110 protein-coding genes and 1 tRNA gene are annotated in these 115,343 nt (G+C 49.7%); 30 read left to right on the forward strand and 81 right to left on the reverse strand.

The window, feature by feature from the left end; all coding sequences use genetic code 11:
* The first annotated feature begins 350 nt into the window (after positions 1-350).
* From FIM25_RS06975 to FIM25_RS06985, 3 genes are all read left to right on the forward strand, one after another.
* A complete protein-coding gene (locus tag FIM25_RS06975) occupies positions 351-2,585 on the forward strand; it encodes a hybrid sensor histidine kinase/response regulator (RefSeq protein ID WP_139447703.1) in 2,235 nt (744 codons plus the stop codon).
* Positions 2,586-2,704: 119 nt separating this feature from the next.
* The gene (locus FIM25_RS06980; protein ID WP_139447705.1) at positions 2,705-3,610 is read left to right on the forward strand and encodes a universal stress protein; all 906 of its coding nucleotides are present in this window, start codon (positions 2,705-2,707) and stop codon (positions 3,608-3,610) included.
* A 245-nt stretch (positions 3,611-3,855) separates the two neighbouring features.
* Positions 3,856-4,629 carry an NYN domain-containing protein gene (locus FIM25_RS06985; protein ID WP_139447707.1) on the forward strand — a complete coding sequence of 258 codons (774 nt, stop codon included), beginning with the start codon at positions 3,856-3,858 and terminating at the stop codon, positions 4,627-4,629.
* A gap of 35 nt (positions 4,630-4,664) precedes the next feature.
* Here the strand turns inward: FIM25_RS06985 and FIM25_RS06990 are convergent, their stop codons facing one another.
* Positions 4,665-5,243, reverse strand: a complete 579-nt coding sequence (locus FIM25_RS06990; protein WP_246052062.1) for a lysophospholipid acyltransferase family protein — start codon at positions 5,241-5,243, stop codon at positions 4,665-4,667.
* Between the two features lie 459 nt (positions 5,244-5,702).
* Here FIM25_RS06990 and FIM25_RS06995 point away from each other — a divergent pair, with 459 nt between their 5' ends.
* The 3 genes from FIM25_RS06995 to FIM25_RS07005 all read left to right on the forward strand — a co-directional run bounded on the left by FIM25_RS06995 (position 5,703) and on the right by FIM25_RS07005 (position 8,436).
* Positions 5,703-6,905 carry a murein transglycosylase domain-containing protein gene (locus tag FIM25_RS06995; protein WP_139447711.1) on the forward strand — a complete coding sequence of 401 codons (1,203 nt, stop codon included), beginning with the start codon at positions 5,703-5,705 and terminating at the stop codon, positions 6,903-6,905.
* A 350-nt stretch (positions 6,906-7,255) separates the two neighbouring features.
* Entirely contained in the window at positions 7,256-7,840 is a 585-nt protein-coding gene (locus tag FIM25_RS07000) for an LPP20 family lipoprotein (RefSeq protein WP_139447713.1), read from the forward strand.
* 185 nt (positions 7,841-8,025) lie between these two features.
* The gene (locus tag FIM25_RS07005) at positions 8,026-8,436 is read left to right on the forward strand and encodes a hypothetical protein (protein WP_139447715.1); all 411 of its coding nucleotides are present in this window, start codon (positions 8,026-8,028) and stop codon (positions 8,434-8,436) included.
* 782 nt (positions 8,437-9,218) lie between these two features.
* Here FIM25_RS07005 and FIM25_RS07010 read toward each other — a convergent pair.
* The 13 genes from FIM25_RS07010 to FIM25_RS07070 all read right to left on the reverse strand — a co-directional run bounded on the left by FIM25_RS07010 (position 9,219) and on the right by FIM25_RS07070 (position 20,796).
* Positions 9,219-10,652: an NADH-quinone oxidoreductase subunit N gene (locus FIM25_RS07010; RefSeq protein WP_246052064.1), complete on the reverse strand. Its 1,434-nt coding sequence runs from the start codon at positions 10,650-10,652 to the stop codon at positions 9,219-9,221.
* Between the two features lie 100 nt (positions 10,653-10,752).
* Entirely contained in the window at positions 10,753-12,324 is a 1,572-nt protein-coding gene (locus FIM25_RS07015) for a complex I subunit 4 family protein (RefSeq protein WP_139447717.1), read from the reverse strand.
* A gap of 32 nt (positions 12,325-12,356) precedes the next feature.
* On the reverse strand, positions 12,357-14,162 hold the full coding sequence (locus FIM25_RS07020; RefSeq protein ID WP_246052065.1) for a Na(+)/H(+) antiporter subunit D: 1,806 nt from the start codon (positions 14,160-14,162) through the stop codon (positions 12,357-12,359).
* Entirely contained in the window at positions 14,152-14,400 is a 249-nt protein-coding gene (locus tag FIM25_RS07025) for a hypothetical protein (RefSeq protein ID WP_139447719.1), read from the reverse strand. The genes FIM25_RS07020 and FIM25_RS07025 overlap by 11 nt, the downstream gene beginning before the upstream one ends.
* A gap of 10 nt (positions 14,401-14,410) precedes the next feature.
* On the reverse strand, positions 14,411-15,898 hold the full coding sequence (locus FIM25_RS07030; RefSeq protein ID WP_139447720.1) for a monovalent cation/H+ antiporter subunit D family protein: 1,488 nt from the start codon (positions 15,896-15,898) through the stop codon (positions 14,411-14,413).
* 27 nt (positions 15,899-15,925) lie between these two features.
* Positions 15,926-16,246, reverse strand: coding sequence for an NADH-quinone oxidoreductase subunit NuoK (gene nuoK / locus FIM25_RS07035; protein WP_139447722.1), 321 nt, complete (start codon positions 16,244-16,246; stop codon positions 15,926-15,928).
* Between the two features lie 2 nt (positions 16,247-16,248).
* Positions 16,249-16,764 (reverse strand): NADH-quinone oxidoreductase subunit J family protein, encoded by a 516-nt coding sequence (locus tag FIM25_RS07040; RefSeq protein ID WP_139447724.1) that lies wholly within the window; start codon positions 16,762-16,764, stop codon positions 16,249-16,251.
* Positions 16,761-17,210: a NuoI/complex I 23 kDa subunit family protein gene (locus FIM25_RS07045; protein WP_139447726.1), complete on the reverse strand. Its 450-nt coding sequence runs from the start codon at positions 17,208-17,210 to the stop codon at positions 16,761-16,763. Before FIM25_RS07045 ends, FIM25_RS07040 begins: the two co-directional genes overlap by 4 nt.
* Entirely contained in the window at positions 17,207-18,190 is a 984-nt protein-coding gene (gene nuoH, locus FIM25_RS07050; RefSeq protein ID WP_139447728.1) for an NADH-quinone oxidoreductase subunit NuoH, read from the reverse strand. Before nuoH ends, FIM25_RS07045 begins: the two co-directional genes overlap by 4 nt.
* Positions 18,191-18,197: 7 nt before the next feature.
* Positions 18,198-19,316, reverse strand: coding sequence for an NADH-quinone oxidoreductase subunit D (locus FIM25_RS07055; protein ID WP_139447730.1), 1,119 nt, complete (start codon positions 19,314-19,316; stop codon positions 18,198-18,200).
* Between the two features lie 6 nt (positions 19,317-19,322).
* A complete protein-coding gene (locus tag FIM25_RS07060) occupies positions 19,323-19,832 on the reverse strand; it encodes an NADH-quinone oxidoreductase subunit C (protein WP_179953226.1) in 510 nt (169 codons plus the stop codon).
* On the reverse strand, positions 19,829-20,422 hold the full coding sequence (locus FIM25_RS07065; RefSeq protein ID WP_425456379.1) for an NADH-quinone oxidoreductase subunit B: 594 nt from the start codon (positions 20,420-20,422) through the stop codon (positions 19,829-19,831). The genes FIM25_RS07060 and FIM25_RS07065 overlap by 4 nt, the downstream gene beginning before the upstream one ends.
* The gene (locus FIM25_RS07070) at positions 20,398-20,796 is read right to left on the reverse strand and encodes an NADH-quinone oxidoreductase subunit A (protein ID WP_218961324.1); all 399 of its coding nucleotides are present in this window, start codon (positions 20,794-20,796) and stop codon (positions 20,398-20,400) included. The genes FIM25_RS07065 and FIM25_RS07070 overlap by 25 nt, the downstream gene beginning before the upstream one ends.
* 375 nt (positions 20,797-21,171) lie before the next feature.
* On the opposite strand from FIM25_RS07070, the gene FIM25_RS07075 reads away from it, so the two are divergent.
* Positions 21,172-21,948, forward strand: coding sequence for a DUF169 domain-containing protein (locus FIM25_RS07075; protein WP_179953227.1), 777 nt, complete (start codon positions 21,172-21,174; stop codon positions 21,946-21,948).
* Between the two features lie 56 nt (positions 21,949-22,004).
* Positions 22,005-23,408 carry a sigma-54-dependent transcriptional regulator gene (locus tag FIM25_RS07080; RefSeq protein ID WP_139447735.1) on the forward strand — a complete coding sequence of 468 codons (1,404 nt, stop codon included), beginning with the start codon at positions 22,005-22,007 and terminating at the stop codon, positions 23,406-23,408.
* 139 nt (positions 23,409-23,547) lie between these two features.
* On the opposite strand, the gene FIM25_RS07085 is transcribed toward FIM25_RS07080, so the two are convergent.
* From FIM25_RS07085 to FIM25_RS07165, 17 genes are all read right to left on the reverse strand, one after another.
* Positions 23,548-23,880 (reverse strand): IscA/HesB family protein, encoded by a 333-nt coding sequence (locus FIM25_RS07085; RefSeq protein ID WP_139447737.1) that lies wholly within the window; start codon positions 23,878-23,880, stop codon positions 23,548-23,550.
* A gap of 155 nt (positions 23,881-24,035) precedes the next feature.
* Positions 24,036-24,350: a divalent-cation tolerance protein CutA gene (gene cutA / locus FIM25_RS07090; RefSeq protein ID WP_218961326.1), complete on the reverse strand. Its 315-nt coding sequence runs from the start codon at positions 24,348-24,350 to the stop codon at positions 24,036-24,038.
* A 16-nt stretch (positions 24,351-24,366) separates the two neighbouring features.
* Positions 24,367-25,104 carry a tRNA threonylcarbamoyladenosine dehydratase gene (locus FIM25_RS07095; RefSeq protein ID WP_139447738.1) on the reverse strand — a complete coding sequence of 246 codons (738 nt, stop codon included), beginning with the start codon at positions 25,102-25,104 and terminating at the stop codon, positions 24,367-24,369.
* Positions 25,101-25,895: a TatD family hydrolase gene (locus tag FIM25_RS07100; protein WP_179953228.1), complete on the reverse strand. Its 795-nt coding sequence runs from the start codon at positions 25,893-25,895 to the stop codon at positions 25,101-25,103. Before FIM25_RS07100 ends, FIM25_RS07095 begins: the two co-directional genes overlap by 4 nt.
* Before the next feature lies 1 nt (position 25,896).
* Positions 25,897-26,478, reverse strand: a complete 582-nt coding sequence (locus FIM25_RS07105) for a YkgJ family cysteine cluster protein (protein WP_139447740.1) — start codon at positions 26,476-26,478, stop codon at positions 25,897-25,899.
* The gene (locus tag FIM25_RS07110) at positions 26,462-27,490 is read right to left on the reverse strand and encodes an RluA family pseudouridine synthase (RefSeq protein WP_218961328.1); all 1,029 of its coding nucleotides are present in this window, start codon (positions 27,488-27,490) and stop codon (positions 26,462-26,464) included. Before FIM25_RS07110 ends, FIM25_RS07105 begins: the two co-directional genes overlap by 17 nt.
* A complete protein-coding gene (locus FIM25_RS07115) occupies positions 27,480-28,004 on the reverse strand; it encodes a CarD family transcriptional regulator (RefSeq protein WP_139447741.1) in 525 nt (174 codons plus the stop codon). Before FIM25_RS07115 ends, FIM25_RS07110 begins: the two co-directional genes overlap by 11 nt.
* Positions 28,005-28,230: 226 nt before the next feature.
* Positions 28,231-30,249, reverse strand: a complete 2,019-nt coding sequence (locus tag FIM25_RS07120; RefSeq protein WP_139447742.1) for a sodium-translocating pyrophosphatase — start codon at positions 30,247-30,249, stop codon at positions 28,231-28,233.
* 36 nt (positions 30,250-30,285) lie between these two features.
* A complete protein-coding gene (pth, locus tag FIM25_RS07125; protein WP_179953229.1) occupies positions 30,286-30,840 on the reverse strand; it encodes an aminoacyl-tRNA hydrolase in 555 nt (184 codons plus the stop codon).
* A 65-nt stretch (positions 30,841-30,905) separates the two neighbouring features.
* Positions 30,906-31,490 (reverse strand): 50S ribosomal protein L25, encoded by a 585-nt coding sequence (locus tag FIM25_RS07130; RefSeq protein WP_179953230.1) that lies wholly within the window; start codon positions 31,488-31,490, stop codon positions 30,906-30,908.
* A gap of 43 nt (positions 31,491-31,533) precedes the next feature.
* Positions 31,534-32,490: a ribose-phosphate diphosphokinase gene (locus FIM25_RS07135; protein ID WP_139447747.1), complete on the reverse strand. Its 957-nt coding sequence runs from the start codon at positions 32,488-32,490 to the stop codon at positions 31,534-31,536.
* A gap of 62 nt (positions 32,491-32,552) precedes the next feature.
* Positions 32,553-32,627 (reverse strand) — tRNA-Gln (locus tag FIM25_RS07140).
* Between the two features lie 23 nt (positions 32,628-32,650).
* A complete protein-coding gene (gene ispE, locus FIM25_RS07145) occupies positions 32,651-33,514 on the reverse strand; it encodes a 4-(cytidine 5'-diphospho)-2-C-methyl-D-erythritol kinase (RefSeq protein ID WP_139447749.1) in 864 nt (287 codons plus the stop codon).
* A 3-nt stretch (positions 33,515-33,517) separates the two neighbouring features.
* On the reverse strand, positions 33,518-34,975 hold the full coding sequence (locus FIM25_RS07150; RefSeq protein WP_139447751.1) for a DegQ family serine endoprotease: 1,458 nt from the start codon (positions 34,973-34,975) through the stop codon (positions 33,518-33,520).
* A 48-nt stretch (positions 34,976-35,023) separates the two neighbouring features.
* Positions 35,024-35,314 carry a DUF1844 domain-containing protein gene (locus FIM25_RS07155; RefSeq protein WP_246052067.1) on the reverse strand — a complete coding sequence of 97 codons (291 nt, stop codon included), beginning with the start codon at positions 35,312-35,314 and terminating at the stop codon, positions 35,024-35,026.
* Positions 35,315-35,542: 228 nt separating this feature from the next.
* The gene (locus FIM25_RS07160; protein ID WP_179953231.1) at positions 35,543-36,436 is read right to left on the reverse strand and encodes a CoB--CoM heterodisulfide reductase iron-sulfur subunit B family protein; all 894 of its coding nucleotides are present in this window, start codon (positions 36,434-36,436) and stop codon (positions 35,543-35,545) included.
* Entirely contained in the window at positions 36,423-36,959 is a 537-nt protein-coding gene (locus FIM25_RS07165) for a 4Fe-4S dicluster domain-containing protein (RefSeq protein ID WP_179953232.1), read from the reverse strand. The genes FIM25_RS07160 and FIM25_RS07165 overlap by 14 nt, the downstream gene beginning before the upstream one ends.
* Positions 36,960-38,119: 1,160 nt before the next feature.
* Between FIM25_RS07165 and pta the strand changes: the two genes are divergently transcribed.
* Both pta and FIM25_RS07175 read left to right on the forward strand, forming a co-directional pair.
* The gene (pta, locus tag FIM25_RS07170; protein WP_218961330.1) at positions 38,120-39,115 is read left to right on the forward strand and encodes a phosphate acetyltransferase; all 996 of its coding nucleotides are present in this window, start codon (positions 38,120-38,122) and stop codon (positions 39,113-39,115) included.
* A 28-nt stretch (positions 39,116-39,143) separates the two neighbouring features.
* Positions 39,144-40,394, forward strand: a complete 1,251-nt coding sequence (locus FIM25_RS07175) for an acetate kinase (protein ID WP_139447760.1) — start codon at positions 39,144-39,146, stop codon at positions 40,392-40,394.
* Between the two features lie 426 nt (positions 40,395-40,820).
* Here FIM25_RS07175 and rsmI read toward each other — a convergent pair whose 3' ends face one another.
* The 10 genes from rsmI to ffh all read right to left on the reverse strand — a co-directional run bounded on the left by rsmI (position 40,821) and on the right by ffh (position 46,915).
* Complete coding sequence (gene rsmI, locus FIM25_RS07180; protein ID WP_246052070.1) at positions 40,821-41,726, reverse strand: 16S rRNA (cytidine(1402)-2'-O)-methyltransferase; 906 nt, start codon at positions 41,724-41,726, stop codon at positions 40,821-40,823.
* Positions 41,680-42,042 carry a YraN family protein gene (locus FIM25_RS07185; protein ID WP_139447762.1) on the reverse strand — a complete coding sequence of 121 codons (363 nt, stop codon included), beginning with the start codon at positions 42,040-42,042 and terminating at the stop codon, positions 41,680-41,682. Before FIM25_RS07185 ends, rsmI begins: the two co-directional genes overlap by 47 nt.
* The gene (locus FIM25_RS07190; protein ID WP_139447764.1) at positions 42,039-42,638 is read right to left on the reverse strand and encodes a ribonuclease HII; all 600 of its coding nucleotides are present in this window, start codon (positions 42,636-42,638) and stop codon (positions 42,039-42,041) included. The genes FIM25_RS07185 and FIM25_RS07190 overlap by 4 nt, the downstream gene beginning before the upstream one ends.
* Before the next feature lie 52 nt (positions 42,639-42,690).
* Entirely contained in the window at positions 42,691-43,041 is a 351-nt protein-coding gene (gene rplS, locus FIM25_RS07195; protein WP_139447766.1) for a 50S ribosomal protein L19, read from the reverse strand.
* A gap of 39 nt (positions 43,042-43,080) precedes the next feature.
* Positions 43,081-43,662, reverse strand: a complete 582-nt coding sequence (locus FIM25_RS07200) for an RNA methyltransferase (RefSeq protein WP_246052072.1) — start codon at positions 43,660-43,662, stop codon at positions 43,081-43,083.
* Positions 43,649-44,407 (reverse strand): tRNA (guanosine(37)-N1)-methyltransferase TrmD, encoded by a 759-nt coding sequence (trmD, locus tag FIM25_RS07205; protein WP_139447768.1) that lies wholly within the window; start codon positions 44,405-44,407, stop codon positions 43,649-43,651. Before trmD ends, FIM25_RS07200 begins: the two co-directional genes overlap by 14 nt.
* 5 nt (positions 44,408-44,412) lie before the next feature.
* The gene (rimM, locus tag FIM25_RS07210) at positions 44,413-44,931 is read right to left on the reverse strand and encodes a ribosome maturation factor RimM (protein WP_179953233.1); all 519 of its coding nucleotides are present in this window, start codon (positions 44,929-44,931) and stop codon (positions 44,413-44,415) included.
* Between the two features lie 68 nt (positions 44,932-44,999).
* Entirely contained in the window at positions 45,000-45,230 is a 231-nt protein-coding gene (locus tag FIM25_RS07215; RefSeq protein ID WP_139447772.1) for a KH domain-containing protein, read from the reverse strand.
* Between the two features lie 64 nt (positions 45,231-45,294).
* Positions 45,295-45,552 carry a 30S ribosomal protein S16 gene (rpsP, locus tag FIM25_RS07220; protein WP_139447774.1) on the reverse strand — a complete coding sequence of 86 codons (258 nt, stop codon included), beginning with the start codon at positions 45,550-45,552 and terminating at the stop codon, positions 45,295-45,297.
* Between the two features lie 28 nt (positions 45,553-45,580).
* Entirely contained in the window at positions 45,581-46,915 is a 1,335-nt protein-coding gene (gene ffh, locus FIM25_RS07225) for a signal recognition particle protein (protein ID WP_139447776.1), read from the reverse strand.
* Positions 46,916-47,035: 120 nt separating this feature from the next.
* On the opposite strand from ffh, the gene rlmN (FIM25_RS07230) reads away from it, so the two are divergent.
* A complete protein-coding gene (rlmN, locus tag FIM25_RS07230) occupies positions 47,036-48,157 on the forward strand; it encodes a dual-specificity RNA methyltransferase RlmN (protein WP_139447777.1) in 1,122 nt (373 codons plus the stop codon).
* Here rlmN (FIM25_RS07230) and FIM25_RS07235 read toward each other — a convergent pair.
* The gene (locus tag FIM25_RS07235) at positions 48,107-49,090 is read right to left on the reverse strand and encodes a tRNA 4-thiouridine(8) synthase ThiI (protein WP_139447780.1); all 984 of its coding nucleotides are present in this window, start codon (positions 49,088-49,090) and stop codon (positions 48,107-48,109) included. The genes rlmN (FIM25_RS07230) and FIM25_RS07235 overlap by 51 nt on opposite strands.
* Positions 49,091-49,504: 414 nt before the next feature.
* Between FIM25_RS07235 and FIM25_RS07240 the strand changes: the two genes are divergently transcribed.
* The 3 genes from FIM25_RS07240 to FIM25_RS07250 all read left to right on the forward strand — a co-directional run bounded on the left by FIM25_RS07240 (position 49,505) and on the right by FIM25_RS07250 (position 53,435).
* On the forward strand, positions 49,505-50,344 hold the full coding sequence (locus FIM25_RS07240; protein WP_139447781.1) for an MBL fold metallo-hydrolase: 840 nt from the start codon (positions 49,505-49,507) through the stop codon (positions 50,342-50,344).
* Positions 50,345-50,364: 20 nt separating this feature from the next.
* The gene (locus FIM25_RS07245) at positions 50,365-51,102 is read left to right on the forward strand and encodes an SIR2 family NAD-dependent protein deacylase (RefSeq protein ID WP_139447783.1); all 738 of its coding nucleotides are present in this window, start codon (positions 50,365-50,367) and stop codon (positions 51,100-51,102) included.
* A gap of 428 nt (positions 51,103-51,530) precedes the next feature.
* Positions 51,531-53,435, forward strand: a complete 1,905-nt coding sequence (locus FIM25_RS07250; RefSeq protein ID WP_139447785.1) for a HEAT repeat domain-containing protein — start codon at positions 51,531-51,533, stop codon at positions 53,433-53,435.
* On the opposite strand, the gene FIM25_RS07255 is transcribed toward FIM25_RS07250, so the two are convergent.
* From FIM25_RS07255 to FIM25_RS07270, 4 genes are all read right to left on the reverse strand, one after another.
* Positions 53,432-55,159, reverse strand: a complete 1,728-nt coding sequence (locus tag FIM25_RS07255) for a DUF6178 family protein (protein WP_139447787.1) — start codon at positions 55,157-55,159, stop codon at positions 53,432-53,434. The genes FIM25_RS07250 and FIM25_RS07255 overlap by 4 nt on opposite strands.
* A 32-nt stretch (positions 55,160-55,191) precedes the next feature.
* Positions 55,192-56,565, reverse strand: coding sequence for an AmpG family muropeptide MFS transporter (locus FIM25_RS07260; protein ID WP_139447789.1), 1,374 nt, complete (start codon positions 56,563-56,565; stop codon positions 55,192-55,194).
* A 31-nt stretch (positions 56,566-56,596) separates the two neighbouring features.
* Positions 56,597-57,166 carry a nitroreductase family protein gene (locus FIM25_RS07265; RefSeq protein ID WP_139447791.1) on the reverse strand — a complete coding sequence of 190 codons (570 nt, stop codon included), beginning with the start codon at positions 57,164-57,166 and terminating at the stop codon, positions 56,597-56,599.
* 359 nt (positions 57,167-57,525) lie between these two features.
* Positions 57,526-58,170, reverse strand: a complete 645-nt coding sequence (locus FIM25_RS07270; RefSeq protein ID WP_139447793.1) for an XTP/dITP diphosphatase — start codon at positions 58,168-58,170, stop codon at positions 57,526-57,528.
* Between the two features lie 371 nt (positions 58,171-58,541).
* Between FIM25_RS07270 and iorA the strand changes: the two genes are divergently transcribed.
* From iorA to FIM25_RS07295, 5 genes are all read left to right on the forward strand, one after another.
* Positions 58,542-60,398 (forward strand): indolepyruvate ferredoxin oxidoreductase subunit alpha, encoded by a 1,857-nt coding sequence (iorA, locus tag FIM25_RS07275; protein WP_139447795.1) that lies wholly within the window; start codon positions 58,542-58,544, stop codon positions 60,396-60,398.
* A 54-nt stretch (positions 60,399-60,452) separates the two neighbouring features.
* Positions 60,453-61,040, forward strand: coding sequence for an indolepyruvate oxidoreductase subunit beta (locus FIM25_RS07280; RefSeq protein WP_139447797.1), 588 nt, complete (start codon positions 60,453-60,455; stop codon positions 61,038-61,040).
* A 224-nt stretch (positions 61,041-61,264) separates the two neighbouring features.
* Positions 61,265-62,227, forward strand: a complete 963-nt coding sequence (locus tag FIM25_RS07285; protein ID WP_139447798.1) for a GGDEF domain-containing response regulator — start codon at positions 61,265-61,267, stop codon at positions 62,225-62,227.
* Positions 62,191-62,646, forward strand: a complete 456-nt coding sequence (locus FIM25_RS07290) for a GNAT family N-acetyltransferase (RefSeq protein ID WP_139447800.1) — start codon at positions 62,191-62,193, stop codon at positions 62,644-62,646. Before FIM25_RS07285 ends, FIM25_RS07290 begins: the two co-directional genes overlap by 37 nt.
* A complete protein-coding gene (locus FIM25_RS07295; RefSeq protein ID WP_139447801.1) occupies positions 62,643-63,554 on the forward strand; it encodes a DUF2156 domain-containing protein in 912 nt (303 codons plus the stop codon). The genes FIM25_RS07290 and FIM25_RS07295 overlap by 4 nt, the downstream gene beginning before the upstream one ends.
* A gap of 278 nt (positions 63,555-63,832) precedes the next feature.
* Here FIM25_RS07295 and FIM25_RS07300 read toward each other — a convergent pair whose 3' ends face one another.
* The 9 genes from FIM25_RS07300 to FIM25_RS07340 all read right to left on the reverse strand — a co-directional run bounded on the left by FIM25_RS07300 (position 63,833) and on the right by FIM25_RS07340 (position 77,552).
* Entirely contained in the window at positions 63,833-66,715 is a 2,883-nt protein-coding gene (locus FIM25_RS07300) for a sensor domain-containing protein (protein ID WP_179953234.1), read from the reverse strand.
* 110 nt (positions 66,716-66,825) lie between these two features.
* A complete protein-coding gene (locus FIM25_RS07305) occupies positions 66,826-67,944 on the reverse strand; it encodes a lipocalin-like domain-containing protein (protein ID WP_139447804.1) in 1,119 nt (372 codons plus the stop codon).
* Complete coding sequence (locus FIM25_RS07310; protein ID WP_139447806.1) at positions 67,941-70,535, reverse strand: FtsX-like permease family protein; 2,595 nt, start codon at positions 70,533-70,535, stop codon at positions 67,941-67,943. Before FIM25_RS07310 ends, FIM25_RS07305 begins: the two co-directional genes overlap by 4 nt.
* Complete coding sequence (locus tag FIM25_RS07315) at positions 70,532-71,347, reverse strand: ABC transporter ATP-binding protein (RefSeq protein WP_139447807.1); 816 nt, start codon at positions 71,345-71,347, stop codon at positions 70,532-70,534. The genes FIM25_RS07310 and FIM25_RS07315 overlap by 4 nt, the downstream gene beginning before the upstream one ends.
* A gap of 202 nt (positions 71,348-71,549) precedes the next feature.
* Positions 71,550-73,091: an SDR family oxidoreductase gene (locus tag FIM25_RS07320; protein ID WP_139447809.1), complete on the reverse strand. Its 1,542-nt coding sequence runs from the start codon at positions 73,089-73,091 to the stop codon at positions 71,550-71,552.
* Positions 73,092-73,192: 101 nt separating this feature from the next.
* A complete protein-coding gene (locus tag FIM25_RS07325) occupies positions 73,193-73,504 on the reverse strand; it encodes a hypothetical protein (RefSeq protein ID WP_139447810.1) in 312 nt (103 codons plus the stop codon).
* 179 nt (positions 73,505-73,683) lie between these two features.
* Entirely contained in the window at positions 73,684-74,367 is a 684-nt protein-coding gene (locus tag FIM25_RS07330; protein ID WP_179953235.1) for an arylesterase, read from the reverse strand.
* 31 nt (positions 74,368-74,398) lie between these two features.
* Positions 74,399-76,897 (reverse strand): ABC transporter permease, encoded by a 2,499-nt coding sequence (locus tag FIM25_RS07335; protein WP_139447814.1) that lies wholly within the window; start codon positions 76,895-76,897, stop codon positions 74,399-74,401.
* The gene (locus FIM25_RS07340; RefSeq protein WP_139447815.1) at positions 76,881-77,552 is read right to left on the reverse strand and encodes an ABC transporter ATP-binding protein; all 672 of its coding nucleotides are present in this window, start codon (positions 77,550-77,552) and stop codon (positions 76,881-76,883) included. The genes FIM25_RS07335 and FIM25_RS07340 overlap by 17 nt, the downstream gene beginning before the upstream one ends.
* A 115-nt stretch (positions 77,553-77,667) precedes the next feature.
* On the opposite strand from FIM25_RS07340, the gene FIM25_RS07345 reads away from it, so the two are divergent.
* Positions 77,668-78,099, forward strand: coding sequence for an NUDIX hydrolase (locus FIM25_RS07345; protein ID WP_139447816.1), 432 nt, complete (start codon positions 77,668-77,670; stop codon positions 78,097-78,099).
* Positions 78,100-78,118: 19 nt separating this feature from the next.
* Here the strand turns inward: FIM25_RS07345 and FIM25_RS07350 are convergent, their stop codons facing one another.
* The 10 genes from FIM25_RS07350 to FIM25_RS07395 all read right to left on the reverse strand — a co-directional run bounded on the left by FIM25_RS07350 (position 78,119) and on the right by FIM25_RS07395 (position 90,638).
* Entirely contained in the window at positions 78,119-78,970 is an 852-nt protein-coding gene (locus FIM25_RS07350) for a rhomboid family intramembrane serine protease (protein WP_246052074.1), read from the reverse strand.
* A 29-nt stretch (positions 78,971-78,999) separates the two neighbouring features.
* Positions 79,000-79,356, reverse strand: a complete 357-nt coding sequence (locus FIM25_RS07355) for a HepT-like ribonuclease domain-containing protein (protein ID WP_139447817.1) — start codon at positions 79,354-79,356, stop codon at positions 79,000-79,002.
* Positions 79,349-79,648, reverse strand: coding sequence for a nucleotidyltransferase family protein (locus FIM25_RS07360; protein ID WP_246052076.1), 300 nt, complete (start codon positions 79,646-79,648; stop codon positions 79,349-79,351). Before FIM25_RS07360 ends, FIM25_RS07355 begins: the two co-directional genes overlap by 8 nt.
* Positions 79,645-80,706 (reverse strand): 23S rRNA (adenine(2503)-C(2))-methyltransferase RlmN, encoded by a 1,062-nt coding sequence (gene rlmN, locus FIM25_RS07365; protein ID WP_139447819.1) that lies wholly within the window; start codon positions 80,704-80,706, stop codon positions 79,645-79,647. Before rlmN (FIM25_RS07365) ends, FIM25_RS07360 begins: the two co-directional genes overlap by 4 nt.
* A gap of 6 nt (positions 80,707-80,712) precedes the next feature.
* A complete protein-coding gene (locus tag FIM25_RS07370) occupies positions 80,713-81,039 on the reverse strand; it encodes a hypothetical protein (RefSeq protein WP_139447821.1) in 327 nt (108 codons plus the stop codon).
* A gap of 411 nt (positions 81,040-81,450) precedes the next feature.
* Entirely contained in the window at positions 81,451-83,274 is a 1,824-nt protein-coding gene (locus FIM25_RS07375) for a UbiD family decarboxylase (RefSeq protein ID WP_139447823.1), read from the reverse strand.
* Positions 83,271-83,774 (reverse strand): pyridoxamine 5'-phosphate oxidase family protein, encoded by a 504-nt coding sequence (locus FIM25_RS07380; protein WP_179953236.1) that lies wholly within the window; start codon positions 83,772-83,774, stop codon positions 83,271-83,273. The genes FIM25_RS07375 and FIM25_RS07380 overlap by 4 nt, the downstream gene beginning before the upstream one ends.
* A 449-nt stretch (positions 83,775-84,223) precedes the next feature.
* Positions 84,224-87,940, reverse strand: a complete 3,717-nt coding sequence (locus tag FIM25_RS07385; protein ID WP_139447827.1) for a pyruvate carboxylase — start codon at positions 87,938-87,940, stop codon at positions 84,224-84,226.
* A gap of 128 nt (positions 87,941-88,068) precedes the next feature.
* Positions 88,069-88,950: a biotin--[acetyl-CoA-carboxylase] ligase gene (locus FIM25_RS07390; protein WP_139447829.1), complete on the reverse strand. Its 882-nt coding sequence runs from the start codon at positions 88,948-88,950 to the stop codon at positions 88,069-88,071.
* Complete coding sequence (locus FIM25_RS07395) at positions 88,950-90,638, reverse strand: glutamine--tRNA ligase/YqeY domain fusion protein (RefSeq protein WP_139447831.1); 1,689 nt, start codon at positions 90,636-90,638, stop codon at positions 88,950-88,952. Before FIM25_RS07395 ends, FIM25_RS07390 begins: the two co-directional genes overlap by 1 nt.
* Before the next feature lie 264 nt (positions 90,639-90,902).
* Here FIM25_RS07395 and FIM25_RS07400 point away from each other — a divergent pair, with 264 nt between their 5' ends.
* Positions 90,903-91,424, forward strand: a complete 522-nt coding sequence (locus FIM25_RS07400) for an inosine/xanthosine triphosphatase (protein ID WP_139447833.1) — start codon at positions 90,903-90,905, stop codon at positions 91,422-91,424.
* Positions 91,425-91,559: 135 nt separating this feature from the next.
* Here the strand turns inward: FIM25_RS07400 and FIM25_RS07405 are convergent, their stop codons facing one another.
* On the reverse strand, positions 91,560-92,438 hold the full coding sequence (locus FIM25_RS07405) for a pyruvate, water dikinase regulatory protein (RefSeq protein ID WP_246052079.1): 879 nt from the start codon (positions 92,436-92,438) through the stop codon (positions 91,560-91,562).
* Positions 92,439-92,639: 201 nt separating this feature from the next.
* Between FIM25_RS07405 and FIM25_RS07410 the strand changes: the two genes are divergently transcribed.
* Positions 92,640-93,239 carry a hypothetical protein gene (locus FIM25_RS07410; RefSeq protein WP_139447835.1) on the forward strand — a complete coding sequence of 200 codons (600 nt, stop codon included), beginning with the start codon at positions 92,640-92,642 and terminating at the stop codon, positions 93,237-93,239.
* Between the two features lie 3 nt (positions 93,240-93,242).
* Here the strand turns inward: FIM25_RS07410 and mnmH are convergent, their stop codons facing one another.
* From mnmH to FIM25_RS07425, 3 genes are read right to left on the reverse strand one after another with little or no spacing between them, the layout of a single operon-like run.
* Complete coding sequence (gene mnmH / locus FIM25_RS07415) at positions 93,243-94,442, reverse strand: tRNA 2-selenouridine(34) synthase MnmH (protein WP_179953237.1); 1,200 nt, start codon at positions 94,440-94,442, stop codon at positions 93,243-93,245.
* On the reverse strand, positions 94,432-94,962 hold the full coding sequence (locus tag FIM25_RS07420; protein ID WP_139447839.1) for a dihydrofolate reductase family protein: 531 nt from the start codon (positions 94,960-94,962) through the stop codon (positions 94,432-94,434). Before FIM25_RS07420 ends, mnmH begins: the two co-directional genes overlap by 11 nt.
* Positions 94,959-95,384 (reverse strand): hypothetical protein, encoded by a 426-nt coding sequence (locus FIM25_RS07425; RefSeq protein ID WP_139447841.1) that lies wholly within the window; start codon positions 95,382-95,384, stop codon positions 94,959-94,961. The genes FIM25_RS07420 and FIM25_RS07425 overlap by 4 nt, the downstream gene beginning before the upstream one ends.
* Positions 95,385-95,541: 157 nt before the next feature.
* On the opposite strand from FIM25_RS07425, the gene FIM25_RS07430 reads away from it, so the two are divergent.
* The 5 genes from FIM25_RS07430 (at position 95,542) to FIM25_RS07450 (ending at position 100,403) form a co-directional block, all read left to right on the forward strand.
* Positions 95,542-96,660 carry a hypothetical protein gene (locus FIM25_RS07430; RefSeq protein ID WP_179953238.1) on the forward strand — a complete coding sequence of 373 codons (1,119 nt, stop codon included), beginning with the start codon at positions 95,542-95,544 and terminating at the stop codon, positions 96,658-96,660.
* A 2-nt stretch (positions 96,661-96,662) separates the two neighbouring features.
* Positions 96,663-97,172 (forward strand): flagellar basal body-associated FliL family protein, encoded by a 510-nt coding sequence (locus FIM25_RS07435; RefSeq protein ID WP_139447845.1) that lies wholly within the window; start codon positions 96,663-96,665, stop codon positions 97,170-97,172.
* A gap of 230 nt (positions 97,173-97,402) precedes the next feature.
* Positions 97,403-98,650: a glycosyltransferase family 4 protein gene (locus FIM25_RS07440; protein ID WP_139447847.1), complete on the forward strand. Its 1,248-nt coding sequence runs from the start codon at positions 97,403-97,405 to the stop codon at positions 98,648-98,650.
* Complete coding sequence (locus tag FIM25_RS07445) at positions 98,637-99,347, forward strand: class I SAM-dependent methyltransferase (RefSeq protein ID WP_139447849.1); 711 nt, start codon at positions 98,637-98,639, stop codon at positions 99,345-99,347. The genes FIM25_RS07440 and FIM25_RS07445 overlap by 14 nt, the downstream gene beginning before the upstream one ends.
* A 186-nt stretch (positions 99,348-99,533) precedes the next feature.
* On the forward strand, positions 99,534-100,403 hold the full coding sequence (locus FIM25_RS07450; protein ID WP_179953239.1) for a hypothetical protein: 870 nt from the start codon (positions 99,534-99,536) through the stop codon (positions 100,401-100,403).
* A gap of 229 nt (positions 100,404-100,632) precedes the next feature.
* Here FIM25_RS07450 and FIM25_RS07455 read toward each other — a convergent pair whose 3' ends face one another.
* From FIM25_RS07455 to FIM25_RS07490, 8 genes are all read right to left on the reverse strand, one after another.
* Positions 100,633-101,871: a type IV pilus twitching motility protein PilT gene (locus tag FIM25_RS07455; protein ID WP_139447853.1), complete on the reverse strand. Its 1,239-nt coding sequence runs from the start codon at positions 101,869-101,871 to the stop codon at positions 100,633-100,635.
* A 46-nt stretch (positions 101,872-101,917) separates the two neighbouring features.
* On the reverse strand, positions 101,918-104,917 hold the full coding sequence (locus FIM25_RS07460) for a hypothetical protein (protein ID WP_139447855.1): 3,000 nt from the start codon (positions 104,915-104,917) through the stop codon (positions 101,918-101,920).
* A complete protein-coding gene (locus FIM25_RS07465; protein WP_139447857.1) occupies positions 104,841-105,380 on the reverse strand; it encodes an Rpn family recombination-promoting nuclease/putative transposase in 540 nt (179 codons plus the stop codon). The genes FIM25_RS07460 and FIM25_RS07465 overlap by 77 nt, the downstream gene beginning before the upstream one ends.
* Positions 105,381-105,392: 12 nt before the next feature.
* Positions 105,393-105,686: a type II toxin-antitoxin system RelE/ParE family toxin gene (locus FIM25_RS07470; RefSeq protein ID WP_139447859.1), complete on the reverse strand. Its 294-nt coding sequence runs from the start codon at positions 105,684-105,686 to the stop codon at positions 105,393-105,395.
* Positions 105,683-105,901, reverse strand: a complete 219-nt coding sequence (locus FIM25_RS07475) for an addiction module protein (protein WP_139447861.1) — start codon at positions 105,899-105,901, stop codon at positions 105,683-105,685. Before FIM25_RS07475 ends, FIM25_RS07470 begins: the two co-directional genes overlap by 4 nt.
* Before the next feature lie 58 nt (positions 105,902-105,959).
* Positions 105,960-106,223 carry a Txe/YoeB family addiction module toxin gene (locus FIM25_RS07480; RefSeq protein WP_139447863.1) on the reverse strand — a complete coding sequence of 88 codons (264 nt, stop codon included), beginning with the start codon at positions 106,221-106,223 and terminating at the stop codon, positions 105,960-105,962.
* On the reverse strand, positions 106,216-106,470 hold the full coding sequence (locus tag FIM25_RS07485; RefSeq protein ID WP_139447865.1) for a type II toxin-antitoxin system Phd/YefM family antitoxin: 255 nt from the start codon (positions 106,468-106,470) through the stop codon (positions 106,216-106,218). Before FIM25_RS07485 ends, FIM25_RS07480 begins: the two co-directional genes overlap by 8 nt.
* Positions 106,471-106,569: 99 nt before the next feature.
* Complete coding sequence (locus FIM25_RS07490; protein ID WP_139447867.1) at positions 106,570-108,117, reverse strand: ATP-binding protein; 1,548 nt, start codon at positions 108,115-108,117, stop codon at positions 106,570-106,572.
* A 126-nt stretch (positions 108,118-108,243) separates the two neighbouring features.
* On the opposite strand from FIM25_RS07490, the gene FIM25_RS07495 reads away from it, so the two are divergent.
* Genes FIM25_RS07495 through FIM25_RS07505 form a run of 3 tightly spaced genes read left to right on the forward strand, consistent with a single transcriptional unit; the run spans position 108,244 to position 109,386 of the window.
* Positions 108,244-108,600 carry a type II toxin-antitoxin system RelE/ParE family toxin gene (locus FIM25_RS07495; protein WP_139447869.1) on the forward strand — a complete coding sequence of 119 codons (357 nt, stop codon included), beginning with the start codon at positions 108,244-108,246 and terminating at the stop codon, positions 108,598-108,600.
* Positions 108,597-108,902, forward strand: a complete 306-nt coding sequence (locus FIM25_RS07500; RefSeq protein WP_139447871.1) for a helix-turn-helix domain-containing protein — start codon at positions 108,597-108,599, stop codon at positions 108,900-108,902. Before FIM25_RS07495 ends, FIM25_RS07500 begins: the two co-directional genes overlap by 4 nt.
* 52 nt (positions 108,903-108,954) lie before the next feature.
* On the forward strand, positions 108,955-109,386 hold the full coding sequence (locus FIM25_RS07505; protein ID WP_218961331.1) for a response regulator: 432 nt from the start codon (positions 108,955-108,957) through the stop codon (positions 109,384-109,386).
* Positions 109,387-109,404: 18 nt separating this feature from the next.
* On the opposite strand, the gene FIM25_RS07510 is transcribed toward FIM25_RS07505, so the two are convergent.
* The 4 genes from FIM25_RS07510 to grpE form a co-directional block, all read right to left on the reverse strand.
* Positions 109,405-110,625 carry a GGDEF domain-containing protein gene (locus FIM25_RS07510; protein ID WP_139447873.1) on the reverse strand — a complete coding sequence of 407 codons (1,221 nt, stop codon included), beginning with the start codon at positions 110,623-110,625 and terminating at the stop codon, positions 109,405-109,407.
* A gap of 186 nt (positions 110,626-110,811) precedes the next feature.
* A complete protein-coding gene (locus tag FIM25_RS07515; protein ID WP_139447875.1) occupies positions 110,812-112,404 on the reverse strand; it encodes a class I adenylate-forming enzyme family protein in 1,593 nt (530 codons plus the stop codon).
* Between the two features lie 183 nt (positions 112,405-112,587).
* Positions 112,588-114,510 carry a molecular chaperone DnaK gene (gene dnaK, locus FIM25_RS07520; protein WP_139447877.1) on the reverse strand — a complete coding sequence of 641 codons (1,923 nt, stop codon included), beginning with the start codon at positions 114,508-114,510 and terminating at the stop codon, positions 112,588-112,590.
* 13 nt (positions 114,511-114,523) lie between these two features.
* Complete coding sequence (grpE, locus tag FIM25_RS07525; RefSeq protein ID WP_246052081.1) at positions 114,524-115,270, reverse strand: nucleotide exchange factor GrpE; 747 nt, start codon at positions 115,268-115,270, stop codon at positions 114,524-114,526.
* Between the last annotated feature and the right edge of the window lie 73 nt (positions 115,271-115,343).

Consider the following 115,343-nt stretch of genomic DNA (forward strand, 5'->3'; position numbering starts at 1 on the left):
GGCTTAGACCAGCCTGACTCAGTACCAAGGCAGAAGAATAGTTTTTAGATTGTTGACTCAAAAGGGATAGCTACGCCAAAAAAATCTGTGTATTGATTTTTTCTGAGTGTTGCGTCTCATATTTGAGAATTATTCCTCATAAATAATTATTTTTGAATCCTCACCGCCCCGTTGAGGGCTGAAAAAAGCCTCCCGAAACACCACAGGAGGGGTGTGGATTAATTTGATGGAGGATTTGGGTAAAAGGAAGTGATTGCCATTTTCTCTTCAGAATGCTAACAAGTTTGATATGTCAGTGTATGCTTAAAAGCCTCCGTATGACCCCTTATGAAGCATGAAAGTCAAGCCCCATGCCTCCTGCATCCAAGCGCAGCCTTTCAAGGGATCTTTCCATCAGTGTTTTTCTGCTGGTATTTATCCTTCAAATCCCCCTTGTATTTTATTATTTTACAAGGGAAGCCCGACAGATTTCCACTTCTTTCCGATCCCAAACCGAAGAAAATGCCCAGCGTCTGACCGATGTTCTGGCTGTCCCCCTGTGGCATATGGATATCCCCCAACTGGAACGCATTGCGATTGCCTTTACCCAGAATGACCCCATGACCGGTATCCGTATCCTGGACATCCATGGCCATGTCTTCTTTGATTCCATACAGGACAAAAACCCTGATCCCTCCCAGATGACCAGCATGAATATCCGGAACAATGGGAACACCATAGGTTCCATGGATCTCTACCTTTCCAGAGAACCATACAAAAAGGACCTTGCACGCCTGCGCAACCAAACCCTCTGGGTACTGGGACTTTCCCTCATGGCCATTTACATTGGCATTGGGCTTCTCTCCCGTCTTTTTATGAAGCCTCTGCTCAAGTCTCTTTCAGAAAGCCTTAAACATGTGGGGAACGGAAGATTTGACCACGCCTTCACCCGAGTCCGCCACAGGGAAATGGAAACCCTTGCCAGCACAATACAGGATATGGCCAGCCGCATCAAAGCCAGGGAAAATGTCCTTCAAATGATGAACAAAGAACTTCAGGCAGAAGTAAAGGAGAGAAAGAAAGCCGAAGAAGAAGCCCTGAACAGCGAGGCAAGACGCAAGGCCCTTCTGGATGCCATTCCGGATATGATATTCCAGTTTGACAGAACCGGGGCCTTTCTGGATTTTCAGGGTGATAAGACTCAGCTTTTTATTGACGCTGATAAGTTTCTTCATAAACAGGCCCATGAAGTTCTTCCGGAACACATCTCCGCACTGATTGAAAAGAACATTGAAAGGGCCCTTGATACACATAAACCAATAGTTTTTGAATACAGCCTGTATATGGGCAAAGAGAACAGTGAATACTTTGAAGCACGTATGGTGGCTGCAACAAAAGATACGGTTCTTGCCATTGTACGCAATATTTCCGGCAGGGTCCGGGCCGAAGCCCAGCGAAAAAAACTGGAAAGCCAGCTCACCAAAGCCCAGAAAATGGAAGCCGTGGGCATGCTGGCCGGTGGTGTGGCTCACGATCTGAACAATGTGCTTTCCGGACTTGTCAGCTATCCGGATCTGCTGCTTCAGGATCTTCCCGAAGACAGCACCATGCACAGGAGGATTCGCATTATCCAGAAATCAGGCCAGAGAGCAGCACAGATAGTTGAAGACCTGCTTACCCTGGCCCGCCGTGGCGTCAGCACAGAAAATGGCATACAGATGAATGCTGTCATTCTGGATTACCTTTCCACGCCTGAGCATGAAAAGCTCTGCTCCTTTCATCCAGAGGTTAGGATTCATACATCCCTTAGCCCAGATCTGGATCTGATAAGAGGCTCCGGGCTGCACCTTGGAAAAATGATCATGAACCTTGTTTCCAATGCGGCAGAAGCCATGCCAGAAGGGGGCCAGATATTCATTGAAACCTCCAAAGACATAAAAACATCAGAAGTCTTTCCCCATGGTGCAATTCTGATACGGATACAGGATACGGGCATGGGAATTGCCCCCGAAGATAAAGAAAAAATTTTCGAACCTTTTTATACAAAAAAAGTAATGGGCCGTTCGGGAACGGGGCTTGGTATGGCCGTAGTCTGGAGTACGGTGCAGGATCACCATGGTCAGATTTTTGTGGACAGTGAACCGGGAAAAGGCTGCACCATTTCCATATATCTTCCCGTAACACCGGGGCTTTTTCTCTGCACAGAAGAAGAAGACTACAGCCCTGAAGGAAGCGGGGAACATATCCTTGTGGTGGATGATCTTCCTGAACAGCGGGAAATAAGCACCCTGATTCTTGAGAAACTCGGATACAGGGTCACAACGGTATCCAGCGGAGAAGAAGCCCTTGCAGGACTTCAATCTCTGCTGCCGGATCTGGTCCTCCTCGACATGATCATGGGGCCAAAAGGCATGGATGGCCTTGAATGTTTCTGCCACATGCGCAGCCTTCTTCCGGATCTAAAGATTCTCCTTGTCACCGGCTTTTCAGAAAACGAGAGGACAAAGGAAGCGCTGGCGCTGGGGGCCATGGGGCTTATAAAAAAACCCTACACCTTCACAGATCTTGCACGAAATATTCACCGTGCCATCTGCGAGACAGGATAAAATTCAAAAAGAAATCTTCAGCCCCCTTGTATTGAGAATCCTTCCGTTTTAAAGTATATTTATATTTACTTGTCCCTGAAACCGCTCCTTCCCTTCTCTCCAACCAAAGGAGGCAGATCATGCGTATTCAGATTAACCGCATTCTCTGCACTACAGATCTTTCGGATTATGCCAGGCAAGGTATCCGTTATGCTACAGCCTTGGCCCGGACCCTGAATGCAGAACTTTTCCTTTGCTCCATCATTGACCCCATTCCTCTTGTTTATGCTGAAGGCATGCGGGATCCCAATGGCTATGAGAAAAAAATGGAACAAAGGGCAAAGGAAAAAATGGCCCTTGCCATGGAAGAGGTTCAAACTCCATGGAAAAGTCTTGTCCGTACAGGCCATCCGCCAACACGAATAACAGAGCTTGCCGAAGAACTGGATGCAGATCTTGTTATCGTGACCACCCGCCCGGGATCGGGACTTAAAAAATTTTTCATGGGCTCCACATCCGAAGAACTGATCCGTACTCTGAAGGTTCCCCTGCTCATTATGAGGGACATTGAGCCCGAAGCGCTGAAAAATACCCCCGAAGGTCCTTACCTTGACTTAAAACACGTCCTGGTGGGTTATGATTTTTCATACCACGCAACCATGGCCCTGCGATACGGTCTGAGTCTCTGTCAGGAATTCGAGGCAGAACTTCACATTGTACATACCGTTTCAGAAAACCAGCACAAAGCTTTCCTTGCCGAAGGTCCTCCTGGAGACCGTGTCCGCCATCAGAAGGCAGAAATGCAGAAACTCAAAGAAAAGCTCGACTCTCTGGTACCTGAGGAAGCAAAAACATGGTGCAATTACAAAACCCGTATCCTCATGGGTGAGGCACATACAGAGCTGCGCAAATATGCCATGACCTCAGAAATTGATATTTCCATTGTTGGTTCCAGGGGAATTTCTCTTGCCGAATCCATGCTGATGGGATCTGTTACGGACAGGCTTATAAGGGAAAACCCCTGTCCTGTGATGTCCGTGCACTGAGTCAAAAAAACAGGCTGATGCCCGATTACACGTCTTTTTTCAAATCCTGAAATCCTTTCCTGACAGATCCGGATTTCAGGATTTACACTTTGCTCCTTTAAGATAATAAGGTATGAAGAAAATTTTTGGGAAGCATTCAAGAATCTGGATAATATGCCAGCATACTTTAATACACTACCCATCCCTGTACCCTTAGCAATCAATCCATTTTTTAACAGGGATATATCAAATAAAAAGGAGCAGAAATGCTGAAGGCAGGAATCTTTCTGGATATGGAAAACTTAAGCCGCAATGGTGGCTGGGGCATTCGCTATGAAATCATCAAGGAACTTGTGGAGACCCAAGGAACCATTGTACTCCGGGCCAATGCCTACCTTGCGGTCGATGTGGAACGGGAACGTCAGGACACGGGCTACAGAATCCGCAACGAAAATTACAGGGCTGCCATCCGGAGAAACGGTTTTCATCTGATCAGAAAAGAGGTCCGGCGCTATTATGATTCCGAAGGAGAACTTGTGGTAAAGGCCAATGCCGACCTTGACCTTGCAGTAGACGCCATCCTTCAGTCTGAAAATCTGGATTATATCCTTGTGGGCTCCGGAGACGGAGACTTTCTCCGTCTGGTCAGGGCACTTCAGAACCGGGGGAAACGGGTGGACCTTCTCTCCTTTGCCAATACAAGCGGAGATCTAATGAGAGAAGTGGACAATCACTTTTCCGGCTTTCTCATCCCCGGCATTCTGGGCAACGATACGGGACAGACCCGAAAAAGGGGGATTCTCCATGCTTATAATGAGGACCGGGGATTTGGTTTCATTACCATGCGCACAGGGCTGGGAGCCACAGATCTCAGACATGATATTTTCTGCCATATCAATGACATTACCGTTGACGAAGAGTCCGTGGACACCCGCTATGTGGCAGAACTTAAACACAGGCAGATCATCCTTGAGTTTGATCTGATACAGACACCCGAAGGCCCGAAGGCCACGGATGTCTGTGAATTCCAGTGGCGCTGATCCCCCTTATGAATAATTGAAGGTCTAAAACAAATTTATGCAGTTCTCACGAGCATGGGTTCTTCAGCATCCTCCGTATGGGCACTGACATGGGCGCCAATTTTTTTACGGAAAAAAGCTGCGGTTTCCTCCACACTCATATGCTGAAAGCTCTCATAGGGAACTGGCGGCAAAATCTGTATTTTCATAGGGTTTCGGCTTTTAAGTTCAAGACTGTACTTGGGAAGCACTTCCCTTGTTCCATCAATGGCAATGGGCAGAATGGGCAGTTTCAATTCATGGGCCAGTTGAAAGGCACCTGGCTTAAATGGGCGCAAGATACCTGTCTCACTGCGGGTACCTTCTGGGAAAATAAAAACGGAATTACCTTCTTTCAAGGTTTTCCGACATTTTTCCAGCATTTCAAGAATACTGTCCTTATCCCCTCTTTTTAAAGGGATATATTCATTAAGGCGCATATTCCATCCAATAAAGGGGAGCTTGAATACTTCTATTTTAGAGACCCACTTAAAATGGAAAAACGTCCGGAATGCAGCCAGAATATCCAACTGGGACTGATGGTTGGACACCACCACGTAGGTGGCATTTTTATCAATATGTTCTTTCCCACTCACCACAAATTTCCATGTTGGCATAGTCCAGTAATGGCAGGTGGACCAGAAACAGGCATACAGGTGTAAAAAACGCATCCTTGGATCAAAGGGCCTGGTCAACAGCTTAATTATAAGAGCACCTGCGAAAAAAAATGGGCCTGCAACCATAATAGATAAAACAAAAAGAAATGAAACCAGACGATTCCAGAACATGTTTTCCCTTCCTTTCTTTCTGCCGGGCCTTCGATACAGTACCGATTGCCGGCAGCTTCATACACAACATGGACATCACATCATTTTTTAATGGATTTTTCATGGCCTGTAATGATACAAATTGTCATTAAAATAAAGCATACTCCCGTACAAGCTTACCTGATAAATATAAAAACACAGATCTGCTTCATTAGCCAATCATAAAAAGCTGTAAAACATTAAGCCGCAAAAGAAAAGTCTTTCATCCACAAACAAAGGAGTTCTGTCATGCGCTTTTTACCCTTTGGCATTCTGGCCCTGATTTTTCCGGCCCTCATGATCATGCCCCCTTCAAGTACTGCCCAGTCCTTTGAAGACTACATGAAACAACAGCAGTCCGCCTTTGTTTCCTATCAGGAACAAATTAACAAAGAGTTTCAGGAATATCAGAAAATCATAGAAGAAGAGTTCAACAATTTTAAAAATGAAATCAAAAAAAACTGGGGAGATGAGGTTTTAAGCACACCCACCCAATGGGTGGAATACAGCCGGGACATGAAAAACAGAACACTGGTGGACTATGAAAAAAATACCATCACCGTTGAAATCCAGGCTCCTGAAAAAGCAGATAATCTCCACAAGGAACTACAGGAAAGAATTAAAAATCTTGTGACAGCCACCTCTGCAAAGGCTTTTGAGAACGACACCCTCTCCCGTAATATTGAAAAACGGGTCATAGAAGCCTCCGATAACGTTCTGACGGACAAGGTAAAGCCGGAACCCATTCTCACTAAAACACTTACCGGTACAGATCGCCCTTCCAACCGTCAGGTCAACCGCACCGTAAATGAGCTTGCCCAGAAAAGTGTGGAAACCCAAAGACCTGCACCACAACCCGGTAACCGGATTCACAGCTTCACCATTACCCTCCCCGATGTCAGACTCAGCGACAAAGCAGGCACCTATGAAAAAGAAATCATAAAATACGCAAGAGAGTACAAAATCGATCCTGCTCTGGTCGTTGCAATAATGCACAGTGAGAGTTCCTTCAACCCCATGGCCAAATCCCATATCCCTGCCTACGGTCTCATGCAGATTGTTCCCCGTTCCGCAGGAAAAGATGCCTCCCAGCTCGTATATGGTGAGCAGAAACTCTTATCTCCATCCTACCTTTACAACGCAGACAACAACATAAAAATGGGGGCCGCATACCTGCACATCCTCTACTACCGCTACCTTTCGTCCATACAGAATCCTGAAAGCAGACTTTACTGCAGTATTGCGGCCTACAACACAGGTGCAGGAAACGTGGCCCGGGCCTTTACAGGAAACAGAAACATCCGCCGAGCCGCAGAAACCATCAACAAGCTAACCCCTGAACAGGTTTATAACAAGCTGGTTGCAGATCTTCCCTATGATGAAACAAGAAATTATATGAAAAAAGTTACTCCCCGCTACAAAGGCTACCAGACAAGCTATTCAGGACGATGATGGACGATTTTAAAACTATCTTATTTAAAGATAGAGCCAATTACAAAATCTGTTTTTAATTTCTTTAATTGTCTTTGATTCTCATAGCCAATAGCAACATTTTTATTATTAACTCGAATCAGATATCTAAATAGCACTAAAACCTTTTCATAATAATCAAAATTTAGTATATAAAAAATTAAGTGGAATATATAATCTAAAAAAGCTGACCCCAATAATATATCTTAACTGAAAAGTTATTTCTTCCCTACCCTTAAAGTTAGATTTATGGTCTGTGGTATCTATCCCCGGATCTTGCAAACAAAATAGAGAAGTCAATAAAAACAAACCATACCAACCAGGAGGGCTTTATGAAAAGACAACTAGCAAAAATGATACTGTTAGCTGGAATCATTGCACTGGCAGGCGCCTGTACTCCTAAACAAGCACCTGTAGCGGACACAGGTATGCCCGATGAGTATAAAGATGCTCCTTCATGGGTTTTTAACCCCGAACTCGAAGGGGGAGTCTCTGCCGTTGGAACCTCAAGAATTGGTAAAGCCGGCTTTGCCTTTGCAAGAAACGAAGCTCTTGCCGACGGAAGGGATCAGCTGGCACGACAGATGAGCGTCAAGGTACAGAACATGGTAAAAAACTTTACCCAGGCCACAGGCCTCGGGGATGATGAAACCGTAGACCGCGTATCCTCACAGGTATCCCGTCAGGTGGCCAATGAAACCCTTGCAGGTTCCAGAATGCGTTCCATGTGGCGTGCTCCCAACGGGGAGCTGTTCGTATGGATGGTTGTGGAACCTGAATCTGTACGTGCAGCAGCAAGGGATGCTGTCACCACATCCTATAAAAACGATCAGGCTCTCTGGCAGCAATTCCAGGCCAAAAAAGCCCATGATGAACTGGACGCAGTTATCAGTAAAGAATTCCAAGATTTTAACTAAAATGATAAAGCAGACCGCTGCAAAGCGGTCTGCTCTTAATCTTCATGGCCCAATAAGTTCAATGGATTCATGAGTTCAAAATTTTTTTTATATGAAACACCATATTCTGAAAACTCAGATCTTCCATGTTTTTTAAATAGCCGAAGATATATTTTAATGATGTACCTGTGAAAGGACTTATCTCCATGATTTTAAAAGCGTTGCCTATCCTTTTAATATCAGCCTTGATCATGGCCTGCACCCAGCACAATACACCAGCAGCTCCCCGAGGCAACGATAGGCCTTCGTTTATCTACAATCCTTCTATTAACGGTAAAATCGGCGGCGTTGGAATTGCACGGCCGCATATCCATGGTCCCAATGCCCAGCGCAACCTTGCCATATCCAGAGCCATTGATGAAATTGCAAGGCAAAAAGGAACTAAAGTTGAATCATGGCAGGCGGTCCAAACCACTGGCACCCGTGACAGCGCCTCAACCCATATGGATTCTGTTAGCATTCAGACAACCTCAGGGGAAACCATCCATGCAGTTATACGACAGATGTGGCATGACCCATCAAGCTCTGAACTTTATGTCTGGATGCTGACACAATAAATAAGCTTTACAGTTTAAGAAAATTTCTTTTACTAAAAAGTTCATTTCCCACTCGACGTAGATAAAACACCCTGATCATTGTGATTAGACAGTAAAGAGCGAATGCTTTGTCGAGTGCGTTTAGATCTTATTAGTAATACCGGAAATTAAAAAACAATAAACCGAAACACAATAAATCCTAATAATATAGTAGATTTTTAATCTTATCTGACTACCACTATATTTTATACATGCAAAGCTTATCTCATAAAAACGGTAGGGATAGGTTTTACTCCTACCAAAATATAGCAATGAAATCGTAGGGATTAACCCGCATCCAGTTTTTCAACCAGATCATTATCACATAACAACCAAGCCATAATACTATGATAAAACCAAGATAGACGTCGGGTAAAATAAAGAGAGCTCCTTCAACGACCACGTCCCCATTTTCGGCAAGATATAAACTGCCGTTATCAAACCAACATCTTTTATCTACCTTCACATACTCCGACCAATACTAAGTATGACAGTACCTATAAAACCATAGAAAAATCAGGAGACAATATTGTACCTTGTGGATTTGAGCTCAAACTTTTTGCGTCTCCAGAGGCTCTATACTCCGCCCGGCTATTTTTAAGACAAAGATTTATCATTAAAGCATCAGAAAAAATCAAGTGTGTTAACGGATGATGCTTTATAAAGTAAAATATAAAAAAAGGGGCTAAAAAGTCATTAAGATGACCCCTTACCCCCCTTAGATGAAATGGCAAATAAATATTTTTATAAAAGATGGGCTTTAACTAGAGCAAGGCTCCGACAGCTTCCCTTGCCATGGCCACAATGGGTTCCGGGAAAAGACCTGAAGCCAGAATAACCGCAGTGATAAAAACACCAAAGGCGGCTACGGGTAAACCCAGAGCAAAGCCTTTTCTTTCTTCGGCAGCCGGCTCATTTTCCGGAAGGGCGTAAGCTGCCCGCACCAGTTTCAGATAGTAAAAAGCAGATATGGCCGCATTGATTACAGCAAGGATGACAAGGCCAAAATATCCCTTACCAATGGCTGCTGTAAACACAAGAAACTTTGTAGGAAAACCCACAGCAGGTGGAATACCAGCCATGCCGCAGGCAGCAACGGCAAGGGTAAGGGCGAGAAGTGGAGAACGCCTGTGCAGCCCCTTTAAGCCCTCAAAGGTCAGATTTTCACCAGCCGGTGCAACCTGGCAGATGACATAAAAGCACCCAAGCGTCATCACCATATAACCGAAGACATAATAGATGGCCGAAGCAAAGCCTTCAGGCCCCACAGAAAGAATACCCACCATCACATAACCCGCATGGGCAATGGAGGAAAAGGCCAGAAGGCGCTTAATGTCATTTTGAACAAGGGCGGCAAGATTCCCGTAGGTCATTGAAAGTACAGCAAAGACCGAAAGTATCCAGATCAGATGCCCCGTATCCGCACCACTGGAAGCAACAAAACGGATAAGCAGAGCAACGGCAGCAATCTTAGGCAGTGTTGCCACAAAGGCAGTGGTTTCATTGGCTGCACCTTCGTACACATCCGGAGTCCAGAAATGCATGGGAAACATGGCAAGCTTATAGAAAAAACCCGTCAGAATCATCAAAAGGCCAATGAGTGCCAGAGGCTCGCTACGAACCAGCTCCGGAAGTACGGGGCCCAGCTCCGAAAGGTATGTGGTTCCTGTGAGACCTACCACATAACTCATACCAAAAACGGTTATACCGGTGGCAAGGGCACCAAACAGCACATACTTTATACCCGCTTCATACTGAACCCGGTGGGCGCCTTTACGCATGGGAATGGCCACATAAAGGGCAAAGGAAGAAATCTCAAGGCAAAGGAGAATGGTAAGAAGCTCCACACTGCTCACAAGGAAGGTCAGTCCCATGGTAGAAATGAACAGAAACATGGCATATTCGGATGAAATTTCCCGCCTGACCCCGGGAAAACCCGCAGAAAGAGACAAAACACCCAGAAAACCAAGGGCTATGAGCAGTTTAAAGGTCTGTGAAAAAAGATCCACACGATAGGCATCAAAAAAGAGCATGCCTTCTGCATTCAGGGCCGCAAAGGAGGCCAGAACCAGCAGCCCTGCACCCCCAAGGGCCACCCTTCCCACGAGGACGGAGCCTGCATTGAACAGGGAAAGCCCGAAAAAAATCAGGGTCATCCCGATAAGGACCAGTTCGGGGAGAAATTCCATCATAGACATGGCGTATCGATCCTAAACCTTGAGGTTGGCAACATATGGCTTGGGCAAAAAAGCCCTGTTTCTTCATTCAGGCCAGACATGGAATGCATTTTCCTTTTTATCAGTGCCCGGTCAGAGCTTCAGCAGTTCCCTGCCCTGCAGCCACCTGCTCCAGCAGGTGAGTAACACTGGCATCCATTACGGAAAGTACAGGCTGGGGATTCAACCCTATCCAGAAAACAAAAACCACAAGAAATGTCAGGCATGCAGTTTCCCGAAGATCGAGATCCCACAGCTTTCTTCCATGACCATGATCTTCCCCATGTCCACCTTCAAGGACCACCTCGTCATGGTGATGGATATGACCGTCACTGCTAGCCCATACCATTTTTTGAAGAAGCCTAAGCATGTAAGCGGCTGCCAGAATGGCTCCGGGAATGGCAATGGCTCCCACCAGAGGCTGGCTCCGGAAGGCACCCATGAGCACAAGGAATTCACCTACAAAGCTGTTGGTTCCGGGAAAAGCCAGAGAAGAAAGGGAAAATATTCCCAGGAAAGTAACATATACTGGCATGAACATGCCTAAGGCCGAATTATCTCCAATGTCCCTGGAATGGGTACGCTCATAGATAATGCCTATACAGATAAAGAGGGCACCCGTTGTAATGCCATGGTTTATCATCTGCAGCATGGCACCCTTGACACCTTCGTCATTGAGCAGAAAAATGCCCAGAGTGACAAAGCCCATATGGCCGACAGAGGAGTAGGCAATGAGTTTTTTGATATCGTTCTGACCCAAAGCCAGATATCCCCCATAGAGAATACCCACCAGCGAAAGTGCAATGAGAAAAGGAGCAAACATCTCCGTAGCCTGGGGAGCCATGGGAAGGCAGAAGCGCAGAAAACCATAACCACCCATTTTCAGAAGAATGGAAGCCAGAATAACCGAGCCTGCCGTAGGTGCTTCCACGTGGGCAGCCGGAAGCCAGGTATGGAAGGGAAACATTGGAATTTTTACGGCAAAGGCCAGAGCGCATGCGGCAAAAATCCAGGCCTGCCATGCAAAGCTGTATTCCGCAGCCATGAGGTCAGGAATAAAAAAGGTACCGGTTTTAACCCGCAGGGCAACAATGGCCACAAGGAAGAAAATGGAGCCGATGAAGGTATAAAGGAAAAACTTTATTGCAGCATAATCCTTACGCGGACCACCCCATACGGCAATGAGCAGATACATGGGAATCAGCATAGCTTCCCAGAAAATATAAAAAAGCACCGTATTCATGCTGACAAAAACGCCTATCATGGCGGTTTCCATGGCAAGAATGACAAAAATAAATTCTGCAAGACGATGCTCTATATATTTCCATGAGCAGAGAATGCAAAGGGGCATGATCAGGGTTGTGAGCAGCACAAGCAGCACGGAAATGCCATCCACACCCAGCTGATAGGAAAGCCCGATACTCGGAAACCAGTCCAGCTGCTCCACAAACTGATAGTCAGCCGTAGTCCTGTCAAAGGCAGTCCAGAGGGGAAGGCTCAAAGCTGCAGTCATAAGCGTCACCAGCAGCCCCCAGAATTTCAGGACTGTCTGGTTCCGGATGAAAAAACAGCAGGCAGCACCGGCAAGGGGTGTCAGCAGCACCACCGAAAGAATAGGATACCCCAGGCTGTTATAAATCAGAGCATTTGTCATCGTAAATACCGTATCCGGGTCTTGGTTTCATATTAAAGGAGAATCACCACAATCATGATACCGAATAAAAGGACGGCAGCAGCACCAATATAGTGCTGAATTTTACCCGTCTGGGCCTGACGGAGCTTATCGCCTGTATCCACAACGCCCCTTGCTGTTCCATCCACAACATAATCTATACCTTCCCTGTCAAACCAGGAAAGAGCCTTTGCCGTCAGCATGGTCCAGGCCAGACCTATACTCCGGTAAACCTCACCCACCCAGTCATTCACCCTTGAAAGGGGACCGGAAGCAAAAACCATAAAAACGATACTTCCCTTCCGGTAAAACCAGTCCAGATCCAGATTCATTTTCGGCTCAGGCCCCAGTTTTTTAACCATGAGATAGAAGCCCAATCCCGTAAAGCCCAGAAGTTGCAAGGTTTCCGAGAGGTGATAGGCGGTATAGGGCTGATAATCCACCGCATGGGGCAGCATGCGGTAAAGATACTCAGGATAAAAGCCAAGGAAGAAGCACATGAAGGCGGCAATACCCATGGCCCAGAGCATGCAGGCCGGAGGATCTTTGGCTTCCGGAACCGAAGGCTCGGACTTTCCACCATACCAGATGTAATAGGGGAGCTTGATACCTACAGAAAGGAAGGTACCCACAGCGGCAAGGGTCAGCATAAGCAGCAGCCCTGTCCTGTGTGCCTCACCTGCGGCAGCTATAATCATGGATTTCGACACAAAACCCGATGTCAGGGGGAAGCCTGAAATGGCAATACCACCGATCACTGTAAAAATCAGTGCAAGGGGCATTTTTGCATAGAGTCCCCCCAGCTCATTCAACTTTGACCGCCCTGTCATCTCAAGGACAGCACCCGCCCCCATAAAGAGAAGAGCCTTATAGAGAATATGGGCATAGGCGTGGGCCACGGCTCCATTGACGGCCATGGCCGTTCCAATTCCGATACCGCAGACCATATAGCCCACCTGACTGACAATATGGTAGGCAAGAATCCTTCGGGCATCGTTTTCAATAACAGCGTAGGCCACACCATAGAGGGCCATGATGGCACCGAGGATGGCCAGAGCCTCAAAACCTGGAAAACCCCTTGCCAGTACATACACCGCTGTTTTTGTGGTGAAAGCACACATGAAAACAGCCCCTGTTACTGTGGCTTCCGGGTAGGCATCGGGCAGCCAGGCATGGATGGGAGGAACAGCCGCATTCAGCATGAAACCTATCATGATAAGATAATCCGCAAGGCCTGCGTCCGTGGGCAAAATCTGCACAAAGGTGAGATCACCGCCCGTAGCCCTGTACTTCAGGAAGATGCCTGCCAGCAGAATCAGCCCGCCCAGCACATGAACCAGAAGGTAGCGGAATCCGGCCTCTATGGATTTTTTCTTTTTTCTGTACCAGATGAGGAACGTGGATGCGACAGCCATCAGCTCCCAGAAAATAAAGAGCGTCAGATAATCTCCCGCAAGGGTGACACCGAGGGAGCCGGCCACATAGAGCCAGGCCGCCGTATGCTGGCCCCAGTCCTCAACTTTTAAAGCAAAAAGGGAGCCGATTACCGCCATCAGAGTAAAGACATGGAGAAAGACATAGGTGAGCTTATCCACCCGTCCGAATACCATATCAAAACCCATCCAGCTCACATGCCCGAAGCTTTCCGGCAGCATGTTGATCTGCAGGAAAGCCACAAGGGGAATGATCACCAGTACGGCATTTTTCAGTTTCATCCGGCAGAGCCACGGCATCAGGAGCGCACCCATTATAAAAAGGGTGGCCGGATGCATCAGTACGGGGTGCAGCTGGGCCAGAGGCGATAGCATGCTACTTGTCATCGTAATAGTCCTCTTGCTTCATAAGCCAGGCATGGGAAATACCTTTGCATATCACTATCATGCCCAGGCAACCGAACAGGGCAAACACGCTCCAGAATCCGATGATGGTATCCCCGAAGAAATGGGGATCATGCCGTTCTGCCATGAAATCATAGACAAGGGCCCCGCCAAGGAAGGCAAAAAAAATCCATTTAAACCATTCCGTCCGTTCCCGGAGCCAGGTCATCAGTCGTCCCATACTTAAAACCTCACATCAGAAGATGAATAATGGCCAGAAGAAGATCCGGCCTGATCCCGATGGCCACGGAAATGGCACCTGTAATTAAAAGCGGAACCACCATCAGCAGAATAAGCGGCCGGGTTTCCAGAGAACCTGCAACCGCAACAGCACCTTCTGCGGGCTTACCGAAATAAGCCGTCAGAATAACGGGCACAAAATAGCCTGCATTCAGAAGGGAACTAACCATCAGCACAGACAAAAGAATCAGGTTATTTATATCCATGGTACCCAGCGCAAGATACCACTTGGTCACAAAGCCCGATACCGGCGGCACACCGATCATGGAAAGGGATGCCAGGGCAAAGGCCAGCATGGTCAGGGGCATAGCAAAACCCAGACCCGCCATTTCCCGTATATCTTTTTTCTGGGTAACCACATAAATACAACCCGCCGCAAAAAAGAGAGTGATTTTAGCAAAGCCGTGGTTGGCGATGTGGATCAGACCACCGGTAATACTGTTGGGTGTCAGCATGGCAACACCAAGTATGATATAGGAGAGCTGGCTGACTGTTGAATAGGCAAGCCTTGCCTTGAGATTGGTTTTTGTCAGGGCGATAATGGAGGCTGTAATAATGGTGAAGCTGACAAAATAAGCTGTTATCAGCCCCAGCCCCGTATCCGCCAGCAGATCCACACCATAAACGGAAAGCATGATGCGGCAGATAGAAAAAACACCTATCTTTACAACAACCACAGCGTGCAGGAGGGCTGAAACAGGAGTAGGTGCCACCATGGCCGAAGGAAGCCAGGAGTGCAGCGGCATGACACCTGCTTTGGCAAAACCGAAAAAGAGCAGAATATAACTTACCACAACCATCCAGCGGGAAGCATCCGCAGGGAAAATACCTGAAGCAATATCGCCTAAAGCAAAATCAAGGGTACCGCACTGCACATAGATTATGGCCATGGCAGGCAACAGGAAAGCTTTGGAAGTGAACATCAGATAGACAATATACTTCTGCGCCCCCTCATAGCCTTCTTCATCCTGATGGTGCATGACCAGAGGATAGGTGAAAATGGATACGATCTCATAGAAGAGATAGAGGGTGAACAGGCTGCCGGAAAAGGCACCCCCCAGAGCGGCACCCACGGAAACTGCGTAGCAGACATAAAAACGGGTCTGGGCATGTTCATTCAGGCCCCGCATGTATCCGACACAATAGATGGATGCCAGAATCCAAAGGAAAGAGGCCGTTCCCGCAAAAAGAAGACCTAAGGCATCCACCTGAAGCTTCACGGCAATTCCGGGCCAGAGTTCAAAAAGCGTATAGCTGAAACTGCCTCCGGCCAGAATATGGGGAACAAGAAGGGCCACAGAGATAAAAGTCAGAACCGCACCTGTGAGAGACCAGGCCTCCCTGAGATTGGGCCTTGAACCCGAAGCCATCACAGCAAGAGCTGTCAGCATGGGCAGCAGCACAGGCAATAGTATTTTGCTGGTAATCATGGTTTCCATACCGGTTTCGCCTCAAATGGCTTCGGGTTAATGACGAAGATCATGGACCGCACTGGGATCATCGGTGTGGTACTTACGATAAACGGCCAGAATAAAGCTGACCACAATGGCAGCTTCTGCTGCCGCCAGTCCCATGATGAACAGGGTGAAGACCTGACCTATGGCAGGATCCGGCAGCACAAAGCGGTTAAAAGCCATAAAATTGATGGAGGCACCACAGAGAATAAGCTCCGTTGAAATCAGCATGCCCATAAAGGATCGATGACGCACCATACCGTAAATGCCCATGACAAAAAGAACCAGGGCAATAATCAGATAGGTTGTCAGATGGCTGCTCACACTCAGCATATTCAGGACTCCCTTCCACCGGTAGCCAGAATAATGGCTCCGATAATTGCAGCCAGAAGCACCACGGAAATAAGTTCAAAGGCCATACAGTATCGGTACAAAAGGGTTTCTCCCAGCCATGGCAGAGAAAAATCTCCTGTTATTTCAAGAGCTGGAGTGAATGTGGCCCTGAGAAGAGGAATCAACAGAAGAAAAAAACCTGTAAATGATGCCGCTACGGCAAGAAACCTGTTTTTCCCTTTAAAGTTGCTTTCTGCTATTTCCTGGGGCGTGTACCCTACCATCACCCCAAAAACCATGAGGATACAGATGGCTCCCACATAAATCAGAATCTGCATCATGGTCAGAAAAATACTGCCCAGATAGAAATAAAGTCCAGCAACTCCCAGAAGACAGACCGCAAGTCCTAAAACCGCATGCATGAGAAGACGGGCCCGGACAGCAAGAATAGCTCCCATGAAGGTGAGTATGACAAAGGCAAAAAACAGGGCTTCTGCAATAAAATAATAGGTACTCATGTCAAAGAGCCTCCCTTCCCAAGACGATCAAGGAGATCCATGTGGAACTCCTCTCGGGAGAATCCTGCAAGATTGTATTCCTGAGAATAGGCAATGGCATCCGTAGGACAGCTTTCCACACAGATCCCGCAGAGACTGCACCGGGTAAAATCCAGTACAAAGCCTGTGAGAATTTTCTTCTTGGACCCTTCGGGCTTTTCACTCTGGATACTGATACAGGCCGAAGGACAGGCTCTGGCACACATGCCGCAGGTAATACAGAGGGAGCCTCCGGTTTTTTCATCACAAACAAGCTCAATATGCCCCCGGTAATTGGGAGTGATGGTCAGGGTCTCGCGGGGATAGTGAACCGTTACCGTCGGCTTGACCATCTCCCTGAAGGTCACGCCAAGGCCCACCAGCAAACTTTTTGTACCGTGGTAGAGGTCGGAAAAATAGCCGCTCATAGCTTTACAATCACCGCCGTTACAATAAGGTTAAGGAGCGCAAAGGGAATCAGGTACTTCCAGGAGAGGTTCATCAGCTGATCAAAGCGGACCCTGGGATAGGTCCAGCGTATCCAGATCATAATGAACATCAGGATGTATACCTTTAACAGGAACCAGATGGCTCCGGTCCAAGCGTCCATGGGCAGGGGCAGGCCGCTCCATCCGCCAAGGAAAACAGCAACGGCGACACTGCTCACGATAAACATGTTGGTGTATTCACCAAGGAAAAACAGCCCGAAACCCATACCTGAATATTCCGTATGGAAACCTGCAGTCAGCTCACTTTCCGCCTCGGGCATGTCAAAGGGTGCCCTGTTGGTTTCCGCCAGCGCCGCTACCAGATAAATAATAAAGGCAAGGGGCTGGATCAGGCAGAACCAGAGTCCTGAAATCTGAGCATCCACAATGGTCCGCATGCTGAAGGAATTTGTGATCAGCACCACAGACAAAAGGGAGAGGAGGATGGGAATTTCATAGGCGATATTCTGGGCTACGGAACGCATGGCACCGAAAAGCCCGTATTTATTATTGGAACTCCATCCTGCCACAAGAATGGCCATGACATTGAGACTGGCCATGGTCAGAATAAAGATCAGGCCTATATCCAGATCAATAATGATCAGATTCTCGGAAAAGGGCAGCACCAGAAAGGGCATTACCACAGGCGTGAAAGCCAGAAGAGGGGCCACACGAAAGAGCATGCGGTTAGCGTCCCTTGGTATCACAAGCTCCTTGGTCATGAGCTTGATGCCATCCACCAGTGTCTGAAGAATTCCATGCCAGCCGACCTCATAGGGACCGGGTCTGCGCTGGATATGACCGGCAATTTTTCTCTCCGCATACACCATGAAAAGGGCATTCACAAAAACCACGGTCACCACAAAAAGGGCGGCAATCAGCATGCGCAACAGTTCAGGTGGAAAAAAAGCAGTATCCATGTGATGTCTACCTGTCGATTTCCGGGATTACAAGGTCAAGGCTCCCCATCACGGACACCAGATCCGCAATCAGCATACCCTGGCAGAGCTCCGCAATGAGGCTGAGATTGGCATAGGAGGGAACACGGACCTTCAGGCGATAGGGAACATCGGAATCCTGACCCACCATATAATAAACCAGCTCTCCCCTTGCCGCTTCCACTGCAAAACTTGCCGCCTTTGGCGGCAACTTTATTTTTTTCGGTACTTTGCCCCGGAATTCCCCTTCGGGAAGCATATCCAGGGCCTGTTCGATGATGCGCAGGCTCTGCTCAATTTCCTTCAAACGGACTGCGTACCTGTCAAAACAATCTCCGCTGCTTCCTACTGGGATTTCAAAATCCAGCTCAGGATAAATGGAATAAGGCTCCGTTCTCCGGATATCATAGGCAATGCCTGACCCCCTCAGATTGGCTCCTGTAACACCGTATCTCCGGGCCATTTCCGGAGAAATCACGCCAATCCCCTCGGTTCTTTTTCTGAAAATGATATTATCGGTCACAAGCTTATGATAAATATCCAGCCGTTTTGTCATCCTCTTTACAAAGGCACGGCTTTTTTCCACAAATTTTTCATCCACATCACGGTAAACCCCTCCAACCCTGAAATAGGAATAGGTCAGACGACTTCCCGTAATATCTTCAAGAATATCAAGGATTTCCTCCCTGTCATCAAAGCCATACAGTATGGGCGTAAAGGCTCCGAGATCCAGCAGGAATGCCCCCAGCCAAAGGAGATGACTGGCAATTCGGTTCAGCTCAGAAGTTGCCACCCGGATACATTCGGCCCTTCGTGGGACTTCAACACCGGCAAGTTTTTCAATCAGGCATACATAACCATGATTATAGGGCAGTGCAGCCAGATAATCCATGCGTGCCGTGTTAGGCATAAAAGAGGGCCAGGGTCTGGCTTCAGCCATTTTTTCATGCATTCTGTGCCCGTAACCAAGTACAGGATCCAGATGGACCACATATTCACCGTCCATCTCCAGCACCAGCCGGAGAACACCATGGGTTGCCGGATGCTGGGGACCCATGTTCAGTAAAAAACGATGTCTGCTCTCATCTTTGAAGGCTTCGGTTTTCATGCGTCCTCAAGACTCCCCCGGGGCTTGTTCATCCCCGGCTTCCGGTTCATCCGTAAGGGGCAGAAAGCCCAGCTTTTCTGCGGCCATACAGGCATTCTCCGCCTTAACCAGCGGATGGAAACCCGCATCCATGTCCGAAAGAATCAGAGGGCGCATATCCTCATTTCCTGTAAAACAGATTCCGAAGAAATCATGGATTTCACGCTCATACCACATGGCTGCATGGAAGATATCAGAAATGGTGGGGGCTTCATCCCCATGGGCAAAAACCCGGATATTTACCCTTAAAAGAACATCGTGACGGGCAAACTGATAAACAAGGCAGGCTGCAGGTTTTAAAGAAACAGCCGTTGCAAAAACCAGATAAAACTCCTGTTCAATCATATGCTGCACCACCAGACGAAGCTCTTTCTTTTCCAGAAGAAGATCGCCATGGGCACCGTTTTCAGCATAATCAGAAGCTGCAATGGAAAGGGATAAGGCCGAAAGCTGATCCGCAAGTTCCTTAAATGTCATACCAGCCCCCCTCTTTTCGGATGACGGTTCTGGGGGAAAGGATGACGGGTTCCGGCTATCTTTTCCTGAAGCTTGAGAATTCCTTCTATCAGACCTTCTGGACGGGGCGGGCATCCTGGAACGTAGACATCCACAGGGATAAGTTTATCCACACCTTCCACCACCGCATAGTTTTCCTCAACGGCAAAGGGACCACCGGATATGGCACAGTTGCCCATGGCAATCACCCATTTGGGATAAGCCATCTGCTCATAAAGGGTAACAACTGCTTCCGCCATTTTTTTATTAACCGTGCCGGCGACAATCATAAGATCACTCTGTCTGGGCGAGGGCCGGAATACTTCAGCTCCGTAGCGGGAGACATCAAAACGGGCCATACCCACAGCCATCATCTCAATGGCACAGCAGGCAAGGCCAAAGGTCATGGGCCAGAGGGAGTTGGCCTGGCACATACGCATGATCTGGTCCGTAAGCTCCAGACGCATAAGGGGCCCCGGACCTGTCATGACTGCTCCTGCATCACCCTGCACACGGCCTGCCAGTTTCGCCACGTGGGCATCAATACTTATGAATTGTTCCTTCTCTGCCAATTGAAGACTCCTTTGACCCAGGCATAAACGATGGCAAGGGACAGAATTCCAACGAAAATAATAAATTCCACTATAGCCCGCAGAGGCTCAGCTTCATGGAAAGCTGTGGCTACGGGAAAGAGGAAAAGAATATCCACATCAAAGGCAAGAAAAATAAGGGCATAGAGATAATAATGTACACCAAAACGGAAGTCCCAGGCCTTGCCATAGGGTTCTATACCGCACTCATAGTTTGTTTCATGGCTTCCGGTATTTTTTCGCTTAGGTGCCAGCATCCATGCAGCAATAAAGGGTGCAAAGGCTACAGCAAAACCCACACCCAGAAAAAGCATGATGTACATATACTCAATGAGAGACTGCTCTTCTATCAGCATTCCAAACACTCCCGGAGCTTCAGGCCTATAGTCAGACATCAGGGGCGGGTACAAAATAACCGGGTACACATACAAGGACAACTTTTTCAAACCGAAATTAAAAATCTGCTTTCTTAAAAATAGATCGTCCTTATGAAACATCAAAAGAGGTTCTATCCTATTGCAGGAACCAAGCCCCCCTGTCAAGGGATTTTACACGCAAGTTTTTAGACAGAAACCCGAACTTTGTCAAATAAAAGTTAAGAGTTTTTCCCCCTTACTCAAATTTCAACAAGGATATCCCTTGACATAAGAGGCCATGCCCTATCTATATTAAATTAGAATCGGCTGGCAAATACCAGCATTATGAAACTGGTACTGAGAAGGAGGTACATCATGACCTACAGTGAAGCCCTTGAACTTCTGATTTATTCATACAGGCTGGATTTTGATCCTGCAGGATTTTTTTTTGTTCCCGAAGAAATAGACCAGACAACACTACCTGTCACCCATAAAACAAAAAACAAACTTACATTCTGTCAGTACACAAGTGCCGTAAGACAGGCTCGCTACTCCCTTTACCTGCCCAAAGAGCAGCTCTTATGCAAAAATGCCCAACTGGTTTTCGGTTTCCGGGAAATAGATGAAAGGATCGATGAAAAGGTCCACGCCAAATATCTCATGGACCCGGAGCTGTGTCTGCAGGCTGCCAGAGACAAACCTTGCCTGCCTTCAGGAAAATTCAAAGGTATCTATGCCGCACCCTTAGATACCTTTGATGACTTTGACCACACTCCGGATCTTGTCTATTTCATGGTTCTCCCCTTCCAGGGCTACCACATTCTTAATGATTACATGGCAGCCATGAATAAAACCCATCTCAATTTCCGCCACACTCCCAATTCCGCTGTATGCAGCGGATCCGTGTGGAGCCATATTAACCAGACAGCCAACATGAACACCATGTGCGCAGGCTCCAAATCTTCAGGAAAAACGGAAATGGGCTACATGAATCTTACCATACCCGGAACCCACTTCCTTGCCACCATTGAACATCTTAAAAAAAGAAGGGAAAAAAATGGCGGCGTATCACTTGTGGGCAAAGGTGATTCAGGCTGGCCCGGTCTGGATGCGTGTCAGGGATGTCCCCTGTTCCGTTTTGATCCGGTTTGAGAAATCAAAGCCATAAAGCCCAAAACACAAACTGAACAGAGAAGGTTCCGGATACCGTGATTCCAGCCAGCATTCTTATCATCAGCAGTGATTCTGAAACCCAGTCTCTCCTGCAGCAGGCCATAGCCAAGAAATGTACCTGTCCCACAAGCGCTGCAGCAGGAAAAAGTGCTGCCCTAAACTGCTTTGATCCCCAGACCCATGAACTTATTTTCATCGACAGCCGGACTGTTGACCCGAAACTGCTGACCACCCTGGCCGACATCCAGTCTCCCTTAAAAAATCATACTGTAGTCCTTCTTAGCCATGGCAGAAAGATCTCCCTTGGGATGGAAGATGAAATACCTGGAATCTACGAGATTCTGCACTGGCCTGCCTCTGGCCAGCACCTTGCCTCCTGCATAGACAGAGCCCTGGAGCGATGCATGCTGATCCGGGAGAAAAAACAGCTTCAGCTGGATTGCCGGTGCCATAAAATTTTTGCAAAAATTGCAGGCCAGTCTAAAAACATGCAAAAAATCCTCGACAGCATCAGCACCCTGGCCCATGGAAATGAGACAGTATTCATTACGGGAGAATCTGGGACAGGAAAAGAGCTGGCCGCCCGCACACTTCACCGCCTGAGTTCCCGCAGTGGAAGTCCATTTATTCGGGTTCACTGCCCCAGCCTGCCCGAAGAAAGCCTCATTGATGAAATTTTTTTCAGGGCTTCCGACACAGCTTTGCAAACCACAGACAGCCATACTTTCCTGAACAGAGCCAGGGGAGGCACCCTTTTTCTTGATGAAATCGGAGACATCAGCAGTAGAATACAGGATAAACTTCTTGAATACCTTAAAGAAACCCCAGAACCTTCTTACAGATCTGCTAATATCCGCCTGCTCATTGCCACCAACCGGGACCTTGGAAAAAAGACCGAAAGTCATGCTTTCAGCAAAGAACTCTTTGAAATACTGAGTACCCGACACATCCATCTCCCCCCACTGCGGAGAAGGCCGGAAGACATTCCCCCCCTTGCCCACTTTCTCCTTGAAAAACAGGCGTACAAGCTGAAAAGATACGGAAGATATATTTCCCCGGAACTGATGAAACGCCTCATGGCCCACCCCTGGGAAGGGAATATCCGTGAGCTGGAAAATACAATTATCCATGGCCTCCTGTTTTCCAGCTCCCAGGAAATAGGCCCTGATGATGTACTGCTTTCAGGCCCCAAACCCTTAGGGCCCTGTTCTGCAGCCCTGCACCAGGATAATTATCGTGATGCCAAGGAAGAAGCCCTCAAAGGCTTCAATCATATCTATATCGGCCGCCTTCTAAAGCGCAGCAATGGCAATATCAGCCTTGCAGCAAGGGCCTGCGGACTTGAACGCCAGGCCCTCCAGCAGATTATGAAGCGCTATGACATCTCCCCTGTACCCTATCGTCCAAAAACCGGCTGTGACGGCGGATATCCTGAATAATTCATATTACAACCCTGTTTACTCAGGCATTTTTAAAAAAACAGGAAGAAGACAGAATCAAAGGATAAAAAAAGCCCCCTTCTTTTCATCTGCCATGAAAAAAAGAGGGCCTTATCAAAGCGCATCAATGTGATTGCTATCAGCAGCCACAGGAACCAGAGGAACCGGAGGAGCTGCATCCGGAGCATCCGCCTCCGGCAGCTTCCAGCTTCAGACTGGAATTCACGGCAAAGCCCATGCCATTGAAGGCCACTTCAAAGGGTTTTCCCGCTTCAAAAAGATCATTTTCCACCACATAGGTGATACCTGCTATCTCAAAACTTGTATCATTATCCTTTTTCTCATCCAGAGCCATGGCCACCATGGGACCACCGCAACCACCACCATGAATAAAAATACGAATGGGCTGAAGTTCCTTGCCCTCAAAAAAAGATGCCACTTCCTTCTGGGCTTCCGGTGTTACCGTAAACATAAAAAAAGTCCTTTCCCTGCGCCAGCAGGACATAATACCAAAAAATATGAGGAGAAACGGCTTCTCCTGAATCTGCAAAATAGTGCCTGACTTCCTTAGGGTCAAATATTTTTTTTCAATGCAAAAAACATTTACAATATATAAAGAAGAACTGCTCAGCCTGCCACCTGTGAAACAACCCATTCCATGAAAGGTCCGTGCCCATCGGAAACGTCCAGTGCCAGAATACAGGGGCAGTCATAAGTGTGCAGCTCAAGCACTCTGGCCTTAAGCTTTGGGAAGATGGCCTTTGTGGTTTTTGCCACCAAAACCACCTCGGCCCCTTCCTCTGCCCTGCCTTCCCATACATAATATGAGCGGACACCGGAAAAAACATTCACACAGGCCGCAAGCCCTTCCAAAACCAGAGTTTTTGCAAGATATTCCGCTTCTTCATTACTGCCGGCGGTCATGTACACCCACTGAATCACAGGCAACCTCCTTTTTTCAGGTTCTTTGAAGAATTCTGTCCAAAGCAAGACCCGCCAGACGCAGGCCAAAACTTCCCGTCACGTGGGCGATGGAACCCATAGGCTGCCGAATCCGTCCACGGGTCTGCACAGCGGCCTCCTCCGTCTCTTCAGAAACCGGGCCTCTGTTGGGTGGTTCGGGGGAAAAAACACAATCAACCCCCTTTTCTACACCAAAACGATGAAGACGACGGCGTACCAGCCGGGCCAGAGGGCAATGGTGGGTTTCGGAAATATCACAAACCCTTATGGCACCCGCATCATAGCGGGTGGCAGCCCCCATACTGCTGGCAATATACAAATTGCGGCGCAGGGATTCCCGGATAAGCATCACCTTGGAATTAAGACCGTCAATGGCATCCAGCACCACATCCGGCCCATTATCAAGTACACGCTCAAGGGATGCCTCATCAATGAAAAGATCCATGGCTTCCACATCACAATCCGGTGCAATATCTTTTATACGCTGCAGGGCCAGAGACACCTTGGACTGTCCAAGGGTAGAGTGCAGGGCAAAAAGCTGGCGGTTTATATTGGAGGCCTCCACCACATCAAAATCCACAAGCCTGAGATGTCCGACACCGCTTCTGGCAAGGGCTTCCACGGCAAAGGAACCCACGGCCCCAAGGCCGCATACGGTTACACGGGCCTGCTGCAGACGGCCAAAAGCTTCTTCACCCGTTAAAAGCTGAACTCTGGAAAAAGATGAACTCATGACTGAATATCCACTCCGGAAAGATGGGAAAGAAAACAGCGGCTGTTAATAAAAAGCTGCTCCGCCAGTACATCTTCGGGCAGATTCCTAAGCTCACTCAAAGCAGAAAAGGTATGCCTGAGAAAAGCAGGCTGATTGATACCGTTCGGAACAAAGGGAGGAGGGATATCCGGTGCATCCGTTTCTATCAGCATTTTATCCGGAGAAACCGCCTGCGCACTGAGCAGCACCTTTTTATTGGCAGTTCTAAGAAGGGATGCGGAAAACCCCACATGAGCTCCAAACCTCTCCACCTCCCGGACCATGTCAACAGAACCGGACCAGGCATGGAAGGCCCCCCCATGGGAAAGACCTCCTTCTTTTTTTAAAATATCCAGCATACGGCCCCAGGCTCTCCGACAATGGAGAGAAACCGGTCTTTGCAGGTCCCGGGCAAGACGAAGCTGCGTAATGAGAACCTTCTCCTGATTTTCAAGGGTATGGGGAAAAGCCATGCCATCAAGCCCTGCTTCTCCAAGACCTGCTCCGGGCAAAGAAACCAGCATATCCCCCAGAGCCTGATCCCATTTGGGGCTGGCCCCTTCCACATAAAAGGGATGAAGGCCAAAAAAAGGAATCACACCCTTCCATGTCAGGGAAATAGCCCGCACAGCTTCCCAGTCATCCTCTGCGGATCCGCAGCAGACAAAAAATCCCACACCCGCAGCATAAGCTTCATGCATAAGGGGGGCTAGATTTTCTGATATTCTGCCATCCTGCAGATGGCAGTGGGTATCCACAAGGGGAAACATCTTATTTTTTTCCATGGAGGGAGCGGTGAATAACAAGCTTGTGGGCCCGTCCGTAATTCATCACACGGGAAGGGTCAAAACCGCCGGACTCATATAAAGCCCTGAAACCCGGCTCCTCAAAAAGATGGATTACATAGGAGATATGGCCGGAATATCCATTCCAGTCCAGCCGCTGCAACTCATCTCTGGCCCCGACACCCAGAGAAACGGCCTCCTTGTGAAGTACCGGTCCCTTTTCAATACAAGGCTCCAGAGAGTAAAGACGCCTGCAGACCAGAGGCCGGATGGCATAAATGGCACAGGTCCTGTTTTTCCTTAAAAAAGGACAGGATGCCTTTCTTTCCTGCTCCCGTTTTTTTTTATCTTCTCCCACTGCCTTACGCATTCTTACACGCATATCCTGGGGAAGGGACTCCATGTAACGAAGAATTCTCAGGCCTTCAAGGGTATTGATATCGATACTGCCCCTACCTGTGCAGCATAAGGAACAGCCGGGGCCACAGAGGGCTTCTGACATCAGAGGAGACAGCCTCTGATCAAGACCCCCGTAGACCTGATCCATGCTCTCAAAAAGAGCCTCCATTATCTTCCCTTTCTTCCGTACACCATGGCTTGAGACATACCAGCAGATTTTTCATATCTTCGGGCAGGGGAGCTTCAAATGCCATGGGGGCATCCGTGGCAGGGTGAGCAAAACGAAGAAAACGGGCATGGAGCATCTGGCGATCCACCTTCATAAGCTCTGCCCTCATACGACTATCCTTCACCCGCTCACCCGGTTTCCTGTAACCATAAAGGGCATCTCCTACAATGGGATGGCCTGCATGGGAACAATGCACACGAATCTGATGGGTTCTGCCGGTTTTTATGTTAAGCCGAAGCCTTGTCAGTCCCTGATAGCGTGACATGACACACCATAGAGAAAGGGCCTGCCGGCCACCGCTCACATGGGCCGCCATTTTTTTTCTGTCCACAGGATGCCGTCCTATGGAAGCGTCCATGCAACCCTCGTCTCCAGCCACATTTCCCCATACAAGGGCCTCGTAATATTTTTCTGTTTTCCTGTCATGGAACATGGAAACGAGGCGCTCATGGGAAAGCTGATGCTTGGCCACCACCATCACGCCGGAGGTATCCTTGTCCAGGCGATGGACAATACCCGGACGTGCTTCTCCTCCTATACCGCCGAGATCAGGGCAATGATGAAGAAGTGCATTGACAAGGGTGCCGTCAGAATGCCCCGGGGCAGGATGAACTACCATACCTGCGGCCTTATTCAGCACAAGAATATCTGTATCTTCATAGAGAATGTCCAGAGCAATATTTTGGGCACAAAGGGAAGAAGGTCTCATATCCGGAATACGGCCCATCACCTGCTGACCTCTCCGCAGCTTCAACGAAGGACGGACCGTTTTCTCATCCACAAGAAAAAAACCATCCTTAACCTGCCGGGCAGCAAGACTTCTGCTTAAGGATGCAATGGACTCTGCCAGAAAAACATCCAGGCGTTTTCCATCATGGGCATCGGATACCTCACAACAGAAAACGCCTGCATTTTCATTCTTAATACCATTATCTGAGGGATCAGCTTGCAAACAGATTCTCAATTTCCGTCAACATGCTTTTTTCATCGGTTTCCTTGGCAAGACTCAGCTCCTTAAGCAAAAGACCCTGAGCCGTATCCAGCAGCTTACGCTCACCAAAGGAAAGATCCTTGGTCAGTTTCAGGACAAAAAGATCCCGGAAAACAGCTGCCACATCATAGAGGCTGCCACTTTTTATCTTTTCCATATACTCACGGTAGCGCCTGTTCCAGGTCTGATTATCCTGCAGACCATCCCCTTTATGGGTCATTACCGCATATACTTTGGGGATATCGTTTTTTTCGATAACATCCCTCAAACCAACATTCGCCACATTGTCCGTGGGAATCATGATGACCATGCCGTTTTCCAGAATTTTCATAATATAAAAATCCTGTTTTTTCCCATTGATCTCACGGGACTCTATGGCTTCAATACGACCCACGCCATGGGCAGGATAAACCGCAAGGTCACCGACATGAAACTGCCGTGTACCTTCCTCCAGTGTCATTGCCTTTTCTGCCATTTTCTCACCACCATTGTTAGGGGTTTACGCTTTAAAAGTTTTTTATATCACAAACTTGACAATGGGTTCAACCATTTTAAATAAATCATTCCTCCAATGACAATGAAACACCCGTACAACAAGGCTTTTCCATACAAAAAAAATCAGGGCAGACCCAAAGGATCTACCCCGATTTTTATTTCATCTCATTCCTGAAACCCTCCACGAAAGTGAAGGGCAAGAGTTACTACATCAGGAAAGGCACCATGAGCAGAGCCACAACGTTGAGGATCTTGATCATGGGGTTAACAGCAGGACCAGCGGTATCTTTGTAGGGGTCACCTACGGTGTCACCGGTTACAGCAGCCTTGTGGGCGTCGGAACCTTTACCACCATAGTGGTTGTCTTCGATGTACTTCTTGGCGTTGTCCCATGCAGCACCACCAGTGGTCATGGAGATGGCCACGAAGAGACCTGTAACAATGGAACCGATGAGCATACCACCCAGAGCAATTTTGCCCAGCAGGAGACCCACAACGATGGGGGCAATTACGGGCAGAAGTGCAGGAACAATCATTTCCTTGAGGGCAAACTTGGTAACGATATCCACGCAGGCCGCATAATCAGGCTTGGCGGTACCTTCCATGATGCCAGGAATTTCACGGAACTGACGACGTACTTCTTCAACAACGGCACCACCGGCACGACCAACAGCACTCATGGCAATGGAAGCGAAGAGGTAGGGCAGCAGACCACCGATGAAGAGACCAATGATAACATTCACGTCTGCAAGGTCAAAACGAAGCTGTGCTGCATCTGCACCACCATGTACGGCAAATTCCTGTACATAGCAGGCAAAAAGAACCAGAGCAGCAAGACCAGCGGAACCAATGGCATAACCCTTGGTTACGGCCTTGGTGGTATTACCAACGGCATCCAGGGGATCGGTGACGGCACGAACGGAATCATCCATTCCAGCCATTTCAGCAATACCACCGGCGTTGTCGGTGATGGGGCCATAGGCGTCAATGGCAATAACCATACCGGTCATGGAGAGCATGGACACAGCTGCAATGGCAATACCATAAAGACCGGCAAAGCTGTGGGCCATGAAGATACCAAGGCAGATGGTAAGAACAGGAGCAGCAGTTGACTGCATGGATACGGCAAGACCTGCAATGATGTTGGTGCCATGGCCAGTAGTTGAAGCCAGGGCAATGTCTTTAACAGGCTTGAAAATACCGGTGTAGTACTCGGTGATAATAACAATAAGTACGGTCAGGGCAAGACCGATCAGGGCAGAGTAGTACAGGCTGATGGCGGAAACACCTTCAACGTCACCCATAAAGTGCATAATGGCATAGTAGAAGGCAATGGCTGCAATGATGGCAGAACCGAACATGCCTTTGTACAGAGCACCCATGATGTACTCGCTCTTTGCACCAAGACGAACAAAGAAGCTGGCAATGATGGAAGCAATAATGGAAATGGCTCCCAGAATCAGGGGCAGCATGATAATGGCTTCATTACCATTGAACAGAATGTCACCAAGGAACATGGCGGCAACCAGGGTAACGGCATAGGTTTCAAAGAGGTCAGCTGCCATACCGGCACAGTCACCTACGTTGTCACCTACGTTGTCAGCGATGGTTGCGGGGTTACGGGGATCATCCTCGGGAATATTGGATTCAACCTTACCCACAAGGTCAGCACCAACGTCAGCACCCTTGGTGAAGATACCACCGCCCAGACGGGCGAAGATGGAGATCAGGGAGCCACCGAAACCAAGGGCAACCAGGGCAGGAATGTTGGCGGTAGCCGCATACAGACCAGCAGTAGCAGCAAGACCAAGACCTGCAACCATCATACCTGTTACTGTGCCACCACGGAAAGCCATGGAAAGACCAGCGTTCAGGCCGTGCTTGGAAGCTTCTGCAGTACGTACGTTGGCAATAACGGAAACACGCATTCCGATATAGCCAGCCACATAAGAAGCTACGGCACCAATGATGAAGCCCAGAGCACTCATGGCACCCAGAGCAACAAAGATTACCACTGCGATTACAGAACCTACTACAGCAATACTTTTCATCTGACGATTCAGATAGGCAATGGAGCCTTCCTGAATAGCCTGGGCAATGGCAGCCATTTTTTCATCACCGGCAGGGGCTGCTTTAACAAGCCCTGCAAGGATCAATGCAAACAGAATGCCGAGCCCCCCGACCAGTGCACACACCAGCGGGATGTTCCCCATTACAAATTCCATGCTTTCCTCCATCAAAGAGTTAGGTTGAACAGAAAACTACAATTGATACTTTTGCATAGCGACCGAAAACCCCTCCTGCAGAATGCAGCAGACAGCCTCCCTCGCCTTTTCAACCACGCGGAGCCAGATTTCCTTTTCCTGTTTTGAAAAACCACTGAGTACGTAATCGGCAACGTCCTGTTCCCCTTCCGGTCGTCCGACACCGATACGTACCCTGGAAAAATCCCGGGTTCCCAACTGTTCGATCAGGGATCTGATTCCGTTGTGCCCACCATGCCCCCCTTTTTCACGGATACGTATCCGCCCAAGGGGAAGATCAATGTCATCATATACGACAACAAGATTCGAAACTGCCACATCAAAGAAGTTGCACAGCTTCTGAACCGGTATACCACTCCGGTTCATGTAGGACTGGGGCCTGACCAGAAGGACATCACATCCTCCCATCCGCCCCCGCCCGAATTCAGCATCAAATTTTTTCTTGTCCAGAGATATGGAACCCCATTCCCCGAGGGATTCCACAACCTGAAACCCTGCATTATGACGGGTTGCTGCATATCGAAGACCGGGGTTCCCCAGGCCAGCAACCATCATTGGCCCTTTAACATTCATAGGGAATGCCCTTTATTATTGCAGGACACAAAAAAGCGTCCCTATTATTCTTCTGCACCTGCTGAAACCGCAGCTCCTCTGGGAACCGCAACCATGGCAAGGGGTGCATTGCCATCCACTATCAGTTCCACACCTTCGGGAACCTCAACATTTTTCAGATATAAAGTTTTTCCAAGACCGATATCTTTTATATCCACAACAATGTTCTCAGGGGTTGCATCAGGCAGACAGCGGACCGTAACCATTTTTTGAAAAATCTTAAGGGTTCCGCCCATATCCACGCCTTTGGGTATTCCTGAAACACTCAGATTCACTTTGGCAGTAATTTTACGGTCCATCTCAAGGGCATAAAAATCAGCATGAACAAAATCTCCGTTCATGGGATCTTTCTGAAAATCCTTCATCATTGCCTTACAGGTACCATCGCCAAGCTGAATATCAAAAAACAGCTCACGGGTTCTGCTTTTCTTTATGGCATCCTCAAGTTCCTTAACAGAGATTGTCAGATCCCTGCTTTCAACCTTGCGGCCGTACAGAACCGCAGGGATCTTACCATCCATCCGCAGTCTTCTGCAGATACCTTTTTTTGTTGCCTCGCGGTTTTCCGCGTTCAAAGTCAAAAATTCCAAAGTTTTTTTCTCCTTCAGGTCTACACCCACATAAGATCGTCTGTCACACAAAAAGCGAGGTTACCGAATCTCCGCGATGACTGCGGATAATGGCTTCCCCCACCAGATCTGCAATGGAAAGAATATGAATTTTATCCGATTCCAGAGCTTCTTTACTCAAAGGAATACTATCCGTTGCCACCAGTGTCTGAATGGGCGAATGTTCTATGCGGTCCACAGCAGGACCGGATAAAACAGGATGGGTACAGAAAGCATGAATGGACCTTGCACCCTTTTCATCCAGGGCCCTTGCCGCCTCTGTCAAGGTTCCCGCTGTATCTGCCATATCATCCAGAATAATCACATTCTTATCTGCAACATTACCTATGACTGCCATGGCCTGGGCCTTGTTGGGCACATCCCGCCTTTTATCAACAATGGCCCAGTCCGCATTCAGCCTCTTGGCAAAGGCCCTTGCCCGTTCAACGCCACCCGCATCGGGAGACACAATAACCAGATCCGCAATATCTTCAGGCGTTGCGCCAAAAACCCTCTTTGCATAGTCCCTGAGTACAGGGGCAGCATAAAGATTATCTACAGGACAATCGAAAAAGCCCTGAATCTGTCCAGCATGGAGATCCATGGTGATCACCCGGTTAGCTCCTGCTGCCATCAGCATGTCAGCTGCCAGCTTGGCACTGATGGGAACCCTGGGCGCAACCTTCTTATCCTGCCGGGCATAACCAAAATAGGGAATTACTGCAGCAATACGCCTGGCTGCGGATCTCTTCACCGCATCCAGCATAAGCAGAAGTTCCACAAGGTTATCATTCACGGGCTTGCAGGTGGACTGAATAATATAGACATCCCGACCGCGCACGTTTTCCTGAATTTCAATCTGGATTTCTCCATCACTGAAATTAGTTACCTTTGCGCAGCCCAGAGGTTTTCCTACATAATCTGCTATCCGGGATGCCAGAAGCGGGTTTGAATTCCCCGCAAATAAAACAAGCTCTTCCATTTTTTCTGCAATCCGATCTGATATGTTTACACAATTTTATGCTGGAACATGAGTTTTCTAAATGGCTGGGGCGGGAGGATTCGAACCTCCGAATGCAGGAATCAAAATCCTGTGTCTTACCGCTTGACGACGCCCCAGAAAGCACAAAGCCTGTAAATCTTCAGGGCATGAGCTGCGTCGCTACAACCCGCCAGTGCTTAAAGTGCACCGAGAGGAAAGATTCTGCTTCCACAGCTGCTTTCTGATCATTAAAAAGACCAAATACCGTAGGCCCACTACCGGACATGAGAACCCCGGATGCGCCTGCTTCAAGAACTGCCTCCCTGATACGGACCACTTCCTGACACATGGAAGCAGCCACAGACTCAAGATCATTGAAAAGCCATGGCACAGGATCCATGAGGGTCTCTTCAAAATGAGGTTTTTTAGTTTTTATTCCTTCTTTTGTCAATCCCCATTTCAGGTTTTTGTAGACAGCCGCCGTTGAAAGCGGAGCATTGGGATTCACCAGAACCATGTATAATGGCTGTATCTTCCTGAAGGATTCCAGCTGATCACCAATACCTTCGGCCCAGGCGGCACCCCGCATTAAAAAAAACGGGACATCAGCACCCAGCCCCGAAGCAAGACTGAAAAGAAGTGACTGGGAAAGCGGAAAACCATAAATCTCATTCAAACCCATCAGCACTGCAGCGGCATCACTGGACCCTCCACCCAGACCTGCTGCCACAGGAATGTTTTTTTCCATCTCAATATCCAGTGCCGACTGTATCTTGGCAGCATCATAAAAAATTTCTGCAGCCCGGACAGCGAGGTTTTCAGAGTTGTCAGGCACCAGACCATTCCCGTTTTTCACATGAATCCGGATGCCAGGCCTGCCGCAGGAGAGCCAAAGTTCATCCCAGAGCGCAATGGGACACATCAGAGACTGCAGCTCATGATACCCGTCAATCCGCTTACCCGTTATCCGAAGTATAAGATTAACCTTTGCAGGTGCCCTGATGTGCCGGGTCAAAAAGTCCACAAATCAACCCTCACGATCCATTGAGATTACAAGGAACTGACCCCTTCTCTGAATCAGAAACTGAAGACGCTCCTTTTTTTTGGCCTTTTTCAGAACCGCTTCATAGGCTTTCAGGGAATCCATTTTTTTATGATTAATCTCCATGATCAGGTCTCCCCGCCGCAGGCCAGCCTTGTCGGCAGCACTGCCTTCTGAAACACCTGCAACCAGAAGACCGGCATCCCTGTCCACACCCATACGCTCTGCCATATTCTCATCCAGCACCCGCAGAGACAGTCCCAGTGCATCTTCCGTTGCTGAAGGCTCAGGAGGACTTTCCTTCTTCAGCTCTCCAGCATCATCCCTGCGTGCCACAGTCACACCCAGCTTTTTTTCTTTTCCGGAACGCACCACAGTCACCTCAATGGTTTCACCCACCTTGGCGGCTGCCACCTTAAGAATCAGATCCTTGGTATCCTCCACCTGCTGCCCATTGATTCGGGTAATAATATCTCCGCCCCTTATTCCAGCACGATGGGCAGGATCTCCCTCAATGGCACGAACCACAAAGACCCCCTTTGCTTCCTTCATGCCATGGTAGGACGCCATGGCCGGGTCAAGCGGCTGAATTTCCACCCCCATCCATCCCCGGGTTACGGAACCGCTGGCCTTCAGCTGTGCGATAATACCCTTTGCAAGATTAACGGGAATGGCAAAACCTATCCCCTGCCCCGAAGAAACGATGGCCGTATTGATGCCCACCACCTCGCCATCCAGATTAAGAAGTGGCCCACCGGAATTCCCTGGATTGATGGAAGCATCGGTCTGTATGAAATCATCATAGGGGCCTGACCCGAGAACACGACCTTTGGCCGAGACAATCCCTGCGGTTACGGTCTGCTCCAGCCCGAAAGGACTGCCAATGGCCATGACCCACTCGCCAACCCTCAAAGTGCTGGAATCTCCCATGGAGATGTAGGGGAATTTCTTATCCGCCTCAATGCGTATCAGCGCCAGATCAGTCTTGGGATCCCTTCCCACAATCCGGGCATCATATTCTTCCCCGTCCTTCAGCTTCACCCGAATTTTATCGGCACCCTCAATCACATGATTATTTGTTACAATATAGCCGTCCTCACTGATCATAAAACCAGATCCGAGGCTCTGCCGACGGAATTCACGCTGGGGATTGTTATCACCATGAAAACGCCTGAAGAACTCCTCAAAGGGATCATTCTCACCAAAGGGACTTTCAAAGAAATGCCTGAAAACCCGGTCCTGGGACTGAGTCGTTTTTTCCGTGCGTATATTCACCACGGCCCCACCCGCCTTCTCCGCCAGAACAGTGAAGCTGTCCGGCCTCAGAAGAGCATGAGATTGCACTGCAAAAAAGCAAAAAAACAAGGCAAGAAAACCTGCAAGAAAAAAAACGGCCTGACGGCCTGAAGGCCTGCCTGCACTCCTTTTTTCATCGGGTAACATAAAAAACCTCCGTTTCTTAAAATTTGCAGATATCAGACAGAAAAAACATCACGAAGTTTTTTCACTGGCAACATAGCGCAACCGCAGATCCTGCAGAAGATGATGAAAGAGACGCTCTTCATCTTCCTTCAGATTGCCCCTGGTTTTTTCTTCAAGCATAGCAAGGACATCAATGGTCTGTTTTGCAAGATCCATATTCCGCCGCCTCTGACCTGTTCCAGGGTCCTCCACAATCCCAAGATGTACCAGGGCAGAAGCATTAAGCGAAAGAATAAAGGTTGTAAAATCAATATTCGGAAAAACATCTTCCCGTTTTTTTTTAACACCTTCTTCTGTCATGCCCATTCTCCTTGAAAATTTCCAAAAGAAAACCCTTTAACACTTCTGCCGGAAAGACCAACCCCAAAGAAAGTCAAAAAATCAGTCCAAATGAATATAACGAAAAGACGGGACATTCAAGACATAAAAACCCATCATAAAAACAATAAAGGCCCTTCAAAATCCCTAAGGATTAAGAAGAGCCTTTAACTTCCGAAAAAAACGAAGCTTAACCTTCACAATATCAAATCATAGAAGATTATGTTCCGCCAGAAGTTCCCGCGGATCCACAAGGTGCTTGCGTATCCACTTTTCCGTTCTGGGCAGACGGCAGGCCATACCAATAAGTTCAGACACATAGAAAACAGGAAGGGGCTCGGAATTTTTACCTCTTAGCTCCATATTCACCTGGCATAGCGGACAGAAGGAAATCATGCAATTGGCCCCAACCCTGCGGGCATGGTCCCTGATGCGATCCACAAGGGTGTCCACATGGTCCGGCTTGGTCAGAGCCAGATGGGCACCACAGCACTGCTTTCCATAACCCCAGTCCAGGGTCTCAACCCCCAGCGCTTCCACAAAGCTGCGCAGCTCATCCTCATAGGGAAGCACATCAAAACCTGTGATCCATTCAGGCCGGGTGAGAAGACAGCCAAAATACAAGACCCCCTTAAGGCCCTTCAATGGATTGATCACAGCCTCCCTGAAAACATTCATCTGGCTGGCGCTGCCTACTTCAAGGAAAAAACGCAGGCGGACAGAACCCTGGTAGCGTTTCCCCACAGCCTCTTCCAAAAGGTCATTTTTATCGGGTTCCGCAATCAGGGTTTTTTCTGCCGTACGCAGACGGACAAAACAGCTGGGACATATCACAAAAAGATCCCTGATCCCCTGACGTTCAGCCAGAACCAGATTCCGCCCGGCAAGGAGGAGAGCATAGTTCTGATTCACACTGTGGGCAGGAGAAGCTCCGCAACAGTTCCAGTCATTGAGCTCTTCCAGCCATGACCCCACAAGGCGGGCCATCTGAAAAAGCGAATCTCCCAAATCACGGGCCGTGGACATCAGGGAACAGCCTGGATAGTAATATATTCTCGGATGCGGAGTAGCCTCCAGATCAGATTTTTTTTCATTTTTTTCCATAACAGACCTCCCTGATCTTACGGACTTCATGAAGCTTTTTTACTGTGTGGGGAAAGAGTTCCAGGCGACCATTCAGAAGCATCTTCATGCCTGAACCCATATCGCTGAAAAGACTCATGGTAGAAAGCTTGTAGCGGGCCATGAACTCCAGCTCATAGACTCGTCCTCTCTTATCCACCTGCTTCAGAAATTCCCTGTGGAAGGTCCAGATGTCCGGCTCACCTATCTTAACACCCTCTTCCAGGGCCAGCTCACGCAAAGCATCCATCATGTAAGGTATATGTATACGATTCGGACACTGGGACACACAACTGTAGCAACCGACACAGACCCAGATGGCACGGCTCTCCAGCACCTCTTTGCGCAAACCAAGCTGCATCATCCGAACAATCTGGTTGGGCAGATAATCCATGATATCAGAAACGGGACAACCACCGGAACAGGCCATACAATGGAAACAGGCTCCAAACCGCTGGCCGCTCCGCTCTTCTACTTCCCTGATGAATGAGCGGTCAACTTGCATAGTACTCACCATTTATGTGGATTCTTAACAAAAGAAGGAATCCGAATTCCGGCACAGTGAATAAAGCCTGTACCTCTGCTAAAACAGAAGTAAACACTAAAAACCTGTACCAAGTTGGCCCCTTGTCGGGCATTGCACGACAAGGGAAAAACCACACAGGCCGATGCCTGAGCTCCCCTGACACGATTCAGGGCGACCACACTAGACCAATGCCCATGCAGTGTCAACTATAATTGTATCAGACATCACCGATACACAGACAACTATATATATTCAAAAAAGTCTGTCAACTATGCCAATATCATATGACACCCTGTGCCTTTGCTTAAATCATTTTAAAAGCCCCATAAACAGAAGTCCAGCAAACCTCCAGGCACTTCACAACTCTAATTTACATTCACAACATTCGGGCACGGATATTAAATCAGACAATCTCTTCATCCAAAATATAAATTTTAAAAAAAACTGCTTCCCCATGCTTAACCAGGGATATTCAGCACCCTCCTGCGCAATAAATTTTATGCGCCCATACCTTGCCAGGCAAAGGTAAACTTAAAAATAGAGACAAAGACCGACTGATAAAACCCTGCCATACAAAATAACCAGGCTCAATACCATGCCGGCACACATTTTTTACTCCTCAAAATGCTGTCTGAAAAAGACTGGAGCATTGACCGTGAGAGTTAAAAAAACCGAAACAAAAGCAAAACATCCTCCCGGACAGGCACAAAGACCAAAAAGAGAGCTTGACGCAAGGCCCATCTTTTGAAAGAGAGAATCTGTAAAATGGCATGGTGTCTTAAAACACTAAACGACAGAATCTTTTTTCCTGTTGCACTTAACCATGAATCCAATTATATTTTTTCTCTGATTTTTAGATGCACTGCAACATAAAATAAAAAACAGAAGAGATCCATGTATAAAACAGTTCAAAACAGACACATCAATATATATTATCCAGTTCAAAAAAAGATAGCTTTCACAGGCTTTTCCGTATTCCCGGCCACAGGGATACGATAGTCATATTTTTATTTCATTATTTTTTCCCAAAACGGTTCCTGCGGGAACCCGCAAACCCGGCACAGGTGCAGAAAAATCCCCGGAACGGGAACTCACAAATAAAACCTGCACGGCACTCCGGCTTGCTTAAAAGGAGATTCATGATGTCATTGATGGAAAAATTCTGGGCTACTGCCAAAGAAAAACAAAAAACCATTGTTCTCCCCGAAGGAGATGACGAACGTACCATTGATGCGGCCCATACCATCATGGAAAACGGTCTTGTCAAAGAACTGGTAATTCTCGGGGATGAAAAAGCCCTTGAAAAGGCATTTAACGAAAAAGGTTACCCCCTTCGCTGCCGTCTCATTGATCCTGCAACCAGTGAACTCAGGGAAAAATTTGCAGCAGAATTTTTTGAAATGCGCAAAGCCAAGGGTATAACCCCTGAAAAAGCCAATGAAACCATGAAAGATCCCCTCTTTTTCGGGGCCATGATGGTAAAGCTTGGCATTGCAGACGGTGCCGTGGCAGGGGCAAAAAATACCACAGGAGATGTACTCCGGGCTGCCATTCAGGTTATTGGCACCAAGCCGGGCATGAAAACCGTTTCCAGCTGCTTTATAATGGTCACACCCCACAAAAATTTCGGCGTGGATGGCACCCTTATTTTTGCAGACTGCGCCGTTAACATTGATCCTGATGCCACCAAGCTTGCAGAAATTGCCTCTGCTTCCGCAGACTCATGCCAGTCTTTCCTTGAAACTACACCTAAAGTAGCCATGCTCTCTTTTTCCACAAAGGGAAGCGCAAAGCATGAGTACGTAGACAAGGTAACCCAGGCCGTGGAAATTCTCAAAACCAACCGCCCGGACCTTCAGGCTGACGGTGAGCTTCAGGCAGATGCAGCCCTCCTTGCTTCCGTAGGGGCCAAAAAAGCTCCGGGAAGCCCCATCCCAGGAGAAGCAAATGTTTTGATATTCCCTGATATTCAGGCAGGAAATATCGGATACAAGCTTGTTGAACGCCTGGGCGGTGCCGAAGCCATAGGACCCATTATTCAAGGCCTTGCAAAACCGGTAAATGACCTCTCAAGGGGTTGTAAATATATGGATATTGTTAATGTAACGGCCATTACTGCCGTACAGGCCGACTAACCCGAAAAGAAGAAAGAAGAGATGCCCCATGAAAATTCTTGCCCTTAACTGCGGAAGCTCCTCGCTTAAATACCAGCTTTTTGACTGGACGAACAAAGAAGTCATTGCCACCGGCGTGGTAGAGCGTATCGGCATTGGCGACTCCTTCATTGAACACAAAGTACCCAACAAAGATTACAAAAAGAAAATCAAGTATGCCATTGACAACCATGAAACAGCAATTCAATGGATTATCAACGCGTTGACCACCGGTGAAGGTACTGTAATCGAAAGCATGGAAGAAATCTCTGCCGTAGGCCACCGGGTCGTCCATGGCGGTGAGCAGTTCAACCAGAGCGTTCTCATTACCGATGACGTGATCAACCACATTGCGGCCGTTTCCCATCTGGCTCCTCTGCACAATCCGGCCAACCTTGTAGGTATCCGGGCCGCCCGTACTGCCATGCCCAAAATTCCCCATGTAGCCATCTTTGACACGGCCTTCCACCAGAGCATGCCGGAACATGCCTATCTCTATGCCCTTCCCTACGAGTGGTATAAAGATTTTTCCGTACGCCGCTACGGCTTCCACGGAACCAGCCATCTCTATGTATCCAAGCGTGCAGCTGCACTCATGGGCAAGAATGCTAACGAATGCAATATTATAACCCTGCACATCGGTAACGGCGTTTCCTGCTCTGCCATCAAAAAAGGCCTCTCCATAGACACCACCATGGGCTTTACTCCCCTTGCCGGAGCCATCATGGGAACACGCTGCGGTGACATCGACCCTGCCATTCCCATGTTCATGATGCAGCGTCTTGATGTCGGCCCCCGCTACATGGATAACCTCCTGAACAAAAAATCCGGTGTTCTCGGCATCACCGGCAAATTCACCGACCGCAGGGACATAGAAGAAGCCGCCGAAGCCGGAGATTCCCGCTGCAAGCTTGCCATTGAAATGGAAGCGTACAAGCTGCGTAAATCCGCAGGGGAATATGCCTTTGCCCTTGGTAGTGTAGATGCCATTGTCTTTACCGCAGGTGTAGGTGAAAACTCCGGTCTTATCCGTCAGAAAACCCTTGAAGGCCTTGAATTCTTCGGAATCAAGATCGACAAGGAAAAGAACATGAGCACCTTCAGCAAGCATGGAGAAACGGAAATCTCCACGCCGGACTCCAAGGTGAAGGTCTTCATGATCCCCACCAATGAAGAACTTGTCTTTGTGGAAGACGTTGTAGCCATCATTCATGACCAGTACGAAGACCACACAAAATATCCCTATACCTTCCTGAAGTAACAGGAACCAGGGATAAAACATAAAAAAACCGGCTGCCTTCCTTACATAAGGAAAGGGGCCGGTTTTTTTATTGTCTGATCTTTAGTAATTATTCAGTCATTAATTTCAAAAACCTGACTCCATAAAAAGACAATCGGGCTGTTTGCGAGTGACATTGCAATCGTTTCGGATCAGAGCTTTGAAGGCCTGTGCGAAAGAAGCGGCAAACTGTCTGAGCCGCCACAAAGGCAGCGTGCTTAAGCCTGCCATGGTAATAAAAAAGCTTATCCTGCCTGTGGCGGGGAGTTTTTGCCGCTTCCGCACAGGACAAGAAGCTCCCGAATAAGATTGCGTCACGAACAAATAGCCCGGTTGTCTATGCTCCTGATTTATGGTACTCCATTTGCCAAAGAAAAATTGTGCTGAACAATTACAATCTTTATGGAATCAGGAATCAGTTTTCATCTCAAGAATACGCGCATAAAGATCCTTGCGGTCCATGCCAAGACTTCCGGCAAGCCGCTTTGCAAGTGCAGAGGGTTTCTCCATGCCATCCTCAAGGGCTTTTATAATGAGGGCGTCCAGATCCTCCGGGCCTTCACCTTCATCACAAACTTCACTATCTTCTCTGCCGGCCACCATGAGGGAACATTCCCCCCGGATTTTCTCCCGGGTCTTCAGTTCCCCTGCAATCTCTGATAAAGGCCCCCGAATATATTCCTCATACATCTTGGTCATCTCCCGACCCAGAACCCCATGACGGTTTCCAAAAATATCCAGAAGCTCCTCAAGGAATACCATCAGGCTGTGGGGAGAAACATAAAAAATGAGGGGAAACCGGATTTCGGAAAGATCCTGAAGCCACCTTCGCCTGCGACCGGCTTTTTTGGGTGGAAACCCGCAGAATGTAAAACTGTCCGTGGGAAGCCCGGATACACTCATCAGGGTGACAGCGGCAGAAACACCGGGGACAGGCACAAGGGGCAGACCCGCAGCGAGAACCTCCCGGACCAGAACAAAACCCGGATCAGAAAGGGAAGGAGTTCCTGCATCGGAAACCAGAGCAATGGACTCTCCCTGTCGCAGGGCCTCCACAAGGATCTGACTGCGGTAAACCTCATTATGTTCATGCAGGGATACCATGGGTTTCTGAATGTTGAAACGGGCCAGAAGCCGGGCTGTATTACGGGTATCCTCGGCAGCCACCCTATCCACCGATGCAAGGACATCAAGGGCCCTGAAGGTAATGTCCCCCAGATTTCCTATGGGGGTGGAAACAATATAAAGATGGCCGGGCTTTACCCCATCATTCTTCAGGGCAAAAGGCATCAGGGATGTGGAAACATTGTCCATTGGCATTCACCGCAATCACATCAAAACGTATATAAGGATTATCCAGAGATTTCCGACTGAGATAAAAAAGGGCGGTGCGGATAATTTTCTGCTGCTTTCTCCTGTCCACCGTCTCAAAGGCCGTACCATAAGCGGATGAACTCCGGGCCTTCACTTCTACAAAAACAAGGATCTCCCCTTGCCTGGCCACTATATCTATTTCCCCGAAACGGCTCCTGAAATTATTTGCAAGAATACAAAAGCCAGCCTTCTTAAGAAAATCACAGGCTACCCTTTCCGCAGCCTGCCCTTTGATCCGGGAAAAAAGACCACTCATCGGACAAACTCACTAACTCCCCTGAAAGAACGCCGGTGAACGGGCAGCACACCCATTCGGGCAATGGCATCCTTGTGGCTGCGGGTGGGATAACCCTTATGACGGGCCAGCCCGTATCCGGGATATTCTTTATCCAGCTCTTTCATGATCTCATCCCTTGTCACCTTGGCCACAACAGAAGCCGCTGCAATGCTCGCAGATTTTCCGTCTCCACCCACAATGGCCTGCTGGCCCAAAGGAAGTTCCAGGGTGAATTTTCCATCTATCAGTAAAAAATCAGGTGAAACAGAAAGATTGTTCACGGCAAGCACCATGGACTCCAGGGAAGCCCGGAGAATATTGATTTCATCAATCCTGAGCTCAGAAACAATACCTATACCAATGGCAAGACACTGGGAAGGAATGCGTGCAAAAAGATCTTTTCTGCGGGATTCACTGAGCTTTTTGGAATCATTAAGGCCGGGCAGATCATAGTCCGTACGTAAAATCACCGCAGCAGAAACAACAGGGCCGGCCAGGGGTCCCCTGCCGGCCTCATCCACACCTGCTATGCATGAAAAACCCTTTTCATGGCACATGGATTCAAAACTGTACATATCTATCCCGCTATCCCCCCTGCCGGCACATACCGGCAGGGGAAGAGAGAGATCAATAAGATCCCTTTTCCTTGATGCGGGCAGCCTTGCCCCGAAGATTCCGGAGATAGTAGATCTTCGCACGGCGTACACGCCCACGGGTCACCACTTCAACTTTATCAATAATGGGGGAGTGCAGAGGAAAAACACGTTCCACACCCACACCACCGGAAATTTTACGTACGGTAAAAGATGCCTGGGGAAGATTACCACGCTTACGGCAAATCACCACACCTTTAAAAATCTGGATGCGCTGCTTCTCCCCTTCTTTAATCTTAACATGCACGTTCACCGTATCTCCCGCACCGAAGGCAGGCATATCAAGGCGCATGCTTTCCTGTTCCAGTCTTTCAATGATATTCATTTGATTCTCTCCAAGCTTTGCGGGTATGCCCCGCATCCGTTAAATGTCTTTTCCTTCCAGCGGCTCTCCAACCAGCCGGTCCAGCAAAATGGCTGCTGCGGAACGCACCGAAAGGTGATTATATGCTGCAGCCCCGCGGACTGGTTCCAGAATCCGGTCCGCAGACAACATCAGGGGTTCAGCGAGTCCCCATGCAGTTCCAAATACAAGAAGGCAGGCCTGCCCTCCGCTAATCATTGCCCTCAGTGACCCATGGGAAAGTGCCTGCTCAGAGGATCTGGCCGTTGTAGCAACCACCATGGGCCTGCACCCCAGATCTTCCTTGACGGCCTCAACCGCCTCTTCCATATCATGGCAGAGATGAATAAGAGACAAAGCTTCTTTTCTGTCCGGGTTATGCATTCCACCCACACCCTTTGTCCAGTGCCCAGCAATGCGTTCCACCAGGCGTTTCTGGTCTTCTAAGGGGGTAATCACGAACAGACGGCGCACACCATAGGTTTTGCAGGAACGCGCCATATCATGAAGATCCAGGTTGGTCACCGCCGATGCAATGGTTTCCCCGTTCTTGTTGGTCACGGGATAATGCACAAGGGCCATATAAAGTTCAGTTATCGGCAAGGCGTGCAATCTCCCGGCTCCATTTTTGGAGGATACTGCGCTCCTCCCTGCTGAAACTCCGGTCTTCCAAAAGATCGGGCCGTTTCAGAAAAGTCCGTTTCAAAGAGGTTTCCAGACGCCATGAATCAATGGCCCTATGATTTCCCGAAAGAAGCACAGCAGGAACCTCCATGCCTTCATACACCGGAGGCCGGGTATAATGGGCATACTCAATCAATCCTTCAGAAAAAGATTCCTTCTCAGCAGAATCTTCTCCCCCCAGAACTCCGGGGATAAGCCGGATCACCGCATCCATAACAACCATGGCAGCAAGCTCTCCACCGGTCAGGACATAGTCCCCGATGGAAAGTTCCATGTCAGCCTTTATACAGGCACGTTCATCCATGCCTTCATAGCGGCCACAGACCATAATCATTCCTTTTTCCCGCGCCAGATCCTCGGCAAGGGACTGGGAAAAAGGCTGCCCCTGCGGGGTCATGACAATCACAGGTGCACCTGGCATCTCACTTTGGAGATGGGCAATCCCCTTCATGAGTGGCTCTGGCTTCATCACCATACCACATCCACCGCCATAGGGCTTGTCATCGGTGACCTTATGAACACCCTCGGCAAAGGCCCTCAGATCCACGGCTTTTCCCGTAATAAACCCGCCCATAATGGCTCTGCGAACCATACCCGTAGACCAGAAACCATCGAACATCTCCGGAAAAATGGATAAAGCAGCATAATGAAACGGAGAAGGCATACTGTTCACAGATCAAGAAACCCTTCCGGAAGCCGGACAATAATATAACCTTCTTCCAAAAGCACATCACAGACCCAGTCCGGATGGGCCGGCACCGCATATTCTTTATCGGGACCCACCACATCCAGAAGATCATAGGCTCCGGTTTCCATAATGCCCCGGATCTTCCCAAGGGAAAAACCTTCCTGCGTGCGTACCTCCAGTCCCATAAGATCACTCCAGTAATAGTAGCCATCTCCGGGATCCGGAAAACGGTCCTGATCAGCAAAAACAATACCTCCGACCAGATCCTGTGCAGCATTGCAGTCTGTAATACCCTCAAAACGCAACAAAAGTACAGGCCCTTTATGGACTTGTACCTGAAGTACCCGAAAAATACGGTTGGGGTCCACGCCCTTTTTCTCACGAATCCAGAGGGGACCACAGTCCGTATAGACGGAAAGGGATGCGGCATCGGAATACACCTTCAGGTTACCCGCAAGACCATGGGTTCCCACAATCTTTCCTATCCGTACAGGTTTCATCTTTTCCTTCATCCCGGAATACGTTTAAAAATCAATTCCTGCTGCTCATCCCGTATCCCAGGAGAGTTTTACTCAATAATCTCAAGAACTGTGCGTTTTTTTACCTTGGCCGAGGCTGCACTCAGAATCGTCCGCATGGCACGGGCCGTGCGCCCCTGCTTGCCAATGACCTTCCCCAGATCCTCTTTGGCCACCTTCAGTTCCAGAACAGATGTCTGATTTCCTTCAATTTCTGAAACCGCCACCTGATCCGGATGATCCACCAAAGCCTTAGCGATATAATCGATCAGCTCTTTCATCGCGCATCTCCTTGCAGTACCAACATTAGGACAGAGGAAGGCTTACGAAAAACAACACACCGCATCATGCAGAGGCCGAATCCGTAACGCCGCTTTTCTTAAGAATACTACGAACGGTATCCGAAGGAATTGCACCCTCACCCAGCCAGTAGCGTACCCGCTCGTCCTTCACTGTGATTTCAGCAGGATCTCTCAGGGGGTTATAAGTACCCACAATCTCGATAAAACGACCATCACGGCGGGCTTCGGAATCCGCAACCACAATGCGGTAGAAAGGTTTTTTCTTGGTGCCCATCCGGGTCATTCTGATTTTTACTGCCATCTTTTTCAGTCTCCTTGCAACGATCTTTTTAGAAGGGAAGCATGCCACGCATGCCGCGCATGCCCTTTAAGCCACCCTTGTTCAGTTTTTTGACCATTTTCATGGTCTGGGTGTAGTTTTTCAAAAGCTGATTCACATCCTGCACCCGGGTACCACTCCCCCGGGCAATGCGTTTTCTCCGGGAACCGTTAATAATGGCATGGCGCCTGCGTTCTTCCGGCGTCATGGAATTAATGATAGCCTCCACCCGGACCAGTTCCCGTTCATCAATATTCATCTTGCCCAGTGCCTTTTCATTCACACCGGGCAACATTTTCAGAAGATCTCCGATGGGCCCCATCTTACGGACCTGCAACAACTGATCCCGGAAATCTTCAAGGGTGAACTCATTTTTCCTGAGCTTGCGCTCCAGATCGGCAGCCTGCTTTTCATCCACCATCTCCTGGGCTTTTTCGATGAGAGAAAGGGTGTCTCCCATCCCAAGAATTCGGGATGCCATACGATCCGGATGAAAAAGATCCAGAGCGGAAATTTTCTCTCCCGTACCAACAAACTTAACCGGACGCCCGGTAACCGAACGTATGGAAAGGGCTGCCCCCCCTCTGGCATCCCCATCTGTCTTGGTGAGGATAATACCGCCAATACCCAGATCCTGATCAAAGGCAGAGGCCATTTTTACGGCATCCTGACCCGTCATGGCATCGGCCACCAGAAGAATATCCGAAGGGATCATCTTCTCCCGGATACGGACCAGCTCAGCCATCAGGGTTTCATCCACATGAAGCCTGCCCGCCGTATCCACCAGAAGCACGTCACAACCCTGTTTTCTGGCATCTTCTCTGGCATTAAGGCAGATATCAAGGGGATCTGAGCTGCTTTCGGAAGGATAAACAGGAACCCCGATTTCCCCGGCCAGCTTCTGCAACTGCTCAATGGCCGCAGGCCGGTAAACATCTGCTGGTACCAGATAGGGTTTTTTACCTGCCTTACGCAGGTAAAGGGCCAGCTTCCCTGCAGTAGTTGTTTTACCTGCACCCTGCAGGCCCACAAGCATGATAACTGCGGGTTTCGGACCCGAAAGATCCAGAGGTACACTGGCCTCCCCCATGAGGCTTGTAAGCTCCTCATAGACAATCTTTACCACCTGCTGACCCGGAGTCAGGCTTTCCATCACTTCCCGTCCCAGGGAACGGGCCTTGACATCGGCCACAAACTGCTTGACCACACGATAGTGAACATCGGCTTCCAGAAGCGCCATACGCACTTCTTTCATACCATCTTCAATATGGGCTTCGGTCAGCTTTCCCCTGCCCTTGAGGGATTTAAAAACGCTGCCTAATCTTTCGTTTAAACTGTCAAACATGAAAAGTCATCCTAAGGGTCCAATCAAAAGCTTGAATTTAACGGGCAAAGGGTGATAAGTCAACCCAAATCAGGCAAGGCCCATGCCAGCGCCCACCAGAAAACCTAAAGACTCCGGATTATGATAAAAAAAGAAACAGTAAACCCAGACATCCTGGACTTCACCCTTCCCGAACTCCGGGAATATTTTACGGCAGAGGGTATGCCAGCCTTCCGGGCAAACCAGATACATAAATGGCTCTACCTGCATCAGGCTGACAGCTTTGAATCCATGACAGATGTGGGAAAACAGCTCCGCAAAGACCTTGAAAACATTTTCCGTCTCTCCCGTCTGCACATTGATAATGTGGCCCTTTCCAGAGACGGCTCAAGAAAATTTGTCTTCCGGCTCAATGACGGACACTTAATTGAATCCGTTCTCATTCCGGAAAAGGATCACCATACCCTGTGCATTTCCTCCCAGGTGGGCTGTGCCCAGAACTGCCGGTTCTGCATGACCGCAAAGAATGGTTTCACCCGCAATCTCTCCACGGGAGAGATTGTAGCTCAGGTTAGGGATATCCGCCACCAGATACAAATGGAAGCAGCCGGAAAACCCGAAGAAAAGGAAGCAAGGCTTTCCAACGTCGTTTTCATGGGCATGGGAGAACCCCTTGCCAATTACGCAAATGTGAAAAAAGCCATAGAGATTCTCACAGACGGAGACTGCGGTCTCAAGATCTCTAAGCGCAGAGTCACTGTTTCCACCTCCGGCATCCTTCCAAGACTTGCGGATCTGGGCCGGGACACCCAAGTTAATCTGGCTATATCACTGAATGCCACAGATAACAAGACACGTGAAAGCCTGATGCCCGTCAGCAGAACTTACTCACTGGAAGATCTTCTGGCAGCCTGCCGGAAATACCCCCTGACACCCCGGCAGAAAATCACCTTTGAATATATTCTCCTCAAAGATATCAACGACTCCTTTGAAGATGCCCGAAAGCTTGCCCGGCTCCTCAGTGGCATCAAGGCAAAAATCAACCTGATCCCCTTTAATGAGCATCCGGGGTGTACATTCAGGCGTCCTGCCGAGACCCATATCCATGCCTTTTTACGGGTGCTTCAGGACAAGGGTTATACAGCCATTATCCGGTGGAGCAAAGGTGAAGATATTGGTGCCGCCTGCGGTCAGCTGGCCGGTACGGCAAAATCAGATCATGAGTCCCCGGACCTCAGTACTCCGCAGGGGGAGAACCTCTAAATTTTCCCCTTCCCCCCTGCCATCCATGTGCAGGGTTACAGGTACGGCATCTCCGGCCTTGGTATAACCCGCCACGATACCTGCAGCCAGCAAACGCATCTTAATGTCAGCAGGTCCGCAAAGGAAACCCAGGGGACCGGGGAAATTCACGGTCCGGATACGGTAAAACCGGTCCGGATCAAAAAAACCCTGCAAAAAATCATTGTCCTTTCCCGTCCTGCCCACCACAAGCTTTGTCTCCGGAGAAAGACGAAAATGCCGTCCTCCCTTTAAAAGATGGCAGTCAAGGCCGCCAGCTTCCGCTTCATGTTCCAGAAGATCCTTGAGTCTTCTGCAAAAAAGCTGATCCGTGAGGAGACAGCCCCCCGCTGGGGCGGGAAAATCCTTTACTCCGAATTCCTTTGCAAGAGCCAGCTGGGGTTTTCTTCCCCTTCCCTGAATGGCCAAAAGGCGTTTTCTATCCACCAGACCCTGTTTTTCCACAGAGGTCTCCGGAAGATTCAGGGCGGAAAGGGGCCTCAGAATCACTCCTTCATACCCCGATCTTTTTTCCACATAACGAAGGGCCGAACGGGTCTGGGACATGGGCCGCTGTCCGGATACCTCTCCGCTGAAAAGAAAATCAAAACCTTCTTCGGACATAATGCGCCCGGCTTCCCGGAACATAAGGGCATGACAATCCTTGCATGGATTCATCGTTCTCCCATAGCCTCCATCCGGATCTTTGAGCATGGGAAGATATTGTTCTGTAATATCTCTAACATAAAGGGGTATGTCATACTGCCTGGAAGCCCTGATGGCATTGGCAGCATCAAAAAAAGGTGTTTCAAAGGATACCCAGCTGACATCTATACCCTGCTTTCTGAGGATGAGAGCAGCAAGAATACTGTCCAAGCCACCCGAAGAAAGCCCCAGAGCCTTTACTTTTTTCATTTAAAATCCCACTTAATCATCAAAAAATAAAAAATCACACAAGACACCAAAAAAACAGGCCTTGAAAACGATGGATTTTTTACAGCAAATGAATTTTTCTTGCAATCCCCAAGGCCCCTGTTCCTATCCCGGCACCAAATCCCATTGACACCATGCTCAGTTTCAGACAAGTATAGTAACCATGAATATTATGACTCCCGGCTATATGAATGCCCTTTTGGCAAAAAAGAATATCCCTGATTAATTGATGACAAAGCTCTTGTCGTGACGGATTATCTGCCCGTCTGCATTCTGATACGGATTTGCAGCCTTTAAAAAAAGCGGCTATTTTTTTTACAACTGTCTTTTTGTTCGCAGATCAAAGCCCGTTCCGTCACCCGATTATCTATCCCCAAACCCCACAAAGAGGCGCTTATGTACGTGAAGTGCTGGGGGGCACGCGGTTCCATTCCAGTATCCGGGCCTCAATACAACCGCTACGGCGGCGATACGGCCTGCATGGAAATCCGGAACTCCCAAGACGACATCCTGATCATTGATGCAGGTACAGGTATCCGCCGTCTGGGCAATCGGCTCCTTGAGGAAAAGCGTTTCCACTATCATCTGCTCTTCACCCACGCCCATTGGGATCATCTCATGGGCTTCCCCTTCTTTAAGCCCATATTCAGGGAAGGGACCACCATTCATGTTTTCCGCTGTCCTTCATCAAACGGCTACGCAGAATCCATGATTACAAGGGTGATGACACCACCCAATTTTCCCATCAAATACTCGGATCTGAAGGCAAAAATTCTTTTTGAAGACGGATGCCCGAAACCCTTTTTTCTGGGAGATCTGAAAATCACCCCCATTGCCCTGAGCCACCCCAATGGAGGCTGTGGATACCGTTTTACGGAAAAGGGTAAAAACTTCATATTTCTGACGGACAATGAGCTGGGCTATTGCCATCCTGGAGGACTGAGGTTTCAGGAATATCTGAACTTATGCACAGAAGCCGACCTTCTTATCCATGATGCTGAATACACACCCGATGAATACACAAAAAAAATATGCTGGGGCCATTCTTCCTATACCGATGTTGTTGAACTGGCCATAGCCGCCGGTGTCAAACGACTGGGGCTGTTCCACCACAATCAGGAACGTTCCGATGCGGCCATTGATGCCATTGTTGAGGATGCCAGGCAACGCATCCATAAATCTGGCAGCTCCATGGAATGCTTTGCCGTTGCAGCGGATATGCATTTTAATCTGTGAGCGAAACAAGGAGAAAATCCATGGAAATTTCCCTTGAAAAAGCAGCTGAACTTCTTAAAAAAAGTCGAAATACTGTAGCGCTGACCGGCGCAGGCATCTCAGTTGAAAGCGGTATTCCCCCTTTCAGAGGAAAGGGGGGGCTCTGGGAAACCATGGATCCCATGGAATTTGCCCATATCAGGGCATTCCGGAATAATCCTGAAAAAGTATGGGATCTTTTGCTGCGGACCATGAAGGATGTTCTGGAAAAAGCCCGTCCCAACCCCGCCCACCATGCCCTTGCAGATATGGAAAAAACCGGAAAACTTGAAGCCATCATCACCCAGAATATCGACGGGCTGCATCAGGCTGCGGGCAACAAAAAAGTCATTGAATTCCACGGAAGCTTTGCACGCATCATCTGCACCGACTGCCACAGAAGCCTTCCCATTCAGGAGCTTTTTCTGGAAGAACTCCCCCCTTTGTGTACCTGTGGAGGAATACTGCGACCAGACTGTGTATTCTTCGGGGAAAACATCCCGGAAGATGCCCTGTATACAGCACAGGAATACAGCATAAGCTGTGATCTCATGCTGGTAATCGGCACATCCGCAGAGGTCTGGCCTGCGGCGGATCTGCCAAGGATGGCAAAAAACAGAAGCGCACTGATTCTGGAAATAAACCCGGAACCCACATCACTGACCCCGATATCCGACGGGCTTCTCAGGGGCCGGGCAGGAGAGCTTCTTCCGCAGCTTGTAGCAAGGGTACAGGGTTAAAAAATTGTTCTGAATAATTACTTATTCAGAACAGTTTATTCCGAACTGCCAATGCTGTAGTTGCATCAGCTTCGTAATGCTGCAAGACTCTGTGGCTATTTGCAAGTGACATTGCAATCGTTTCGGATCAGAGCTTTACAGGCCTGTGCTAAAGAAGCGGCAAACTGTCTGAGCCGCCACAAAGGCAGCGTACCAAGGCCTGCTATGGTAATCAAAAAGCTTATCCTGCCTGTGGCGGGGAGTTTTTGCCGCTTCCGCACAGGGCAAGAAGCTCCCGAATAAGATTGCGTCACGGGCAAATAGCCTGGGGCCTGTGCATCTGTCTTGCAGGTATGGTACCTGGAAAGCTTTTCTGAACAGTTACCTGAATAATTACAAAACAATCTCCGGTTTTTACATGCCGGTCAAAACAAGGATTCAGGCCCTGCATGCAAGGAACCAGAACCCATATATTCTGGGATGCCCCCTTCGGCCTCAGACATCTTGTCCCATGGCTTATCAAATTTGGGTATCCGCCTTCTCCCTACGAAAAGACAGCACAGGGTGAAAAACCGAACCCTCTGGAAATTGTCTTCACAGGAGCAGGCTCCCTACTGCCTTCCGACCTGCCCGACAATATAATTTGCATATGCATCGGCGCGGAACCAGACAGAAGAACTAAATATTTTCTTCAAACACCCATCGCACCACGTGCCCTTGCCCACCTGCTGGCCCATCTCCGGTGTCCTGAAAAAATATATAGCTATAAACCCGGAATTCCATCGGATTTCATGGAAATCATTCCATGGCTGGACTCACTGAATACTGGAAATGCAGCCATTTATCTTCCTGAACTTTTTCAGTATATCGACGATGAAAAAGCAGACACAGCGATTTTCCCCATTCTGACGGATAAAATACAAACCCTTTTACAGCAGAGCCCGGACCTTATCCTCCTTGGTCTTGAACAGGGCGGAGTGAGGACGAGAATCATCTGCGCTCGCAAGGCAGGCCAGCTTGTTCCCAAAGAAGCCCTACCTCTGCTTCTTGAACTTCTCGATAAAAGCCATGTTCCGGATGAAAGCGAAACCCTGATAAGGGCCATCGGAATGTTTTCAGCCCCCTCCGCAAGGGAATGTCTGGAACGGGAAGCATTGGGGGAAGACACGGTCCGTGCCCTTGCAGCCATTGAAAGTCTTGGGAAAAACCATACAGATCCCGAAACGCTGCGCCTCCTGTCCTCACTTATTGACCATAAAGAACCCATCATAGCCGCCGATGCCGCAAATGCTCTGGCAGCCACGGACACAGAAGCCAGCCATGAAGCTCTGGCGGAACACCTCCACCCGGAAGATGCACTGGTTCGTAAAACAGTCGCTACCCTTCTGGTGCGTGCCGGAAAAAAAGCCCTTTTACCCGTGAGTCGGGCCATGGAAAAAGGCAGCCCTCCGGAACGCATCATAGCGGCCCTGATACTTGGACACATGGGGCTTTCCGAAGCCATTGATCCCCTCTGCGGACAGCTGCGCCATCCAGATGCCAATGTCCGCTTCTCCGTGTGTGAAGCTTTGGGAAGAATTGCTTCGAAAAAGACCTTTCTGCCCCTGATTGCTGCCCTTGGAGACAGCAATCAGGATGTGGTTTGCTCTGCCATTACCGGCCTCAACTATCAGCATCCGAAAACCGGTGCCAATGCTGTCCGCCAGACCATGGCAGCCCGCCCCCGAATAAAATCAACCCTCATTGCTGCCATCGCTGCTATGCAGGCCACTGATCTTTTTCTGGGCCTGTCCGATGACAGAAAAACTGCCAAAGCAATTATTCAGGCCGCAGCAGAAAGCCGAAATCCCAGCCTGCTGCACCGCTTTCTCAAGGCCTGCGCCAGCATGGAAAATCCTGTCACCCGACAAGGGTGTGAGAGCATACTGCGCAAAGCCATTGAGGAAATTCCATCGGAAAGGCCACGCATTCTCGTTACAGACGATTCGCCCACCATGCGCCGTTTCTATGAAACCCTTCTGCCTCAGTACGGCTATACAGTGGAAACGGCCCGTGACGGACTGAACGCCCTGACCAGACTACAAACGGACCCTTCACGCTTTGTCCTTGTCCTCACAGACCTCAACATGCCCAATAAAAACGGCATTGAGCTGAGTATCAGCATCCGGGAAAAAATGGGTACAGAGCTTCCCATTCTCATGGTTTCAACGGAAACCATGGAAAATCAAAAAAAGACAGCTCTTCAGGCAGGTGTCACTGCCTTTTTACGCAAACCCTTTACCACGGAAAAACTCATTGCCCAAATCCGGTCTCTGCTTAATCCGGATAAAAAAAAGAGAAAAGAATCTTCTTAAGCCTGCCTCAAAAGAAAAAACCGCATGTATCTGTGATCAGGCATGGAACCTGCAGGAATACCAGCTATCTCTTCTTCCAGATCCATAAAAAGCTTCTCCAGAACAGCACCCGTCCTGTCCGCCAGTACGGCGGGTAAAAGCCCGGTACGCTCTGAAAGCCAGGCCAGAAAATCATTTCTTATTTCAATGGGTATTGAAAATCCCCCTGCTGTTTTTTTCCTCAAAATACTGAAAAAAGAGCGGAAACGCTCTTCATGCACGGGCACAAGCCTGTTACTTCCTTCTCCCAGCCTGTCCTGAACCCAGAGGGTCAAAAGCATATTCTTCCAGGTCAGAAGTCTCCCCATACCATCCACTTCCTCAAGGCCCAGCAAGGCAAAAACATCGTCCAGAGCCAAAATGTCATCCACCTCCCCTTCTGCCCTGACAAGATCCCCATCGGAATCAAAGGGGACATAATAAGTCCCACCGGATGCTGCTGCATCAAAACGAAGGGGCATATCCAGCAAAAATCCCCCCAGAAGCCCCATGCCCTCCTCATCCCAGAAGGAAAGGGCAAGCCCGCTTCTGCGGAACCAGGCCTTTTTGTACCAGTCCCCCACCTTCCATTTCAGCCGCATCACAGGACCAGCCCCCGCCCGGAAGATAAAATCCAAACGATAGGTCCGCAAAACCGCCGTACAGGCCTGAGGAGAAGGCTCCCTTTCTCCGGTGATACGGGCAATACCTACCCGTATATATCCCATTACGGCAAGGCCTGCGGCATCCAGCTCTTCACGGGAACGCAGTACCTTTCCCCCTGAACCGATGAACCGGTTGCACAGCGCCGCCATTTCCAGATAAAGATCCGCCAGTACATTCTCTGTATCCAGAACTACCAGTGCTTCGGAAAAAACAGAATCCATGGATGCCATACGAAGACCCTGCTCAGGAATGGAGAAAACCCTCTCCTCTGTCGTTTTTGCAAAAACTTTTTTCCCCCGGCTTTCAAGCTCACCCTCCTTCAGGGGCTGGAAAAGTCCGCCTGCCTCTTCTGCGGGAATAAAACCCTTTTCTGCCAGACGTACCCTGCGCCAGTGAAGGGCAGCTTCCTCCAGTTCTGCGGGAATGGACCATGACATTTCCTGTAATATACGGAAATAAAGAGGGTGGGATGTATCCGCAAGACTGCGTATAAAAATCTGCAGGGCTTCCTCTCTGGCTTCCCTTTCTTCGGGATTACTTTCATCTTCAGGCATGGGCTTAAGCCTAAAATACAGCACATCATCCAGGGTGGCAAAACCGTCGGGAAAATCAGAAGGATCTTCATCGTGCTCCCGGATGCGCACCTCCAGATTCCGAAAAAGCCAGACATCCATCAGGTCTCCATCTTCTTCCACCATGAACTTCACAAAACGTTTGGGCGCAGCCCGGAGAAAGCGGCAGAGCCAGAGACTCATCGCTCCATAATCCGGCACATCCTTTTCCCAGCATTCCTGATCAACTATGAAATGCCACTGCCTGTCCGTTGCCATGGAAAGCACAGGCAGAAAATCATCTGGCCCGATGCGGTGCATCAGAAGAAAAAAATCCTCCTCCGGATAAGAATGAACCAGAGGCAGGGCCTGCGGGTCCGAGAGAAGAACATCAAGGGCTTCTTCTTCGGAAAGTGTCTCCAGGTGGCGTCTTTTTGTCGCAAGGGCCATCAGACGCTCTTCATGGGGGGAAAGGGACTGGGTTGTCATCCGTAAACCTCTTCAAAAAAAAATTAAATAAATCAAGATCTTGATCCGTGACCTGGCTGCTTTATTCTGTCGGGATTTGCAAGCCGGGCAAGGAGGATGGCCAGAAAAATTGCGGGCAGCCCGATTATGGCCGATGAAATAAAAAACCAGAACCAGCTGATATGCTCCACCATCACACCGGTAAAACCAGCAAGGAACTGCCCCGGCAGGGTCATAATGGAGCTGAAAAGGGCATACTGGGTGGCCGTATAGGCCGTATTGGTAAGACTGGAAAGATAGGCAATAAAGACAGCCACCGCCATTCCAGCACTGATATTATCCGACATGATGGCCACCACCAGCCCGTAAATTTCCGGTCCGAGAAGGGCCAGCCAGGAAAAGGTCAGATTGGTCAGCGGGGCCAGAACAGCCGTTGCAATGAGCATGCGCATGATGCCAAAACGGGCCACCAGCACACCACCAAGGGCCGCACCGGTGAGGGTCATGGCCAGACCAAATGCTGCTGCCACATTGCCTATCTGGGCTTTGGTGAAACCCAGATCCAGATAAAAGGGATTTGCCATGACACCCATGAAAATATCACTGATACGGAAAAGGCCGATAAAAAGCAATATCACAAGCCCCGTGAAACGGAAACGCTGCCAGAAGTCGGCAAAGGGACCGATTATGGCTCCGGCAAACCAGAGGCGCAGCTCCTTAAAGAGACTTACTTTTTCTCCGTTTTCAAGGACAGCCATTTCCCTTTCCAGACGCCGGGTCTCTTCATCCACAAAAACATCGGGTTCCTGAATAATGAAAGTGGTTATGATACCGACTCCCATCAGAAAAGCCATAACGCCATAGGCCACAGACCAGCTTAAACCTGAGGCAAGGTGCAGGGCACCGGCACCGGCAGCCAGAATGGCCACACGGTATCCCAGAACATAGCTTGCGGCCATGGCCCCCTGAAACTCCTTTTTCGCCGCTTCAATGCGATAGGCATCAATGGCAATGTCCTGGGTCGCCGAAGCAAAGCCTGCCAGCACAGCCCACAGAGCCACCCAGGCCAGATGTTCTCTGGGATCGGTAAAGGCCATGCCAAGAAGAGAAATAAGAAGAAAGATCTGGGCAAGGAGCATCCATGACCTGCGGCGTCCCAGAAGAGGAGTCAGAAAGGGAAGCGGCATACGATCCACCACCGGTGCCCATAAAATTTTCAGGCTGTGGGCCATGCCCACCCAGCTTAAAAAACCAATGGCCGCAAGGCTGACTCCCAGATCCCTAAGCCATGCCGTAAAGGTGCCCCCCACCAGAAGAAGGGGAAGACCTGCGGAAAACCCCAGAAACAGCATCCCAAGCACACGGGGATGGCGGTAAACGGAAAAGGCCTTTGCCCAGGAGGGATTCTTTCTGCTCTCTTCTTCCATGGATGCTGCCTTCCTTTAAATATAGAATCCGCTAAGGAAGCAGAAGCTTTGCCAGCGGGCGTTTAGGTACATGATGCACATCCGTCTCATCCCGCCAGTAATGCACGGAATCCCCCTCTTCCATGGTATCCACCACAACCGTCTCTGCGGGTTTGCCTAAGGCCAGAACCAGCAGGACCTCAAGCTCTTCGGGTATATGCAGCACCCTGCGCAGGGCTTTTTTATCCATACTGCCCAGCATGCAGGTGCCAAGCCCCTTTTCCGCAGCCCCCAGAGCCATGGTCTGGGCAGCAATACCAAGATCACAGAGAAGAAAGGCAGAACCCTTTACCGGCCCGCAGATCACAATATAGGCCGCAGGCCGCTGCCCTGCAGCAGGGCCGGGCCAGTCCTTGAGATAGGCTGCCCAGCCAAGGGCCGAAAAAACCGCCTCTTTTTCTGCAACATCCACAACCAGACGATAGCCAAGTGCCTGAAGGTTTCCGGCAGAAGGCGTAAAGCGGACCAGCTCCACAAGACCTTCAAGGGTGGCCGCCGTAATGGCTTCTTCTTCGGCAAAGCGGCGGATGGAACGGCTTTTTTCCACAAGAGTTCTGAACATCCCTACCCCCTTAAAAAAAACGTAATTATTCAGCACATTTTTTATGCAAGATTATTCATTAATTTCAAAGCACTGGTTCCAGCAAAAGACAATCGGGCTGTTTGTGAGTGACATTGCAATCGTTTCGGATCAGAGCTTTGCAGGCCTGTGCGAAAGAAGCGGCAAACTGTCTGAGCCGCCACAAAGGCAGCGTGCTTAAGCCTGCTATGGAAATCAAAAAGCTTATCCTGCCTGTGGCGGGGAGTTTTTGCCGCTTCCGTACAGGCCAAGAAGCTCCCGAATAAGATTGCGTCACGAACAAATGGTCCGGTTGTCTATGCACCTAATTAATTGTGCTGAACAGTTACAAAAAAACATCCTCAGCGGACACAATCAAACTTTTCCAGACGGGGCATATTCTGTTCCAGCCAGACAAGAATCTTATCAAACTCCCTGCCTACCTCCGTCAGAGCCCGGCCCCGGTGACTTACCCTTCCCTTTTCTTCAAGGTCCGCTTCCCCAAAGGTTTTTTGCAGCTCAGGACAGAAAAAAAGCGGATCATAACCAAAACCCATATCTCCCCTTGGTTCCCTGAGAATCTCCCCTGCACAGCTCCCCTCATAGGTCAGGGCCTGCCCCGTGGGAACGGCAATGGAAATGACACACTTGAAAGCGGCCTTCCGGTTTTCCACCCCTTCCAGGGCAGTCAGAAGCTTTTCATTATTTGCCGCATCACTGGCGTTGTCCCCGGAAAAACGGGCTGAATGAACACCCGGCGCTCCATCCAGCGCCTCCACCTCAAGGCCTGAATCATCGGCAATGGCAGCAAACCCGAGGTAACGGGCCGTAAGAGAAGCCTTTTTGTAGGCATTATCATCAAAGGTGGCTCCATCTTCCACAATTTCAGGAATAGGACCAAAATCCGAAAGGTTTCTGATTTCCACGGGAAAACCCTCCAGCATGGACATGAGTTCCCGTTTTTTTCCAGAATTCCCCGTAGCCAGCACAAGTATCATTTTTTTCATGGTTTTTCTCCTTCTATATTTATAAGCGACATAAGGACACCATAATATCTTTCAACAGAAAAAACTTATAGTCGAGGGGATCTGGCTTGTAAAGCCTGCCACCTCCAGCGATCCGTCACATAGCATGACAACAGCCTGTGAGTCTGCCGGGGATCTTATTTGTAAGACCTTTCCACAAAAAGGTGTTTACACCCGGAACACCCCTGTTATATGAATCTTCAACATTGTATATGCTGCGTCCTTAAAAATCCGGAATCCGGTGGACGGGCCTTAACATCTCCTTTATCCTTACCTTTTCCGCTCCTGCTGACGGTAAAACTGCTGAAGGACATGGAGACCGTACCGCCATCTTTATCAAGGAATGAATCACCATGCATAAACTTCTGACCGACAAGCCCGGCGAATCCATGTTTCTGCTAGGAAACGAGGCCATTGCCAGGGGTGCCATGGAAGCGGGTGTGGCCTTTACATCCACCTATCCCGGCACACCCTCTTCCGAACTTTCCCTGAACTTTTTTCAGATGTCCCGGGAAAGCGACCTTTATTTTGAATACAGCACCAACGAAAAAGTTTCCCTTGAAGTAGCTGCCGCTGCTGCCAACTGTGGCATCCGCAGCATGTGCATGATGAAACACGTAGGCCTCAATGTGGCTGCGGATGTGCTAATGACCCTTGCCTATGTGGGGGTAACGGGCGGCCTTGTCATCCTCACCGCAGATGATCCTTTCATGTTCTCCAGCCAGAATGAACAGGACAACCGCTATTATGCCAAATTCGGTGGCCTGCCCATGATGGAGCCTTCTTCCGTGGAAGAAGCCAAGGAAATGGTCAAGGATGCCTTCGAGCTTTCAGAAAAACTGAAAAGGCCCGTTCTGTTCCGTACCACCACCCGCATAAATCACTCCACCTCCGTTGTTACCTTAGGAGAGCTGCCCCCCCGTAAAACCAAAGGGGATTTCATTAAAGATCCCATGCGCTGTGTCACAGTACCTGCGGTTTCAAGGGGCTTGCACGTAAAACTGCTGGCAGATCTTAAAACAGCTCAGGGAATGGCAGAAGACTCTTCCTGGAACTTTATGGAAGGAAAGGGGTCTTTCGGCATCATTGCCAATGGAGTAAGCTATACCTATGCTGCGGATGCGGTAAAGGATCTTGGAGCATCGGAGAAGATAAAAATTCTGCGCCTGGGCTTTTCCAACCCCATGCCCGAAGCAATGATTAAAGACTTTATTAAAGGTTGTGACAAAGTACTTATCATTGAAGAAGGCGAACCCTTCATGGAAGAAGCCGTCAAGGCCTTTGCCCAGGAAGAAGGCCTCACCCTTCCCATAGCAGGAAAAAATGAGAACCTTTTCTCAAGGCTCTTTGAATTTGATCCGGCCATGGTCCGTAAAAACATTGCTTCCTTCTTTGATATTGAACTGGATGCACCCGCTCCAGTGGACGCTCAGGGTGTTCCTGATCTTCCCATACGTCCGCCCACCCTCTGTGCCGGATGCTCCCACAGATCCATTTTCTATGCCGCAAAAAAAGCCTGCGAAGGCATGGATGTAGTCTTCCCTTCAGATATCGGCTGCTATACCTTAGGTTTTCTTCCACCTCTGGGCATGGGTGATTTTGTGGTATGCATGGGTGCTTCCTCAGGCACAGCCTGCGGTTTCTCCACGGTAACGGACAAAAAGGTTGTGGCCTTTGTGGGGGATTCCACCTTCTTCCATTCCGGCCTTTCCGGACTGATCAACGGGGTATTCAACAACCACAACTACACTCTGGTTATCCTTGACAACCGCACCACCGCCATGACAGGACACCAGCCCAACCCCGGTGTGGACATGACGGAACTTGCCATGGAAAACTACAACACCGTGGACATCGAAGCCGTTGTGAAAGCCATTGGCGTCAAGCATGTTTCCACTATCCGTGCCTTCAATGTAAAAAAAGCCATTGAAACCATACAGGAATCCGTTGCCTTTGAGGGGATTTCCGTAATCATCGTCAAGGAAAAATGCGCCCTCTATGCAAAAAACCTGAAACAGCTCAAAGGTAAGCCCTTCCAGGTTAATCCGGATAAATGTAAAAACCACATGGAATGCATCAATGCCCTTGGATGCCCTGCCTTCTACGTCAAGGACGGCAAACCCGGCATTCACGCCCATGTCTGTGTGGGATGCGCCCTCTGTGCCCAGGCCTGTCCTGAAAACGCCATAGTACCGGCCAGAAGCCTTTAAACAAAAAGACTTTGGGCCGAAAAACTCCGGCCCTATCCAGATAAAGGGAAACCCATGGAACCCAAACGCCTTATTATCGTTGCAGTAGGTGGTCAGGGCAACCTGCTCGCCTCCCATGTTCTTGGTGAAGCCGCCCTCATGTCGGGTGTGCCTGTGCGCATGAGTGAAATCCACGGCATGGCCCAGAGGGGTGGTGTTGTGGAATCTGCTCTGGTTTTCGGAGATGCCAAATCCACCATCATCTCCGATGGAGAAGCGGATCTTTTTGTAAGTTTTGAGCCATGCGAAGCCCTGCGGGCTTTAAAAAAATGCAATGCCAATACCGTTGCCATCACCAATACCCGTCCCCTGCCCCCTTTCACGGCCTTTATAGGCCGGGGCACCTATCCTGATGTGGAAACGGTAACAGAAACCCTCAGGAATAAAACCGGCCGTCTCATTGCCTTTGATGCAACGACCCTTGCCGAGGAAGCTGGCAATCCCATGTGTCTCAATATGGTACTGCTGGGCACCCTCATAGGAACAGGCGTTCTTCCCATCACTGCGGATTCCATCCGGGAAGCCATCCGAACCCGGACCAAAGCCGACTTTGTGGAAATGAACCTTGCAGCCTTTGAAAAGGGTTTTGCCAGAGCCGCCTGATTTTTTATAAACAGCTGCGGCCATCCATTTTCAAGAAACAGGATGGTCGCAGTACACCTGCCAGCCTCCCTTTAAATTCTTTTCCACCATCCACTCCATGTTACGTATTCATGCTTCCACCAAACCGCATTCCTGTGCTATAGTACAGACTTTACTAATATCAAAATGCTTTCATCACCTCGGGCGGGTGCTGATAAGACTGCTGGACGGATAAGGATATTCCCATGACCCGAATTCTTGTTGTGGACGATGACAGTGCCATCCGCTCTGCCATGGAAACCTATATCAGTTTGAACGGTTTCCATACGGTAGCGGTATCCAGTGCAGAAGAAGCCATGGATCACCTCAGACAATGCGGGCCTATGGATGTGGTCATCACGGACATCATGATGGAGGGCATGTCCGGCCTTGAGCTGACGGAACATATCCGCGCCACCTATGATACAGATGTGATTATCATGACCGGATACAGTGCGGAATACTCCTATGAGGAAGCCATAAGAAGGGGTGCCAGCGACATTATTTTCAAACCGGCACGTTTTGAAGAAATTCTTCTGCGTCTTAAACGGGTTCTGCGGGAAAGGAAACTGACCCAGGAGCGGGAAGTAATGCTGGCAAAACTTCAGGAGCTATCCATCACCGATGAGCTGACCCGCCTGTTCAATTCCAGACATTTCTACTCCCGCCTTGAAAAAGAGGTAGAACGTTTTCACAGATACCAGCGTCCTTTATCTCTGCTGCTCCTCGACATCGACTACTTTAAGGATTATAATGACAGCCATGGTCACCTTGAAGGGGATCGTGTACTGATGCGCATGGGAGCCATCATAAAAAATTCCCTCCGCATCATGGATTCCGCCTACAGGTACGGTGGAGAAGAATTTACCGTTCTTCTGCCGGAAACCGAGGTCAAGGAAGCCCTTGTGGTGGCACAACGTATTCAGGAAGGACTGGCCAGTGAAAAATTCTTCCCGGCCAGCATGCCTCAACCTGTTTATATTACCGTAAGCATAGGTATTACAGAGTATATTACAGAAGAAAACCTTGTAACCTTTATCCAGCGTGCGGATATGGCCATGTACTGTTCCAAAAAGAACGGCAGAAACCAGATCACCACCCTGATGAGCAATGATTGCAGAGAAAGTATGCAATGCCTGAAATCCTGGTCCTCAAAAATCCCGGACTGACGGAGTGCCGGGATATTATGGCCCTCTACCAGGCTGAAAACTGGTGGCAGGGTCCCGAAGATCTGACGCTGGTTGCCCGCATAATTGCAGGCAGCCATCTTTTTTTAACCGCCCGTACAGAAAACCGTATTATTGCCATGGGCAGGGTGATCAGTGACGGTGTATGTGACGCCTACATACAGGATGTCACCGTGCATAAAGACTGGCGCGGACAGGGTATCGGCGCTCGTATAATTCAGGAGCTGTGCCAACTGCTTGCCACAGAAGGCATTGAGTGGATAGGACTAATCGCAGAAAGGGGCTCCCACCCCTTTTATGAAAAACTGGACTTTGGCATCATGCCCGGCTCTCTGCCCATGCTCCATGGAAAAACCCTTAAAATGATGGGCTTTGCCCCGGATGTATCAGGAAAAAAATGAAGTTTAGAAAGATTTCCATTCAGGATTACAATGAACTCGTCCCCTATTTCAAAAACCAGAAATACCCCCTTTGCAGCTACTCTCTGCCTTCTCTTCTCTCATGGCAGACAAAGGCCTACCATCCCGTAGCTGCCCTTGAGGCAGACAGCCTTATCATTGCAGCAGATTACATTCACCAGACGGAACTGCGCCACCTCATCCTTCCCCTGTCCCCGGAAAGGGACTGGACGCCGGAAGAGCTGCATAAGCTCTGCCTTGACTCCGGTTTTCCAGCCATCTGGTTTGTACCTGAAACCTGGCTTGAAAAGGTGGATCAGGAAGCTCTGCAAAACTTTTTCACGGTGGAAGAGCAGAGTGCCTATACGGATTATATCTATGCCAAAGAAGATCTGGCGGAACTCAAGGGAAGAAAGTACGCAAAAAAACGCAACCTCATCTCCCAGTTCGAAAGAAATTTCAGTGAAGACCGGATAGATATCCGCTCCATCACCAAAGAAGATACTCCCGAATGTCTGGATTTTCTCGAGGAATGGTGCAGGGAGCGCAAATGTGACAGGGACCCTGAAGCGGATATGGCCTGTGAAAAAATTGCTGCGGCCAATGCCATAGAACTCATTGACAATACAGAATTCAGGGGATTAAGACTTTCACTGGATGGCAGGCTTGTGGCCTTTGGCATTGGCAACCGGCTGACTGCGGATATGGGTGTGCTGCACTTTGAAAAGGCAATGGGTTCTGTCAAAGGATTGTATCAGTATTTTGACAGGGAATGCTGCCGCAGGCTTTTTTCTGAGGATATTCTCTTCATCAACAAGGAATCGGACATGGATGAGCCTGGACTGGCCCATGCCAAGAGCTCCTATTATCCCATACGCAAAGAAAAGTCCTTTGTTCTGACCCTCCTTTGATAAAGCGGAACAGATACCAGAGCGGAATCGGCCAAAGTGCCTGTTGCGGGCACCCGTAAAGGGTGCCCCTACACATACCCTGGCCTTGAGGGCAGGCACAGGGGCCTGCCCCTACAAAACAGGGGCTGCACAATCCATTCGCAGGCGCAGATCCTGTATCTGCCCTACCTGCTCCGGCTGGTCTTGGGTATTGTCGTTAAGGACTTTAAAGTCGTTAAAGACTTTAAGGTCATTAAGGAAGGTGAGGGAAAAAGAGGGCCTGCGCCCCCTTTTCTTTGCTAAGGCAGAACAGGAATACCACTGAAGGCAAGGGAAGCCGGTGCCGGTTTTCCTATGAAAAAACCCTGACCGAAATCCACACCAAACCCGGAAAGAATTTCCAGCGTTTCGGGTACTTCCACAAACTCAGCCACAGTCATGATACCCAGCTCCCTTGCCATCTGGGCAATGGCCCGGACCACACTACGGTCTTCCTGTCTTTCGTGGAGCTTGCGGATAAAGGAACCGTCTATCTTGATATAATCCACACCCAACTCCCGCAGGTAGACAAAACTGGTGAAACCAACCCCAAAATCATCCAGAGAAAAACGGCATCCCAGAGCCTTCATCTGCCGGATAAAATCCAGTGCCCTGTCCATATCCTGAATGGCTGCGGTTTCCGTGATTTCAAAAATAAGCTTCTCCGGGTCTGCACCGCTTTCTTTAATGCTTTTCTGAAGGAAGGCAGCCATACCCGCATCGGCCAGATCCCTTGCGGAAAGATTCATGGAAAAAGATAGTTTTTTCCCCTGTTTTTCCAGCATGGCCTGCAGGGCAAAGGTTTTTTGTGCCACAACCCGGTCTATGGAACCCACAAGCCCATGGCGTTCCGCCGCCTGTATGAAGGCTCCGGGAAGAACCACATTACCTTCTAAATCCCGCATCCGTACCAGAGCCTCATAATGGAATATTTTTCTTGAAACCAGATGCAGCAGGGGCTGATACCAGACCTCAAAGCGGTCCCCTGCCAAAGCATCAAGAATCCGCTGTTTCTTATGGAAGGTAGCCCGTTTCAGCTCCCCTTCCCGGTCTTCGGGAACAAAAATACGACACCTGTTCTTGCCCAGCTCCTTGGCCTTCCCCAGTGCCGCATCCAGCACAGCCAGCAAGGTGACTGCATCGCCCGCATGTTCAGGAATCAATGCCAGACCCGCAGATACGGTTAACCTCAGACCGCTGTCATCAAAACGCTTTGCTTCCACCTGTCTGCGGATTTCTTCTCCCAGGGCAAGGGCCTCGGCAGAACCCATATTCCTTATAAAAAGGGCCATCTGATCTCCACCAAAACGCCCCATAAACCAGCGATCCGCTGCCAGTCTGGCATCCATGACCTGATCCACACTCCGGATCAGCGCCCTCAAAACCTGATCCCCACGGGCATACCCGATCTGATCATTGACCAGCTTGAAACCATCAATGTCGATGAGAAGCCCCGCACCCGTTCCGGAAAACTCCCCGTCCAGCCTGCGGATGAAACTGTCCCGGTTCAAAAGACCTGTCTGCACATCATAGGTTTCAAGATATAAAGCCCGTTCTTCGGCCTGTTTTTTCTCCGTAATATCTTCCTGTATGGCCAGAAAATGAACAATCTCACCGCCAAGGCCCCGCACGGGAGTAATCAGCCCCTTGCCCCAGTAGAAAGAGCCACCCTTGGTTTTGTTCTTGAAATCTCCCCGCCATGTCTGGCCTGAAAGAATGGTCTCCCAGAGGGTTGCATAGGTTTCAGGTCGGGTTTCTCCGGAAGCCAGAATACGGGGATTCTGGCCAATGGCCTCTTCCCTGACATAGCCCGTCACCCTTTCAAAAACCCCGTTTACATATTCTATGGTGCCATGGCGGTCCGTAATGAAGACCACATTGGTACTCTGTTCAATGGCCATGGTGAGTTTATGAAGCTCGGCCTCGGCCTTCTTTTTTTCCGTAATATCCTGGGAAGTTCCCACCAGATGCTGAACCCTGCCTTCAGCATCCTTGATGGCCCGGCCAAGAACAGAAATAATACGCAGCTCCCGGTTCACAAAAACCCCATGCTCCAGCTGAAAAGCCTCGCCCCCCTTCCAGGCAGCATCCAGAGCCTTTTCAATATTAGCATGATCCCTTTCCGGCACCTTTTTTAAAAATGATGCAAAATCCGGCAGCGGGCCGTCTGAAGGCATCCCCATAATCCTGAACATCTGACGGCTCCAGCGCAGCGTATCGGTATTCCTGTTCAACTTCCAGCTTCCTATACCCGCCACCTGCTGAGCTTCGGAAAGATTTTCCTCGCTTTCCTTTAAGGCTCTCAGGGTTTCCATGGATTCAGAAATATCCCGGACCAGCATGGCAATGACACAGGTTTCTTCGGTGCGGATGCGCTGGAGACGTACTTCCGCCTCATAGCAGGTCTTGTCCCTGCGACAGACATAGACCTGAAATCGCCTTTTACCTTCGGAGCAGATTCCCATTTCTGCGACCAGATCCTTAAAGGCTGCAGCATCGGCCCCGATGAAAAGCTCCCAGAAAACCATGGACCGAAGGGTATTCAGATCAAATCCGCTATTGTTTATGGCGCTGGCATTGGCTTCTTCAAAGCAGAAGGTTTCAGGATTGATGAGAAAGATTTCTTCCTTGAGGTTTTCAAAGATAAAACCAAGACGCTGGTGCAGCTCCCTGTCTTTTCTGGTCCGGGTGATATCCATAACACTGGTGATTTTATATTTTGCGCCCTTATCATCCTTAAAAAGACCGGCTGTGGCCAGAATGGGAAAAAGGGTGCCGTCCTTTCTCCTTACCTCCCATTCCATCACAGGCTCATCACCACTTTCAAAAAAATCCTTTAAGGCTTTTCTTCCCATGGCTTCCCGGTCTTCGGGCAGCACCATGGTAAAGGGCCTGCCCCTTAATTCTTCGCGGGTATAGCCGTATATCCGTGTATAGGCTGGATTAACATCCACAAAAAGGCCATTTTCATCCACAATGCAAAGCCCCATGTCTGTCACATCCCAGGCGGCAAGGCGCAAAAGATCCTCCTTATCAAGAACCTTTTTACCCTTTTCCATGGCATGGGAAATATCGGCAATGCGGCTTTCAAGGCCCTTCAAAAGAAACTCCAGATCCTGCGGCAGATGGGATGGGTGGGACATATAAGCCTTCCTTGGGAACAAGGTGGATTCTAAAAAAAATGTAACTGCCAGCACCATCTTCGCTGGCTAAAGACCATAGCTGTCAGGCAGATTGCACAGGCACCAGTAAACTACAGCCTCCCGGCCATGGAACCCGCATACCCCGTCAGTTCGGCATAGCCTTTTCCCGTCAGGGCTTTTCCCTTTCGGGTTCCTGAAACAAGGATGCTGCCCTCCCAGTAAATGACACTGCCGGGGCTGTCCTGCGGACGCATTTCCTGATCCTTAAGGGGCGTCTCAAAGTAAAGATCCAGATCCACAGAGGGCAGTTGTAATCGCCAGGCCACCGGATAAACAGCCCCGGATTCCGGGCTGCGCCAGGTGCTTTGAACAGATAATGCCACATCTTCCATGGGGATTGAAACACTTTTTCCTTCAGGGTCCACAAGGGTTCCGGAGTAAATCAGGGCAGAGCCGTCCTTTGCACGCACCTGAAAAAACATGAGATCATAAGCGTCGGAAAGATGAATGGAAAACCAGTCCCAGCCCACGGCATCGGGATCCAGAGGTTCCGATGAAAACTCATGATCCATCCAGGACAAACCTTCAAGCCCATACTTTTCTTCCCCCAGTATTATACTGCCACGGGTTTTCAGACGGGTGAAGGAATAATAACAACTGGCCCTCTCCGGAGCATTTCCCTTAAGGGAATAACCCCCATCGCCATGCAGTATAAGGGGTTTTTCAGGCTCAAGCTCAAAGGAAAAGGCAAAATCATGCTCCACAAGTGCAAGGTGCTGCTTTTTTTCCCCAAGGTTCATTTTCCACTCGCCCATATGGATAAAAAAGGCGGAATCCTCCATGCCCCATGAAACCATCCCCGGCTCAGGCCGCATCAGACGGCTGGCATGGAAATGTCTTCTGCCCTCCATATCGGAAACAGCCCCGTGGGCCATCCATATTTCTTCTGTCCGCCATGGGGAAGACTTTTCCGGCTGTGTAAAGCGACCCGGTGGCCCAAGGCGGGAACGGAAAAAGGTGAGCTGATAGCCAAAGTGCCGCCCCGTATCCGTCATGAGGTTGCCGGTGTAATACCACCATTCCGTCCGGAAATCCGGATGGGGACCATGATCTTTGGGAAAAACCAGCCCGCAGGGTCCGTCCACCCGGGGAAAATCCCCGGCGGAGACAAAGAAGGGAAAAATACAGAGCGAAAAAAAAACAAGAAGAAAAACCTTAAACTTTTTCATGAAGCTCCCTCCCGGAGGGCTTCCGCCGGAGACCCCCGCAGGGCAAGGGCCATGGCAGGGCCTGCCGCCAGCATTCCCGCAAGAAAAATCATCAGAATCCCTGCCAAAAGATTCATACCATCCAGAGCAAATAAAAAGGTCCAGCCAAAGGACTGTTTATTGATGCCATGGATAAGGAGATAAGAAAGCACAAAGCCGCAGGCAAGACCTGCCACAAGGGAGAAGGCCAGAAGCAGCCCTGCCTCCCAGCGTACCATGGACCGCACCTGAAAAGCAGAAGCCCCAAGGCTTCTCAGGGTCAGAAGCTCCACCCTTTCCACCATCACCCGCAGGGTCATGGTGGTGGCTATGCCAAGCCCTGCTATGCCAAGGGCCATGGCCAGAAGAACAAAGGTCACGGCAAAGGTTTCATCGAAAATATCCAGAACGGCATTTCTCAAAGAAAGACCTGCCACCACATCCACGCTGTCTCCGTAATCTTTTAGAAGCTGGTTTCTTAAAAGTTCAAGGGCAAGGTCCTTTTCCTGCCCTCCGTCACCGGAACTCTTATTATAGAAAAGGCGCATCCCTGAAATTTCCTGATTTCCCGTTTGATGCCTAAGAGCCTCCATGTCACAGAAAAGGGCAAGTGTCCGGGTACGAAAATCCCGGACAATGGCTTTTACCTCAAACTGCAGGAAAACTCCGTCCACATAAAAATCGAGTATCTGCCCCTTATCCAGTCCGTGGAGATGCAAAGCCGGTTCCGATACCAGAAGGGGAATGGGTCCATGGCCGGAATAAAAATATGCATCGGAAGAATTGCCGGTGACATCGAGAAAACCACCGTAGCGGGAAAGAATATCCATATCCATGGCTTCCAGATCAAAAACAAGGCCATTTTTTTCAAGTTTCACCCTGCGGTAACCCAAGGCATCCCATGACGGCAGTTTCTCTATTTGAGCCACAAGCTCTGCGGAAAGGGGATAGCGGTAATCATTTAACTCTGCCATTTTACTTCGGATGAAAAGATCCCCGCTGATACTCTGGTCTACCCAGAGACGCACGGTTTCACGGAAACTTGTAATCATCAGGGAAAGGGCCACAAAAAGGGCAACGGCCGTTGTCAGGGCACCTGCTGCCAGAGCAATACGGCCACCACTTTCCCGAAACTGCCTTGCCGCCAGAAAGGCAGAAACACCGAAACTGCGTCCCAGAAAAAGGGCCATGCCCGGCCCCAGACGGGCCAATACCCAGGGCAGAATCAAAGCCGTTCCGCCGAAAAGGGAAAAGGCTGCCAGATATCCGCCCATGGGCAGGCCATCCAGTGCAGGCAGTCCTGCAAAAAGGGGAACTGCGGCCAGAAGCCCAAAACCCGCCAGAACAGCAGGCTTTCCTGCACCGGGTTTTCTGACGGAAAAATCCCTTGCCGCCATGGCCCTTTTCGCTGATACGGACGTGGCCTGAAGTGCTGGATACAGGGCCGCGATGGCGGCCACAAAAAGAGTCAGCGCAAGGGTCAGCCAGAGATCCTTAAATCTAAAGGCATGGGCTGCCACACCCTTTCCAAAGAAAAGGGTCTCAAGGGTTTTTCCAACTCCATCCTGCAAAAAGGGATAAGCCAAGAGGGTAAGGGGCAGAGAAAAAAGCCAGCCCATGATCCCCAGCAGCAGACCTTCTGTAATAAAAAGCAAAAATATGGATGCCTTTGCAGCGCCCATGGCCCGGAGCATGGCCACCTCCCGGCTTCGGGATGCGGCATTGAGGGCCACCACGCTGTAAACAAGAAACATGCCCACAAAAAGAGAGACAAAACCCATCACCAGAAGATTCATGCGATAGGCCTTTACCATGGAAAGGCCAGTATCCCTGAAAACTGTGGCAGGCTGCATCTGTACCCCTGAAGGCAGCATGGCTTCCAGAGCCATTATATCCGCCCCTGCATGCAGCCTCAGATCCATGCGATCCACAAGGCCATAGCGGCCCGTACTTTCCTGAAAGGTGGCCATGTCGCAAAGAGCCAGCCCTCCGCCCTCGGCCAGAGCCAGCCCCTTTTCCTCCAGAATCCCTGCCACAAACATATCAGCGGGTTTTCCTCCGTGGAGAATCCGCAGACTGTCTCCATGGCCAAGATCCAGCCTTCGGGCAAGACTACGGGTCACAAGCATGGCACCGGGCCTTGTCACCAGTTCGGAAATTCCGCCAGAATCTTCTTCGGAAGACACAGGCTCCCACTGCCGAAAGGAGGTATCCAGAAAAGGATCCAGCCCCATGAGCAGAAAAGGGCGTTCTCCTTGCTTGTCTTGTCTGTCCGGCAGCACATAAACAGAAGAAAAGGGAGCCGCCGCAAGCACATCCGGATGATGCAGGAAATCCGCCATCAGCTCTTCCGGTATGCCTTCCGGTCCGGCGGTCAGGTGATAATCCGCCCGGCCCGTTACCTGTGTGACGGATGAGGAGAAACTCTCCCCTGCTCCGTCAATGGCCATGCGCACACTGGAAAATACGGAGGCTCCCAGAGCAATGGCCAGAAGGGCCGCAAAAGTTCTCAGTTTCTGCCGCAGCAGATGACGCAGAGAAATACGGAAAAGAAGAAAGAAAAAAAACTTCATGGCTTCATGCCCTGAATGGAGGTGGTGCGGGTATCCGTATAATGGGCGGCTCCTTTTACAAAAGAGGCCGCCGACGCCAAAGGATCAGGCCTTGCGTCAGAAACCCGTCCGTCCATCAGGTGAATTATATGGCTGGCAAAGGGATCTGCCATGTCACTGTGGGTAGCCATGACAAGGGTGGCCCCTTTTTTCACCAGATCCGACAGAAGAGCGATAACAGCCATGGCATTGCTTTCATCCAGATTGCCAGTAGGTTCGTCGGCCAGCAGCAGATCCGGTTCGTTCACAAGTGCCCTTGCTATGGCCACCCGCTGCATCTCACCGCCTGAAAGTTCCGCAGGCAGATGATGCATGCGCTGCCCCATGCCGAGGGATTTGAGAAGATCCCCTGCCCTTTTCTGTGCAGCCCCTTGTTTGCTTCCTGCCAGAAGCGAAGGAAGCATGACATTTTCCACGGCCCGCAAGGTGGGCAGAAGATTAAAGGACTGAAAAATAACCCCCACACCGTGACGGCGAAAGGTATCCAGATCCGGATTTTTTCCCGGAGACAGGTCATAATCCCCTACCCTCAGGCTGCCAGCATCCGGCCTGTCCAGACCGGCAAGCAGAGACAAAAGTGTGGTTTTTCCTGATCCGCTGCGTCCCTTCAGCAGTACAAAATTTCCCCGGTTCACGGTAAGATCCACATAATCCAGCGCTTTCAGCTCCACACCCTTTCTGCCATAAAAACGGCAGAGACCTGAAGCCAAAACCAGCGGCACCGGGTTTTCATACATGTCTTCCATGCTTCTGCTTTCAATGGCAGCATCCATATTATCTCCTTGTCCGGCAGCAAAGGATTGTTCAGCAATATCTTTGCTGGCTAAGGACCATAGCTGTCAGGCAAGTTCACAGGCACCCAGACAATTTGCCCGTGACGCAAAGCTGCTGAAATTACAATATCTGAATTGTAGAATAAAATATGCTGCATACTTAGGCAAATATTTATCTTTTAAAACCCCAACAGAGCAGCCCTCACTCATCCAAAGTACACACAAGGGCTTTCCAGTCATAGGAAAAGGCCTGAACACTGCCAGCGGGTTTTCCGGCAGCTTCTGCCATACGACCCAGCATGCCTTTAAAAATCAGATGATGAAAAGGAAGCAGGGCATACCAGTAAACAATGCCCAGCAGCCCTTTGGGAAGAAAGCGGGACATCTGCTGCAGTTCACAATGACCATCCCCAAGATCTTTCATACGAAATTCCAGCAGGGCTTCGCCGGGAAGACGCATCTCCGCCAGAAGCAGCAGGCGATCATGGGATTTCACATCAAGAACCCGCCAGAAATCCAGGGCATCCCCCACCAGAAGCTCCTCGGGGTGTCTGCGTCCCCGCCGCAGGCCCACGCCCCCTGTGATCTGATCCCAGCGTCCCCGGATACGCCAGAGAATATCCCCGTAATACCATCCATTTTTACCACCGATGGATGTCACCTTCTGCCAGATCTTTTCTGGATTTCCCCGGATTTTCACCTTGTAGCAGCAGTCCAGAATGGTGCCGCCGCTGTAGGAAGGGTCCGTACACTGCACCCATTCCGGTGGAAGGAGTTTTCCCGCATCGGACCAGCGGGTTTCCACCTCTTCCTGGGCCACCTTGCGGATGGCTTCACGGATGGCTTCCCTGCAGGACAGAAGCTTCTGGGGAATCAGCCCGGCAATGCGCATATCCCCGCAGACCACAGGATTTCGAAGACCTTCTGCAAGGGGCTTTGCTATACCTGCGGGAAGGGGACAGACCAGATGCACCCAGAAGGCTGAAAGGCCCGGAGTCTGAAAAGGTACGGGGATAATGATCCGCCTTTTCAATCCGGCCTCGTCCGCATAGAGCTGCATCAGATCCTGATAACTTAAGATGTCCGGACCGCCGATATCAAAGCTTTGCCCGCCCATATCCGGATGTACCATGGCCCCCACCAGATACTCCAGGGTATTGCGTATGCCGATGGGCTGGCAGGAGGTCCGTATCCACTTTGGGGTCAGCATAAAGGGCAGGCGATCCACCAGATAGCGCAGAATTTCAAAGGATGCACTTCCCGAACCCAGCACCATGGCGGCCCTAAGAACGGTGACCGGTGTTTTTCCGGAAGCAAGAATCCTTGCAACGGCATGCCTGCTTTTCAGGTGTGAACTGAGATGGGGATCCTTTTCATCCCCAAGGCCACTCAAATAGACGATCCGTTCCAAACCGGCCTTTTCCGCAGCCTGCACCATATTCTTTGCCGTTTTTTCTTCCCTTGCGGCAAAACCGGCCGAATCTCCCTCCATGGAATGTACCAGATACCAGGCACCGGAGCAGCCTTCGGCTGCCTTTTCCAGAGCCGGGCCATCCATAAGATCGCAGGCCACCAGCTCAACATTTGGATGATTGCTCCAGGGCCGGGCATGCATTTTTCTCAAAGATCTGGAAAGGGCCCGGACTTTGAATCCTCTGGACAGCAAAAGGGGCACCAGCCGCCCCCCTATATAACCCGTTGCCCCCGTAACCAGCAGAGGCCTTTCCGGAATTTCAAAATCCATGGATGCTCCTTTCATGAGAATAATAAGCCATGCTGCATCAAAAAAGGCGGGAGGTCCTGATAACCTTCCCGCCCACAGCTTTTATATAAATGCAAAAAAAATTATCCTGCAATGGAAACAGGGGCGTACCGCCCTATTTCTTCCATGGTCTTTTCATAACGCCCGCGCATATCCACATGGCCTTTTTCAATGCTATCCTTCACCGGTGCCCACTCCGCAGGGCACTCGAAACGCAGCTGATTGATACGGTCTTCCAGCTCCGCTACAATGATATGCAAATCTTCCACATTGGCAGTCACCTTTTCTTTATCCGCCGCAGACAGCCTGTCAAGCTTCCGGGTCAGATCGTACAATTTGGCTTTCCATGCGGTAAGTTCCATTTCTGTGCCTTTGCAATAGTCTTTTACATCCATGGCTGGCTCCTTTAAAGATAAGGATTGAAGGAAAGATCATCTGACGGGAAAATTATGGTTGCTCAACGGAACGGAACAACCTGAAGATAAATAGACTCTAAGGCATAAAATGCCGCAGGTAAAGATCAGGCAGAAAAAAATACAGCCCTTGATGCCTGATGACAGTCAAAAAGTCTTTTTCATCCGGACCCAAAAAGATCCAACCCCGCTTTTTCCAGTTTCCTCTCCACAAAGGGAAGAAGCTGATCCGTAATCCTTTCATAGCCCTTTGCATTGGGATGAATCCCGTCGGACTGGTTCATGGAGGGTTCACCAGCCACCCCTTCCAGAAAAAAAGGAATCAGCTCCACATCCCATTTTTTGGCAAGTCCCGGATACACCGCCTCAAACTCCTTCACATAGGCCGGACCCAGATTGAAAAACATCTGCATCCCCCCCAAAATAACTGGAATACCCGCAGCATCCATACGGCGCAGCACTTCATCCAGGTTTTTCTCCATGTCATCCACAGCAATACGACGCAGACCGTCATTGGCACCGCTGACAAGGATGACCAGATCCGGCCTCAGACGGCTGATAATCCAGTCCACCCGTGAAAGGGCACCCGCAGAGGTCTCACCGCTGACCCCTGCATTGATAACTTCAACGGGCCATCCCCTCTCCTGCAGAATCTGCTCCAGACGGGCAGGATAAGCCTCATTCGGCAGCACGCCAAGGCCTTCCGTCAGACTGTCTCCCATGGCAACGATGGTATACTCCGTTTTCATGGCCACTTTTCCAGCAACTTCCGCCTCTGGTTTACGGTCACAGCCCAGATTGAGCAGGAGCACACTGCAGACCAGACAGAAAAATACTTTTTTCATCAATTCTCTCCGCCTTTCATCCAATAATTTTCTACCTGCTCCGACCCCGTACGGCATCCGCAGGCCGTGTTCCCATTGAGGGCCATGCAGCCCCTGTCCCGAGAAGAACAATCACCAGCAGGGCCAGCACGGAACATCCGGAAAGAAGAAGAAACTCCGGGTTGAAATCCAGACCAAAGCCCTTCACCACCACAAAGCCCGCAAGGCCTTCTGCAATGAGAAAACCCAGACCCACGGCAAAAAGCCCCTGAATACCCGTTTCCAGCACCCCGGTCTCCAGAAGAAAGCGGTGGTCCGCTCCCACCACCCGAAGCAGGACAGCATCCCTTGCGCGATCCGCAGCCGTTGCCGCAAGGCCACCCAGCCACACAAGAATTCCCGCACCAAAGGCTACCATGGAAAAGGCCCGCAAAAGCCCTGCCATCTGCCGTGCAAGATCAGCATGTCGGTCTATCATCTCCCGAACATCAATAATACGGATATTACTGAACTGTTCCGCAAGGTTCCGCTCCAGTATTTCCTGATTTTTCCCGTCCGCAGACAGGGCCGCAAAAAGGGTATGGGGCGCATCCCCAAGATCCTTTTCCCTGAGGTTAAAAACAAAAAAGGGCCGCAGACTTCCATCCTGCCTTTTCCGCACACTGGTGATCACAGCTGTCATGGAGACCCCCTGTATGCGGAAAGTGATACGGTCTCCCACACGTAGGGGATAAGTCTCCCGTATATAATCCAGAATGGAAACCTGAGCTTCATCCAGATCATCTTGAAACAGGGTGTCTCCTTCCAGAAGGTCTTCATCCTCCATGGCACCGTGCCAGGTAAGGCTGAACTCCCTGCCAAGGTTATCTCCCCGTTTCTTTCTTTCCGCAGCAGCATCAATGGGCCTGTCATTCACAGCCATCACCCTCGCCCGCACCATGGGAAAGAACAGAGCTTTTGGCCCCAGAATTTCCTCCACAGCCTCCCTCTGGGATGGCTGAATGTCTATCACATAAAGATTGGGAGTATTTTCAGGAAAGGCATCGATAAACAACCTTGAGAGATTCCGCTCCATCAGCACCAGAGCCAGAACAAGTCCTGTGGCAATGGCCATGGAAACAACGGTGGCAACTGGCGTGGCCCCCGGCCGTTTCAACGCCTGCATAACCACCCTGTGCCTTGCGCCTCTGGCGGGAAACCGGGTGGCCAGCTGCACCAGAAACCAGGCTGCGGCGGCGGTGGCTCCCATGGAACCCATAAAAATCAGTACGGGTACACGGCTCCCCCCCGCCTCCTGTAACATACGGGCTGCCAGAACAAGAAGCCCTGCCACACCTGCCCAGAAAAGAATACGGGCAAGCCTTCCAGCTCTGCCGCTGTTTTCTCCCCGCTGCAGAATTCTCACGGGAGGTGTTGCCACCATACGGCTGAAGGGAAGAATGGAAAACAAAAGGGTGAATCCACCGCCCACCAGAAGGGTCAGCAGCAGGGTTTCAAAGGAAAAGCCGAAAACAAGACCCCTCGGCAGCATCTCCGCCATAAAAGAACCCATGGCAAGGGCCAGTGCCCAGCCTGCCAGCCAGCCCGCAAGAAGGGCAGGAATCACTATGGATGCAAGAAAAAGGGCCATGTGGCAGCCCACCTGAAAGGGCGTTGCCCCTAAGGTTTTCATCAGGGCCACACCCTTTTCCCTCTGCATCCACAAAGCCACAAGGCTGCCCCGTATGCCAAAGCCGGACAAAACAAGAATGCCAATACCGCAGAAGCGCAGATAATAAAACAGGGAGTCCATCCAGCGTAAAGCCCGGTTCCCCGTGTCCTCATAGGTACGCAGTTCCTCTGTTCCGTCAAGAAGAGCTGCAGACAGCCGGGCTTTCACAGCCCCTCTGTCACCCTCTTCTCCTAAAGCCACCAGAAGACGATACCGGACACGGCTCCCTGTAACGGCAAGGCCCGTAGCATCAAGATCTTTATGATGGATGAAAACCCGGGGTGCCAGCCCTGCCGCATCAATGGGACGATCCGGCTCCGACAAAACAATATCCTTTACGGTGAAAAAGGCATCTCCCAACTGCAGGCTGTCCCCTTCCTCAACCCCGAGACGGCGCAGTCCCGTGGCCTCTGCAATGAGAATTCCCGGTTGCAGTACCTCCCCGAGGCTTTGTTCCGATGCCAGCGACACCCTGCCATAAAAAGGGTAACCCTCTGAAACGGCCTTGACGGAAACAAGACCGGTACGGCCTTTATCGGGCAGGGCCATGGCAAGAAATTCAGTCACAAAGGCAGTGCGTATCCGCCCGCTTTCCTCCAGCTCCTTCACCGCAGCCATGGCACCATGGGAAAAGGAAAAGGCAGAGCGAATCTCCATATCCGATGCGATAAAGCTTCTGGCCTCCTGTTTCAGCATACGGTCTGCGGCCATGCGCAGATTCTCCACACCGGAAAAAGCGGCAACGGAAAGAAAAACACAGGCAAAAAACAAAAGAGCCGTTCCCGGAGCATGACGCCACTCCGAAGGAATACGGCCCAGCATCCTAAGCGCCGCTGTCATGGGCAACCTCCCCGTCGGCCAGGGTGATCACACGATCGGCCTGCTCCGCCACCTCGGCGCTGTGGGTAACCACCACAAGGGTGGCCCCTTCCTGCTCCTTCAGGTCCACCAGAAGCTGCATTACCCCATCCGCCGCCGCCGAATCCAGGTTCCCAGTGGGCTCATCGGCAAAGATGATTTTCGGCCGGTTCACCACGGCACGGCAGATGGCAACCCGCTGCTGCTCTCCACCGGAAAGCTGACGGGGCAGGTGTTTCCTCCTTTCCCAGAGTCCCACCTGCCGCAGAAGACTTTCTGCCCGTTCACGGGCATGGGAGCTTCCGGACAGCTCTGCGGGAAAGAGAACATTTTCCAAAGCCGTCATGCCGGGAATCAGGTGGAAATCCTGAAACACAAAACCGATTTTGCTATTTCTGAAGGCGGCCATGCGGGATTCAGGCCAGTCCGTGATATCGTCTTCATCCAGAATAAGACGCCCCCCCGTTGGCCTGTCCAGACCGGAAAGCAGGGTCAGAAGGGTAGTTTTGCCGGAACCGCTGCGCCCCTGAATGGCCGAAAAAGAAGCCGCTTTAATATGAAGATCCATGGGATGGATCACAGCAAGGGTACGTCCGTTCACCTGATAGGATTTTTCAAGGGCTTGGGCCCGGATCATACAGCCTCCATGGTATTTTAAAAAAAAGTAAATCCTTGCAGAGCAAGGACAGTTCATGGAAAAGTATGCACATTTTCAAAGAGAAACAACAGCAATTCAGCAAAAAAGGTGTCCGATGACAGAAAAAACCGCTTACCCGATCCCTGCCGTGGGAGCTGTGGTCTTCCATGAAAACAAAGTGCTTCTGGTCAAACGGGGCAAGGCTCCGGCTGCGGGATACTGGGCCATCCCCGGTGGGAAAATGCGCCTTGGAGAAGGCTATGGCGAGGCTGCGGAAAGGGAAATTTTTGAGGAAACGGGTATCCGAATCCGGGCGGGAGAGGTGGTCTGGGTTATGGATCTTGTGGAAAAGGACGATCAGGGCCGGATTATCTGGCACTATCTCATTGTGGATGTACTGGGTCACTACCTTGAAGGCGAACCCAGGGCCGGTGACGACGCAAGGGAGGCCGCATGGATTTCCGAAGAAGAACTTGAAAACCTCTGCGTATCACCGGATACCTTAAAAATGCTGGCAGAGGTTTTCGGGTTCGGAATCTCCGTCTGAGGCACCAGCCCCCTTTCACTCAGATCAGACGACCGAGGCTGCCCCTGTAAACCAGAGCCGTAAAGGCCACCCATGCCAAAAGGGCCAGTACAAGCATGGCAATGACAAAAACTATCATACGGAGATTCTGGGTTTCCGGCCTTTTTTCAGAATATCCCAAAGCAAAAGCCGCAAGAATCCCAGCCACAAGACCGCCGCCATGACCCCAGTTATTGATGCCTGGCATCAGAAAGCCGATGATCAGAAGACCGATAATCCAGCCTTGAGTATGCTGATACACCGCCTTTCCATGGAAGCCTCCCCTGCGTTTTCCATAGTAGAGAAGCGCTCCGATGAGACCGCATACCGCAGCCGAAGCCCCTATGGTCAGGCGCACGCCACCCACAAGGGAAAGGGCAAAACCAGCAACACTGGTAAGAAGATAAATGAGAAGCATCCTGAAAGGACCAAAAGCCCTTTCAGCAAGCTGTCCCACATGATAAAGGGCCGCCATGTTAAAAAGGATGTGGAGCAGGCTGCCATGGAGAAAGCCAGCCGTGATCAGGGTCCACCAGTTCCCCATCTGATAAACGGGAAAGGTTCCCGTAGCTCCCAGCATGAGAAGGCTTCGGGTATCCGGAGAAAGGGCGGCAAAGGGATTCATGGTCCACTTGGTTTCCGCAGGGTTAATGAGCAAAGATGCAAGGTATAAAATGGCATTCACCCAGATCAGTATGCGGATGATCTCCCCCGGCCTTCCCATGCGTGCAACAAGATTGGCAGGAAGCAGCGGATTACCGGGACGCTTCTGACCACACCAGGGACACTGATCCTGATCATGGCTCACCATTTTACCGCACTTCGGACACATCCGGGCCTTTGTATTTTTCATGGAGCCTCCTGAATATAATATTCCGGGCTTTAATCTGAATTTATATGCCGCAGCTTCTGCAGATCAGCCAGAAGAACCGGGACATCATCACGGATCACACTCCACAGGGTATCGTTATCTATGCCGAGATAGGCATGGATCAGCCTGTTGCGCAGTGCAATAACAAGACGCCATGGGATCTGCTGGTTTGCTTCTCTGACTTCCGCAGGAATATGTTTGGCCGCTTCACCTATCAACTCAAGGTTTCGTACTGTGGCATCATAATTTAAGCCGCTTGCTATAAAATCTGACTGCCCCATATTTTCTGTATAAAGCAGCACTTTCTCTGCAAACTCTATCATATCATCGATGTAAAATTTCCATTCCCTACGGACAGAATCAGACATTAACACGCTCCCGTTCAATGAATGGACGAAGTTCAGGGCGCAGGGCTTTTTCGGTGACAAGATCAACGGAGACCCCCAGTAAATCCTCAAGAAAAAACTGAACCCCGAAATAACGCTCCGAAGTTGCAGGGCCGTCAAAGGACACCATCACATCCACATCGCTTGTTGCGGATGATTCGTTCCTTGCCACAGAACCAAACAATGCCAGCCGGGTCACTCCAAAACGCTTTTCAAGGACGGGCTTGCTACGGACAAGAAGTGCAAGAATATAATCCTTTTCCATTCTTTTCATGTGGCCTCCTGTTTTTCTTTGCTGTCTTTTTCCGGCCTGCCCCCCAGCTGCCCGCATCCGGCCATCACTTCCCTGCCCCGGCTCCAGCGCTTTCTCACAAAAAGCCCCTTTTCATAAAGAAGGGCACCAAAGCGATGAATGTCTTTATCCTCTGTAGCGGGCCACCTGCCGCAGGTTCCGGGATTATAAGGAATGAGATTGATGCGCACCGGCAGGCCTTCTGCAAAATCCGCCAGCGCCATGGCATCTTCTCTGCTGTCATTCACACCGGGAATCAGCACATAGGCAAGGAGAATGGCCCCACCCGATGGCAGGGGATATTCAGCCAGCGTTTTTTTAAGCAGAGCCAGAGGAAAGGCCCGGTTCACGGGCATCAGCTCGCTGCGCAGATCATCGCTGGCTGCATTAAGGCTCAGGGAAAGGTGCAAGGGTCTCATGGATTCCATGGAAGCCAGCCTTTTGAAACCCGGCACAAGGCCCACTGTGGAAAGGGTCTGCCGCCGCAAAGGAATGTTAAGCCCACGCTGATCCGAGAGAATCTCCACTGCTTTGAGTACCGCATCCAGATTATCCATGGGCTCTCCCATTCCCATGTATACCACATTGCGGACGGGTCTTTGCAACTGGTATCGGGCAGCCATAACCTGCAAAACCATCTCTTCGGGCTGTAAGTTGCGGATAAGCCCCATGGTTCCCGTTTCGCAGAAAGCACAGCCCATGCGGCAGCCCACCTGGGTGGAAAGGCAGAGGGTCTCATGGCTTTCCATGGTAAGAATCACGGACTCAATGCGCAATCCGTCATCCAGAGCTGTGACAAACTTGAAGGAATCATCCGTTCCTGCCGTCTCCACAATACGGGCCTCGGGAACATCAAGGGACCCCTCTACCGCCAGCGCCAGTTTTTGAGATTTTTCAAAGGCCGGATGCAGGGCGAAATCACGGTTTCCCCTTCCCATCACCTCATGGTAGAGAGCCTTTGCATGGAAGGCACCTTTACCATGGCTGAGGCGCAGCCAGTTTTCCAGATCGGCGCAGGTCATGGAAAAAAGATTATGCATGGGCTGTCAGGCTTTCTGACCTTCAAGAAAATCCACGATCACACGGGTCAGAAACTCGGTGGCATCCATCTCCGTTTTCTCCGCCAGTTCCCTTGCCCCGTGCCAGAGACGCTTTTCAAGGGGAAAATGCACATAACGGAGTGCTTCTTCCTCGCTCATACCTGCGGCAGCCCTGGCCCTGGAGGGGATGGCTGCGGTTTTTTTGGGATCGGTTTTTTTTGCATAGGCATTGAGCACAAAATCCACCATATCATCAAGGTCCAGCCCGAAATTGGCCGAACGCTTCTGATACCACTTCACAAGATCTTCATTCAGATTCAGGGTTACTTCCATAGGTGACAATTCTCCATTTTTTTCTGAGTATTCAGGGTAGCAGGGCCTGATACAGATCTCAATATCACAATATTCTATGTAATTGTTCAGTACAATTTTCCATGAGCACAGGCACCAAGGCTATTTGCCCGTGACGCAATCTTATTCGGGAACTTCTTGTCCTGTGCGGAAGCTCTGATCCGAAACGATTGCAAAGTCACTTGCAAACAGCCAAGGTGCCTTGCAATAACAGCGAAGCTGCTGCAAATACAGCATTGGAGTTACAAAATAAACTGTGCTGAACAGCAACCCATGCCCTGTTAGGGTGTCTTATCGTAGAGTAACTTGTGCCGGATTCAAACTCATTTCGATCAGTGATGGATCACCACCCACCCACTAAGCAACAGAATTAAAACAAATAAACCACACCATTCAAATCAATCCATACAGAGGCCCACCCTTTGCGGCCAGCGCATCCACCCTTTTTTCAATGGCAGGCTCCGTCTCCAGGCCCGGTGCGTGGTGCCCCTTGATGCGGGCATCAATGAGAAGGGAACCGGTGCAGCCCCAGTGCTTGTTATGGATAAAGCTGCCTCCGCCATGCACATCCTTTGCCGGATCACTCCGGGTGAAGGTGACCCACAGCCAGTTTGCCTCCCGTTTCGCCACAAAATCCGCATCATCCACCAGAAGGATCAGGGGAAAGGCTTCCTTGAATTCAGTATCATTACCCAAAAGAGCCGCCAGTTCCTCAGCATCCCATGGTAAAGAACCGCCGGAAGCCCCACCGGACACGGCCAAAATGCCCGGCATGACAAGGGCCGCCCGGTCAAGGCCCAAGGGCAGAGACAGACCATCGGGCAGCCTTGTTCCCAGCCGCCGACGGACAGGACCACAGGCCGCCACCACCAGCTTGGAACCCTGATTGACCCCGTCTCCGGAATAATCAAGGGTATCCATGGTGGTCCGGGTATGAAAATGCAGATCCCTTGACCAGTCCACCCTTTCCAGAACATGGGTAAAAAAAGATGGAATATCATGGACATCCAGTTTGGGCGCATCTTCCTTTGCCACAATGAAGAGATACTTGGCAAGGGAGCAGTGGCCGAAACCGAGAATAGCCGAAGCCTGGGTGAGCAGCTCCATGGGCCTTGATGTATCAGGCTCAAAACGCTCATGGCCTATGGCCAGCAACAGAGGATGAACACCTGCCGCATCAACGGCATGGACAGCTGCTACACCGGGCAGAGAAACAGGCACCATGGGAGCTGTTATCTCATGGATAAGCTGACCGAAAACCGTATCTTCCGCAGGGGGCCTGCTGACCACCGTAAAGGGCCAGATGGCATTTTTCCGGTGAAAAACCCGCACATTCTCCAGATAGGGGAAATCATGGACAAGACTGTAATAGCCCAGATGGTCCCCAAAGGGGCCTTCGGGCTTTTTTCCTTCGGCCACATAGCCTGTGATACAGAAATCAGCATCCAGACTGATAATATGATCGCCCCTGCGGGCGTAGCGGAAGTTGCGTCCTCCAAGGGCACCGGCAAAAACCAGCTCCGAAAGGCCTTCGGGAAGGGGCATGACCGCAGCCAGAGTATGGGCCGGAGGACCACCTGCAAAAACGCTTACGGGAAGCCTTTTACCCATGGCAGCAGCCTTGGTATGGTGGATGCCTATGTCCCGGCGGATCTGATAATGCAGCCCCACCTCCTCATCCTGAATATAGTCATTTCCGGAAAGCTGCACCCTGTACATGCCAAGGTTGGTGGAAAAAATACCCGGCTTTTCAGGATCTTCACTCAAAACCTGGGGTAAAAGCACAAAGGGACCACCATCTTTGGGCCAGCATCGCACTGCGGGAAGGCTTGATATACGTGTTTGACAGGCTAAAACAGGCCCTGTTTTTTTCCGTATGGGAAGGGATGCCCCAAGGCTTCCCGGCAGGGAAAGGAGACGGGATGGCCGTTTCAGAAAAATGGCAGGATCTGCCTTGGCTTCCACCAGCGTACGTACCGCAGCAAGGGTATCCCTGAAAAGAAAGCGGGCCCTTTCAAGGGTGCCGAAAAGGTTGGAAACCGCAGGAAAAGGCGAGCCCTTCACCCTTTCATAAAAAATGGCTGGTCCTCCGGCTTCCTGTACCCTGCGGTGGATGGCCGCCATTTCAAGATCAGGGTCCACCTCTTCACGAATACGAACCAGATCCTTTTGTTTTTCCAGATCCCTCACAGCCTCTTCAAGGCTTGCATATCTCATGGGTTTTTTCCTTCTTTCATTTCAACCCTCTCCCTGAAACCAAAGCCCAGCCGATTGTCTCCATAGAGGACGTACTCCGGCATGAAACAAAAAAAGCGGTTGCCGAAGCGTTCACCGAACTGCACAGGATCATACATACCCGCACCGGCCATTTCCCGTATGAAGGAAAATTTTCTTAAATATCTGGCAAAGGCCGTTGCCGATCCGCTGCCACCGGGACGGATACTCCCTGTCATCTGCAAGCCCCTGATTTTTTTCCAGTGACCGCCATCATAATATACACTTGCCGAGGCCCGTCTCCCATCAAGGATATGCCGGGATGCGGGCGATGAAAAAAACCAAAAGGCTCCCCTGTAAAAAACATAATAAACAGGCGCTGCCCACGGGCCTTCGGGGCCTGAAGTCGCAAGGGTCATGACCTGGGATTCTCTGGCAAGCTCCCTGGCAAATCCGGTGAGATCCTCCCGTGACACCTCTTTATTTTTCTTTGGAAGCACCATGGGACTCCTGACCCTGACCTTGTTCCAATGTAACTTCAGCACATTTTTTCATGCAAGATTCTGTATTAATTTGAAAGTATTGGTTTCAACAAAAGGCAATCGGGCTGTTTGTGAGTGACATTGCAATCGTTTCGGATCAGAGCTTCGCAGGCCTGTGCGAAAGAAGCGGCAAACTGTCTGAGCCGCCACAAAGGCAGCGTGCTTAAGCCTGTCATAGTAATCAAAAAGCTTATCCTGCCTGTGGCGGGGAGTTTTTGCCGCTTCCGCACAGGGCTAGAAGATCCCGAATAAGATTGCGTCACGAACAAATGGTCCGGTTGTCTATGCACCTGATTACAGGCATTCGATTTACCAAATGAAAATTGTGCTGAATAATTATGTTCCAATTAAAAAGGGACGGCCCATAAGACCGCCCCTTTTCATGGCATACGTGGGATAGATGTCAAGATCTAACCCTGTTTTTTACCGCAGGACGGACAGAAAACAAAATCTTCCTGAACGGGCGCACCGCAGTCTTTACAACGGTTAGCGGAAACCGGTTCCAGCTCCACCAGAAGCTCGCCGTCTTTAACGGGGACCATTTTCCTGTCCACCTGATAACGGGCAGATTTAAGCACACGCTTCACCCGGCCATCTACGGTGGAAAGCACGGCTTTCTCCTGCTTCATGATGGAAATATTGAATATTTCCTCACCCGCCTTCACCATATCCCCCACATTCACATGGGTCACCCAGAGATCTCCGTTGGAAGGCGAAGAAATATGATAGGGATTATCGGAATCAGCCATTTCCATGCCAGCGGTGCCACCCCTCAGGGGTTCTGCCACCTTGACCACATGGGTCATTATTTCCGAATCAAGGTGATAACGGACCACAACATTGCCATCTTCATCGGGCAGGGAAAGATCCAGAATGGTCATTTCATGGGGCATGCCCCGACCGTCTTTAAAGGAGCATGAGCTGCCCTTTTCAATACCTTCAAACCAGACATCCAAAGGCAGATTGTTGGGATCTCCGTATTTCTCCTGGAAACGGATGGTCTTCAGGGCATCTCCGGGGTGGTTCAGGTAAAGGACCAGCTCTTCCTTCGTGGGTTCACGGTTCAAAGCCTTTGTCAAAGCCTCTTTTTCCAGATCAATATCCATGGGTTCCAGATGCTGCAAGGGAGAATCTTCCGTGCGCTTTTCCATGGACTTTTTATAATCCGGACCAAAGGCGGACTCATATACCCATTCTGCAGGGAAACCCAAGGGAAGCTTGCCGAATTTACCCAGAATCAAATCCCGGAAAGCGTCATTGGCCTCCTGATAAATCTCAAGTCTTGCCTTTTTCATTTCATCGGACAGGGCTTCTTCCGGTGTATTCACAACGGCTTCCAGCACATCGAGAAGCTTACGCACATTCTTTTCCCCGCCCCGCTTATAAGCACCGGTAACTGAAAGAAAAGCCGTGTTCCAGGTAATCTGGGAGCCGGGCGTAACGTCGTGGTAACGGACAATCTGACGGATACCCGCCAGATATTTAAGCATATAAGGCAGCAGATGGATGTAGCCCTGCTTCATGGCCCCTTCCTGGGAAGAACTGGTGGCCCCTCCGGGCATACCGTGCTGCACAACCTCATAATCCACACCCTGGAAATAGGGGGCTGTATAACGGTCATAATAGGGCATGATCTGCTTTAAAACAAAGCCAGCATCCCTCACCCTTTCCTTGTCCAGACAGATATCAAGGCCGTGTTCCTCTTCAATGAGGGCAGCCGTTGCAAGGGCATCACCCTGACCATACCAGCGAACGGATGCTCCGATGGCCACATCGAGAATGTGACACCCGGCTTCTGCTGCCGCAGAAAGGGCGGGAGAGAAAAGTCCGTCCGTACAGTGGCGGTGATAATGCAGCACCAGATCCGGATATTTTACCCTGAGCCTTTTTACCAGATCCCGGATCATGGATGGGGGGCAGACCCCTGCCATATCCTTTAGGCCAAGAATGATGATACGGCTGGCCTCTTCAAGGGAAACACCGGCAACATCGGCCACCATGACAAGAATTTCTTCCGTAACGCCAAGGTAGTGGTCCGCATCAAAACCCTTGGCATAGCTCATGGAAATGGCGGGCTGGAAAATCTTGTATTTTTTGGGCAGAACCACTTCCGCAAAGGGCCGCATGTTTTCTATGTGGTTCAGAAAGTCAAAGCAGCGGATGACATCATAATTTTCACAGATCATCTCGCCTGTGGTGTGCATGAGATTTTTGGGCTGGGGCTTGTAGCCCAGCACATTGGTGGAACGGATCAGGATCTGCTTTAAGGTATCCGGCGCAAAATCATTCCACTCATCGGCTTCCTTAAAGGGATAGGTCATGTTCCCCAGCATGGCCACATGGAAATGGGCACCACCGCCGTTTTCAAGGGAAAAGAAACCACATTTATCCAGAATGGGTCCGATGAGGCGGTCTTCTGCCAGACGGAAACGGTTGCCGGAGTTGGACTGGGTCTGATCCCTGCATGTGGTATCAGAAAAAAACACTTTCCCGGCAGTTCTCACATAATCAAGTATACTCTCCCTGCTCTGCCCCCTTCTCAGGGGAACATGGGCAACAGCATCCCTTTCCGGTGTAAAGGGAATAACCGGTGTGCAGGGACCAAGGCGCTTATCATGAAGCCCCCGGTATTTATCAAGGGAAAGGTACTCATTGTAACCCTTGGCGGAAATCTCTGCAATGAGTCGGGAAAGCCTGAGGGATTCAGGCTGCTGATCCACATAATCAAAGAGATCGGGATTTTTCTGCACAAACTTGGTGTCATAGTTGCCGGAAATGAATTCTTCACGCTCCAGCACAACCTTATAAAAGGGAATGGTGGTTTTAACACCGGAAATCATGCATTCTTTCAAGGCCCTGCGCATCTGTTCCACATTCTTGGACCAGGAAGATGCATAGGCAATGAGCAGAGAGGCTGCGGAATCATACTGGGAAGGAAATTCATAGCCCGCTGTAATACAGGAATCTATACGTATACCCTGACCACCCGGAGAGGTGTAACGGGTAATACGGCCCGCATTGGGAGAAAAGCCCTTTTTGGGATCTTCGCAGTTAATGCGCACCTGCATGGCATACTGGTGAGGCTTTGTGTTCTCTTCATTGAAACGCAAAGCACAGCCATAGGCAATGGCAATCTGTTCTTCCACCAGATCCACCCCATAGCGGCATTCGGTGATTCCATGCTCCACCTGAAGACGGGTGTTGGCTTCAATCAGGTAGGGGTTACCCTCCATGTCCACAAGAAATTCCACCGTGGCCAGAGAATAATAATCCACTGCCTTCACCAGTTTGATGGCATACTCCTTAAGGCGTGCCCTCAACTCTTCTGTCATTTTGGGCCAGGGAGACGGCGTGATTTCAATGAGCTTCTGGTGGTTACGCTGCACCGTGCAGTCCCGCTCATCAAAGGCAAAGACATTGCCGTATTTATCGGCAATGACCTGAATTTCTATGTGACGGACTTCAGAAAGCAGTCTTTCCACAAAAAGCCTTGGGTTACCAAAACTGGCTTCGGCCAGGGCTGAAGCCTTCACAAAACTGGACTCAAGATCCGCTTCGGAATAGACTTCATAAATACCTCTGCCACCGCCACCACCTTCGGCCTTGAGCATAATGGGGAAACCCAGCTTAACGGCAATTTCCCTTGCCTGAGGAATGCTTACTGCTCCCTCGGAACCGGGCACCACAGGAACCCCCACCTTCTGGGCCAGCGCCCGGACAGCCACCTTGTTACCCAGATCAAACATGGCCTTATGGGGAGGTCCGATGAAAATGAGACCCGCCTCCTCACATTTGGCAGGAAAGGAATCATCTTCAGCACCAAAGCCCCATCCCGGATGGATGGCTTCAATGCCTTCTTCTTTGGCTTTTTTTACAATACGGTCCAGATCCAGATAGGCTGTGGGATTTTCCCCCAGAAGCATCAGTTTTCTTGCACCGATGGCTGCGGGAGAGGTTTTATCAATGTCCGTTGCCGTTATGCAGGCCGTTGCCCCCAGCTCTGTGACAGCCCTGGCAATTCTGCGGGCAGGAATACCCCGGTTGGCAATGAGAATGCGGACATCATTGCCCGATTCCCGCCTTCGCCGGATTTCTGAACGGAACTCTTCAAAGGTTTGTGCACCCATGTCTGTTTCCTTTTCTGGCCTTATTTTAAATTTATGGATAATGGTCAGATTTAAAACGCCCCTGAACCGGTTCCCAAGAACCTGCCAAAGCTAAAAAAATCCTTCAGGTTTTTTAAATCCGACATAAACTATGCGGGACCGATGCTGCCTGAGTAAAAAATGATTTCCCCTTTTTCAGATAACAGGCGTAAACCGCCGTCTCCAGCAGGACCGATCAGAACAGCAGGAAAGCTCAGGCCTTCTGCCAGACCTTCCGACGGATAAACCATCACCGTCTGTCCTTTCCGCCACAACCAATGAGTCGAACCAGTCATTAAACCATAATCCGATATTTTTTCAATGCTTTTTGATAAAATTTCCCTGACAGCCCCCATGATATCCACCCATAAGTCCAGGGGATGGAAAAAAAATCCTTTTTCGTTCAGAGAGGTTGCGGCCATGGTGCTGTTTTTCCTTATTTCCCGGTCCGATGGAGCCGAAACAAGGTTTATGCCCATACCCGCAAGTACACAGTCCGGCCGGGAACGTATCAGCATCCCCCCCACCTTGCGCTCTTCAAGGATCAGATCATTGGGCCATTTGAGCAGAAGGGGCACCCCCTTCTGCCTAAAAACTTCAGTGAGAGCTGCCCCCAGCATCAGCGGCAGGCCTTCCACTGCGGAAAAAAAACCGGGCAGTTTCCAGACAAGGTGAAGATTGCCAACCGGTGAAATCCAGTGCCTTCCATATTGACCCACACCGGCACTCTGGCTCTCCGCCAGCACCGAATCCCAGTCCGAAAAAAGGCCCCTTTCCTCCAGCCAGAAGGCCACATCAAAGGCTGTGGAGCAATCTCCGCATACCCTTATAAGGGTTTCATCCGTACCGGATTTACCTGCCCGAACCCATCCTCCGGCATCTTCGGAGCCGGAGGGAGAAAACCCTGAGCTTTCATAAAAACTCCGGCCCAAAGGGCCAGCAAGGCCTTGCATCCCCTTCTGCCAGAAAAGAATATGGGGAGACTCTTTCATCAGGATTTACCGGCTGCCTTTGCCCAGGAATCCCTGAGGGTAACGGTACGATTGAGAACCGGACGCTCCCTTTGGCTCTCCGGATCCACGGCAAAATATCCCACCCTCTCCAACTGAAAGACCTCACCCGGAAGGGACTCGGCCATGGCTGGTTCCAGAAAGGCTTTTTTCTGCACAAAGGAATCCGGGTTCAGGGCATCGAGAAAGCTTTTTCCTTCGGGCATGTCATCGGGATCTTCCTTAGTGAAAAGCCGGTCATAGAGCCTTGCTTCGGCTTCCATAGCATGATTTTTGGATACCCAGTGGATGGTGGCCTTCACCTTCCGGCCATCCGGAGCATTACCCCCAAGGGTTTCCGGATCGTAAACCGCCCGGATTTCCAGCACCTCACCTGTCTCAGGATCTTTAACAATATCCTCACAGGTCACAAAATAGGCAAAACGCAGCCGGACTTCCCTGCCCGGAGAAAGGCGGAAGAATTTTTTGGGGGGATCTTCCATGAAATCCTCCCGCTCTATCCAGAGCTCACGGGAAAAGGGAACCTTCCTGCTGCCAAAGGCCGGATCTCCCGGATGATTAACCGCATCCAGCAACTCCACCTGCCCTTCCGGATAATTGGTGATAACAAGCTTCACCGGGTCCAGAACCCCCATGCGCCGGGGGGCCGAAGCATTGAGATGATCCCGGACACAGTATTCAAAAAGGGCCAGATCCACGGTGCTGTCCTTTTTTGCCACACCGATGCGCTCACAGAAATCCCGCAGGGCCGCAGCAGGCACGCCCCTTCTCCGAAGGCCTGACAGGGTGGGCATACGGGGATCATCCCAGCCATGCACATGCCCCTCTTTCACCAGCTGAATCAGCTTTCGCTTGCTTAAAACCGTATAGGAAAGATTCAGCCTTGCAAACTCATACTGCTTAGGCCTTGCCGGGGCATCAATGTTGTCCAGCACCCAGTCATAGATTTCCCGGTTATTCTCAAACTCTAAAGTGCAGATGGAATGGGTGATGCCTTCCAGAGCATCGGAAATGCAGTGGGTGAAATCATACATGGGATAGATGCACCATGCGTCCCCTGTACGGTGGTGATGCACTTTCCGGATACGGTAAATGGTTGGGTCCCGCATGAGAAAATTGGGGGATGCCATATCTATTTTAAGCCTGAGTACATGGCTGCCCTCATCAAATTCACCGGCCCGCATACGGGCAAAAAGATCGAGGTTTTCTTCCACACTTCTGTCCCGGTAGGGGCTGTTTTTCCCCGCTTCCGTAAGTGTCCCCCTGTAGCTTCGGGTTTCTTCTGCGGAAAGGGAGCAGACATAAGCCTTGCCACCACGGATGAGTTCCACTGCAAAACTATAAAGTTTTTCAAAATAATCGGAAGCATAAAACTCCCGGTCCTCCCAGTCAAAACCCAGCCAGCGCACATCTTCTTTGATGGCGTTGACATATTCCAGTGATTCCTTTTCAGGGTTGGTATCATCAAAGCGCAGATTGCATTTCCCTGAAAATTCTCCCGCCATACCAAAATTCAGACAGATGGATTTCGCATGGCCCATGTGCAGGTATCCGTTAGGCTCCGGAGGAAAACGGGTATGCACCCGGCCCTTATGGGTATCTGCTTCAAGGTCTGCCTTGATGATATTGCGGATAAAGTGGGAAGGTGCTGCATTTTCTACTGTACTCATGGTATCCTTTCAGGGCATCTAAGCCCGATGCTGGCAGTCCGTCACGGAGGCACAAAAATCCCGTGTGCTTCTTAAAAACAACCTCTAATCTTCAGTACCATTTTCGTTTGGCAGCGGCTACAGCTGTCAGTCAGGTGTACAGGCACCCAGCCATTTACCCGTGACGCAATCCTAAACCATTGCAATGCCACTCACAAACAGCCCGATTGTCTTTTACTAAAACCAAGGCTTTAAAATTAACACACAATTTTTCAAGGAAAAAACATGCATTTTTGTTTAGGCTCCCTCAACCCCGTGAAAAAAGAAGCCCTGATTCAGGCCCTGAAAGAATCAGGCCGCTTTTCCTCCGTCCATGTGAGCTGTGAAAATGCTCCCTCCGGTGTACCGGATCAGCCAAAGGGCTTTGAAAGCACCCTCACAGGTGCCAGAAACCGGGCAAAGGCCGTATGGCATGAAGGCATTTTTATGGGTGTGGGCATTGAATCGGGCATTGTGCCCGTTCCCCTGACCCGCACGGGCTTCATGAACCTTACGGCCTGCGTATTCTACAATGGCCGGGAGTATTTCACGGGCCTTGGTCCAGCCTTTGAACTGCCCACCAAAATCAGCCGCCTTGTCACCGAAGAAGGAATGGAACTGGATGCGGCGGTGCAGGCAGCAGGCTTCAGCAAAAACCCCCGCATCGGTTACAGCGAAGGGCTGATCGGTATTCTTACCGGCAATGCCGTCACCCGCATGGATTATACCAAACCCTCCATACATATGGCACTGGCGGCGCTTTGCTGAGATCCATTCCGCAATTACCAGTGCCAGAGACTGACTCCCTATGCCCAAAACTGGGCAGGCACAGGGGCCTGCCCCTACAAAACCCTATCCACTTTCAACTATACTTATGGGTAAGAAAGGGGCCGGGAAAATAGCCTAAGGCTCCACCTTACGTTTTCCCTGCTTGTGGGCACCTTCGGGGAAACGTTTTTCTATGATGGCTATCACCTCTTCGGCACTGGATTCAATGGGCTTGTTGCTCACATTGATGGTGGAAAAACCATGGCGACGATAAAGCTCCCGTACGGCATCCACTTCCCGGTACACCTCCTTCACCCCGGAGTAAGCCATGTCATCGGTGAGCCCCAGCCGCTTTCTGCGAATCTGCCTGTGGGCGGCCAACTGTTCCGGGTCAATATAAAGGGCCACAATGCGTTTGCGGTTGATGGCCATCAGCTCGGAAGGCAGAGGGATGCCTATCACAATGGGTATATTGGCCACCTTCCAGCCATGGACGGAAAGGTACATGCTCAAAGGCGTTTTGCCGGAACGGGAAAGACCTACCAGCACAATTTCCGCCTTCCCCAGATCCTGTGGATTCAGCCCGTCATCATGGGCAACGGCAAACTCAATGGCCGTGACCCTGTTCATGTTCACCTGATTGAACTTGCGGTAGCGTCCCGGCTCGCACAGGGGGGCATCCCCGAAGTTCTGCTGCATCATATCCAGCACAGGTCCCATGAAATCCACACAGGGAATATCCATCTGCTCACATTCACAGACAAGAAGTTCCCTCAGCCCCGGATCCACAATGGTATGGGCCACAACGCCCTTTTCCTCGGCCACCCTCTCAAGGGTTTCATGGATCTGATGGGCATCATGTACATGGGGAACACGCACAACCTTGCTCCGCACCCCGGGAAACTGCACCAGTGCGGAACGTACCATCTGCTCTCCATTGATTCCCTGCCCACAGGACAGCACATAAACAGGGGCCCCCTGCCGGGTCATGGTCGTAAGTTCTCCACCTGACATGGAATATCCTTTCAAGTATATTTTAAATTTTTAAAACTTAAATTTCTGCTGGCCACTAAACTTTTTTAATACTCACAGGCCTTTTGTGAATGATATTATTCTAACCCTCTTTTTGGTATTTCTCCTCAGATCTTTTGACAAGGCAGAGGAACTCGACTATGGGTACAGTGTTTTTTTTAACACTCGGACACGGAGGCCAGTATGGGCATGATCTTAGAAAAACTGAAACATTTTAAAAAAAATCAGGATGTGGTGGAAATCGGAAGGCGGCACTTTTCCGAAAGCCCCATCGTCGGCCAGATCCGTGCCCTTTCCGACACCCTTGTTCAGGTGACGGAATACGACAGCACGGGACGTTACAATGGCATCAGCGTCTTTTACACCGATGACATTACAGACCTCCTCTGGGAAACCAGAGATACCCGGACCGTACTGAAACTGGCCCGCCTGAGAACACCCTTTGAGGTGCCGGAACTGCGGCTCGGTTCCCTCAGGCTTCTCATAGAAGATGTCCAGCAGCGCTTTGGCACTGCGGCTTTTCTCAATGAGATGGCCGGACTCACGGCCATGTGCGGCGAGGTCATAGGCGTGGACAACGAATGGGTCCACATCCTTGAATACGCCCCCCGCAGTGAAGATGGCCGATTCCAGAGCATGACAAGGCTGGATCTCATAACGAGACTCTGTGCGGATACACCTGCCATCCATGATGTAATCCGAATTCACCGGATTCAGACAGGCAGCACAGATGGTCCCCAGACTCCCCCGACACCACCGGCTCCCCCGGCAGAATCCCCCTGATTTCTAAGTCTTTTTCCATAATCCGGCCACCACATCTGTGGTGGCCAGAATATCATCGCTGCACAGAACCTTTGCAGGCAGAAATCTTTCTTCCCTGTAGCCCTTATCATAATATTCTTCCAGAATCTCCCTCAGAAAAGAATCCACATCTCCCTGATCCAGCAAAGCCTGCCACTGCCTCACCCTGTGTCCCCCAACCCGCCTTGTGAGAAAATCCAAAGCATGGCGTACAGCAGCCACATCCCTTCCAGCCCCACCAAAGTATTCGCGTTTTAGCCTTGCTACCCGTGCCTCCATGGAAGCTTCAAGGCGGATGTGGGGGCCTTTTTCCATGGCCCTGAAAAGGGCAGGAGGCACCTGCACAGGACCAATTTTCCGGCTTTCCATTTCCGTAACAAAGGCAGGAAAACTGCCATCTTCCCTCTGGTGTGCCAGCAAAAAGAGATAAAGCCGCATCTCAAAGGCCTGCTGGTCCACAACAGTACTTTTTCCCTTTTCCGCAAAGCGGATGTGCCCGAAAACCGAAGCAGCATGCCCTGCGGCAGCCTCCAGATGCAAAACCGGAATATGGGGAAAATTTGCAGCCAGCAGCTCCAGCACCTGGGATTTGCCACAGCCCGTAGGACCGGAAAGGGGCCAGAGGGTAAAATCCCCGTGATAAAGAAGCTGATACACCTCCCTCCGGAAACCCTTATGCCCTCCTTCAAGGCGCAGGACAGAAAATCCATGCCTTTCCAGAAGACCTGCCACGTAACGGCTCCTGCCGCCTCCCCGCCAGCAGTAAATCACAAGGGGCCTGCCCTGACCGAGCGCCCTTACCTTTTCCACATAAAGGGCTTCCTTTTCCTTTGCCAGATAAAAGGCATAACGCAGTGCCGTCCTGTGATTATGCCTTTTGTACAAAAGCCCCACCTCATGACGCTCCCTGTCATTGAGAATGGGCATGGAAACAGCCACTGGAATGGCATCTTTTTCATATTCGGACTCGGATCGGACATCCAGAACCAGATAATCACCGGCACCGTGGCAGAGATAACGGCGCAGCATTTCTCCAAAGGACTTTCGGGAAATGTCCCTGACCTCCGGTGCAATGAGGTCCTGCCTCAGCTCCGGCAGATCCAGTTTTTGAATACGCCTGCACAGAAGGGCCAGTTCTTCCTGCTGCTCACAGTTTTTTGCCTCGGGCTTCATTTCAGACTCCATGCCGGACCCTGTAATGAAGAAGCATAGAACTTGCCCCCAGAGGCTTTGCATCCACAAACAAAAGATCCATGGGAATATTTTCAGAAAAAAGCCCGGGACCTCCCCCAAAGATAAGGGGAGAGACGGTCACAAAGATTTCATGGATACGCCCTGCCTTCGCAAAAGCCGCATTCAAACGGCTGCCACCAATCAGGGCCGCCTCCCGGTATCCTTCTGCGGCAAGGCCATCCAGAACCGCATCTACGGAATCCGATGTGAATTCAAGACCTTCAGACATATCATGACGGGACTCCGGAAATCGGGTGAAAACCACATTCTTCCTCCCCGGAAGGGGACCACCCATGGCATCAAAGGTTTTTGAACCCATGATAACAAGGCCCATGCGTCGGGTAAGGGCTGAAAAATGTGCCTTGTCAGCAGCCTCCGTCCAGTCCATGGGGTCCAAAGAACTACGGGCTGTCCTGCCATCAAGGGTCTGTGCCATGACAAGGCTTACCCGTATACCTTTTTCAGCTTTCATGCATTGACCGGTACAGGCAGGGGTTTTCCCTGATAATGCTCTTCATAGGCCGCATGGACAGTGTCAAGGGAATGACGGTCAAAAATATAGGCCGCCAGCTCTTCGGCAAGCTCCGGGTTTTCCTGATCATTTTTGATGCGCGTCATGAGCACCATGCGCACCAGCTGCACCCTTGCATCTTTATAGCGGATGGCCTTATCCAGAGAGCGGATATCCTCTTCCTCCATATCCAGCCCCATCCGTTCCGGAAGAACCCCGGCTTCCTCCAGCACGGAAAGCCTTTCCGGTGCAGGAATTTTCCTCAGCCTCCGGCAAAGCCCTTCGGGCAGACAATCAAGGGCCTGATTTACCAATTCTTCTGTAAATACCTTATCCACCACCACAGACCTCCTCTTTGAAATGGACTCTTCTTCCTTAAACATACCTTATTTCCTGTAACACAGATCCGCCCGAATGTAAGTCAGGCAGGTTTTAAGGTCAAGCAGCATAGATAAAGGGCATATTTCTTGCTTTAATTAAGACTGGATGAAACCAGAAAGAAAAGCAGAACTTCACCGTATTTTTCCCGGAGAATCCATCATGCATACTTTAAAAATATCTGCTCTGTGCTTCTGTCTTTTTTTAATATGGGGCTGTACCGAAGAAAAAACAGAATCAGCCAATCCTCAGCCACCCGTCACAACCCGGCCCGAGGCATCAATGACCATGGATTTCAGAGGAGGAAGCCTCAAAGTTACGGACAGGGCCAGCAGCATTTTCGATGCTGGCATCACACTTCCTGTGAATGCCCTTTATTCAGCAGAAACCATAGAAATCCGGCCCACTCCCCTCCCGGCTCCCCTGCCAGCAGGAAAAAAAGCCGCTGGTCCTGCTGTGGCCTTTTCACCTGGCGGCCTTAATTTCAAGGCCCCTGCCGTTCTTACCCTGCCCTACGGGGAAAAAACTGCCGATGGCAGCAGGATACATGATTATCAGGTCCATGCCAGATACTTTAACCCTGATAAGCGCAAATGGGAATCCATGCCCCTGAAGAGCAGAGACATAGAAAATAAAACCATTTCCTTTGAAAGCAGCCATTTCAGTGTTTATATTGCATCTGTTGAAACGCCGGATACGGATTTTCCTGCTTACCCTCAAAAACTGACACAGGGAGAGTATTTTGTACATCCTCCTGAGTTCAGACTTGAAAATGGTGAACACGTCCTGATAGAAAAAGGCCGGATTAACCGCCCCGGCATTCAGGCAGGCACACCCTTTCACCTTTATGTCCGTTTTTATGAAAAAGCACTGCTGGCACTGGTGGACCAGCAGGCATCCGTGAACACAAAGGCAGGCCACAGGGCCGTGTTCACTGAAGACGGGACAGGAGTAATCCTTGATACCTTTCCTGTTTTTGAAAAAATCAGAGCTTCAGGGGATGCAAGACTCTGGCGATGGGAAGCGGTTTTTGTGGCCGAGCTGACCCGGCTTGTCAATTACAAAACCGTAGATGAACAAAACCCCTATGTTCAGCCCTTTCCTGAAAATCAAAGGCTTTACGCACAGATAGAGGCTATAAACGAAAGGGAAATCCTCATATCATGGAATTTTGACCTTCCCATGGAGATGGAATCGGAAATTTATAAACAAAACCCCAGAGACCAGACCCTGTGCATTGCCTTTGAAGCCACCTTTCTGGGATTCCCCGAGGGAGAATAACCATGAAAAAGCAGATACAAATCGGCATTGGCGTTGCAGTTCTTCTTTTGATCATCATAGGCCTTGCTCTTTATAAACCCTATTATGATAAGAAATATCAGTTCTCCGGTTTAGGAGAAATATATGAGGCAAGGCGGGGCAACTGGGAAGCCCAGCAGCAGAGGCGGATGTTCTTTGAACCGGGAAAACAGCCCCCCTTAGAAGAAACAGCCCATCTTCCCAGCTATGAGTTCCGCTTTGCAACCAACCTTGCGGACAGAAGCTTTATGGCCATGGAGCTGACATTCCGCTTCAAAAACAGCAGCGGCATTACTGAAATACGCAGAAAGTCCGACCGCATCCGCCATGCCCTTACCATTGCCCTTTCTCCATATACCCGTGCAGACCTTGAAAATAATGAAGGACGGGTGCTGGCCGTGACGGACACCATCCTGAACCGCTACATTGAATCGGAGATCCAGCACCTTTATCTGACTGACTACAGACTGAGCGGTGGCGGGGGAATGGACTGATTCCCGAAGGAAACAGGCTTTTTTTCATGCAAAAAGCCTTGACGAAACAAGCCCCATCGACATATGTGACTCCTTTACCAAGGGATTTTTCCGGGCAGAGGCGCTGGGTTCAGCACCTTACTTTTTGCCGGAAATTTCCTCGTTTATAAGTAACTTAACAAGTTACTTCAAGACAAGACGCCGCTATGTGCCGTGCGTTGCTATTCAGTCATATAAGATCGGGAGTCGGCATGTCAGAAAAAACAAACCAGCCTTTACGCATATGTATGATCAGTTACCGGAGTAATCCCCACTCCGGCGGACAGGGAGTGTATATAAGAAACCTTGCCAAAGCCCTCTGTGAACTGGGTCATGAAGTGGACGTACTGGCAGGCCCCCCGGACCCCCTGCTCGAAGGGGCAGCACGGCTCATTCCGGTAGAGACTCTGGATCTTTACAATCCCGAAGCCCTTTTCAGAACCCCCCGTCTGGATGAACTGAAAGACCCTGTCAACCTCATGGAATGGCTCGGAACCTCCACCATGGGCTATCCCGAACCCTTCACCTTCGGATTCCGGGCCGTGCGCCATCTGAAAGACCAGCTTCATAAATATGATATCATCCACGACAATCAGAGTCTTTCCTATGGTATAGAAAAGCTCAGCCGGAAAATACCCACCGTGGCCACCATCCACCATCCTATGACGGTGGACCGCAAGCTGGCCATACGCAGTGTGCGTGCTCCATGGAAAAAGTTCAAACACCTGCGCTGGTATTCCTTCATCGGCATGCAAAAAAGGGTGAGCCGCAAGCTAGCAAAAATCATTACGGTGAGTGAATTTTCCAAAAATGACATTGCACGGGAATACGCCATAGATCCTTCCCGCTTTTCCGTTGTACCCAATGGCATTTCAACGGAACTATTCCACCCCATGCCCGCCATCCCCAGAGAACCGGGACGGCTCATTGTCACCAACAGTGCAGACATGCCCCTAAAGGGTCTTTACCACCTGCTTGAAGCCCTGCATCAGGTTTCCCGAACCCATTCCGTAAGACTTACTGTCATCGGCAAGGCTAAAGAAAAGGGCGGTATTGAAAAACTGATCAAAAAACTCGATATCTCACACCTCATCGATTTTACGGGGAGGATTGATCACCATCAGTTTGTAAGGGAATATGCCAAAGCTTCCATAGCCGTTGTACCTTCCCTTTACGAGGGCTTCGGCCTTCCCGTAGGCGAAGCCATGGCCACGGCCACACCGGTGATCTCCACCACGGGCGGTGCCCTTCCGGAAGTGGCAGGCGATGCGGCCCTTCTCGTACCACCGGGAAATTCCAATGCCCTGGCAAAGGCCATATGCGACCTTCTTGGTGATCCTGAAAAAAGAAAACAGCTCGGAGCTGCAGGATATGCCCGGGTTCACGAACAGTTCACATGGAAAAATGCTGCGGAAAAAACCGTAGAAACTTACAGGGAGGTTATCCGTGATCACCGTTGATTTCCGTCGCATGACCATCAGACCCGGCTGGAAAATTCTCGATATAGGCAGCGGCCCCGGCCGCCACACGGCAGCGGCCTACGGCCTTGAAAAGGTTACGGCCATAGGTGCCGACCTCTGCCACAGGGATCTTCTTTCAGCCAGAGAACGCCTTGAGAACCATGACATGATGGGCTGGCACGGTGGCGGCTCATGGGGGCTTAGCACGGCAGATATCACAAGACTTCCGTTCAGAAATCAGGCCTTTGATGCGGTCATCTGTTCTGAGGTCATGGAACATATCCCCAACGACAAAGCCGCAGCAGCGGAGCTGGTCCGGGTGGCAAGGCCGGGGGCCGATGTGGTGGTGAGTGTGCCCCGTTTCTGGCCTGAAAAAATCTGCTGGTGGCTGGCAAAGGATTACAGCCATGCCAATCAGGGCCATGTTAGGATTTATAAAAAAAATGAACTGATCCGTATGCTGGAAGCAGAAGGACTAGAATACAGGGGATGCGGTTACGCCCATGGTCTGCACAGCCCCTTCTGGTGGCTGAAATGCCTGGTGGGCCCCACCAATAATCAACACCCGGCAGTGCGCCTTTATCACCGCTTTCTTGTTTGGGATATCATGGAAAAACCTGCACTTACAAGAATCATGGACCGTATCCTCAACCCTTTCATGGGAAAAAGCCTTGTGCTTTATTTTCGTAAACCATGAGATAAAAAACAACAAGCTGCCTGTAAAACAGATAAAATTAAAAATATGCTCCGGGATGCTTGCATCCCGCAATCCAAATTGTTAGGATAGCATTTGATAATTGCAGGACATTCATTTATGAAAATAATGTCCTGACTTCCGCTCCGGGCGGTATGACAGCATTTAATTTATAAGAAGTATAGTGACATGAAAAGACATCGCATACACCACATTTTCCTATACCTGACCCTTATGATATTCACTATATCAGCAGCGGTACAGGCCATGGCCGGAGACCCCGTTCTTCCCGGAACGGAACCCCCTTCCCTTGCCATGCAGGTGCATATGCGTGAAAAAAATCAGGCCCTGCTGACCCCCCACTGGAGCCATACGGATCAGGCCATGCACCTTACAAATCCCGCTCAGTCCAAAGGAATGGATCTGCGCATGACCATGGACAGGCTGCATTTCAAGTCCTCCATACAGCAGGAGAATACCCGCAGCACCCTTCCCTATGATTCAGAATTCAACGGAAAAGACCCCCACAGTACGGATCTGGACCGCATGGACTGGGCCGCAGGCATCGGTTATCAGTGGGATCTGCTCAACCAGCGCCTTTCCCTGATTCCCATGATGGGCCTTTCCTATCACGGAACCAGCCAAAGTCCCGGGAGTACGGCACCTCCTGTTCCGGACAGTGAAGCCGAAAAAAATGCCCTCTCCGAATGGAACAGCTGGTGGTTCGGTCTGGATCTCCGGGCCCAGCCAAGGCCTGATCTTTCCGTGGAATCTTCTCTGCTTTTCCACAATGCAAGATTTTCAGATAAAAACTCCGAGTGGGGAGAAATAAACGACGCAGACATCAAAAATGAAGGCGAAGGCCGCATATTCCGCCTTGGTGTCCGCCAGCAACTCAGCCCCTCTTGGAGTGCTGGCATCCTCTACAGCTGGCAGCAGTGGATGGCGGAAAAGGGCGAACTGCCAGCAGGCCTTACACCCGATGAAAAAGGACGCTCCGGCATCCCCTTCAACGGCAATCTTCAGGAGCTGAACATCTCTTTAAGCTATGGTTTTTAGTAGAAACAGAAAATGAAGGAAAAGGGGTAAGACCGCTTTTTTGGGTTTTTAAAAAAGCGCTCTGACCCCTTTTTTCTTCGCTCTGACCCCTTTTTTCTTCGCTCTGACCCCTTTTTTCTTCGCTCTGACCCCTTTTTTTGGCTTCGAGAGCCTCAGCCACCGCCACAGATGGCTCTGACCCCTTTTTTCTTTGGCTTCAAGAGCCACCGCTTCATATGCCCCCCCTTTTCTACAGATTCTTAATAATATCCGACATGGACATCCCGTCTTCCTGAATTTCATAGGCATCCTCACCGGCATGATGCAGGCTGGCGGGGATGCTTTTTTTGGCACCTGTATCCCCCGACAGCTCACCCATGGCTGACAAAGCCACCGCTGCCTGACCGGGTAGCTGTTCATGCCCTACAAGGCGGGATGTATAGGCAGGATCCGTCACATCCTCCCGGGATGGCCGAAAAACCCGGAATGGTGGCGTGAGATTGCTCTGTTTTCTCAGAAAATCCCTCTTGTACTGCTCCTGAGTCATCATTCCGCCATCTTTACCCATCTGTATGGCACTTTCTATCTGGGAAAAACGATTCTCCCGAATCAGACCCTTCACTCCGGAACTTCCCTGCAAAAGAGACAGCACAGGCACCCTGAAACCCGCTTCAGGCAGATGTTCCAAATGCTGCACCACCAGCAGGGCAAGAGTGGAAGCCAGCTGGTTACGCACCAGATCCTGAATCTCCGGCTGAAAAGAATTGCAGATGCGGTAAAAGGCATCTTCAGAATGGGTGGCATGGAGGCTCGCTATGACCAGATGACCGGACTCCACGGCATTGAGGGTCAGGCGAATGGTTTCCGGCTCCCTCAGCTCCCCCACCACAATGACATCCGGATCCTGACGCAGCACATCCCTCAGGCCCTGATCAAAGGAGGGCATGTGGGTGCCCAGCTCCCTTTGCTCCACATAGGATTTTGCAGAGGCAAAGCGGTATTCAACGGGATCTTCCAGTGTAATGATATGCTCACTGCGGGTCTGATTGATCTCGTCCACCATGGCGGCAATGGTGGTGGATTTGCCGGAGCCTGTGGAACCGCAGATGAGAATCAGTCCCTTGGGCAGGCGGCAGGCCTGACGGATCAGGGGATGGAGGTTCAGATGATCCAGAGTAGGCGGGCGGCCGGGAAGCATGCGGATGGAAAGGCTTAAGCCCCTGGATGTGGCAAAAACATGAATCCTTACCCGCACGCCTTGCATGGAGCGCGCCAGATCCACGGAAAAACGGGACTGCAGCATGGCCCTTTCACGGTTTGTAAGAAGATCTCCGGCAAGCCCATCCATATCCTTTGGGGAAAGGCGGGTATCCGTCAGAAAACCGATTTTTCCGTCTTTACGGAACACCACGGGATGCCCGCCGGTGAGATGCAGATCGGAGTACCCGGACTGCATGGCGTTTTTAATGAGTGTTTCAAGGTTATTCATCAAACTTTCCCTAAAAGGGGTCAGACCCCTTTTTTAAGACCCCTTTTTATTGCTGGATGGGGGGGAGGAAGCCCGTACCCGCCTTCTGGTCTAGCTGAATGGCAAAGTCATCATAATAAGTGGATGTTCCGGCACTGCTGGAGGTCAGAATGGTAATTGCTTCCTTAAAATCCTTAGGATCAAAATTATCCACAAAGTCGGGGGAAAGTATGGTACTTGTACGGATTATGGTTCCCGCCAGTTCAGCCTCAGCAGGAACCGGAGTAACACCTGACAGGGTATCCCATTTAATCAAAGTAAAAAAATCATTTTCAGGAGATCGATCAGCCCAGTCATCCGGCGGCCAGTTGGCCTTTGACCGGGGATTCCCCAAACGATACGTGTCTGTCTGCTGCGCATTTGCCGTACCGCTTGACTGAGGAGCCGCCGCATACACCATAATCCAGTTTACCTTGGATGCGCCAAGGGTTTCCACGGTAAGATACTTACTGTTAGGATCTCCTTTTCTGATGCTGAGCTTATCCCCAGCGCTGAACGAATCTCCCTCCATACCAGAAACAAGCAGCACACCCTCCGCATCGCCAGCTCCCCAACTCCCGCTTTTCAAGACAGGCATACCGGTGATTCTTGCATTGTTCCCATTCTCTCCCTGCAAAATATCCCCCCGCTTGGGAAAACGATCATCGTGGTTTGTTCCTTCCTCAAATGTAAGCTCCCAACCCTCCATAATACGTACCATGAGGGTGGACCAGTCTTTAAGGCGCAAATCTTTTCCGGATAAGCCGTTGGTCAGTCCCAAAATATTATTATCTGCACCATCAGCCAGTTTTTTTACGGCCAGTACATTGAATTTTTTTCCCTTGCGTTGCCATAGAATCATAGCAGGGTCGGAGTATATATATGTCTCTTGATATTGGTCAAACCAACCATACCTGCTCCCCAAATCCAATCTTGAATCATTTGCACCCACTCCATCTAAACCATTAAAACTTAAAACATTCTTTAATTCTTCTCTAAATTCCGCAGCGATCCCATCATGATAAGTCCAATCACCAGTATCTCTCCACCATGGTGCACCAATCATGATCCCGTCATACCTGTCACGCCGTTGCCTCTGCCTGATAAAAGACACCCCATAGGTTTCAAGATCACTATAAACCCCGTTCTCGTCCGCTTCAACCCCCTTCATCCGAAATCCCATACCCGCCATGAAATAAGGCTGGTCATTTTTTACCTTGATCTGAAGGTCATAACTCAAAGCCCCTTTGTGATCCTGCCAGGATTTAAAAAGATTGGTCCGCAGCTTTACCCAGTTCAGGGCCAGCATGTTCCACAGCCCATCTCCCGTCCATGTCACCTTAAAATCAAACGGCCCGACCTTAAGCGTACCGCTAAAACCCTCTACACCCGTAATTTTCAAAGCTTTGGCACCATCGATATTTACAGTTTTATGCCCGCCATGGGCTGAACCCGCAAACCAGTTTGCCGTATCTCCAAAGGTTTCATGGAAGATTTCTCTTTTGAACTCATCCATGCTTCCACCTGCAATCCAGCCCACAGGGGCATTATACACAACCTCCCTTTGGGAATTGCCGACTATCCCTGCTGAAAATACCCGGACATAAGGTTCAAGAACCAGATAGGTATTATTATTCAGGTCAACGGACCAGTTTTTTTTCTCTTCTCTGGGGTCCACCTGCCGAATCCGCTCCAGAGTGTTAGTTGCACGATTCAATCTTTCATAATTAAAAACAGCAAAGCTGTCTGAAGAATTCCTCAAAACAAAATTACCATTAAAATCGGGGAGAGCCCAGGCATGATCTGAATCCAGCAACAGACTTTCACCTTTCGATAATTTTCCCGCAGATTTGATATCACTTGCAAGGCGGATATCATCTCCTTTTTTTACTGTGACAGGATTTTCAATTGTGAAAACCAAATTTTTCCCTGATGCGGCCTTAACAGTAAAAGGATGACCCTGATTACCCAGTTCAACCCACCCTTTTTCATCATCCTGAAAAACCGAAGGAATTCGGCCATGCACATCAAGGGAAATATCAGTATCATTAGTAAAATCATCTTTTGCTTTAAACCAGTAGGTTTCAAAGGCCAGTTGAAAACTGCCTTCTTTCATGGTGTAGGTCTTACCATGCATATTACTTATGGCCTCAAGCCTCTTGTCTTCATCACCGGCTTTCAAAAAAGAACTGGCTGCAAAGCGGAAGCCCGATTCCGCCAGAAAAAAAGCCTTTCGGCCCTGATCCTGAACCACCTGACCCATGGTAGAACTTGTAAACATTGGGACAATGGCTGCCGTCAAGGCGGCTATTACAACAATGGTAACAACCAGCCCTAAAAGAAGACTCCCTTTTTCATTCATGCGGGTACCCCCTTTATTACTTTTGAACCACACCCACCACCCCGTTATTGCCATAAAGATAATGCAAAGCCAGAGCCATTCTTTTAACTGCATGTCTCCATTATCTACTATCAGGCTATCAATCATGCAAAATTTATAATTAAAATCAGGAATCTGTGGATTAGCCCCAGGAGTGCCTTCCGGATTCTCAGTTTCAAATTCAATTATTTTATTATTTCTTGGAGCAGCCTGAGAAACAAAAGGCATGGTAGTTCCATCGGATCGCTGTATTATCATGCTGATTTCCACAAGAGTCAGCTTTGAGACATCATTCTTATCCCAAGCTGACGATCCTGAGTAATATTGAAAATTCAAGGCACTTATATTTTCGGCAAGTACATCACCATCAGTAAAATCATTACTATTTGAAAAAAGAATTCGATTATCATCAAAACCAAAACTTCTCAGACCATCACGGCTTCGCAAAGCAATACTGTCATCTTCTGCCTTTTCAATATCCAGCAGCTCAATTATTTCCCTGTTCATACGGTTCAAAGCCAGTTGTGCCTTCTGCGTTATCTCCGTGTTTTCACGCGTAAACATATAACCTTCAACCACACGGACCAGTCCAAATCCTGCCACAGAAGCCAGCACACCGAGAATCACAAGGGTAGCAACGACCTTCATAACGACCTTCATTACGACCCAGCACCATACCTTCATTCATCAATCTTTCCGCTGTAGTCATGGCAAGCTCCTTTCCTTTCAGGCTTACACGACCTATCGTCTCAGCCACATATTCAGGCTGAAGATCTGTGGCTTTGAAAATGTACTCTGAATCCGGGATGAAGGGCTTGATCATGGAGGGCAGGTCTTTAAAACAGTCACTGAGAAGACCGGGCTGCCATTTTCTTTCTCCATGATAGATCACGATGGAAATAATGGGGTTTTTTTCTATCTCCTGCTTGCGGCATCGTTCCCACTGACTTGCCATATACAGAAGGATTTTAAAGAGCATATCATGATCCACATAGCTTTTATGCTCAAAAAGCAGGGCTATACGGATCAGCTTACCTTTGAACTGGCAGATATAAAGCAGGTCAGAAAAAGGGGAAGACCTTCCTGAAAGTGGTTCTCTAAAAGGGGGCACCCGTTTTACACCTTATGATAATTTTTTTCTAATCCATGCAGGGTGACGACGGCAATCCAACACCGCATGGACAGATACCTTTTCATTTTCAAGCAGGTAATAAATGGCAAATGGGAATCTCTTTGAAAGTAATCTGCGATAATCCTTAAAAAAAGGCGCATATATCCCGGCAAAAAACTGAAGGGAATCTATATCAGAAAAAATTACATCCAAAAAATAAGTGCCGAGCCCATCTGCCTGCCTCTCATAGAAATGATAAGCCTCCATCATGTCTTTGCGAGCAGAATGAAGAATCCGGACTTTCATGACAATTCTTCTCTTATGGATTTTTTTGCCTCTTCCCAATCCATGTACGCATCTTCTCCCCTTTCAAGTAGCCCCTCCCTTTCTTCAAGGACACCTCTGTGCCATTGGGGGGATGGCAGTATATCTCCATCCCGGCAAAGATCATCCCACAGCAGCTCCATGGCCAGAATTTTCTCTTCAACGCTCATGTTTTTTAAAGACTGAACCAGCCCCATTGGTGCCCCCTTTTCTAATCTACTAATCTAGTTAAAAGGGTCTGACCCCTTTTAACTATCAATAATGATAACGACATGAGATTATTGTTATTACATCATCTTCAACGGCATAAACCAGTCTGTTTGTATCATCAATACGACGGGACCAGAAGCCAGCCAGATTTTCCTTTAATGGCTCGGGTTTACCTATGCCTTCAAAGGGAGAACGCTTGACATCATTGATAAGTTTATTAATACGCTGAAGCATTTTCTTGTCCTGTGTCTGCCAATACAGATAAGAAACCCATGATTCATCTGTCCATGCCAGCAAACGATTACCCATCAATCAAATCTCTTTGGATTACTTTACCCGCTTTATACTGTGCTATGGAACGATTCAAATGCTCTGCATTAGCCGGAGATCGGAGCAAATGCACTGTTTCCATTAAACTATTGTAATAATTCAATGACATAACTACTGCATCTTCAGCATCCCGACGAGTGATAATTGTTGTATCAGCATCATTAACAACTGCGTCCAGTACCGCTTTCAAGCTGTTCCTGGCTTCTGTAAAAGATACAATCCTCATGAAATCTCCCTATGGATTAAAAAGGATCCCTTCTTTCTGATCCTGTACATTATGCTGTACATAAAATCTTAAAATGTCAAGCAAACTAAAAGGGGTAACTTAAGCCACTGTCTCTACTTCAAAATTTTCAATGTTTCTGTCTTTTTTAGAAAACTCTACAGCCACAAGATAAATTTCCTTACCGGAACCCTGATATTTTTCATGGTATTTTCTATCTTTAAGCTGGGCCATGGCACTGCCCTCCCCTGCATTTTCAAGCACCTTGAACTCAAAAATACAGCAGATATCATCATAAAAGAGGCTTAAATCCATACGACCATGGTTGGTAGCATCTTCCGCGCGGATCTCAAATCCGCAGGCGGCAAAGTAGCAGTAAAAGATGCTGGCATAATAGCCCTCGTATCCCGAAAGCTGATTTTTTCTGTACCAGTCGTGGGGGATGGAAGCAAAAAAGCGGTGGAAAATATCCCTTAAATCATTGAAGGATTTTTCCTGTATAGCCCTTATCAGGGAGGTTTCATTGGCGCTTTTGGCCACCACATCATCCACCAGCTCGTTTAAGATCCAGCGGTTCAGGCTGCTCTTCACTTCCATATTCGGGTAGGCAAGCTGGTAGCTTCTGCGGCCCACCATCTTTTCGTCCATCCGTTCTATGGTGAGATAGCCGGTTTGAAAAAGCAGGGTTTCCACACGGATGCGATCCACATCAAAACTGTCGATCAGCTCTTCACCAAGGTAAAGCTGCTCAATGGAAGGAATACTGTAATGCCCTTCCATGAGAAGTGTGATAAGAAAACGGGGTGTTCCCGTTTCAAACCAGAAGGATCGGAACTGTCTTTCACTGAAATAAAGAAGGATATCAAAGGGGTTATAGACCCTTTCCCCAAGCCATGAATACCCGTTGTACCACTGCCGTATTCTGTCCTTGTCAAGGCCTTCCAGCTGATCCGCAAACACCATGTCAAGCTCGCTCTGGGTATAACCGCAGAGGGTGGCATAAGCCGGATTCATGGTAATATCCTGAAGATTGTTCAGACCACTGAAAAGCGAAACCTTGGAGAACTTACTCACCCCTGTAATAAAAACAAATTTCAGATGAACATCCGCATCTTTTAATACGGAATAAAGATTTTTCAGCTTTTCTCTGATTTCTATGGCAAGGCTTTTATTGGCAATATTATCCAGAATGGGCTTGTCGTATTCATCGATGAGGACTACAACCTTGCTCTCAAACTTTTCATGGAGCCTTTCGATCAGTTCAAAAAACTTTCCCTTGATGGTAGGAGAATCTAACTGTTCAATCCCATAAAATCTGCAATTGCGGTCAAGTATTTCCATTTGGGTCAATCCAAGTTCTTCCAGAGACTCCATGACACCGCTGCCAAAGCTGATATGAATCACAGGGTATGAAGTGTTCCAGTCCCAGTTATCTTCAAGATATAAACCCTGAAAATACTGCTTTTTACCTGAAAAAGCCTGGCGCATGGTATCCACAAAAAGGCTTTTACCAAAGCGTCTGGGTCTTGAAAGAAAATAGTATTTTCCCGAATCCATAAGTATTTTAACAAAGCTGGTCTTATCGACGTAATAGTGGGGCTCCGAGCGCATGGCCTCAAAACTCTGAATACCAATGGGTAGTTTTTTCATGGGAATCCCCTCCTTTTTTGTTCTCTCATCTAAAAGGGATCACCCCTTTTATCGCCTTTTCCACGCTGGCAGATGTTAATTGACTGGTATGGCACTCGGTGCTATCTTTCTGTAATGAAAAATTTAATGATAAAACATTTTTCAAAATGGGCTTCCAAGCAAAATCTCCCAAAAATTGAACTGTTCAAAGCCTTAGTTGAAATTACCGAAGGAAATTTTGATGCAACCCTTGGTTCGAACCTTTATAAAAAACGAATTCGTTTTTCAGGGCAAGGCAAGACTGGCAGTGGACGGACAATAATCTGCTACAAAAAAGAGGACAGAGCAATTTTTATTTATGGTTTTTCAAAGAATGAAAAATCAAATCTGTCCAAAAAAGAATTTTATGCTTTCAAGGAATTATCAAAAATTTTATTAAATTTGTCTTTGAAGGAATTAAAAACCGCCATTGACAATGGTGACCTTATAGAGGTGAAATTATGAGAAAAACCATCGCAGATTCAATAACAGATACAATTAAGGATTTAAACAAAAGTGGATTGGTTGATGATATTACCATGAAAAATATCGAAAATCTCTGCCTTCCTGCCGTTCAGGAATATACCCCTGAAAAAATTATTTCCATACGGAAAAAAAACAGAATAAGCCAGGCAGCTCTTGCGAGTATTTTCAATATAAGTCCTTCCACTGTCCAAAAATGGGAACGGGGCAATAAAAAACCAACCGGAGCTTCAAAGAAATTATTAGACATAATTGAGCGAAAAGGCATTGAAGCACTGATCTAACGAAACTAAAAAAGGACAAAAGAATCTGAATCCTTTTTCTCAGGAGCGCTCCATGACCCAAAAAAAGTGGCAGGCCCCCTTGGACAAAATTGATGCAGACATCAATATCCTTGTGGTCGATGACGAACAGATTATGCGTCAGATCATTGGCAACATTCTAAAATTCCTTGGCCTGACAAAGGTAAGCTATGCCAGCGATGGCGGCGCAGCCTGGCTGAGACTTCAGATGAAACCCGCCATTGACCTGATTCTGCTGGACTGGAATATGCCCAAAATGAACGGCCCCGAACTGCTTGGTATGATTCGTAAAAGCGAAGACTTCAAAAACATCCCCGTACTGATGATAACGGCAGAAGGCACCCGTGAGCATATCCTTAAAGCCATGGAGATTGGGGCAACAAACTATGTGGTCAAGCCCTTTACACCTATTGTCATTGAGAAGAAAATCAGGCGGATTTTAAAGGAGAAAGAAGAATCCCTCTAAAAATCCTCCCCCTTTTTCCTACATGACACAGTTTTTACCTGAACTCTTGGCCCGGTACAGGGCCGCATCCGCACTTTCCAGCAGATCCTGTTCATCACCAGTTTCATCGGGTATGGCCGTGGCAACACCAATGCTCATGCTCAGATACCCTGCCACACCGGAAAAGGCATGGGGGATGGCCAGCCCTTCTAATGAACTGCGGATTTTTTCGGCAATGATACGGGCTTCATCATCACCGGTATGGGGCAGCAGCATCACAAATTCCTCACCGCCAAAACGGGCGGAAAGATCAAAGGGTCTCCGGCTGTAAGCTTTGAGGATACGGGCAATGGACTTCAGACACTCATCCCCTGCCGGGTGTCCGTAATTATCATTATACGCTTTGAAATTATCCACATCCATAAAGAGAATTGCCAGGGGATCACCGGATCGCTCTGCCCTGCGCCAGTAAAGCTTCAGGCTTTCATCAAAATGGCGACGGTTGGCAAGCCCCGTAAGGGGATCGGAAAGGGAAAGTTCAGTAAGATGCCGGTTAAGATGCTGCAGGCGCAGAGCATCGTTTTTTTTCATCTGGTTTCCCAGAAAATCCCGCCTCTGCCGGTATTCTATCTGATAACACCCCACAAGACAGAGCAGAATGATGGTACCCATAACCAGAAAGCTGTTTAATTTGGCAGGCAGGGGCATGGCAGGCATAAAAGGAAGGGCTGTGGTATAAAGAATGAGAATTAAAAGACAGACCCCCAGTGCCAGGCGGAAACGTATGGAAATGGCAATAAAAATTACAAAAATAAAAAGCCCTGTGTGGTAATGGGCCGCCATGGGAGATCTGCTGATGAGCAAAAGAATAAGTATGCTGCATACTCCCGACATCAGAGCCACAAGCATCAGGACATCCACATGCTTCTGCACACTGGAACTGGCAATGGCAATTAGTATGGGGATGGAAATAAGGGCCACTAAAAAACGAAGAATCCATGCGGTCTGATACACATCCGGAACCATGAAATAATCCGCAACGGCATAGATGATAAAAAACAGCAATGCCACTGACCCCATGGGAGGAAAAAGCAGTTTCTGCCTTTTAAGCTCCTTCTGCCGGTATTTTTTTTCAAGAATGCCGGGAAAACAAAGCCAGGTAAACCCCTTTTCCATGGTGGATACCAGAGCCTGTTCCATCTCCTCAAGTAAAGGATCTGAGGCCCCTGCCAGTTTATCTCCCTGATCTTCCGTTATCATAATACCTGCCTGTGCATAAAAGGCCCGCCCCTTTTAAATTTTTCTGTAAAAAGAGATCATCCTTTTTCCTTTATAATTATGAAAGCATAGCAGAAAAACAGGCAATCGGGAAAGGGTGAAGAAATACAGGGAATAAAAAACCCCCACCTGTAAAAAGTGGAGGTTTGAAATCAAAGGGGCTTAAACTCAGTCTCTACGGAAACTGGAATAAATTCCTGCATAACGCTTGCGAAGAACGGGTTTTTCGATTTTACCCGTGGGATTTCTAGGCACCTCTGCAAAATGAACAATGCGGGGCCTGCGGTAACGGGGCATACCAAGGCAGTAGGAGTTCACCTCATCTTCCGTCATCTCCATACCGGGTTTAATCTGTATGACGGCAGTGACCAGTTCACCAAGACGATCATCGGGCGTGCCGATAATGGCCACATCCTGAATTTTCTCATGGCGGATTAAGTAATTTTCCACCTCCACAGGATAGACATTCTCTCCTCCGGTAATGACCAGATCCTTCTTACGATCCAGAAGCCAGTAAAAACCGTCCTTATCCTGCCTTGCAATGTCTCCGGTGCAGAGCCATCCGTTTTTGAGACTTTTTCCCGTTTCCTTGGGATTGCCGTAATATTCACGCATCACGCCAGCCCCCCGGACAATCAGCTCACCCGGCTCACCAAAGGGAACTTCCTGCATTTTCCTGTCCACGATGCGGCACTCCCAGCCCCATCCCGGCTGTCCTATGGCCCCAACCTTATGGATATTTTCCATGCCAAGGTGCACACATCCCGGCCCTGTGGCTTCGGTGAGTCCGTAATTGGTGTCATACTGATGATGGGGGAAAATTTTCTTCCACCGATTCACCAGACTGGGCGGAACGGGCTGGGCACCTATGTGCATGAGCCGCCAGTTTGAAAGATCATAATCTTCCAGATTAACCTCGCCGGATTCGATGGCATGGAGAATATCATGGGCCCATGGAACCAGCAACCAGACAATACTGGCCTTTTCTTCGGAAACAGCCTGCAGAATCCACTGTGGAGACACTCCCTTGAGAAGAACAGTGGCTGCCCCCACCTTGAAATTGCCAAACCAGTGCATCTTGGCCCCCGTATGGTAAAGGGGAGGAATGCAAAGAAAGATATCTTCCGGCTGCTGCAGATGGTGGCGATGCTCCACCTCACAGGCAAAGGCCAGATTACCGTGGGTGATCAGAACACCCTTGGGATCACCAGTGGTGCCGGAAGTAAAGTAGAGAGCTGCCTCATCATCTGGCTCTAAGGGTACAGGGGGGAGCGCTCTGGCCTTTTCACGGTCGCCTTCGGCCAGAAGGTCCGCCATGGGCATGGCAAAACGGGGACGCTGATCTTCAGGGCCAGCAAAGACATAAAGTTCCACCACCGCATCGAGACCGGGCTTTACCGCCCGTACCCTGTCCACAAAGTCCGGCCCGAAGATGAGAACTTTGGCTTCCGCAAGTACGCTGCAACGGAGAATTTTATCCGCCAGAAAACGGAAATTCAAAGGCACCGCCCAACAGCCTGAGTCCAGAATGCCCATATAATAGGGCAGCCATTCCAGGCAGTTGGTCATAAGATGTACCACTTTCTCCCCCCTGGAATAGCCCCGCATACGCAAAGCCCGGGAAAGCCTGAGGCTCTCTTCATAAAATTCAGACCAGGTGATGCTGCTGCGGGTTCCGGTTTCCGGTGCCCGTTCCACAAGGGAAACGGCATCCGGAAAATTCCGGGCGTTCTGTGCTAGAATTTCCGTAATTAACTGCATGATTCTGTCTCTTTTCCTTCCTTTAAAAAAACACGTTGCCCTTTCGGGTAAGGAGGGCAGAATAATCCGCTGTCTTTTTAAGATCAACCATAAAAGCATTTTCTCCCATGAAAATAAAAAGGGACCGACCCCTTTTACGGGTCAGCCCCTTTTTTCAGACAGCTTTATATCCTATATTTTTTTTCAGTCTTTTTTATCGCTTTTCACTTCTTCAAAGTCAGCATCCACAACATCATCATCCTGGGGACGGGAAGACTCCTGCGACCCTTCAGCACCTGCAGCATCTGCTGCGGCACCGGCTGCCTGCTGCTGGTACATGGCCTCGGCCAGCTTATGGGAAGCCTCGGTCAGGGCATCTGTTTTTGCCTTAATGGCATCCAGATCCTCCCCTTCCATGGCTTTTTTCAGATCTTCCACAGCAGACTCAATGCTTGTGCGGGTCTCTGCATCCACCTTATCGCCCATATCCTTCAGGGACTTTTCCGTCTGATAGACCATGCTGTCTGCGGTGTTTCTGGCTTCCACCAGCTCCCGCTTACGCTTGTCATCATCGGCGTGCATTTCCGCTTCCTTGACCAGACGTTCAATATCATCGGAAGAAAGACCGCTGGAAGAAGTGATCTGGATGGACTGTTCCTTGCCCGTGCCCAGATCCTTGGCAGAAACATGCACAATGCCGTTGGCATCAATGTCAAAACCCACCTCAATCTGGGGAACACCCCGGGGTGCAGGCGGAAGATCCCTCAGCTCAAAATTACCAAGGGTTTTGTTATCCCTTGCCATCTCACGCTCGCCCTGCAGCACATGGATGGAAACAGCAGGCTGATTGTCGGCAGCCGTGGAGAAAACCTGGCTCTTTTTAGTGGGAATGGTGGTGTTGCGCTCAATAAGTTTGGTCATAACGCCACCCAGGGTTTCGATACCCAGAGAAAGGGGCGTTACATCCAGAAGCAACACATCTTTTACATCCCCCTGAAGAACACCGGCCTGAATGGCTGCACCAATGGCCACAACCTCATCGGGGTTAACGCCTTTATGGGGATCTTTTCCGAAAATCTTCTTCACCCGCTCCTGTACAGCAGGCATACGGGTCATGCCGCCCACAAGAACCACCTCATTGATATTGGCAGCAGCAATACCAGCGTCTTTCATTGCCCGAACACATGGACCTTCAAGATTATCCAGCAGATCACCCACCAGAGACTCCAGTTTTGATCTGGACAGCTTAATCTGAAGATGCTTGGGACCGGAGGCATCGGCTGTGATAAAGGGCAGGTTCACTTCCGTTTCCATGGAAGAGGACAGCTCAATCTTGGCCTTTTCCGCAGCTTCTTTAAGACGCTGCAGAGCCATTTTGTCCTTTCTCAGATCAATGCCCTGCTCTTTACGGAAGGTATCCGCCAGAAAATCGATGATACGGTTGTCAAAGTCTTCACCGCCAAGGTGGGTGTCACCGTTGGTAGCTTTTACTTCAAACACACCATCACCGATCTCAAGGATGGATACGTCAAAGGTTCCGCCGCCAAGGTCAAAAACAGCAATCTTCTCATCGGATTTTTTATCGAGACCATAGGCCAGGGACGCTGCAGTGGGCTCGTTGATGATGCGCTTTACATTAAGCCCTGCAATGGTACCCGCATCTTTGGTGGCCTGACGCTGGCTGTCATCAAAATAGGCCGGAACCGTAATAACCGCATCCGTTACCGGCTCTCCAAGATAGTCTTCGGCAACCTTTTTGATATAGCTCAGGATATAGGAAGAAACCTCTGCGGGACTTACCTTTTTATCCTGAATTTTTACCCGGACATCTCCGTTATCCGCATTTTCAATATGAAAAGGCAGAACATTTCTGTCCTTCTGCACTGCAGGGGAATTGAATTTGCGACCAATGAGACGCTTGACACCAAAGATGGTGTTCTCGGGGTTGGTAATGGCCTGACGCTTGGCTGACTGGCCCACAAGACGTTCTCCGGCACCCGTTACTGCCACAATGGACGGTGTGGTACGACCGCCTTCCGTATTTGCTATAACCTTGGGTTCACCTGCTTCCATGATGGCAACGCAGGAGTTGGTGGTTCCAAGATCTATACCGATTATCTTACCCATATTCTGTTTCTCCTTATGTTCTTATGTCAATGCCGACGGAAGGGCCACTGTCCTGTGCCATGTTTTTTTCACCGTCTCCTGCTTTTTCAGCGGAAACCGGCATGGCTTTGGCTACGGATACCATAGCCGGACGTATAAGCCTGTCGTGCATGATATATCCCTTTTGAAAAATCCGGATAACCGTATCCGGATCCGCTGCATCTGTTTCTTCATGGGCTACGGCCATGTGATAGACAGGGTCAAACTTTTTACCCTCCGCCTCCACAGGCTTAACATTGAACTCTCCGAAAACCTTGAGAATATCCGCTATGGTCAGACGCAAACCCTCCACAATGGCAGAAGCTCCTGCTTCCGGAGATGCGGCGGAATCCATGGCCCTTTCCATATTATCCAGAGCCGGAAGGAGCTTTTGAACCAGAGAAACATTGGCATATTTACGGAACTCATCCGTTTCTCTGGCCGTCCTTTTCTTGAAGTTTTCCAGCTCCGCCACAGTACGCAGATAGCGGTCATTTGCTGCCTTCAGGGCAGTTTCACTGGCTTCAAGTTTTGCGGTAAGGCTTTCATCTTCGGACCCGGCCTTCTCTGTATCCGGTCTGTCCACATCAGCAGCCTCATCTTCCTGCAGCCCCTTACCATCAAGTATTTCAGCAGCATCCGCTACCTTGCCCACCTCTTCAGCAGAAGGTGTTTCACGGGCTGTGACGGTTTCTTCTGCGGGCTTTATCTCAGCCTCTTTTTCCATATCTGCTTCTTTCAATCTTTATCTCCTGACGCCCATCCCATTAACCTTATGGGCAGAAGGATTCCCCACAAAAAAGGGCATGGGGAGT

This window comes from Desulfobotulus mexicanus (genome assembly GCF_006175995.1).
GTDB lineage: Bacteria > Desulfobacterota > Desulfobacteria > Desulfobacterales > ASO4-4 > Desulfobotulus > Desulfobotulus mexicanus.

Excerpts from the sequence above, each read along its gene's own strand:
- FIM25_RS06975 (WP_139447703.1), top strand. The coding sequence starts at position 351 with ATGCCTCCTGCATCCAAGCGCAGCCTTTCAAGGGATCTTTCCATCAGT.
- FIM25_RS06980 (WP_139447705.1), top strand. The coding sequence starts at position 2,705 with ATGCGTATTCAGATTAACCGCATTCTCTGCACTACAGATCTTTCGGAT.
- FIM25_RS06985 (WP_139447707.1), top strand. The coding sequence starts at position 3,856 with ATGCTGAAGGCAGGAATCTTTCTGGATATGGAAAACTTAAGCCGCAAT.
- FIM25_RS06995 (WP_139447711.1), top strand. The coding sequence starts at position 5,703 with ATGCGCTTTTTACCCTTTGGCATTCTGGCCCTGATTTTTCCGGCCCTC.
- FIM25_RS07000 (WP_139447713.1), top strand. The coding sequence starts at position 7,256 with ATGAAAAGACAACTAGCAAAAATGATACTGTTAGCTGGAATCATTGCA.
- FIM25_RS07005 (WP_139447715.1), top strand. The coding sequence starts at position 8,026 with ATGATTTTAAAAGCGTTGCCTATCCTTTTAATATCAGCCTTGATCATG.
- FIM25_RS07010 (WP_246052064.1), bottom strand. The coding sequence starts at position 10,652 with ATGTCTATGATGGAATTTCTCCCCGAACTGGTCCTTATCGGGATGACC.
- FIM25_RS07015 (WP_139447717.1), bottom strand. The coding sequence starts at position 12,324 with ATGACAAATGCTCTGATTTATAACAGCCTGGGGTATCCTATTCTTTCG.
- FIM25_RS07020 (WP_246052065.1), bottom strand. The coding sequence starts at position 14,162 with ATGACAAGTAGCATGCTATCGCCTCTGGCCCAGCTGCACCCCGTACTG.
- FIM25_RS07025 (WP_139447719.1), bottom strand. The coding sequence starts at position 14,400 with ATGGGACGACTGATGACCTGGCTCCGGGAACGGACGGAATGGTTTAAA.
- FIM25_RS07030 (WP_139447720.1), bottom strand. The coding sequence starts at position 15,898 with ATGGAAACCATGATTACCAGCAAAATACTATTGCCTGTGCTGCTGCCC.
- nuoK (WP_139447722.1), bottom strand. The coding sequence starts at position 16,246 with ATGCTGAGTGTGAGCAGCCATCTGACAACCTATCTGATTATTGCCCTG.
- FIM25_RS07040 (WP_139447724.1), bottom strand. The coding sequence starts at position 16,764 with ATGAGTACCTATTATTTTATTGCAGAAGCCCTGTTTTTTGCCTTTGTC.
- FIM25_RS07045 (WP_139447726.1), bottom strand. The coding sequence starts at position 17,210 with ATGAGCGGCTATTTTTCCGACCTCTACCACGGTACAAAAAGTTTGCTG.
- nuoH (WP_139447728.1), bottom strand. The coding sequence starts at position 18,190 with ATGGATACTGCTTTTTTTCCACCTGAACTGTTGCGCATGCTGATTGCC.
- FIM25_RS07055 (WP_139447730.1), bottom strand. The coding sequence starts at position 19,316 with ATGAAAACCGAAGCCTTCAAAGATGAGAGCAGACATCGTTTTTTACTG.
- FIM25_RS07060 (WP_179953226.1), bottom strand. The coding sequence starts at position 19,832 with ATGACATTTAAGGAACTTGCGGATCAGCTTTCGGCCTTATCCCTTTCC.
- FIM25_RS07070 (WP_218961324.1), bottom strand. The coding sequence starts at position 20,796 with ATGCTGATAGAAGAGCAGTCTCTCATTGAGTATATGTACATCATGCTT.
- FIM25_RS07075 (WP_179953227.1), top strand. The coding sequence starts at position 21,172 with ATGACCTACAGTGAAGCCCTTGAACTTCTGATTTATTCATACAGGCTG.
- FIM25_RS07085 (WP_139447737.1), bottom strand. The coding sequence starts at position 23,880 with ATGTTTACGGTAACACCGGAAGCCCAGAAGGAAGTGGCATCTTTTTTT.
- FIM25_RS07095 (WP_139447738.1), bottom strand. The coding sequence starts at position 25,104 with ATGAGTTCATCTTTTTCCAGAGTTCAGCTTTTAACGGGTGAAGAAGCT.
- FIM25_RS07100 (WP_179953228.1), bottom strand. The coding sequence starts at position 25,895 with ATGTTTCCCCTTGTGGATACCCACTGCCATCTGCAGGATGGCAGAATA.
- FIM25_RS07105 (WP_139447740.1), bottom strand. The coding sequence starts at position 26,478 with ATGGAGGCTCTTTTTGAGAGCATGGATCAGGTCTACGGGGGTCTTGAT.
- FIM25_RS07115 (WP_139447741.1), bottom strand. The coding sequence starts at position 28,004 with ATGGCAGAAAAGGCAATGACACTGGAGGAAGGTACACGGCAGTTTCAT.
- FIM25_RS07120 (WP_139447742.1), bottom strand. The coding sequence starts at position 30,249 with ATGGAATTTGTAATGGGGAACATCCCGCTGGTGTGTGCACTGGTCGGG.
- pth (WP_179953229.1), bottom strand. The coding sequence starts at position 30,840 with ATGGTTGCTGGCCTGGGGAACCCCGGTCTTCGATATGCAGCAACCCGT.
- FIM25_RS07135 (WP_139447747.1), bottom strand. The coding sequence starts at position 32,490 with ATGGAAGAGCTTGTTTTATTTGCGGGGAATTCAAACCCGCTTCTGGCA.
- FIM25_RS07150 (WP_139447751.1), bottom strand. The coding sequence starts at position 34,975 with ATGTTACCCGATGAAAAAAGGAGTGCAGGCAGGCCTTCAGGCCGTCAG.
- FIM25_RS07155 (WP_246052067.1), bottom strand. The coding sequence starts at position 35,314 with ATGACAGAAGAAGGTGTTAAAAAAAAACGGGAAGATGTTTTTCCGAAT.
- FIM25_RS07160 (WP_179953231.1), bottom strand. The coding sequence starts at position 36,436 with ATGGAAAAAAATGAAAAAAAATCTGATCTGGAGGCTACTCCGCATCCG.
- FIM25_RS07165 (WP_179953232.1), bottom strand. The coding sequence starts at position 36,959 with ATGCAAGTTGACCGCTCATTCATCAGGGAAGTAGAAGAGCGGAGCGGC.
- pta (WP_218961330.1), top strand. The coding sequence starts at position 38,120 with ATGATGTCATTGATGGAAAAATTCTGGGCTACTGCCAAAGAAAAACAA.
- FIM25_RS07175 (WP_139447760.1), top strand. The coding sequence starts at position 39,144 with ATGAAAATTCTTGCCCTTAACTGCGGAAGCTCCTCGCTTAAATACCAG.
- rsmI (WP_246052070.1), bottom strand. The coding sequence starts at position 41,726 with ATGGACAATGTTTCCACATCCCTGATGCCTTTTGCCCTGAAGAATGAT.
- FIM25_RS07185 (WP_139447762.1), bottom strand. The coding sequence starts at position 42,042 with ATGAGTGGTCTTTTTTCCCGGATCAAAGGGCAGGCTGCGGAAAGGGTA.
- FIM25_RS07190 (WP_139447764.1), bottom strand. The coding sequence starts at position 42,638 with ATGTACAGTTTTGAATCCATGTGCCATGAAAAGGGTTTTTCATGCATA.
- rplS (WP_139447766.1), bottom strand. The coding sequence starts at position 43,041 with ATGAATATCATTGAAAGACTGGAACAGGAAAGCATGCGCCTTGATATG.
- trmD (WP_139447768.1), bottom strand. The coding sequence starts at position 44,407 with ATGCCTTCTCCGTTTCATTATGCTGCTTTATCCATTTTTCCGGAGATG.
- rimM (WP_179953233.1), bottom strand. The coding sequence starts at position 44,931 with ATGAAACCTGTACGGATAGGAAAGATTGTGGGAACCCATGGTCTTGCG.
- FIM25_RS07215 (WP_139447772.1), bottom strand. The coding sequence starts at position 45,230 with ATGAAAGAGCTGATCGATTATATCGCTAAGGCTTTGGTGGATCATCCG.
- rpsP (WP_139447774.1), bottom strand. The coding sequence starts at position 45,552 with ATGGCAGTAAAAATCAGAATGACCCGGATGGGCACCAAGAAAAAACCT.
- ffh (WP_139447776.1), bottom strand. The coding sequence starts at position 46,915 with ATGTTTGACAGTTTAAACGAAAGATTAGGCAGCGTTTTTAAATCCCTC.
- rlmN (WP_139447777.1), top strand. The coding sequence starts at position 47,036 with ATGATAAAAAAAGAAACAGTAAACCCAGACATCCTGGACTTCACCCTT.
- FIM25_RS07235 (WP_139447780.1), bottom strand. The coding sequence starts at position 49,090 with ATGAAAAAAGTAAAGGCTCTGGGGCTTTCTTCGGGTGGCTTGGACAGT.
- FIM25_RS07240 (WP_139447781.1), top strand. The coding sequence starts at position 49,505 with ATGTACGTGAAGTGCTGGGGGGCACGCGGTTCCATTCCAGTATCCGGG.
- FIM25_RS07245 (WP_139447783.1), top strand. The coding sequence starts at position 50,365 with ATGGAAATTTCCCTTGAAAAAGCAGCTGAACTTCTTAAAAAAAGTCGA.
- FIM25_RS07250 (WP_139447785.1), top strand. The coding sequence starts at position 51,531 with ATGCAAGGAACCAGAACCCATATATTCTGGGATGCCCCCTTCGGCCTC.
- FIM25_RS07255 (WP_139447787.1), bottom strand. The coding sequence starts at position 55,159 with ATGACAACCCAGTCCCTTTCCCCCCATGAAGAGCGTCTGATGGCCCTT.
- FIM25_RS07260 (WP_139447789.1), bottom strand. The coding sequence starts at position 56,565 with ATGGAAGAAGAGAGCAGAAAGAATCCCTCCTGGGCAAAGGCCTTTTCC.
- FIM25_RS07265 (WP_139447791.1), bottom strand. The coding sequence starts at position 57,166 with ATGTTCAGAACTCTTGTGGAAAAAAGCCGTTCCATCCGCCGCTTTGCC.
- FIM25_RS07270 (WP_139447793.1), bottom strand. The coding sequence starts at position 58,170 with ATGAAAAAAATGATACTTGTGCTGGCTACGGGGAATTCTGGAAAAAAA.
- iorA (WP_139447795.1), top strand. The coding sequence starts at position 58,542 with ATGCATAAACTTCTGACCGACAAGCCCGGCGAATCCATGTTTCTGCTA.
- FIM25_RS07280 (WP_139447797.1), top strand. The coding sequence starts at position 60,453 with ATGGAACCCAAACGCCTTATTATCGTTGCAGTAGGTGGTCAGGGCAAC.
- FIM25_RS07285 (WP_139447798.1), top strand. The coding sequence starts at position 61,265 with ATGACCCGAATTCTTGTTGTGGACGATGACAGTGCCATCCGCTCTGCC.
- FIM25_RS07290 (WP_139447800.1), top strand. The coding sequence starts at position 62,191 with ATGCCTGAAATCCTGGTCCTCAAAAATCCCGGACTGACGGAGTGCCGG.
- FIM25_RS07295 (WP_139447801.1), top strand. The coding sequence starts at position 62,643 with ATGAAGTTTAGAAAGATTTCCATTCAGGATTACAATGAACTCGTCCCC.
- FIM25_RS07300 (WP_179953234.1), bottom strand. The coding sequence starts at position 66,715 with ATGTCCCACCCATCCCATCTGCCGCAGGATCTGGAGTTTCTTTTGAAG.
- FIM25_RS07305 (WP_139447804.1), bottom strand. The coding sequence starts at position 67,944 with ATGAAAAAGTTTAAGGTTTTTCTTCTTGTTTTTTTTTCGCTCTGTATT.
- FIM25_RS07310 (WP_139447806.1), bottom strand. The coding sequence starts at position 70,535 with ATGAAGTTTTTTTTCTTTCTTCTTTTCCGTATTTCTCTGCGTCATCTG.
- FIM25_RS07315 (WP_139447807.1), bottom strand. The coding sequence starts at position 71,347 with ATGGATGCTGCCATTGAAAGCAGAAGCATGGAAGACATGTATGAAAAC.
- FIM25_RS07320 (WP_139447809.1), bottom strand. The coding sequence starts at position 73,091 with ATGGATTTTGAAATTCCGGAAAGGCCTCTGCTGGTTACGGGGGCAACG.
- FIM25_RS07325 (WP_139447810.1), bottom strand. The coding sequence starts at position 73,504 with ATGGATGTAAAAGACTATTGCAAAGGCACAGAAATGGAACTTACCGCA.
- FIM25_RS07330 (WP_179953235.1), bottom strand. The coding sequence starts at position 74,367 with ATGAAAAAAGTATTTTTCTGTCTGGTCTGCAGTGTGCTCCTGCTCAAT.
- FIM25_RS07335 (WP_139447814.1), bottom strand. The coding sequence starts at position 76,897 with ATGACAGCGGCGCTTAGGATGCTGGGCCGTATTCCTTCGGAGTGGCGT.
- FIM25_RS07340 (WP_139447815.1), bottom strand. The coding sequence starts at position 77,552 with ATGATCCGGGCCCAAGCCCTTGAAAAATCCTATCAGGTGAACGGACGT.
- FIM25_RS07345 (WP_139447816.1), top strand. The coding sequence starts at position 77,668 with ATGACAGAAAAAACCGCTTACCCGATCCCTGCCGTGGGAGCTGTGGTC.
- FIM25_RS07350 (WP_246052074.1), bottom strand. The coding sequence starts at position 78,970 with ATGAAAAATACAAAGGCCCGGATGTGTCCGAAGTGCGGTAAAATGGTG.
- FIM25_RS07355 (WP_139447817.1), bottom strand. The coding sequence starts at position 79,356 with ATGTCTGATTCTGTCCGTAGGGAATGGAAATTTTACATCGATGATATG.
- FIM25_RS07360 (WP_246052076.1), bottom strand. The coding sequence starts at position 79,648 with ATGAAAAGAATGGAAAAGGATTATATTCTTGCACTTCTTGTCCGTAGC.
- rlmN (WP_139447819.1), bottom strand. The coding sequence starts at position 80,706 with ATGCATAATCTTTTTTCCATGACCTGCGCCGATCTGGAAAACTGGCTG.
- FIM25_RS07370 (WP_139447821.1), bottom strand. The coding sequence starts at position 81,039 with ATGGAAGTAACCCTGAATCTGAATGAAGATCTTGTGAAGTGGTATCAG.
- FIM25_RS07375 (WP_139447823.1), bottom strand. The coding sequence starts at position 83,274 with ATGAGATATGCAAGCCTTGAAGAGGCTGTGAGGGATCTGGAAAAACAA.
- FIM25_RS07380 (WP_179953236.1), bottom strand. The coding sequence starts at position 83,774 with ATGGTGCTTCCAAAGAAAAATAAAGAGGTGTCACGGGAGGATCTCACC.
- FIM25_RS07385 (WP_139447827.1), bottom strand. The coding sequence starts at position 87,940 with ATGGGTGCACAAACCTTTGAAGAGTTCCGTTCAGAAATCCGGCGAAGG.
- FIM25_RS07390 (WP_139447829.1), bottom strand. The coding sequence starts at position 88,950 with ATGAAAGAGTCTCCCCATATTCTTTTCTGGCAGAAGGGGATGCAAGGC.
- FIM25_RS07395 (WP_139447831.1), bottom strand. The coding sequence starts at position 90,638 with ATGAGTACAGTAGAAAATGCAGCACCTTCCCACTTTATCCGCAATATC.
- FIM25_RS07400 (WP_139447833.1), top strand. The coding sequence starts at position 90,903 with ATGCATTTTTGTTTAGGCTCCCTCAACCCCGTGAAAAAAGAAGCCCTG.
- FIM25_RS07405 (WP_246052079.1), bottom strand. The coding sequence starts at position 92,438 with ATGTCAGGTGGAGAACTTACGACCATGACCCGGCAGGGGGCCCCTGTT.
- FIM25_RS07410 (WP_139447835.1), top strand. The coding sequence starts at position 92,640 with ATGGGCATGATCTTAGAAAAACTGAAACATTTTAAAAAAAATCAGGAT.
- mnmH (WP_179953237.1), bottom strand. The coding sequence starts at position 94,442 with ATGGAGTCTGAAATGAAGCCCGAGGCAAAAAACTGTGAGCAGCAGGAA.
- FIM25_RS07420 (WP_139447839.1), bottom strand. The coding sequence starts at position 94,962 with ATGAAAGCTGAAAAAGGTATACGGGTAAGCCTTGTCATGGCACAGACC.
- FIM25_RS07425 (WP_139447841.1), bottom strand. The coding sequence starts at position 95,384 with ATGTTTAAGGAAGAAGAGTCCATTTCAAAGAGGAGGTCTGTGGTGGTG.
- FIM25_RS07430 (WP_179953238.1), top strand. The coding sequence starts at position 95,542 with ATGCATACTTTAAAAATATCTGCTCTGTGCTTCTGTCTTTTTTTAATA.
- FIM25_RS07435 (WP_139447845.1), top strand. The coding sequence starts at position 96,663 with ATGAAAAAGCAGATACAAATCGGCATTGGCGTTGCAGTTCTTCTTTTG.
- FIM25_RS07440 (WP_139447847.1), top strand. The coding sequence starts at position 97,403 with ATGTCAGAAAAAACAAACCAGCCTTTACGCATATGTATGATCAGTTAC.
- FIM25_RS07450 (WP_179953239.1), top strand. The coding sequence starts at position 99,534 with ATGAAAAGACATCGCATACACCACATTTTCCTATACCTGACCCTTATG.
- FIM25_RS07455 (WP_139447853.1), bottom strand. The coding sequence starts at position 101,871 with ATGAATAACCTTGAAACACTCATTAAAAACGCCATGCAGTCCGGGTAC.
- FIM25_RS07460 (WP_139447855.1), bottom strand. The coding sequence starts at position 104,917 with ATGAAGGTCGTTGCTACCCTTGTGATTCTCGGTGTGCTGGCTTCTGTG.
- FIM25_RS07470 (WP_139447859.1), bottom strand. The coding sequence starts at position 105,686 with ATGAAAGTCCGGATTCTTCATTCTGCTCGCAAAGACATGATGGAGGCT.
- FIM25_RS07475 (WP_139447861.1), bottom strand. The coding sequence starts at position 105,901 with ATGGGGCTGGTTCAGTCTTTAAAAAACATGAGCGTTGAAGAGAAAATT.
- FIM25_RS07480 (WP_139447863.1), bottom strand. The coding sequence starts at position 106,223 with ATGGGTAATCGTTTGCTGGCATGGACAGATGAATCATGGGTTTCTTAT.
- FIM25_RS07485 (WP_139447865.1), bottom strand. The coding sequence starts at position 106,470 with ATGAGGATTGTATCTTTTACAGAAGCCAGGAACAGCTTGAAAGCGGTA.
- FIM25_RS07490 (WP_139447867.1), bottom strand. The coding sequence starts at position 108,117 with ATGAAAAAACTACCCATTGGTATTCAGAGTTTTGAGGCCATGCGCTCG.
- FIM25_RS07495 (WP_139447869.1), top strand. The coding sequence starts at position 108,244 with ATGATAAAACATTTTTCAAAATGGGCTTCCAAGCAAAATCTCCCAAAA.
- FIM25_RS07500 (WP_139447871.1), top strand. The coding sequence starts at position 108,597 with ATGAGAAAAACCATCGCAGATTCAATAACAGATACAATTAAGGATTTA.
- FIM25_RS07505 (WP_218961331.1), top strand. The coding sequence starts at position 108,955 with ATGACCCAAAAAAAGTGGCAGGCCCCCTTGGACAAAATTGATGCAGAC.
- FIM25_RS07510 (WP_139447873.1), bottom strand. The coding sequence starts at position 110,625 with ATGATAACGGAAGATCAGGGAGATAAACTGGCAGGGGCCTCAGATCCT.
- FIM25_RS07515 (WP_139447875.1), bottom strand. The coding sequence starts at position 112,404 with ATGCAGTTAATTACGGAAATTCTAGCACAGAACGCCCGGAATTTTCCG.
- dnaK (WP_139447877.1), bottom strand. The coding sequence starts at position 114,510 with ATGGGTAAGATAATCGGTATAGATCTTGGAACCACCAACTCCTGCGTT.